At 45.5% G+C, this 115343-nt stretch carries 116 protein-coding genes and 1 pseudogene (1 of these 117 running past the window's edge); 85 read left to right on the forward strand and 32 right to left on the reverse strand.

The window, feature by feature from the left end; translation table 11 throughout:
- From HU143_RS22655 to HU143_RS22670, 4 genes are all read left to right on the forward strand, one after another.
- Positions 1-1056, forward strand: a complete 1056-nt coding sequence (locus tag HU143_RS22655; RefSeq protein WP_001065779.1) for a hypothetical protein — start codon at positions 1-3, stop codon at positions 1054-1056.
- Positions 1057-1073: 17 nt separating this feature from the next.
- Positions 1074-1274: a hypothetical protein gene (locus HU143_RS22660; RefSeq protein ID WP_000594931.1), complete on the forward strand. Its 201-nt coding sequence runs from the start codon at positions 1074-1076 to the stop codon at positions 1272-1274.
- Positions 1271-1987 carry a zinc finger-like domain-containing protein gene (locus HU143_RS22665; RefSeq protein WP_000838218.1) on the forward strand — a complete coding sequence of 239 codons (717 nt, stop codon included), beginning with the start codon at positions 1271-1273 and terminating at the stop codon, positions 1985-1987. Before HU143_RS22660 ends, HU143_RS22665 begins: the two co-directional genes overlap by 4 nt.
- A gap of 255 nt (positions 1988-2242) precedes the next feature.
- Complete coding sequence (locus HU143_RS22670; RefSeq protein ID WP_001426339.1) at positions 2243-3076, forward strand: hypothetical protein; 834 nt, start codon at positions 2243-2245, stop codon at positions 3074-3076.
- Between the two features lie 8 nt (positions 3077-3084).
- On the opposite strand, the gene HU143_RS22675 is transcribed toward HU143_RS22670, so the two are convergent.
- Positions 3085-3897, reverse strand: coding sequence for a DNA adenine methylase (locus HU143_RS22675; protein WP_001121575.1), 813 nt, complete (start codon positions 3895-3897; stop codon positions 3085-3087).
- Positions 3898-4266: 369 nt separating this feature from the next.
- Between HU143_RS22675 and HU143_RS22680 the strand changes: the two genes are divergently transcribed.
- The 5 genes from HU143_RS22680 (at position 4267) to HU143_RS22700 (ending at position 8314) form a co-directional block, all read left to right on the forward strand.
- The gene (locus HU143_RS22680) at positions 4267-5430 is read left to right on the forward strand and encodes a hypothetical protein (RefSeq protein ID WP_000114859.1); all 1164 of its coding nucleotides are present in this window, start codon (positions 4267-4269) and stop codon (positions 5428-5430) included.
- Between the two features lie 247 nt (positions 5431-5677).
- Complete coding sequence (locus tag HU143_RS22685) at positions 5678-7369, forward strand: DUF4942 domain-containing protein (protein ID WP_042634269.1); 1692 nt, start codon at positions 5678-5680, stop codon at positions 7367-7369.
- Complete coding sequence (locus HU143_RS22690; protein ID WP_000070863.1) at positions 7366-7542, forward strand: hypothetical protein; 177 nt, start codon at positions 7366-7368, stop codon at positions 7540-7542. The genes HU143_RS22685 and HU143_RS22690 overlap by 4 nt, the downstream gene beginning before the upstream one ends.
- A 60-nt stretch (positions 7543-7602) precedes the next feature.
- Positions 7603-8052, forward strand: a complete 450-nt coding sequence (locus HU143_RS22695) for a hypothetical protein (RefSeq protein WP_094875903.1) — start codon at positions 7603-7605, stop codon at positions 8050-8052.
- Positions 8033-8314, forward strand: coding sequence for a hypothetical protein (locus HU143_RS22700; RefSeq protein ID WP_000535422.1), 282 nt, complete (start codon positions 8033-8035; stop codon positions 8312-8314). Before HU143_RS22695 ends, HU143_RS22700 begins: the two co-directional genes overlap by 20 nt.
- 57 nt (positions 8315-8371) lie before the next feature.
- Here the strand turns inward: HU143_RS22700 and HU143_RS22705 are convergent, their stop codons facing one another.
- The gene (locus HU143_RS22705; protein ID WP_046788420.1) at positions 8372-8968 is read right to left on the reverse strand and encodes a hypothetical protein; all 597 of its coding nucleotides are present in this window, start codon (positions 8966-8968) and stop codon (positions 8372-8374) included.
- A gap of 15 nt (positions 8969-8983) precedes the next feature.
- Positions 8984-10212 (reverse strand): IS3 family transposase gene (locus HU143_RS22710; RefSeq protein WP_152919722.1). Its coding sequence is split into 2 segments (ribosomal slippage): positions 8984-9897 and positions 9897-10212, totalling 1230 coding nucleotides; the frame shifts between segments, so codons are not numbered across the junction.
- A gap of 494 nt (positions 10213-10706) precedes the next feature.
- On the opposite strand from HU143_RS22710, the gene HU143_RS22715 reads away from it, so the two are divergent.
- Complete coding sequence (locus HU143_RS22715; protein ID WP_001572417.1) at positions 10707-13163, forward strand: Ig-like domain-containing protein; 2457 nt, start codon at positions 10707-10709, stop codon at positions 13161-13163.
- Between the two features lie 1107 nt (positions 13164-14270).
- A complete protein-coding gene (repHI2, locus tag HU143_RS22720; RefSeq protein ID WP_000159529.1) occupies positions 14271-15359 on the forward strand; it encodes an IncHI-type plasmid replication initiator protein RepHI2 in 1089 nt (362 codons plus the stop codon).
- Positions 15360-17356: 1997 nt separating this feature from the next.
- On the opposite strand, the gene HU143_RS22725 is transcribed toward repHI2, so the two are convergent.
- From HU143_RS22725 to HU143_RS22745, 5 genes are all read right to left on the reverse strand, one after another.
- Positions 17357-19777 carry an Ig-like domain-containing protein gene (locus HU143_RS22725; protein ID WP_000681217.1) on the reverse strand — a complete coding sequence of 807 codons (2421 nt, stop codon included), beginning with the start codon at positions 19775-19777 and terminating at the stop codon, positions 17357-17359.
- A 464-nt stretch (positions 19778-20241) separates the two neighbouring features.
- Positions 20242-20853: a hypothetical protein gene (locus tag HU143_RS22730; protein WP_001572415.1), complete on the reverse strand. Its 612-nt coding sequence runs from the start codon at positions 20851-20853 to the stop codon at positions 20242-20244.
- A 20-nt stretch (positions 20854-20873) separates the two neighbouring features.
- Positions 20874-21137, reverse strand: coding sequence for a hypothetical protein (locus HU143_RS22735; protein WP_000149861.1), 264 nt, complete (start codon positions 21135-21137; stop codon positions 20874-20876).
- Between the two features lie 93 nt (positions 21138-21230).
- Positions 21231-21992 (reverse strand): methyltransferase, encoded by a 762-nt coding sequence (locus tag HU143_RS22740; RefSeq protein ID WP_001167416.1) that lies wholly within the window; start codon positions 21990-21992, stop codon positions 21231-21233.
- An 80-nt stretch (positions 21993-22072) separates the two neighbouring features.
- The gene (locus HU143_RS22745; protein ID WP_000277497.1) at positions 22073-22837 is read right to left on the reverse strand and encodes a hypothetical protein; all 765 of its coding nucleotides are present in this window, start codon (positions 22835-22837) and stop codon (positions 22073-22075) included.
- 320 nt (positions 22838-23157) lie between these two features.
- Between HU143_RS22745 and HU143_RS22750 the strand changes: the two genes are divergently transcribed.
- From HU143_RS22750 to HU143_RS22910, 34 genes and pseudogenes are all read left to right on the forward strand, one after another.
- Positions 23158-23325: a hypothetical protein gene (locus tag HU143_RS22750; RefSeq protein WP_000803860.1), complete on the forward strand. Its 168-nt coding sequence runs from the start codon at positions 23158-23160 to the stop codon at positions 23323-23325.
- 72 nt (positions 23326-23397) lie between these two features.
- Entirely contained in the window at positions 23398-25788 is a 2391-nt protein-coding gene (locus HU143_RS22755; RefSeq protein WP_000694550.1) for an Ig-like domain-containing protein, read from the forward strand.
- Positions 25789-26222: 434 nt separating this feature from the next.
- On the forward strand, positions 26223-26693 hold the full coding sequence (locus HU143_RS22760) for a hypothetical protein (RefSeq protein WP_000170638.1): 471 nt from the start codon (positions 26223-26225) through the stop codon (positions 26691-26693).
- Positions 26694-26742: 49 nt separating this feature from the next.
- A complete protein-coding gene (locus HU143_RS22765; RefSeq protein WP_000581857.1) occupies positions 26743-27039 on the forward strand; it encodes a type II toxin-antitoxin system RelE/ParE family toxin in 297 nt (98 codons plus the stop codon).
- Between the two features lie 242 nt (positions 27040-27281).
- The gene (locus tag HU143_RS22770) at positions 27282-28229 is read left to right on the forward strand and encodes a flavin reductase (protein WP_164846946.1); all 948 of its coding nucleotides are present in this window, start codon (positions 27282-27284) and stop codon (positions 28227-28229) included.
- A 407-nt stretch (positions 28230-28636) separates the two neighbouring features.
- Positions 28637-29014, forward strand: coding sequence for a hypothetical protein (locus tag HU143_RS22775; protein WP_000853477.1), 378 nt, complete (start codon positions 28637-28639; stop codon positions 29012-29014).
- Between the two features lie 94 nt (positions 29015-29108).
- Complete coding sequence (locus tag HU143_RS22780; RefSeq protein WP_001133498.1) at positions 29109-29537, forward strand: hypothetical protein; 429 nt, start codon at positions 29109-29111, stop codon at positions 29535-29537.
- A 64-nt stretch (positions 29538-29601) separates the two neighbouring features.
- Positions 29602-29859 carry a hypothetical protein gene (locus HU143_RS22785; protein ID WP_001290637.1) on the forward strand — a complete coding sequence of 86 codons (258 nt, stop codon included), beginning with the start codon at positions 29602-29604 and terminating at the stop codon, positions 29857-29859.
- Positions 29860-30014: 155 nt separating this feature from the next.
- Positions 30015-30623, forward strand: a complete 609-nt coding sequence (locus HU143_RS22790) for a hypothetical protein (protein ID WP_000833773.1) — start codon at positions 30015-30017, stop codon at positions 30621-30623.
- A gap of 168 nt (positions 30624-30791) precedes the next feature.
- Positions 30792-32042: a site-specific DNA-methyltransferase gene (locus tag HU143_RS22795; RefSeq protein WP_000104323.1), complete on the forward strand. Its 1251-nt coding sequence runs from the start codon at positions 30792-30794 to the stop codon at positions 32040-32042.
- Between the two features lie 280 nt (positions 32043-32322).
- Positions 32323-32469 (forward strand): hypothetical protein, encoded by a 147-nt coding sequence (locus tag HU143_RS22800; RefSeq protein WP_001426334.1) that lies wholly within the window; start codon positions 32323-32325, stop codon positions 32467-32469.
- Between the two features lie 415 nt (positions 32470-32884).
- The gene (locus HU143_RS22805) at positions 32885-33211 is read left to right on the forward strand and encodes a hypothetical protein (protein WP_000556022.1); all 327 of its coding nucleotides are present in this window, start codon (positions 32885-32887) and stop codon (positions 33209-33211) included.
- A 65-nt stretch (positions 33212-33276) separates the two neighbouring features.
- Positions 33277-33534, forward strand: a complete 258-nt coding sequence (locus HU143_RS22810; protein WP_042634392.1) for a hypothetical protein — start codon at positions 33277-33279, stop codon at positions 33532-33534.
- 226 nt (positions 33535-33760) lie between these two features.
- Entirely contained in the window at positions 33761-34552 is a 792-nt protein-coding gene (locus HU143_RS22815) for a hypothetical protein (protein WP_046788417.1), read from the forward strand.
- 51 nt (positions 34553-34603) lie between these two features.
- Entirely contained in the window at positions 34604-35053 is a 450-nt protein-coding gene (locus HU143_RS22820) for a hypothetical protein (protein WP_000182314.1), read from the forward strand.
- A 172-nt stretch (positions 35054-35225) separates the two neighbouring features.
- Positions 35226-37610 (forward strand): phosphoadenosine phosphosulfate reductase family protein, encoded by a 2385-nt coding sequence (locus HU143_RS22825; RefSeq protein ID WP_000469466.1) that lies wholly within the window; start codon positions 35226-35228, stop codon positions 37608-37610.
- Positions 37611-37859: 249 nt separating this feature from the next.
- On the forward strand, positions 37860-38099 hold the full coding sequence (locus HU143_RS22830; protein ID WP_001180999.1) for a hypothetical protein: 240 nt from the start codon (positions 37860-37862) through the stop codon (positions 38097-38099).
- Positions 38100-38161: 62 nt separating this feature from the next.
- Positions 38162-38473: a hypothetical protein gene (locus tag HU143_RS22835; RefSeq protein ID WP_000172889.1), complete on the forward strand. Its 312-nt coding sequence runs from the start codon at positions 38162-38164 to the stop codon at positions 38471-38473.
- Complete coding sequence (locus HU143_RS22840) at positions 38470-38658, forward strand: hypothetical protein (protein ID WP_000159618.1); 189 nt, start codon at positions 38470-38472, stop codon at positions 38656-38658. Before HU143_RS22835 ends, HU143_RS22840 begins: the two co-directional genes overlap by 4 nt.
- A gap of 60 nt (positions 38659-38718) precedes the next feature.
- On the forward strand, positions 38719-39252 hold the full coding sequence (locus tag HU143_RS22845; RefSeq protein WP_000241454.1) for an HNH endonuclease: 534 nt from the start codon (positions 38719-38721) through the stop codon (positions 39250-39252).
- Positions 39253-39363: 111 nt separating this feature from the next.
- Complete coding sequence (locus HU143_RS22850; RefSeq protein ID WP_077248242.1) at positions 39364-39975, forward strand: DUF6012 family protein; 612 nt, start codon at positions 39364-39366, stop codon at positions 39973-39975.
- Between the two features lie 227 nt (positions 39976-40202).
- The gene (locus HU143_RS22855) at positions 40203-40430 is read left to right on the forward strand and encodes a hypothetical protein (protein WP_000276410.1); all 228 of its coding nucleotides are present in this window, start codon (positions 40203-40205) and stop codon (positions 40428-40430) included.
- Positions 40431-40609: 179 nt separating this feature from the next.
- Positions 40610-40930 carry a hypothetical protein gene (locus tag HU143_RS22860; protein ID WP_001133831.1) on the forward strand — a complete coding sequence of 107 codons (321 nt, stop codon included), beginning with the start codon at positions 40610-40612 and terminating at the stop codon, positions 40928-40930.
- A gap of 515 nt (positions 40931-41445) precedes the next feature.
- Positions 41446-41757: a DUF957 domain-containing protein gene (locus HU143_RS22865; protein WP_001165367.1), complete on the forward strand. Its 312-nt coding sequence runs from the start codon at positions 41446-41448 to the stop codon at positions 41755-41757.
- Positions 41758-41761: 4 nt separating this feature from the next.
- Positions 41762-42253 carry a DUF3085 domain-containing protein gene (locus HU143_RS22870; RefSeq protein ID WP_001424592.1) on the forward strand — a complete coding sequence of 164 codons (492 nt, stop codon included), beginning with the start codon at positions 41762-41764 and terminating at the stop codon, positions 42251-42253.
- Positions 42254-42805: 552 nt separating this feature from the next.
- Positions 42806-43009, forward strand: coding sequence for a hypothetical protein (locus tag HU143_RS22875; protein WP_000781545.1), 204 nt, complete (start codon positions 42806-42808; stop codon positions 43007-43009).
- 54 nt (positions 43010-43063) lie between these two features.
- Positions 43064-43288, forward strand: coding sequence for a hypothetical protein (locus HU143_RS22880; protein ID WP_000551490.1), 225 nt, complete (start codon positions 43064-43066; stop codon positions 43286-43288).
- 39 nt (positions 43289-43327) lie between these two features.
- Positions 43328-43528: a hypothetical protein gene (locus HU143_RS22885; protein ID WP_000814954.1), complete on the forward strand. Its 201-nt coding sequence runs from the start codon at positions 43328-43330 to the stop codon at positions 43526-43528.
- 222 nt (positions 43529-43750) lie between these two features.
- The gene (locus tag HU143_RS22890; RefSeq protein WP_001424621.1) at positions 43751-44062 is read left to right on the forward strand and encodes a hypothetical protein; all 312 of its coding nucleotides are present in this window, start codon (positions 43751-43753) and stop codon (positions 44060-44062) included.
- Between the two features lie 374 nt (positions 44063-44436).
- Positions 44437-44718 (forward strand): hypothetical protein, encoded by a 282-nt coding sequence (locus tag HU143_RS22895; RefSeq protein ID WP_000703843.1) that lies wholly within the window; start codon positions 44437-44439, stop codon positions 44716-44718.
- A gap of 215 nt (positions 44719-44933) precedes the next feature.
- Positions 44934-45539 (forward strand): hypothetical protein, encoded by a 606-nt coding sequence (locus tag HU143_RS22900; RefSeq protein WP_000137793.1) that lies wholly within the window; start codon positions 44934-44936, stop codon positions 45537-45539.
- A gap of 332 nt (positions 45540-45871) precedes the next feature.
- A protein-coding gene (locus tag HU143_RS22905; RefSeq protein ID WP_087522250.1) for an IS3-like element IS150 family transposase occupies positions 45872-47241 on the forward strand; the annotation gives its coding sequence in 2 pieces (ribosomal slippage) (positions 45872-46352 and positions 46352-47241; 1371 coding nt in all).
- Between the two features lie 79 nt (positions 47242-47320).
- Positions 47321-47431, forward strand: a pseudogene (locus HU143_RS24695) (DUF5431 family protein); the annotation flags it as partial.
- Positions 47379-47498: a type I toxin-antitoxin system Hok family toxin gene (locus HU143_RS22910; protein WP_223165953.1), complete on the forward strand. Its 120-nt coding sequence runs from the start codon at positions 47379-47381 to the stop codon at positions 47496-47498. The pseudogene HU143_RS24695 and the gene HU143_RS22910, both read left to right, overlap by 53 nt.
- 418 nt (positions 47499-47916) lie before the next feature.
- Here HU143_RS22910 and HU143_RS22915 read toward each other — a convergent pair whose 3' ends face one another.
- The 4 genes from HU143_RS22915 to HU143_RS22930 all read right to left on the reverse strand — a co-directional run bounded on the left by HU143_RS22915 (position 47917) and on the right by HU143_RS22930 (position 50219).
- The gene (locus tag HU143_RS22915; RefSeq protein WP_001015182.1) at positions 47917-48120 is read right to left on the reverse strand and encodes a hypothetical protein; all 204 of its coding nucleotides are present in this window, start codon (positions 48118-48120) and stop codon (positions 47917-47919) included.
- Between the two features lie 45 nt (positions 48121-48165).
- Positions 48166-48516, reverse strand: a complete 351-nt coding sequence (locus HU143_RS22920) for a hypothetical protein (protein ID WP_000743060.1) — start codon at positions 48514-48516, stop codon at positions 48166-48168.
- A 59-nt stretch (positions 48517-48575) separates the two neighbouring features.
- Positions 48576-49178, reverse strand: coding sequence for a hypothetical protein (locus HU143_RS22925; protein WP_001424602.1), 603 nt, complete (start codon positions 49176-49178; stop codon positions 48576-48578).
- 96 nt (positions 49179-49274) lie between these two features.
- Positions 49275-50219: a DUF5417 domain-containing protein gene (locus HU143_RS22930; RefSeq protein WP_000778030.1), complete on the reverse strand. Its 945-nt coding sequence runs from the start codon at positions 50217-50219 to the stop codon at positions 49275-49277.
- Between the two features lie 509 nt (positions 50220-50728).
- Between HU143_RS22930 and HU143_RS22935 the strand changes: the two genes are divergently transcribed.
- The 11 genes from HU143_RS22935 (at position 50729) to HU143_RS22985 (ending at position 57146) form a co-directional block, all read left to right on the forward strand.
- A complete protein-coding gene (locus HU143_RS22935) occupies positions 50729-50905 on the forward strand; it encodes a hypothetical protein (RefSeq protein ID WP_001371930.1) in 177 nt (58 codons plus the stop codon).
- Between the two features lie 415 nt (positions 50906-51320).
- Positions 51321-52505 (forward strand): hypothetical protein, encoded by a 1185-nt coding sequence (locus tag HU143_RS22940; RefSeq protein ID WP_001272970.1) that lies wholly within the window; start codon positions 51321-51323, stop codon positions 52503-52505.
- 65 nt (positions 52506-52570) lie between these two features.
- Positions 52571-52852 (forward strand): hypothetical protein, encoded by a 282-nt coding sequence (locus tag HU143_RS22945; protein ID WP_000710431.1) that lies wholly within the window; start codon positions 52571-52573, stop codon positions 52850-52852.
- Between the two features lie 184 nt (positions 52853-53036).
- Positions 53037-53315, forward strand: coding sequence for a hypothetical protein (locus HU143_RS22950; protein WP_000953953.1), 279 nt, complete (start codon positions 53037-53039; stop codon positions 53313-53315).
- A gap of 120 nt (positions 53316-53435) precedes the next feature.
- Positions 53436-53732 carry a hypothetical protein gene (locus HU143_RS22955; protein WP_000744346.1) on the forward strand — a complete coding sequence of 99 codons (297 nt, stop codon included), beginning with the start codon at positions 53436-53438 and terminating at the stop codon, positions 53730-53732.
- A 44-nt stretch (positions 53733-53776) separates the two neighbouring features.
- Positions 53777-54214 carry a hypothetical protein gene (locus tag HU143_RS22960; protein WP_000286107.1) on the forward strand — a complete coding sequence of 146 codons (438 nt, stop codon included), beginning with the start codon at positions 53777-53779 and terminating at the stop codon, positions 54212-54214.
- Positions 54215-54281: 67 nt separating this feature from the next.
- Positions 54282-54818 carry a hypothetical protein gene (locus tag HU143_RS22965; RefSeq protein ID WP_000800252.1) on the forward strand — a complete coding sequence of 179 codons (537 nt, stop codon included), beginning with the start codon at positions 54282-54284 and terminating at the stop codon, positions 54816-54818.
- A 164-nt stretch (positions 54819-54982) separates the two neighbouring features.
- Positions 54983-55351, forward strand: a complete 369-nt coding sequence (locus HU143_RS22970) for a hypothetical protein (RefSeq protein WP_000537761.1) — start codon at positions 54983-54985, stop codon at positions 55349-55351.
- A 432-nt stretch (positions 55352-55783) separates the two neighbouring features.
- A complete protein-coding gene (locus HU143_RS22975) occupies positions 55784-56086 on the forward strand; it encodes a hypothetical protein (protein ID WP_000442694.1) in 303 nt (100 codons plus the stop codon).
- A 356-nt stretch (positions 56087-56442) separates the two neighbouring features.
- Entirely contained in the window at positions 56443-56727 is a 285-nt protein-coding gene (locus HU143_RS22980) for a hypothetical protein (protein WP_001032029.1), read from the forward strand.
- Positions 56728-56792: 65 nt separating this feature from the next.
- A complete protein-coding gene (locus tag HU143_RS22985) occupies positions 56793-57146 on the forward strand; it encodes a hypothetical protein (RefSeq protein WP_000210769.1) in 354 nt (117 codons plus the stop codon).
- A 286-nt stretch (positions 57147-57432) separates the two neighbouring features.
- Here HU143_RS22985 and HU143_RS22990 read toward each other — a convergent pair whose 3' ends face one another.
- From HU143_RS22990 to mobI, 8 genes are read right to left on the reverse strand one after another with little or no spacing between them, the layout of a single operon-like run.
- Positions 57433-58164, reverse strand: coding sequence for a nuclease-related domain-containing protein (locus tag HU143_RS22990; protein ID WP_000338612.1), 732 nt, complete (start codon positions 58162-58164; stop codon positions 57433-57435).
- 1 nt (position 58165) lies between these two features.
- Entirely contained in the window at positions 58166-59347 is a 1182-nt protein-coding gene (locus HU143_RS22995) for a S49 family peptidase (RefSeq protein ID WP_000952983.1), read from the reverse strand.
- A 10-nt stretch (positions 59348-59357) separates the two neighbouring features.
- A complete protein-coding gene (locus tag HU143_RS23000) occupies positions 59358-60020 on the reverse strand; it encodes a DUF4400 domain-containing protein (RefSeq protein ID WP_000718549.1) in 663 nt (220 codons plus the stop codon).
- On the reverse strand, positions 60007-61116 hold the full coding sequence (locus HU143_RS23005) for a hypothetical protein (RefSeq protein ID WP_046788496.1): 1110 nt from the start codon (positions 61114-61116) through the stop codon (positions 60007-60009). The genes HU143_RS23000 and HU143_RS23005 overlap by 14 nt, the downstream gene beginning before the upstream one ends.
- Positions 61116-63200, reverse strand: a complete 2085-nt coding sequence (gene traD / locus HU143_RS23010; RefSeq protein ID WP_046788497.1) for a conjugative transfer system coupling protein TraD — start codon at positions 63198-63200, stop codon at positions 61116-61118. Before traD ends, HU143_RS23005 begins: the two co-directional genes overlap by 1 nt.
- Positions 63200-66346, reverse strand: coding sequence for a MobH family relaxase (gene mobH / locus HU143_RS23015; protein ID WP_001011151.1), 3147 nt, complete (start codon positions 66344-66346; stop codon positions 63200-63202). Before mobH ends, traD begins: the two co-directional genes overlap by 1 nt.
- Positions 66347-66355: 9 nt before the next feature.
- Positions 66356-67093, reverse strand: a complete 738-nt coding sequence (locus HU143_RS23020) for a hypothetical protein (protein ID WP_000128631.1) — start codon at positions 67091-67093, stop codon at positions 66356-66358.
- The gene (gene mobI, locus HU143_RS23025) at positions 67090-67575 is read right to left on the reverse strand and encodes a conjugative transfer protein MobI(A/C) (RefSeq protein ID WP_000071885.1); all 486 of its coding nucleotides are present in this window, start codon (positions 67573-67575) and stop codon (positions 67090-67092) included. Before mobI ends, HU143_RS23020 begins: the two co-directional genes overlap by 4 nt.
- A 758-nt stretch (positions 67576-68333) precedes the next feature.
- Here mobI and HU143_RS23030 point away from each other — a divergent pair.
- The 6 genes from HU143_RS23030 (at position 68334) to HU143_RS23055 (ending at position 78125) form a co-directional block, all read left to right on the forward strand.
- Positions 68334-69134, forward strand: a complete 801-nt coding sequence (locus HU143_RS23030) for a hypothetical protein (protein WP_000004209.1) — start codon at positions 68334-68336, stop codon at positions 69132-69134.
- Position 69135: 1 nt separating this feature from the next.
- Positions 69136-69648, forward strand: a complete 513-nt coding sequence (locus HU143_RS23035) for a hypothetical protein (RefSeq protein WP_001140953.1) — start codon at positions 69136-69138, stop codon at positions 69646-69648.
- Between the two features lie 593 nt (positions 69649-70241).
- Positions 70242-71288, forward strand: coding sequence for a thioredoxin family protein (locus tag HU143_RS23040; RefSeq protein WP_080229795.1), 1047 nt, complete (start codon positions 70242-70244; stop codon positions 71286-71288).
- Positions 71278-72693: an IncHI-type conjugal transfer protein TrhH gene (trhH, locus tag HU143_RS23045; RefSeq protein WP_001257292.1), complete on the forward strand. Its 1416-nt coding sequence runs from the start codon at positions 71278-71280 to the stop codon at positions 72691-72693. Before HU143_RS23040 ends, trhH begins: the two co-directional genes overlap by 11 nt.
- 8 nt (positions 72694-72701) lie before the next feature.
- The gene (locus HU143_RS23050; RefSeq protein ID WP_046788498.1) at positions 72702-76655 is read left to right on the forward strand and encodes a conjugal transfer protein TraG N-terminal domain-containing protein; all 3954 of its coding nucleotides are present in this window, start codon (positions 72702-72704) and stop codon (positions 76653-76655) included.
- A gap of 180 nt (positions 76656-76835) precedes the next feature.
- Positions 76836-78125, forward strand: coding sequence for an HNH endonuclease signature motif containing protein (locus HU143_RS23055; protein WP_001284752.1), 1290 nt, complete (start codon positions 76836-76838; stop codon positions 78123-78125).
- 107 nt (positions 78126-78232) lie between these two features.
- On the opposite strand, the gene HU143_RS23060 is transcribed toward HU143_RS23055, so the two are convergent.
- Positions 78233-78751: an HAD domain-containing protein gene (locus HU143_RS23060; protein ID WP_015059500.1), complete on the reverse strand. Its 519-nt coding sequence runs from the start codon at positions 78749-78751 to the stop codon at positions 78233-78235.
- A gap of 130 nt (positions 78752-78881) precedes the next feature.
- Positions 78882-79421, reverse strand: a complete 540-nt coding sequence (locus HU143_RS23065) for a lytic transglycosylase domain-containing protein (RefSeq protein ID WP_000494967.1) — start codon at positions 79419-79421, stop codon at positions 78882-78884.
- A gap of 147 nt (positions 79422-79568) precedes the next feature.
- On the opposite strand from HU143_RS23065, the gene HU143_RS23070 reads away from it, so the two are divergent.
- The 3 genes from HU143_RS23070 to HU143_RS24700 all read left to right on the forward strand — a co-directional run bounded on the left by HU143_RS23070 (position 79569) and on the right by HU143_RS24700 (position 81191).
- Positions 79569-80318, forward strand: a complete 750-nt coding sequence (locus tag HU143_RS23070) for a thioredoxin fold domain-containing protein (RefSeq protein ID WP_000720274.1) — start codon at positions 79569-79571, stop codon at positions 80316-80318.
- A gap of 24 nt (positions 80319-80342) precedes the next feature.
- Positions 80343-80735 carry a hypothetical protein gene (locus HU143_RS23075; RefSeq protein ID WP_000843244.1) on the forward strand — a complete coding sequence of 131 codons (393 nt, stop codon included), beginning with the start codon at positions 80343-80345 and terminating at the stop codon, positions 80733-80735.
- A 195-nt stretch (positions 80736-80930) separates the two neighbouring features.
- A complete protein-coding gene (locus HU143_RS24700) occupies positions 80931-81191 on the forward strand; it encodes a hypothetical protein (RefSeq protein ID WP_001424629.1) in 261 nt (86 codons plus the stop codon).
- A 59-nt stretch (positions 81192-81250) separates the two neighbouring features.
- Here the strand turns inward: HU143_RS24700 and HU143_RS24705 are convergent, their stop codons facing one another.
- Positions 81251-81598 carry a hypothetical protein gene (locus HU143_RS24705; RefSeq protein ID WP_001684081.1) on the reverse strand — a complete coding sequence of 116 codons (348 nt, stop codon included), beginning with the start codon at positions 81596-81598 and terminating at the stop codon, positions 81251-81253.
- 370 nt (positions 81599-81968) lie between these two features.
- On the opposite strand from HU143_RS24705, the gene HU143_RS23090 reads away from it, so the two are divergent.
- Entirely contained in the window at positions 81969-82778 is an 810-nt protein-coding gene (locus tag HU143_RS23090; RefSeq protein ID WP_000031377.1) for a DsbA family protein, read from the forward strand.
- Between the two features lie 45 nt (positions 82779-82823).
- Here the strand turns inward: HU143_RS23090 and HU143_RS23095 are convergent, their stop codons facing one another.
- On the reverse strand, positions 82824-83963 hold the full coding sequence (locus tag HU143_RS23095; protein ID WP_324250255.1) for a DUF4113 domain-containing protein: 1140 nt from the start codon (positions 83961-83963) through the stop codon (positions 82824-82826).
- 49 nt (positions 83964-84012) lie between these two features.
- Here HU143_RS23095 and HU143_RS23100 point away from each other — a divergent pair.
- A protein-coding gene (locus HU143_RS23100) for an IS1-like element IS1B family transposase (protein ID WP_095033700.1) occupies positions 84013-84710 on the forward strand; the annotation gives its coding sequence in 2 pieces (ribosomal slippage) (positions 84013-84262 and positions 84262-84710; 699 coding nt in all).
- Positions 84711-84753: 43 nt separating this feature from the next.
- Here HU143_RS23100 and HU143_RS23105 read toward each other — a convergent pair.
- Positions 84754-85419, reverse strand: a complete 666-nt coding sequence (locus HU143_RS23105; protein ID WP_000490638.1) for a hypothetical protein — start codon at positions 85417-85419, stop codon at positions 84754-84756.
- Between the two features lie 57 nt (positions 85420-85476).
- Positions 85477-85857: a hypothetical protein gene (locus HU143_RS23110; protein WP_001426317.1), complete on the reverse strand. Its 381-nt coding sequence runs from the start codon at positions 85855-85857 to the stop codon at positions 85477-85479.
- 752 nt (positions 85858-86609) lie between these two features.
- On the opposite strand from HU143_RS23110, the gene HU143_RS23115 reads away from it, so the two are divergent.
- The 7 genes from HU143_RS23115 (at position 86610) to HU143_RS23145 (ending at position 96587) form a co-directional block, all read left to right on the forward strand.
- Positions 86610-87452, forward strand: coding sequence for a TnsA endonuclease N-terminal domain-containing protein (locus tag HU143_RS23115; RefSeq protein ID WP_000090707.1), 843 nt, complete (start codon positions 86610-86612; stop codon positions 87450-87452).
- Positions 87439-89562, forward strand: a complete 2124-nt coding sequence (locus tag HU143_RS23120) for a transposase (RefSeq protein ID WP_000351437.1) — start codon at positions 87439-87441, stop codon at positions 89560-89562. Before HU143_RS23115 ends, HU143_RS23120 begins: the two co-directional genes overlap by 14 nt.
- Positions 89562-91010 (forward strand): ATP-binding protein, encoded by a 1449-nt coding sequence (locus HU143_RS23125; protein WP_001049180.1) that lies wholly within the window; start codon positions 89562-89564, stop codon positions 91008-91010. The genes HU143_RS23120 and HU143_RS23125 overlap by 1 nt, the downstream gene beginning before the upstream one ends.
- Positions 91011-91050: 40 nt before the next feature.
- Complete coding sequence (locus HU143_RS23130) at positions 91051-92607, forward strand: TnsD family Tn7-like transposition protein (protein WP_001324699.1); 1557 nt, start codon at positions 91051-91053, stop codon at positions 92605-92607.
- A gap of 11 nt (positions 92608-92618) precedes the next feature.
- Complete coding sequence (locus HU143_RS23135) at positions 92619-93545, forward strand: hypothetical protein (protein ID WP_000262423.1); 927 nt, start codon at positions 92619-92621, stop codon at positions 93543-93545.
- Between the two features lie 352 nt (positions 93546-93897).
- Entirely contained in the window at positions 93898-94197 is a 300-nt protein-coding gene (locus HU143_RS23140; RefSeq protein ID WP_001097216.1) for a helix-turn-helix domain-containing protein, read from the forward strand.
- A gap of 563 nt (positions 94198-94760) precedes the next feature.
- Complete coding sequence (locus HU143_RS23145; protein WP_001239419.1) at positions 94761-96587, forward strand: AAA family ATPase; 1827 nt, start codon at positions 94761-94763, stop codon at positions 96585-96587.
- Between the two features lie 168 nt (positions 96588-96755).
- Here HU143_RS23145 and HU143_RS23150 read toward each other — a convergent pair whose 3' ends face one another.
- From HU143_RS23150 to silR, 4 genes are all read right to left on the reverse strand, one after another.
- On the reverse strand, positions 96756-97106 hold the full coding sequence (locus HU143_RS23150) for a DUF305 domain-containing protein (RefSeq protein ID WP_000647571.1): 351 nt from the start codon (positions 97104-97106) through the stop codon (positions 96756-96758).
- A gap of 147 nt (positions 97107-97253) precedes the next feature.
- Complete coding sequence (silE, locus tag HU143_RS23155; RefSeq protein WP_000790485.1) at positions 97254-97685, reverse strand: silver-binding protein SilE; 432 nt, start codon at positions 97683-97685, stop codon at positions 97254-97256.
- Positions 97686-97929: 244 nt separating this feature from the next.
- The gene (gene silS, locus HU143_RS23160; protein ID WP_000555736.1) at positions 97930-99411 is read right to left on the reverse strand and encodes a copper/silver sensor histidine kinase SilS; all 1482 of its coding nucleotides are present in this window, start codon (positions 99409-99411) and stop codon (positions 97930-97932) included.
- Complete coding sequence (silR, locus tag HU143_RS23165) at positions 99404-100084, reverse strand: copper/silver response regulator transcription factor SilR (RefSeq protein WP_000697968.1); 681 nt, start codon at positions 100082-100084, stop codon at positions 99404-99406. Before silR ends, silS begins: the two co-directional genes overlap by 8 nt.
- A gap of 189 nt (positions 100085-100273) precedes the next feature.
- Here silR and silC point away from each other — a divergent pair, with 189 nt between their 5' ends.
- The 7 genes from silC to HU143_RS23200 all read left to right on the forward strand — a co-directional run bounded on the left by silC (position 100274) and on the right by HU143_RS23200 (position 109943).
- Complete coding sequence (gene silC, locus HU143_RS23170; protein ID WP_000475507.1) at positions 100274-101659, forward strand: Cu(+)/Ag(+) efflux RND transporter outer membrane channel SilC; 1386 nt, start codon at positions 100274-100276, stop codon at positions 101657-101659.
- A gap of 27 nt (positions 101660-101686) precedes the next feature.
- Positions 101687-102040 (forward strand): cation efflux system protein CusF, encoded by a 354-nt coding sequence (gene cusF / locus HU143_RS23175; RefSeq protein ID WP_001246155.1) that lies wholly within the window; start codon positions 101687-101689, stop codon positions 102038-102040.
- Between the two features lie 113 nt (positions 102041-102153).
- Positions 102154-103446, forward strand: a complete 1293-nt coding sequence (gene silB, locus HU143_RS23180; RefSeq protein WP_001381488.1) for a Cu(+)/Ag(+) efflux RND transporter periplasmic adaptor subunit SilB — start codon at positions 102154-102156, stop codon at positions 103444-103446.
- 10 nt (positions 103447-103456) lie between these two features.
- Complete coding sequence (gene silA / locus HU143_RS23185) at positions 103457-106603, forward strand: Cu(+)/Ag(+) efflux RND transporter permease subunit SilA (RefSeq protein ID WP_020219104.1); 3147 nt, start codon at positions 103457-103459, stop codon at positions 106601-106603.
- Between the two features lie 86 nt (positions 106604-106689).
- Complete coding sequence (locus HU143_RS23190) at positions 106690-107130, forward strand: DUF411 domain-containing protein (RefSeq protein ID WP_000758229.1); 441 nt, start codon at positions 106690-106692, stop codon at positions 107128-107130.
- Positions 107131-107227: 97 nt separating this feature from the next.
- Positions 107228-109705, forward strand: a complete 2478-nt coding sequence (gene silP / locus HU143_RS23195; RefSeq protein ID WP_001398208.1) for an Ag(+)-translocating P-type ATPase SilP — start codon at positions 107228-107230, stop codon at positions 109703-109705.
- A 40-nt stretch (positions 109706-109745) separates the two neighbouring features.
- The gene (locus HU143_RS23200; RefSeq protein ID WP_000843494.1) at positions 109746-109943 is read left to right on the forward strand and encodes a DUF2933 domain-containing protein; all 198 of its coding nucleotides are present in this window, start codon (positions 109746-109748) and stop codon (positions 109941-109943) included.
- 33 nt (positions 109944-109976) lie between these two features.
- Here the strand turns inward: HU143_RS23200 and HU143_RS23205 are convergent, their stop codons facing one another.
- Complete coding sequence (locus HU143_RS23205; RefSeq protein WP_000287501.1) at positions 109977-110714, reverse strand: peptidoglycan DD-metalloendopeptidase family protein; 738 nt, start codon at positions 110712-110714, stop codon at positions 109977-109979.
- Between the two features lie 288 nt (positions 110715-111002).
- Positions 111003-111452, reverse strand: a complete 450-nt coding sequence (locus HU143_RS23210; protein ID WP_080229804.1) for a copper resistance protein — start codon at positions 111450-111452, stop codon at positions 111003-111005.
- A gap of 234 nt (positions 111453-111686) precedes the next feature.
- On the opposite strand from HU143_RS23210, the gene pcoA reads away from it, so the two are divergent.
- The 4 genes in view from pcoA to pcoD are tightly spaced (at most 55 nt apart) and all read left to right on the forward strand, a layout consistent with a single transcriptional unit that may run on beyond the window.
- Positions 111687-113504 (forward strand): multicopper oxidase PcoA, encoded by a 1818-nt coding sequence (gene pcoA, locus HU143_RS23215; RefSeq protein ID WP_000925240.1) that lies wholly within the window; start codon positions 111687-111689, stop codon positions 113502-113504.
- A gap of 5 nt (positions 113505-113509) precedes the next feature.
- On the forward strand, positions 113510-114400 hold the full coding sequence (gene pcoB / locus HU143_RS23220) for a copper resistance outer membrane transporter PcoB (RefSeq protein WP_001378118.1): 891 nt from the start codon (positions 113510-113512) through the stop codon (positions 114398-114400).
- A 39-nt stretch (positions 114401-114439) separates the two neighbouring features.
- Entirely contained in the window at positions 114440-114820 is a 381-nt protein-coding gene (pcoC, locus tag HU143_RS23225) for a copper resistance system metallochaperone PcoC (RefSeq protein ID WP_020219105.1), read from the forward strand.
- A 55-nt stretch (positions 114821-114875) separates the two neighbouring features.
- Positions 114876-115343, forward strand: the 5' portion of a protein-coding gene (gene pcoD, locus HU143_RS23230; protein ID WP_229692861.1) for a copper resistance inner membrane protein PcoD. 411 nt of this gene lie beyond the right edge of the window; the window shows 468 of its 879 coding nt (coding positions 1-468); its start codon is at positions 114876-114878; its stop codon lies beyond the right edge, outside the window.

The raw sequence follows: 115343 nt of genomic DNA on the forward strand, positions 1-115343 counted from the left end.
ATGAACAACAGCAAACATACAGTCATTGAAGTGGATACTAATCTAGTTGAAATTGAAAAGGGATTTAATCCCCGAGAGGCGGTAATCGGAGATTTGTGTTACGAACAAGAACCTGTCAAGTCGATGATTGTGTCAATCAAACAAGCCTTTAAGGAAGGAAGGCAGGTTGATATGATCAAGGTCGTAAAAAGAAAAGGTAAATATTTAGTTCGTCAAGGTCATACTCGTTTTCATGGCTTAAAATTAGCAATTTCTGAAGGTGCTAATATTCCAAAATTATCTGTTATCCTAATCGATTATAAAAACGAAATTGAAGAATACCTTGAGAACCTCGATGGTAACAGAAGCAATGGGCTAAATCCGGTTGGGCAAGCTCATGCATTAGCTCATGCTGTTAGTCTCGGGTATTCGGTTGAAGAACTAGCAATGCGATATCAACGATCAACTACCGCAATTCGTAATATGCTAAAAATCCTTGATATGCCATTAGAGCTTCAACGTTTGATTAGCCTAAATCTAATCAAAAAAACGCTCGCCATTGAAATAATGTTAAAATATTCCAACGATCACAAAATGGTTTTAAAACATATAGAAGGTTTCTTACCTGGCGTTAAGAATATTGAGACTACAACGAGCAAAATTGTAGGCATACCTGAACACAATGCAGCTGGAGCAGGACCAGACACCTTAAATAAAGGCGGACCAGAAAAGAAAAATTCGGCAGTCACTCGTAAGACTTTGGGTATTAAGCGCCTCTCGCATAAGAAAACAGAACGGCTAAAATCTGAATTTCTTGAGCTTGTGGAAAGTACACATACGGAATCTATAACGAATACTCAAACAGAACTAAAATTTGGTAGAGATAGTGCACACTTGTTCAAAAATGTTAATAGTAATAATGTAATATTTTCCAATGATGGTGTTCAAATAATCTTGAATGATGAAAAGCTAAATATTTTATTGTCTTTACTTAACGACGAAAATACAGCAATCATTGTTTCTAAACCAAAATTAGAAGAGCTTCTGGAAATTCGAGATCTCCTTAAGGAATATTAAAAACGAGGATTAGTTGAGTGATTAAACCTATAAAGCTGACTCTTATCGATAATTATAGTGATTTGCTTCTAACTCATGAAGTCCTTAAACGCAACATGGAAGAGTTAGAACACGGTAAACGTTTTGATCAATTTCCTGAAGGGCATGACCACTATGAAAAAACTGTGAAAGAAGCTGTAGCAATCGTAGAGGCACGTTTGGAGGTGTTTCGAAAATGAAATCTCTTTTCTTTACTCTTGATGGTCATATGGTACCAGCCTCAGTGAATGTATCACTTAACGGAGATGGAAATTATTATGCACCTATCGAAAGAGAATGTAACGAATGTGCGGGCACAGGCCACAAAGGGGCTGATTTATGTGAAAAGTGTCATGGGGTACAAACAGTTGGACCCATTATTGAAAAATTAGTGGCACTAGAGCCAATTACCTTTCTCGATAACATTCCGGAACTGCGTGTTAACCCAACACTCGAAGCATGGAAATCCAGAAACCACGTCCTTATTGAGAAAGCAAAAAAGGCTAACACTAAGTTTTCTAATAGTATATTGGCGCAATTAGACAATAACCGTTTCTTGACAGAACGCCAGCTGGATTGTTTCTTTACAACTTTTGATGTGATGTTGTCTGAAACTCCGGAAAATGAACAAGAAATTTTAAAACATAGCTACAATATCGGCCAGGTCATAAGCATTGAACTAACATTTACTGAAGTCAGGGCCGCGTACGCAAAAAGTAAAGGGAGTTATTTTTTTACATTTACTGGTAAAGTTAGAAATGACGGGATCGCTTTAACGGCCGATAAACAGGATCACATTTTATTGGGTGAACGTTATCATTTGACTGGAAAAGTCAGAAAATTCTATGAATTTGATTCGAAAAATTATGCTGCAATAACAGTTTTTAAGTTAAATAAACTCCAAGACAGTTAAATGTTTTTGCTGCTTAAATATAGAGCCAAGACTTTAACTGTCGTTAGGACTCACTCACGTAATATTGTTGCTTACGCAATGGGTTTTATCCCTCATAAAGATCTGCGAGTATAAATCTTTTACATTTAAATTCCCCTCTATCAGAACCTTTTCTATTGTAAAAAAATGATAATCTTATTAATTATAATTTTAATTTTTTGTATACCAATACCATACAGTTAAGGCTAAAAGGTGATGATGGAGATGGACTTTAAAATGCACAATGATCTGGGTCTCGGTTTCATTTGTAAAAATGCAAGAACATCGTCAAAGCCAACGTTAAGAAAAGTTACTTTTCCGGTAAGCGCATATGAAACGTCTAAGCTTTCTTTAACCGGTTTTCAATGCCCCACAGCCTGCCGTTTTCCTTTTTTTGTGCTATGCATGATAATCCATAACCATCTTTCGTCTGCATGCCCTATCACCCAAAATGAATGTTCAAATCATATCTCGCAATTTTCTATCGACATTAAAGTACAAGATTGGCTTAGCCGTTCAAGAGTAGCGTTTATTGATTTCCATAATCTTAGAAATACAGATAAAACCACTTTAATAACAGTGAACCATCTTGAAGCTTTACTTACTGTTATGTCGACTACTCTTGTCGCTTATGTTCCATATTCAAAAAAGAGACTAAACTTTAGCTTTCTAAACTCATTCACTTTGTCTAAAACTTCTCAAAGTTACACATTAACTTTCCCGGTAGTTCTCAGTCCGCTTTTAGATGCTCTTGGCGACTTCATTCAGGAATGCATAACCGAAAAATTGTTAAAACGACGAAATTCGAATTTCATGGTTTACGAGTATCTTAAACGTTCAGGCCAGAGCTCTCATAAAGTGGAGGACATTAATAACGACTTACAGCTTAAAAGTCTAAATATAAGACTTATGAGCGTCCTTACTGGCCTTTCTCAGCAAGGACTCATTTCATTTATTTGCGAAGGAAAGAGGGGCGACCGGAGAATAGAAGAGCTTCAGTTTATACCTTATGTTCAACGAACTTACCCTGAGGTATTAACTTTTGAGGAATGGATTAGCCTAGTTGATTAGAATTTACTCTATTTCAGCACGGCCAGTATTTCTGTTTCCGTTTTCCGTGTATTCGGCTTACTTCCTACGGATCGGTAAGCGCTGAGTCTGTGTATGACGAATCCACGCTCTTCATAGAGGCCCAAAGTGAATGATGTCAGGCTATTTGATATCGCAACAGCAGCGCCTTTTCTGTGAGCGTCAACGAGCATATTTGCTAACAGCACGTGGTCGCTTTGGCTGAACGGTTTACCATCGTAACTGACAAAACTAGTTTTGCTTGTTTTGTCATATGGCGGATCACAGTAAATCTGATCTCCTTCACCGGTTGCGGCCAGAGTCTCCTCAAAACCAGCGGTGATCAGTTCAATACCTGAAAGACGAAATGAAAGGTAGTCTATTTTATTGAGGTCAAGCTTCAGTTCTGTATGTTTCCCCCACGGCACTGAATAGATTCTTTCTGAGTTATAGCGGCACATACCGTTATAGCCCAGGCGATTCAGGGAGTAAAACAAAGCCGCTCTTTGAAGCGATTGACCAGAAATACAGGTTTTGTTGAAACGGTCCCTCATCTCATAGTAGTCCTTTTCGACAAAGGTTTTATCCGCCAAGTTTTGGACCTGATTTATAAAGTTAGTTTTCTGTCTTTGAATAGTCCTGTATAGGTTGATCAAGTCTGGATTGCTATCTGCAAGCAATGCATTTTGTGCAAACATGTTCAGAAAAACGGCACCACCGCCTATAAAGGGTTCTACCCACCGGCAACTATGATCGTGTGGGTAGTGATGGCTGATGAAAGGCATCAGTTTCGTTTTTCCACCAGCCCATTTGATTATCGGCATGTGTCTGAGATGTCGAGTCAAAGTGTCTATACCTGAGAGAGAAATTTAGGTGCTGGTATCGTACCTAACCACGGGCTTTAACTAATAACTTAGGGAGCAAAAAAAAGTTGTTTAAGACGCACAGTTTTGACTTTCAGCATTTCGGATTTATAAGATTTTTCCTCACTTATACCTGAACTTTATGTTTTGGATTTATGTATTTGTTTATGAAGCGATTTTTATGCCATCACAAGTAATGGGGAGCCACCTTTTTTTGTAAAAAATCAGAATAGGCTCAAAAAGTACCTTTTTTGCGAAAAATTATGAATTTTTTTTTCGGTAGTATCCCCGCTACGCAGAAAGTAAGCAGAAAAATGTAACGGAGCCCCTATGAGTGTTTTACTGACAGAACCTACACAGCAAGCTAATGACAAGGTCTTTAAAACGGCCCATGTTGCCTTTTCAGTAGTTACTGGCACAGGCCGTTACGTCACTGGGCTTAAACAGTTCCGTGATGCAAACCCTGAACTTTGTACTGAAGTAAGTGACCAGAAAGCATGGGCTATCCACCCTTCAGTAATTCAGGTCACGCCAGGCTTCAACTCCCGCGAAATGGGAATGGGTGACGATTACTATAAGCTCCCTGAGGTTGAAGAACACATCTACAACATCAAGAATGCCTACATTCGAGGTGACTATGTAGACCCTATCCGAGTACGTGTCATTGATGGGGTACCTTTTGTTCGCCAGGGGCACTGCCGTTTAAAAGCCGCAATGATGGCATGTGATGAAGATCATGACATCACAATCCTTTGCGTTGAGATTAAAGAAGATGAAATTGGCTGTGAGCTCGCGACCATTGATGGTAACCGTGGTCTTGCGCTTTCTCCTGTTGCGCTTGGCGAGTCCTATCGTCGCCTACATTCTCTTGCTGGCTGGTCACTCGAACGAATTGCTCAACGTGAAAATAAAAGCCCGACGACCATCAGTTCTCTTATCCGCCTGACAACCTGTTCTGTTGTTATCAAGAAATGGATTCATGCTGACGCTATTTCGTATGTTAACGTGCTTTCACTGATCGATGAGCTCGGCGAAACAGAAGCAATTTCACGTATCAAGAAGATGATCGCAGAACTTGAGCAGGCCGATGCGAATGGCATCACGGTGAAAAAAACCCAACATGGTCAGGTACGAGTCAGACCTTCAGACTTCAAGCCAGCACGGATTCCGCCGGTTATTGCCACAAAAGCCGTAGAAGGCGTCAAACTCATCACCACCAGCTTATTACAGAAACTGGGGGATATTGAATTGCCGGAGCTGACAGATTCAAGTGCTGACGAAGAAATCAACATTACGTTGAACCGCAGTACTCTGGAGATGTTGAGAAATCTTTCAAAAGAGATCACAGAATCAGAGAACAAGCAGCTTCGCCGTGCGGAGAATCGTCAGGCAAAACTTAATGGTGAGAAGCCAAAATACCCACGTAAAAAAAATGCTAAGAAGGCAGGGGAAGAGACCGATCAGGATACTGACCCACAGCCGGACGCAGAATAATTTACTTTTGGCAAAGTGCTGGTTTTGTCAGAGTCATTAAGGATTCAGGCTTTTTGCCCGCCTTTTTTAAACCTCCATGTATCGTTCTTGCCCCGTTTATGCGGGGCTTTTTTTTTGCTTCTTTCTATGAGTTGACATCTTTAAGTTTTATTCAGAGACATAAAAAACTTTTTCGTGTCACTGAACCTATTAGGTTACTGAGCGACGTTGCTATCCTGGTAAAAGTTTTTTCTAAAGGACCGGTAAAATGTCATCTCTTGATTCTGAAGCTAAACCCGATAATGCAGGTCACAGCGTACTGGCTTTAACAACCTCTCATAGCCTGGTGGTTAGCTCTCCTGAAACATTTCTTCCAGATATGCGCAAAGAGCTCGGCATTATCGCGGATCTTGTTGAGTCCTATAATGATGAACTCTGCTTGTTGAAACTCATGGCTGTCCAGTTCAAAACCCACAATCACCAGAAACTTTATTCTTATCTCTCAGGCTACAACCACAGCATCTCAGAAGCGGATGCTTTGTTCGCAGAAAACGCTCTGAGATCAGAATACTGGAAATGCGTTATGGCACTCACTGATGTTTTGCCTATCATGTCGGATGCCAAACGTAACGAATGGGATAAGCAGTTTACGGCCGACCGTTATATTATGCCGCCTCAGGTGATCCCTGATTTCACAGCTGACGCTGTAGTGGGCACAGTCGTTGCTTTGCTTAATGACCGCAATCAATTTATTAAAGAAAGGGTTTACGACGTCTTCCAGTCTCTGAGCCGCAGTCACAAGACAAACAAAGCTTTTGGGTTCTCCACCCGCATGATCACTACCGGAGTTTGCGAGCCGTCTAAATACCCCTGGCAGAAATTAAGGGTGGATTTTAAAGAGTCTGGCATTTCACCGCTGAGCGAGCTCCGCGTTATATGCGCATTCTTCCGTGGCGAACAGGTGAAGGCGATCCATAACACCAAATCATTGGTTGAGGCGTTGGTCGAACATGAGGGGTTCAGAAAATGGATCTGCATCGATGGCAACAGTATTCGTTTCAGGGTTTACAAAAATGGATCAATGCATATTGACGTCCACCCTGATATCGCCGAGCGGCTTAACAATATTTTATCAGCTATCGTACCGCTGGCATTACCTGCCGACCGTATGGCTCATAGCAAGAAATCTTTGGAGGCATTCCCTGTACTTAAGCAGTGCATCGACTTTGATACCCGGATGCAGCTTTCTGAACTGATGTTTAAAAATGACGGGGACAATAAATGGAGTTGCTGGACATCTTTAGGGTCTCTCGCCGAACGCAAATCTTCGAGTGTTGCCGCTGACACCCTTCGGTTCTTAGGGGCAACAGTAACAAAATACGATGTGACATTTTCCTATGATCCGTGTGAGGTTATTCGTTACATCGGCCAGATAGGGGAGATGCCTGATATTGTATCGCATCAGTTTTACCCTTCATCTTGCCGAATCAGCGAATATGTATCTTCCCTGCTTGGTGCAGGGGAAGGGGATACCCTCCTGGAGCCTAATATTGGCCATGCGGATTTGCTTAAATCATTCCCTGCCGGTGTGATCGTTACTGGCATCGAGCTTGATACTTTGAATTGCCTTATCTCCCGGGCTAAGGGATACGATACGACAGAAGCTGACTTCCTCACATGGTCTAAGTCTAATCAACAGAAGAAGTTTGATTATGTCGTGATGAACCCACCTTTTGCCGATAACCGGGCCAGGCTGCATCTCCAGGCAGCTGCATCTCATCTCGCAGCCGGGGGATCTCTAGCAGCCGTTCTTCCATTATCTCTTCAGGGGCTCGATAACCTTTTGGGGGAAGAATTCCGGACGGAATGGATGGACGTTTTTGAGAACGAGTTTGAAAACACGACCGTTTCGGTTCGCATCCTGTACGCCGAACGTATTCAACAAGAGGAAGTCCTATGAGCAACCAACCCACCAGCCTGCCAGAAGAAGATATTGAGTTTGTTATGGATACCTTTCAGAGGAGCATGGGTAAATCCAAGCCTGTCAGGGATACTCAACTAGAGGGTGAGAAACCGCAAAGTAAAGAGTCCGCAAACTCAACTGAAAACCCCGGTTATGAAGAATTCTATTAATTACGCTCATGATATCCTGGTGCAGTTATTTAGAATGATATTTGAGGGATGGGGGACATTGTGATTAAAAGGCGTAACATTCGACGATCAGTTTATGGATTGCTTATTGTTCTTATCGCCGGAAATGTGTGGTTAGGCCTTAGAGCTGATAAAATTCATAAAGTGCGTTATCAGGATTTCTGGTCACCGGCAACTGTGATTAAAGTAACTGTAATGCCTTCAACGAATGAAACCCAGCTCAGTGGTAAAATCCCTAAATCGGTAAGAGTTTCAAACAATTATGTTGAGTACTCGTTACCGGGCACACTCTCGGCCAAGACCATTTACCGAAGCGTGTTAGAAGATGAGATGCTCACTTTGCTTAATGCTGGAGGTCAACTTGAAGTTAAATACACTCTGGACAAGCAGACAAATCGAACTAAGGTATGCACTAAGTGCTTACGGGTGATTAAAGATATTAACCATCAATATTCAGCCACTGAGGTAAAGCATGGGCAGTCCAAAATTTGAAATTGCTGAGCAAATTAAAATGTGGATCGTTGTTTATCTAGTTTGCTTTTTAGCACTTTACTGTGTGTTAAGCGCTCTACATGCGCTTTATGATCCGCTAAATTTACCAGCCCTGACGTGGCCTATCAGCTGGTTCCTGGTGCCTGAAATGACAAGTTTTGGCAGTGCATTATTAGCTTTTGTCCTAACGCCAGGCCTTTGCTCTATAATTGCTGTTTTATTCGGTAAGTCTATCTTTAAAAAAGCTAAAACAAAAATATAGAGTTAATTAGATTGGTGGCTCAGGTTTATAAAACCTCTCACTAGTGAGGTTTATTTTTTATTTTTGGCTGAGATTAACAGCGTTTTCCATAAATGTATCAATAACAACCGTAAGAGACTGGCTGGTACCATGGCTATACTCAGGCCAGGGTAAAAAAGGATATGAAGAATACGCCATCAACATGATACTGGTTGGGCAACGCCAGTCCGTTGGAACACCTTTACTGTAATGGACAATCATAGCCGGGCGACTACAATCAATATCTCCAGCGTTTTTATCGAGTACGAAAGTAGCCAGAACGCCGGTGTCCTTCTGGGATACGAAAACAAGGCTGTCAGTAAAAATAAAGGCCATTAAGGAAGAGGCCAGGAAAGCGCCAGTAAATAAGGACTTCTTCTCTTTCCAAACGCGTCGAGCATATAACCCCATTAGCGCTACCGCTGAAACCATTCCGTACCACTGAGCACCCAAAGAAAAATCTGTTACTGTTTTAGATGTCATACTTTCATTAATAGTAATCATTGCGACAATGAATGGTGATGCGATTCCAAGTGTTGCTAGGACTATCAGCGATATTTCAGACCGGTTTTCTTTAGCGGATCCTTTACTTATTGCAGACATTGCTCTGAACATAACGAATGTACTGTTGAGCATCAGATGGATTTGCCCCTATATTTCCAGACACCTGTTATCACTTAACCCATTACTGGCCCGCTGCCGTAGATATTCCCGTGGCGAGCGATAACCCAGTGCACTATGCGGATGCCATTCGTTATAATGCTCGAACGCCTCTGCAAGGTTCTTTGCTGCCGTTAACCCGTCTGGTTTAGGCATGATACTGATGTAGTCACGCTTTATCGTTTTCACGAAGCTCTCTGCTATGCCGTTACTCTCCGGACTCCGCACCGCCGTGTTCTTCGGTTCAAGCCCCAACATCCGGGCAAACTGCCGTGTTTCATTAGCCCGGTAGCATGAACCATTATCCGTCAGCCACTCTACTGGAGACGCCGGAAGCTCGTTGCCGAAGCGGCGTTCCACCGCTCCCAGCATTACGTCCTGTACTGTTTCACTGTCGAAGCCGCCCGTAGTGACTGCCCAGTGCAGTGCCTCACGGTCACAGCAGTCCAGCGCGAACGTGACTCGCAGTTTTTCTCCGTTATCACAGCGGAACTCGAACCCGTCAGAGCACCATCGTTGATTGCTTTCTTTCACGGCCACTTTGCCAGTATGTGCCCGTTTCGATGGCGGTACAGCGGTTTTTCGCTCAAGCAACAGCGCATTCTGGCGCATGATCCGGTAAACACGTTTGGCATTGATAGCAGGCATACCATCAAGTTCGGCCTGTCTGCGAAGCAGCGCCCATACCCGACGATAACCATACGTGGGCAGCTCTCCGATAACATGGTGTATACGGAGAAGCACATCCGTATCATCTGAGTGACGGCTGCGGCGACCATCTTTCCAGTCATCGGTTCGTCTGAGAATGACGTGCAACTGCGCACGCGACACCCGGAGACAACGGCTGACTAAGCTTACTCCCCATCCCCGGGCAATAAGGGCGCGTGCGCTATCCACTTTTTTGCACGCCCGTATTCAACGGCTTCTTTAAGGAGTTCATTTTCCATCGTTTTTTTGCCGAGCAGGCGCTGGAGTTCTTTAATCTGCTTCATGGCAGCAGCAAGTTCAGAGGCAGGAACGACCTGTTCTCCTGCGGCCACAGCAGTAAGACTTCCCTCCTGGTATTGCTTGCGCCAGAGAAATAACTGGCTGGCTGCCACACCGTGTTGCCGGGCAACAAGGGAGACCGTCATTCCCGGTTCAAAGCTCTGCTGAACAATAGCGATCTTTTCCTGTGTAGTACGCCGTCTGCGTTTCTCCGGTCCTAAGACATCAATCATCTGCTCTCCAATGACTAGTCTAAAAACTAGTATTAAGACTATCACTTATTTAAGTGATATTGGTTGTCTGGAGATTCAGGGGGCCAGTCTATCAGAAAACAGCATAAGAGCATGTATAACATTGGGTTTCCTCAACCTAGAAGTGATGGTTTCCCTGTTATTTTACATAAATTTGACTCAACAGATGCTTTTAAAATCTCGCTTCCTTGAATTTACAAACATATCAGCACAATTGGCAAACATAAAGGAGCAGCGTCTATCAAAAGTTACTTTTATGATTGGTTGAATACTCATTTTGAAGGCTAAAATCCAAAAAAGTGGATACAAAAAGTTACTTTTGCGTCATCCAGATGCACTGCCGCCATTTTGCATTCTGTACGTTGGTTGCTTTCTCACTTGATGTCTCTTTTAACAGGCAAATTATCACTTTATCCGACCGGACCTTGTAGGCTGAATCCGTAGAATAAGGCTATAACCTATTCCCGGAGCATCATATGCGTAAAACTCTAATTGGCTGCATGGTTGCAACTGCCCTTGCTACTGTATCTTCGGCACATGCTCAGGTATTTAGCTACTCATTTACAGATACCAATAAGGCTGTTCGGAATATCAAACCTGCAACACAAACATATCTTAATCCCGCTGGTGTTTTGACTCTGAACTTGATATCGGGTCTTGATCGGTACGAGCGAGTGACGGTCACACGAGACAGCGATAAAAAGGTTATGTATTCCTCCGTCTCGACCAAAACGAGCGTTGCAGATCGTATCGTTGCTGCCGATGGAACAGAATACTATGGAAAGGATATGGTTCTACCGGCGCTCGGAGAAGGGACCTTTACTGTAGTCAATGAAACTCTGGATATTCGCCAGACTGTAGTGAGCACATCTACTTATCATTTCATCGTTGATACAACTCCTCCACGCTATAAGAGTATTTATCCGAGTCAAAACGCAGGTTACGACATGGTACTTTCTGGGCCACTTTGGGAGTTGGGCCGAGGCGGTAGTGGCCAGTTTTCTATATTTGCAGACGGTATTGAGGATGCTAGTGGAATTGACAAGATCCGTCTTGTCATTAAACGAAGTAATGGTTCTGTGGTCTCCGACAATAACCTGAGTTATGACACAGCCAATAAACGTGCGTTCTATCCGTGGATTAAAGATATGAACACCCAGGCTGGCATGCCCTCAAGTGATCTTGATGAAGAATTCACCTTCAATTTCATCGTTACGGACCTGGCAGGAAATACGCTTAACATTCCTCCCCAGCGGTTTTTATATGACGATCAAATGGGAGAATTTACGCCATTTGCAGTTCATGACTCACGTGTAAGCACCAGTGTTGTACCCGGCATTTCTTCGGGATACGTCCCGTTTAAACGAGGCCTTACAGTGCTGGAAAACCCCTACAAGTTGGTTATACGTATCCCAAGAACTAACTGGAAGCCATATCGAAATGGTGGCATGAGCATTACCAATAACTATGGCGGAGTACAGGTCCTTTCCGAAGATGCCACCTATGTCTACGTGGAAGTTAAGCTGCCACAGGGTGCCTTAGATGGAAACTACTATAGACCTGTGAATACATATCAATGGTCTGGAGGAGATCTTGGTCAGTATGCCAGCTGGCTCAACTGGGATCCTGCCTCTGTAAAGAGTCCGGCTTGGGGAAGTTCACCCATAGAACGACAAAAGGCTGATGGAACATGGTTCAACAGCGTAAACTGGAACCTGTTCAAGGCATCTGATATGCCTATAAAACTTACTAATATCCGATTCAATGTACAGGCCAGGCCATATGATCAAAAAATCACTGGCGGAGCAACATGCAGTATTCCAGCTGGCTCAACAACCTGTACCGTCTCTTTGCCCCAGGATATTATAAATGGCACTACCGGTTATCTTCATAGTGGCTATGAAGTAAGGTCAACCACCGAAGCAACCTTCTTTGCCCCTATATGGGAGAATATAGCCTGGCATACACTGGGTCCCTCCGTCACTGGATTTGATTACAATGAAACCACCAACATTCTCCAGGTTTACGTGAATCAACCTGGAGATGGTTCATATTTCGACCATGTTTATGTAAATCGAGTTTGGTTGTCAGATAAAAACCGTAACAACGCAGAAATAAGCGTAACCGGCAAACAAACAGGTAGAAATATGGCGTCTGGGAACTACACGTATGAGTTCAACATGAAAGAGGTACCAGAAGGCAGTTATAACGTGGTGATTAATGCCCAAGATACATTCAACAATACCGGTAACCTCCCTTATCAAACAGTTGTCGTTGATAATACAGCACCATCTGTAAGTATTAGCTACGAAGGAAAACCGATCAGCAAAAACGTAACAGTATATGGGCTGGAGAACGTCCGTATACAGCTCACCGATGCTCTAACTAAACCATCCTTAAGCCGTATGACTCTTCGCGGTGGCCCTGTTTCTGATGCGGTGGAATTGTCTTGGGTGAATCTGGGAAACAACCTGTATGCACCTAATTATCCCAAGATCTTTCCGTCTCTTAATGAAGGCGAAACATACACTCTCACAGTTCAGGCCAAAGATGAGATGAACAACGTTAAAGAAAGCTCAGTCGAATTTAACTACCTTCCAAACAATCTCGTCAGGCTAGAGAATCTGAAAACCTTAGCTGTCAATGCTTCTCTCAAAACATCTGACAATACTGCTCTGGCTGTTCTGTATGCCAGCCAGCTGCGTAAAAAGGATGGTTCAATCGCTACAGGGCTTCAGGACGCAGTGCTTACTGTCCGTAAGGACGCTGCATTCGGCGTGACTGTAAATGGCGTTTCTGCGATGCCAGGTGAAAGCAAAGAGCTTCAACTGGATTTGGGGCTCGGGGACAGCCGTAGCTTTCCTATTTTCCCTGCTGTATCCGGCCTTACTGGCAGATCTGAGTTCATGATTAACATTGAAGAATTAAAATAAAGCAGGGCTGTTTTGCTGAAGCACAACGGCCGCCTTCTGATGCGCCGTAGCCCATGTTGTTGCAAATCAGTCCGACGTTCATTGCGTAAGTAACGCTTACTGCGGACCATGGTAGTGATTAGACTCACTACCATGGTCATTTCACCACATATCTTCTCTGCATTGCTCTTGTTGGGCAGACTAGTAACTCGTCACTAAATTGCAGCTTTTGTCTTGCTAAGTCGCTGGTATAACTGCACTACGAAATCGTCAAAAGATTTTATCCCTCATGTAGATCCAATAAATGATCCCAAAGGTGCCAGAGAGTACAAAGAAGATCCCGGTACGCTGTAGGCCGCATGGTTACTGGGCTGGAGCATTGTCACTGACAACAGTAGCGACATAAGTGACAACGGGAGTGACTTAAAAGACAATGGTAGAGACTATTTCGACGTTGGTAATGATTTTAAGTGACAATGGTAGTGAGGTTAGACTTAAACTTCCACTGTGAGGTAAGGTGACTCGCATTATTTAAATAAATCATTACTTTCAATTACTTGCGACACGAGTCTGCATGTATGCTTCTATTTCTCAAAAATTTATCCACCGAAAATGCCTGTGGCTGTGATTTAGCTTTGACGACAGTTTTTATCAGGGAGGCAAGTTGAGACCTGTATAAGAACTAAGCATTTATTTATCCCCATTTTCCACAAGGTAGTTCCAATAATTAGTACCTTAGTGTTCCTGATAGATCAAAAGAGATCCCCGCTGCCTCCAGGCCAGACGGCACAAGGCCTGAGACGTGATCAGTGACAACAGTAGTGATTATTTTGACATTAGTAGTGATTATTATAACGTTGGTAATGAGTTTTTTGACATCAGTAGTGATCAGAGCGACAATAGTAGTGACTTTTCATTAGATCTTTTTAACTTGATCTGATCCGTTGTTGATAAGAGTTGCAGGTCATTGTATGCAAAGAGTTTTTGCCAAGTTTTAATGAGTGGAGTCGTTTTTTTAGGTAGAACTTATGCACAGATATGGATCATCACAATGATCCATCCAGTGACATAGAGTTCGCTGGGGCTTACTATTCACCAATCTGTTTACACATTCAGTGATAACTTATTATGACTAAAGAGAAAGATACTGAGCAGCAGGACCTGGTCACCAGGGCTTTCTCTGTTAGAGAGAAAGAATCAGGTAAAGACATCATTTTGCGTCCTAACAGCAACCGTACGGTGCAGTCTATTGCTTTGATGCGGCTCGGGCTGTTCGTCCCATCACCAAAGAGTGTGGGGCGTCAAAATCGGGAATATAAAACGGTTGGCTTTGACGCAACGAAAGAGTTACAGACGCTCTCTTTAATGGAGAGCGAGGGGTTCACCAATATTTCAATTGTCGGTGAGCGTCTTAATATGTCAGTAGATTTTAAGACGTGGATGGGCATCATTCGAACCTATGCCAATCATCCGATTAACAATGACACGATAAGCTTAAAATTCACTGAATTCCTCAAGCTATGTACGCCTGAAAATTATCGCTCATCTACAGCGTCCAGAAAACGTATAGACGCCTCCTTACGCAGGTTAGCATCCGTTACCTTGTCGTTCACCAGTAATAACTCGTCCAAAGTCTATACAACGCATCTGGTACAGTCTGCCCTGTTAGACCCGGAATCAGATCAGGTTGTCCTTCAGGTTGATCCTAAGATTTTCGAGCTCTATCAATACGATCATAAGGTTTTGATGCAGCTGAAGGCAATTAAGGAGTTGGCCAAGAAGGAAAGCGCCCAGGCTCTCTATACGTTCATAGAGTCATTACCGCCAAATCCTATACCGATATCCCTTACTCGGCTGAAAAATCGTCTGAACCTCAAAACACGAGCAAATAGTCAGAATGCTACCGTGAGAAAGGCTCTTGAAGAGTTGGCATCGATAGGATACCTCAAGTACACCGAAATTAAGAAAGACGGAAAAGTATACTTCCAGATTCATAAGCGGGATCCCGATCTGAATTTGAACAATACTCAGCCTCCTTTAGAAGTGGTTGAAGATGAAGAAGAGAACTCAGGGTCTTCTGTTTTAGAAGGTGAGTTATGCCCACCAGCTGACCCGATTGACGGCGATGATGTTCTTACCGTCCATGATTTAACCGCTGAAGAACTGCGCTATATTCGTAGTCTTCGAAGCCAGAAAAAGAACAGCAACGCCAGCTAAAGTTAACCCGGCGGTTTAGGCTCCGGGTGCTAAATTACTTCTTCGATTTTCGTTAGTCCCAGCCCGCTCTTTCACGTCAACGGTAATGAGTCAAAAGTCATTACCGTTGTCATTGTTCTCTACCACCCTATGTAGATCGAGATTGCGAAATTCAACGCTTTCTCCTGAGTCACCTGTTAACACCCGGTTTCTACGCTTTACTTCATTGGCCAGTACATCCAACGGAAAATATCGTAACGGGGTGACAATGGCAGTGAGTTGACCCACTCACTACCATCGACATTCAAATCCCGGCTTCTCTGGTAGCTATAGTGACAATGGTAATGATGTGTACCTTACTGGCATTGTCATTGTCCTCCGAGTGTGCGTTCAGCTTTGGGAGGACACCGGAACTTAATGCGGCGAGTCACGGCCATTGTGAATCTCGATTGGATTGGCGAATACGGCTTCCGGTTGGGCCAGATGTCAATGGTTATGCTTCATCCAGCTCATTACTGTAGTCATTGCCGTTCAGTTGAGCTGATGCTCCTCTCATTCTATATGGCGACAACGGTAGTGAGCCCAGAAAGTGACTACCGTTGTCATGGCCGTCCAGTAGAGCGGGTCAACCTCTTAACTCACAGGGTGACAACGGTATTGAGCCCAGAAAGTCACTACCGTTGTCATGGCCGTCTGGTTAAGCAGATCATCCTCTCAATTCACAGGGTGACAATGGTAGTGAGCCTATTAAGTCATTACCGTTGTCATTGCCATCCAGAAGAGCGGATGATCCTCTCAATTCATACGGCGACAATGGCAGTGAGCCCAGCAAGTCACTTCCGTTGTCATAGCCTTCCAGAAGAGCAGATGAGCCTCTTAATTAACAGGGTGACAACGGTAGTGAGCTCATTAAGTCATTACCATTGTCATGGACGTACAGCTGAGCTGCTCATCCTCTCAATTCACACACCGACAATGGTAGTGAGCTATTAAAGTCACTACCATTGTCATATACGTCCAGTTAAGTGGACCATCCTCTCAATACACACGGTGACAACGGTAGTGAGCCATTAGAATCACTACCGTTGTCATTGCTTTTCAGGTGCACTGATAAGGCTCTCAATAGACACGACGACAATGGCAGTGAGCAATTAGAGTCACTACCGTTGTCATTGCTTTCAGCTGAGCTGATAAGGTACGTCATTTACACGATGACAATGGCAGTGAGCCAATCGAGTCACTACCGTTGTTAATGCCGACCAACCGAGGGAAGGGTCCGCTCAAAGAACTGAGTGACAACAGTAGTGAGATCATCCAATCACTACCATTGTCAGCTTAAACCTGTAGGACGAAGAGGCTTGTCCGATAAAATGACGACAATGGAAATGAGCCTATCCATCACTACCACTGTCATTAAAGTCCAGCGGTTCAACGTTAATCAGTAGCTCCGGATGACAATGGTTGTGAGTCAGGCAATTCCCAAGCATTAGGTGACAGCAGCGTAACACCTCTAAGCTCACTTCTGTTGTCAGGGGTTAGGGTATTGAGTCTCTACCGTCGTCAGTGTTTCTGAGACACCAGTATTGCAGATCACTACAATTGTCACTTAAATATCGACGGGGGAGTAGATGCAAGTGACTGGCTAACCAGTACCAGTTTAGATTCAAAACGATCCCATCTTTGTGGATGCGCTTGAGTAAGCTCGTATGACGATATGTCAGAGAAGTGACAACAGGTGTGAGTTGCCGGACTCACTCCCGTTGTCATCCCCGGTTGAAGGAAGAGAATCCCCGGGGCTGTATATTTACCAGGTATCCTTACTCAAGGGGTTCGACACTCACTCCCATTGTCGTAATCAACGAGTATGCATTGTCTTTTGAAAGCATCGCTGGAAACGTACGATTAAAGTAACTTTTCTTTCGGTTCTTCCTTGCGAATCTCTGAAGACGTACTGGCTGATCGGAGTCGAGGAGGGCAGTAAAATTGAAGCCGTCAGTTTTACTGTCGGCTCCGGGTAGTTACTTCAACTCGTCGATCTGAATCATGAATTCTGAGGTGCCAACTTTCCCATTTTCGGAAGGATAAACGGGTAACAGAAGATTATCCCCCTGGCCCATATCTATTTGCACCTCAACTGACTCGCCTGGAGCCGCCTGTGCCCCATTAAATTTAATACCGAAGGCTGCATCCTTCCGCACAGTCAGCGTTGCGTTCTGGACCCCTTTAGCAATTTCTCCATTTGTCTTACGCAGAACGTTAGTGGACAGGTACGCAAGTGGTACGCCATCTGTCGTTTTGAGAGGTGAACTGACCGACAATGTGCGTAGATTATGTAACTGCACAAGGTTATTCGGTAGATAACTGAACTTCTGAGTATAGGTTTTGGTATTCGACTGACTATCGGCAACTGTTACGCTAATTGAATAATTTTCAGATGGTTCGAAATTTGGGAACAGCCTCGGATACTCAGGCATGTATGTATCTTTGCCTGCCGGTGACCACGTAAGCTCAACGTTATCAGCTGTGGGGCCACCTACGAGCTGAAGACGGGTTATCCTCGGGGTTGTCAGATTATCTGCCAGAGCGATCCTGAGGTTCTCCAGGCCGTACACTACCGTATCGTCTTTTACCGGCTTTCCGTCGAATGTTATGGCCACTGTCGGAGGAGTGTTATCCAGAGCAATTTCTCCGAAAGTTTTATTGGTCTGGTTCTGGAAGAAGTCCCTGATGTTGACCTCAACGTTGTATTTTCCTTCAGACTGACGGGATAAATCATAAGCAATCGTGTAGTTACCTGAGATACGAGATTTGATTACGCCTGTTGGTGACATCCGGGTACCGGTGTTCTTATCGGAAAGATAAAATTCCCTCAATGAGACCGAGTCGAACCAGTTACCATCGCCTTCAAGTGACGCCAGTACATCCAGCTGCTTGTTAGTCTCGTCATATGATATCGAGTTTATTACCGGCAGTTGTTTATTGTTCCAGCGTGTCATAATCCATTGCTCAGACCGCAAAATGGGATTGCTGATGCTGCGAACGAAGTAAAGGATTCTATTGTAGCCCTGGGTACCCAAGGCCATATCAAACGTCTCAGGCGCTTCACACGAGGTTTTTCCTGCCGGAATGGTGCAGGTCGCCTTACCGCCGATCTCCTGTGCAAAGGGCCGGGCTTCAACGTTAAAACGAAGTCGGGAAATTTTAATTGGCAGTCGTGATGAAGCCACACTCTCAAAATCCTTCCACTTAACCCAGTTCCCCTTATCATCGAGGAAATCTACCCAGGTACCCGCAAATGCAGGCGTTTGGTTTGCAGATGGGTTTAGAACGAGGCTGTATGACGGATAATACCCTCCCCACTGGCCAAAGTTCGCCATACGAGCCATATCCCCATTAATTGAGCCATAGGGAAGAGTCATTTCAACATAAGCATAAGTGCTGTCTACAGCTATCTCTTTGGGGGCGGAATATTGATTGATGAACTGAAGCCCACCTTCTGAATAAGCACGGTAGTTAGATTTTGGGATCCGGTAGACTAATCGAATAGGGTTTTCGTTAACGACCATACCGGCTTTGTAAGCCGGATAATTAGAAACCCCGGGTACGACGCTGGAAGACGTATTTGGATCATGAACGGCCCACAGTGTCATCTCACCCAGCGTGTTGTCGTAGCGAAATTTTTGAGTTGGCAGCGTTCGGCTATTACCTGCGTTATCGAAGATAACAACTTTTGCAGTAAAGTCTTCATCCAGGTTGCTGTCTGGTATTCCGGTTCCCTTAACTGAATTCTTAGAGTAAGTGTGGTACATCTTTTGGCCGGATACGTCATACTGCATCTGTGTAGTGCTGTAGAGGCTACCGTCCTGCCTGTAAATATATATTAGGCCCTTATCAATACCATTTGCATCACTTACGCCCGAAGAGGTGAAGTCATACTGCCCCGTTGCCTCTAATCCAAGCTTCCACACGTCACCAGCGGTAGAGCCAGAACCAGTATTAGCGGTAAGAGCATTTGCCGCTGGAGGGGTGACATCAATTAGCCAGTTATAGTTATAGGTCGCTACAGGCTTCTGATTGAGATCTAACACGTTTATCTGAACGACAAATTTGCCTTCACCCAAAGCAGGCAAAGTTACTTTTTTGCCGTAGAACTCACTACCGTCAGCAGCTGTTAGTCGGTCTGATACACCCGTCCGTGTAGTCGTAGTATTAAGAATGACAGTTCCAGTGTCTTTCGTGACTTTGACATTAACGAAACGATCAAGACCTGAAATAAGTGTCAAAGTTACCGGTGATGCCGGATTAAGCATAAGACGAGAAGACGGGGCGTGGATCTCAATACCGTTCGTGTCCTTAAAGGCCGATTCATATATCTGAGCTGGGGCCTGAACAGACATACCGAGTCCGGCTACAGCAGTAATAAAAGCGAGATGTTTCATTCTTATTCCCCTTTAGGTTTGGTGTTATTTTAAGCTTTTCCTAAAGGTCACTATGTTCGTAAAAGTATAAAAAACTTCTCCATATGGTGCTCGAAATTACAAATCTATAATTTGCCTTTCGACAAACCTTATTGTGCGTTCAGGACGTAAATCTTTCTTTTTGGAATTACATCTGACATTGCTGTGGTATCCAAACTGGCAACGATTGCAAAACTTATAACATTAGCCTGAAACTATCGGCATCCACATATCGCATTAAGTGATGCTTTTACTTTGTGTAAAAAAGAATCAGGATAAATTAGGTATGACAGATATAAATGCGTTAACGGACGGCATATATGAATCAAAACCTGGCGGTATTACGCCACCAGTCGAGAGGGGAGTGAACCTCAGTCAGTACGTCTACCTTCGTTCCGCAAGGCGCTTCTTGTTGTGAATTACAAACTGCCCTGGCGAGAACTGCATCATTTCACCCCCAGCAACACACGTGCCTCTTCAACGGTTTGCCACGAAGGCATTGCTACGCCAGATTGACTGCCGTTGCCTCTGCGCTCACCGGTGTCACATTCTACATAAAGACGCATCAGCATCGCTTCTATTTCAGCGGCCCGGCTATTATCCATTACCAGTTCTGCTGCGCGTCGTAGCTGTTCTGGAATGTCATTCCACATTCCCGCACCACTTCTGTCTTTGTTAGTGAGCAAGTCTTCAATAGCAGATGAAGCCATGTTAAGCAGGTCAGCCGAAACTAAAGGCATCGGCGGGGCGGTATAGAGGATTCGACGTCTTCCGCGTCTGTCTGGATCGTATTTATCATAAAAAGCTTTGTTCACATCTTCCCAGTGCCACTGAAGTTGCCCGGTTGCGTCATGGTGGCAAAACTCGCACTGATAAACAGGCGCAATCGACATAACTGCCTTTCCAATACGTGCCAGTACAGCAACTTCGTCAGCTCTAAGACTCATTGCTTCGCTTGGGTTACTACCCTCGGAAAATTCCAAAATTTGTTCAATACGTTCTGGTGTGAAAGTGGTCATAGGCTTTGAAAACATATTTTTTCCAGTTGTGCTTACCATATCATCAGGCCTTAAGAGCGTTAGCGAATAATTAACAGGTCAGGACCAAAACTAAATCCTTCCCCCATACGGTCTTCATGACGGGAGACATATGCCTTACCGTATTTCTCCAGATCCTGTAAGCGATCTTTTGCCAGATTCCACGAGTATTCCTGGCCCCACACGGGTCCGTCACGCCCGTCAAAGCGGTCAGGTTTACAATTTGCTTTCAGAAGTGCGTAGACATGCTCCAGCGTGGGTAGCTGCAAAGCACTATTAGCCTGAGAAACGGCAGTATGCGTCATTTCTGTTCACTCTTTATTGATTTAGTCAGTTAAGCCGGTCAGGTAACTTTAACCGGCTACTCGTATTAAGATTTCTTTCCGGTTGCTTGTCAGTTAGCGGCGAAGATCAATTTCAAGGCGGGCTGTTTTGACCTTTGTTCCGGACTCCCTAAATGTATCATCCGGAAGAGGCGAAATTTGTCCGCCAAGTTGTTTGACTCGCTCCCTGAGCGCTTTTGTCAGTGTGTCTTCCCGGAACAATACCCCAGCTGACAGAATGGCCTGTAAGCGACCTCGCTTAGCGAGCATTGCGATGGCATGCATGACATGTTTAACGTCAGAGCGTTTAAGGAATGGTGGATTCATAACGATAACATCAAAAGTTTCATCGGGCTGGTACCCAAGAAAGTCGGTATGCACCAGCTCGGCCCCTGTGCTAAGGACACTATCGTTCTTCACTGCAAGGAATCGCTCATCGTTCAATTCGATCCCGGTAATCAATGCATCCGGAGCCGCCAGTTTTAAGGCTTTCAGAATGCGGCCATCACCAAACTCAGGCTCCAGAACACGTTCCCCGGCAGCTGGTTCAGCGCGTAGAACCATATCTGTGACTAAATTCTCAGGGGTAGGGAAGAAATTGAACAAATCACGTGGGATGTCGACCGAACCTGTCAGAATGATTTGCTCGATACGCTCAGCTGCATCCGCCGTAAAAATATGTGCCTGCTCTTTTCGGTTCCATTTGCCACCGGCAGCTTCCAGCACTTTGTTTGTCTTAACATAAATGCTGCGGTCGAGCTGGTCGGCCAGGAAAAGAAAGTTCCCTTCAGCACGGCAGCGAGATAAGACGTTCAGAACTTCAGTTGAGATTTGCATTAAAACTCCATTAAGAGGATTTACCCGCCTGGCGGCAGCGGGTTGGTTACTTAAACAGGACAATTCAGATTTGGCCTTGGTTAGTCGGCAGACAACAGCAGGGATGGGCTGTTATAAGCGAAGCGGTCAACGGGAGCCTTCTCAAATCGCTGACCGCTTGCATCAGGGGTCAGAACGAGTCCGTTATGGGCGCAATGAATGTGGAGCAACATATCCCCGCCGGTGTTGATGTGTAAGGCAGGCACACCCTGATCGATTTCGAACATGACACCAAAACAGGGGTTACCTTCCTTGTTAACAACTTCACAGTGGATGTTATGTTGGCCGGTAACGCTGACCTGATAGGCCTGACTGTCCTCTTCTCTCAGTGTTTCCTCCTCCAGGCGCCAGTCCTGAAGTGTGAGGCTAATTTCAGGGGTATCATGCTCCTTCTGAAGAGCCTGGATACCTTTACGGAACAGCTGCATCATTTCATGAGTAAGGCAGTCTTCCTCAGCTCCAAAATGTTCTTTCCAGCCTTCAGGATCTGCATACATCCAGACGTTTTTAGCGAGCGAAGGTAAGGAAGCATCAGGCTCTACAAGGAGGTGAGGGATGCTCTCTTTGATTCCGAGATAACGTACTGGCTGGCCGTTAAGCGGTAACCCATCCGGCACTGTAACTTCAGCTCCTGGCAAGACGACGCTGTTTACCAGACCTCCACAATGTTCTGCCACCACCCGGCCTAAATCTGCCATAAACATCCGATGCTTTTCTGGTGAGTCCAGCTCACCAAGGAGTTCAGGTTTAAGCAGTAAACCGGTAATAATCTCAGTCAGTTCACGAGGAGATACTAATTTATACATTTTGTTTTCCTTTTCTGTGTTGGCTTTATATTAACAATCCAGATGCACGAGCTAATAACCTCCAGACAACTTTTTCAAAAATTATATACTTAAAGCAGGGGCTAATATGCGCAAGAAATGAATTTAGGAAGGATGGCTTCAAATTTAACTTTTTGGTTTTTTATTTTAGACGGACTTTAAAATAGCATCGCTGGTAAAATAATAAACATGGTTTATTTTTTGTTTGTATTGACAATCAAATGGGTAAAAATTAATTTACTTACATGGCGTATATTTAATGCCACCGTCCCGGCGGCACCGGGCATAAAAGGAAAACCATCTTGAAACCAATGCTCAAAAAAGATTTTTTTTCAGCTATTGAAAACCTTCTCAAAGCTGGCTTTCAACCTCGCTTTTACACTGTTAACAGTGGACGAATCGGTCTCATTACATTCACTGATAAAAATGGAACAAAACAGGTCCCGCCGGGCAGAAAAGAAAAACATTAAAATTAGCTATTTTCCCGAAAAGATCTCGAACACTGAAAAAGTATCATGGGGAACCTGATCAGGAGACAACCCATGAAAATCAAACTAGCCCTGCTTATTGCATTTGCAGGTTTCAGCGCAGGAGCTTCCGCTGAAATCGCAGAATTCAGCTTTAAAGATACCCTGAACGTTAAAAAGACCGTATCGCCTGCATCCGTATGGATTAATCCGGTAACGAGCTTTGACGTTGCCGTTATTTCCGGTCTGGACCGTTATATTACGCTCAGTCTGCTGAAAAGTGACGGGAGCCTCATCTGGAGCACGAAAAGCAGCCTGGTTACCGTAGATGACCGTACCACATCTTCGACAGGCTTTGATTATTACGGCAAGACTCTGACCGTACCAGCGATGGGAGAAGATAGCTTCACCCTCAGAGAGGTGATTACCGACTTGCAAGGGAAGGAGGTCTCCCGGCAGGATTACCCGCTTGCAATTGACCGAACGCCTCCGGCAACGGGTACCATAAGTTATACGAGAAACGGGTGGAACTTTGGCAGCGAAGCGATCTTCACTTCAGTACCAGCCGGTATGCAGTACGCCAGCGTCCAGGCACTGGTCTTTAATGGACTGAGTGATAAAGGTTCCGGGCTTGCTAATGCTGAATATTTCATAACCGATGCCGCTGGAGTGGAGCGTAAAAAGCCAGCGGAAATTAATACAGTGGAAGGTAGCGTAACCGTTCAAGTCGCCGACGCAAGCAGCAATGCCCTGGCACCGGAAAACCGCTCTGAATATAAAGTGGGGATCTACCTTTATGACAAAGCGGGAAACAGGATCGAACTAAGCCGCCGAAGCGTAATTGATCGGGTTAAGCCTGACGATATCATCCAGGTGCAGGACGCCACTACCGGATCATGGGTCACTTATCAGTCTGGCATGACCGTCTTCCAGAACCCTATTTCCGTACGGGTATTAAGGAAAAAAAGTGACTTTACTGCTGTTAACGGTTCCAAATATGGCTGGGCGGACTCGAATTTCCAGACGTCCGATAGCACTTATAATATTTATACTTTCAAATACATATATCCCAATGTGGGGGATACTTATCATGAATTCCAGACTCTGGCAGGAGGAGTAAGACGAATTCATCATAACTCCCTCAACTTCACTCCAGCCCCGGCGATGGAAATAGCCCCGAAGATAGTGGCTAAAGAGATGTACCGGAGTGATACCAGTGAGTGGTTAACTCAGGCCTCAATCAGCGTTAAAACCGCCACCATTAGCCGCATAAAGGTAACCGCTGAACCCCGACCATACGTGCAAAAGTTCAGAACGGTAAAAAATGCAGCCTGGTTCTGCACTATACCTATCGGACAAAGTTCATGCGAGATGACGGTTAACTTCAACTACACCAGTGACAAAGGATTTGAGTATCTGCACCTTTACTCGGGAAAAGATGGTGACAGCATATTCGATGCGCTTGCTGGTAATTTTACGGTTATCTGGGATAACAACCCACCGGTGGTTAATGTCGCTCAGGTAAACAAGGCCTCCAAGACAATCACTATGACGGCCACCGATAATGATCGCGTCAACGCCTGGAACATCAGCTACTGGGATACCAAAGTTTTCGAAGCCACCCTTAAAAATGCCCGGGGGGAACCTTTCACGCTGAAGCCTGTGACCGTCAGTGAAAGCGATTATAAAACCAAAAACGCCACCTTCTCATACGCTGGTCTACCGGACGGGGATTATACGGTGGTTAGCGTCTCTGCCACGGATCTTGTTGGAAACACCGGAACCAAAACGCTTAATGCACCGCTGAAAATTGACTCAACGCTTCCGGTTATCGCGTTCAGTTTTAATGGCGCAGACGCAGAAGGAAAACTGGTTAAAGGGCTTGAGAACCTTCGCATAAGCGTTACTGATGCCTCTGGGGATGCTTCCCTGACATCGCTTCAGCTCGCTGGTGGACCTAACTCTGAAAAGGTCACCCTGGCATTCACGCCGTTATCCAAGGATGTCTTTATTCCGGAATACCCCAGAATCTTCCCCAACACTGACGAATCGGGACAGATGTATCATCTGGAGGCACTGGCTATTGACGAATCAGGTAACCGGACCACTAAAACGCTTAATTTTACCTACCAGCCTGCGAATCTGATTATGCTGGATAATCTCAAGACGCTGGCCACAGCCGTAGCACTGAAAGCAACGGACAACACGCCGCTGGCCATCATCCGAACCAGTGTGTTGCGGCGTCAGGACGGTTCTATCATTACCGGACAGTTAAACGGAACCCTGACTGTTCAGAAAAATGCCCAGTTCGGCGTTACGGTTGCCGGAGTTACGGTCCAGCCTGGTGAAACTAAATCGCTGTCACTGGATCTTGGTAATGGTGAAGAGCGCACGTATCCCGTTACTCCCGCTGTAAGTGGTCAATCTGGCACGGCCACATTTGCTATAGAATTCCCTCAAACATAAGCTCTTCAGAAGGGTGCGGTAGTATGCCGTACCCTGTTACGCCATCCTCAATGTAATATGTAGAGTTGAGCATGACTTAATTATTACTTTCTCATTAAGTGGCTCTTAAATTGCAAACGGGAAAGTAATATTCCCGAGACGGGAAGGACGCCTTCCTTTTGGTTTTAATCTATGATGCTAAACCGTTTAATCACTCCGGAACAATGCCCGCGTTTAAATGGCTGGCACCAGTACATGATTTATCCATGAATGCTTTTTGATGCACTTTTACTTCAGAATGCTCTTAATTTTTTAAACAAAATTATATTTGAATCCTTCGTGTATAAATTTGCAGACCCTCTCTCAATGTTTTTTTAAAATATTTACTCTCAGGTTATTAGCCAGTAGATTCATTCTGTCATGATTACTCCAGAACTAACCGGAGGAATCACATTATGACCAAATATTATGATCGCAGTGGAATTGAAATCTCCAGCGCAAAAATCCGCTGTGTTGATTCTGTAAAAGGTACTGCGGAATATACTTTTCGTATTCTTTGCGATAAATGCAATGGTCGGGGAGAGCGTAAGCATTTTTATAGAAGTCGCTGTATGGCTTGTAAAGCCACGGGTTACAGCCTCGAAACGACCCGCACTGCTTACACGCTGAATGCGCTGTACCGCATTAATGCTCAAGCTGCCCGCAAAGTGTCAGCATCCTTGCAAAACGAGCGTTTGAGGACTGAAAACGCCCACAACTCTGCGTTCAATGCATGGTGCAGATCTCATCAAAAAATGGTTGATGCAATCACCCAGCAATCCAGCAGTAATAATTTTCTGGAAAGCCTTAAGTCTTCTTTAACCCACCAGCGTCAGTTAAGTGATAAGCAGCTGGCAGTCGCCGCCCGCATTTTAGGGATTCATTAATTCAAAGCCCTTTTAATTTAATTTTAAGGTCAATTATTACGGAGGAACTATGATCCATTCATTTAAAGACAGACGGCTTGAAAAGTTCTTCCGTAATGGAAAAACAACGGCAGGTATTCCTTCTGAAATTATTAACGCGATTCTGTGTCGACTCGAAACGCTGGATAATGTCCAGAGTGAGCGGGAGTTATTATCCAACAGCTTGCGTTATGAACGCTTAAGAATGACGTCAAACCGTTATTCCTCCATTCGAGTAAACTCTAAGTATCGATTATTCTTTGAATGGAATGATGGCGCACATAATGTCCATTTGTCAGCACATGACTATAAATCGCTCATCCATTAAGGTTAAAAATGAAGCTATTTTCAATTTCATCCCGGGATACAAGCATGGACGCGATGTTTTATATCCAGGCCAGTACTAAACAATAGGCAAGTTACATATTTAGTACCCTTTCCCCGAAGCCTACTGCGAACTGCCAGCTTACAGATTTGCAGAATGAGACGGTCGTCCCTTCCATAAGCCCTATTTCGCTTTCACTTAACCCCTGGTCGATCAATTCCCAGTCCCGAACCCGGGAATTGAGTATGGCCACGCATGGTCTTAACCTGATCTGTGCAGTCACGGATGAGCATACCCGTCAGATAGTAGACTTTTGCGATAACCTTGGACAGCAGCTTAAGGATCCGGACGACAAAAGCGCCTGGGTTAAGCTCATTAATTCTGAATGCGCATTGCTTAATTCTCCGCGTTTATATCCCGTTCTGCTGGAGCCGGAGACACCGGCACAATTTGAAATCTTTGTGCCAGCTCCGGAAGATGGCGATCACGACACGGTTATAGCCAGCGTTGTTGAAGAATGTTTCGGAGATGAATGCCGGTACAGAGCAACGGACAAAGCTTTTGCAATGTCGGAAAAGCCAATCATCAGGCTGGAAGCACATTTCAATGACAAACGGGAAAAGGTTTTAGAACTGACCTTTTCCAGTTTCAACCTTTCACTTTCTGCGTCCGTGTATGAACACCAGCTACGTCAGATTTTATTACTTTGCGAAGATTTTGGCGTAAGGCTTCAGGGTAGAGCCGGGGCATCCTGCCACATCAATATGCGCAGCGCTTACCGTCGTCTTGCACATGTCGGCACCGGCTCTCGCCCAGGTGATGGGAGTGATGTGCGGGGCTATACCTCATCTAAAGAGCAAAAAGATGTTAAGGGGCTGCTCGATAAGTCAACCAGGGGAAGTGAGCTTGTACCGGCGAGGCACGGGCAGCAGTTTAACGGTGTCTTAGTGAATGCCACACCCGCACCGGCCACGACGGGTTTTATATACCTGTCGCATGATTTTCCGGAAGGCCAGTTTATGATGACAGCCGAGGTGTTGCATGTTGGAATAACACCGGGCGGGATCTACTACATTGAAACACTGGACGGATACCGGTTTATCGTTACAGCGTTTGAAAAGGGATTAATGAACGGTTTAAGGGAGTTTTTGGCTGTAAATGAGGACTACTTTAAGTATTACCGCTGGTCTTAGCGTCTGACCTGAAACCGGTAGGCCAGGGAAGGCAACCGGGAAAATGCAATTTAACCTGATCCTCTCCCTACCACTACCTTTACCCACGTATAATAGCCCGACCAAATTATAATGCCCGATCACCGCATTGGCTGAAACCACACATATTCTTCTTAGGCCTCGCCTGATGAACTTCGACCACAAGACAAAGGAACGTAACTAATAAATAAAATTTATGAGCTGCACAAAAGTTACTTTTCCATAATGGCGCTTCACTTACATTGTGGTTTCATAATCATTGTTGGTATTTAAAAAGGATGTGTTCAATCTTAAATAAAAGGCGGTGTTTTTTTTCTGAAAATTTGCTGGGAGGTTATTAGCTGGGGGTTGGGTAACAGTATAATAAGTACAGATGAAAAGGAGGTTTTATGAAAACGTTAGACGTGATTTCAACTCAACTCAACTTTAATAATCTGCTGAATCAGGCAGGATATAATCTTTCAGAAATTGTTGTTAAACGCTACAGCGCTGCACCCGCCTTTAACGAAGGGCACTGGTTGTTCATTGCAGAGCAGGATAATCGCTACATTGAAGTGGTCAGTCTTCTTTCAAAGGCATCAGAAAGCGGAGAGCAGCATGTCGATATCTTTATCAATATGTTCGAAGATCCGATTGATGACATTATCTCCCGAAACATTGAACCCAAAACATTTGCGACACTTTATAAATACATTGAACGTATACCTTTTACACCGGACGTAAAAAAAGAATTCTTGAGCAGTATTGAGACTATTAATTTTAGTTAACTAAAAATTACAGATTTTCTTTCACCAAGTTATTAGGTAATGATATCGACCTGGTATCATTACCGTATCATGAATATGGACGGGGACGGGTAAAATGCCTAATAATACTGAAGTCATTAGCTGCGACTTATTTTCAATTCTTTCCTCACTTAATTTTAGTGTTGAGGATATTACAGGGCTAACTCCGGCCAAATTCAGAAAGGGGGCTTTCTTGCATGCAAAAATATCTGCAAGCCAGGCCACGCGAGCAGCTGATATTTCCCTTCAATTACTCACGGATCGTGTTTCAGGTGAAATGAACTACGTAATAGTAATTGGCAGGCACGAAGGGCTCCTGCAAAGCGAAGCAATTGACCCAAACGCTGATAAGCAGTACCGGGAAAACCGTCATTCTCGCCATTTTATCCCAGTAACCGATGCCAATACCAAAGCCCTGAAAAAAACCTGCAAGGTAATGAAAACATATATCAAAGAGCAGGCATTTAAGCCTAACACCTGGGGGCACAATTTCATTAAGGGTTGATTTATTCTTGCCCCGGTGAACCGGGGCAACGCTAAATTAACCTCAACCTGAGCTGGAGGCACAAATGTCTGAAAAACACTTTATCGTAAAGATCCAGAACCGTAACGGCGACCATGAGAAAAGCTATGTTCGTATACTCGTCAGCGATTGTGAGAAAAATGCTTGCCAGACGGCACTGATTTCCGAGTGTGCTGGCGAGGTTGAACAGCTGAGTTTTGAAGACGGTGGGGTTTATGACTACAACGGCGAAAATCACTACAGTGTCAGGAGCTGCGTGGAGGTTGCCCCTGAAGATGTTGCAACTTTGCAACGCTACCTTTAACACCTGCGGCATTAAAAAAAATATCGGGTGTCTGTTACAGGATGCCGCTGTTTTAAACGATGCCTCAAAGATCGCTATCGCTCCTGATGCCTTCATTAAGAGCGGGTTTGTGGTAGGTTCAGCGTAACAAAACTACTGGAATTTTGGTTGCCTCGATGAAGAGCTGCTTTTCTGATTTACCCGTTAAAGACGGCAAGTCCGGAACTTGGAAACTGGACACTTTCGAAATTACCACAGATAAGGCGCTGACCCTCGCCCTTCGTGCCGAGTGTACTGGTAATACAGATGAGTTTATCCCGCCCGGTAGATATCGCCGCTTGTCCAACGGCTGGGATGTGGTGATGTCCAATACCCCGATGGAGATCCGAACCTGCCAGGATTTTATAGAGCGAGCCACCGGGCGGGTGCTCATTAATGGTCTTGGTCTTGGTATGGTGCTCCACGCCATTCTTCAGAAAGACGATGTAACCCATGTCACGGTAATCGAAAAAGAACAGGATGTTATTAACCTCGTTGCAGCCTCGTTTGCAACCGATCTTCGCGTTGAAATTATTAATGCTGATGCAATGGAGTATTGTCCACCAGCTGGCGTTACGTACAACGCTTGCTGGCATGACATATGGACAGACTTCGCAACAGCTAATCTCGCACAGATGGATAAGCTGGAAAGTAAGTACCGGGACATCTGTGACTGGCAGGGATCGTGGGGCAGGGAGGAGTGTGAGCAAAAGCTCATTGAGTTCCAGAATCTTGAGGCTGATTAATCCAACTTGCGAAGGTGTCTCCGCTAAAGGAGCCCGGCTCGCTCTGTGCAAGCCCAGCTGTGCTGCATGATTTGGCAAAGTCTTCAACAAACCAGATCGGTCTGATTTAGTAATCTCACTTCCAACCATCAGGCCGATATAATAACTGTATCCCCATTAGGATGGCTGATGAGTACGATTAATACGGACTTAATTGCGCATATCTACGCTGCCTCCGAATCGCCGTTGACCAACGACGAGCTTTATCGCGAAGTGCAGCGTAAAACTGGCATGTCGGATGCCGAATTGCACGAACTGAAAGAATTTGGGTCAGATAAAACCAGAACCAGCGGCGTCAAACATAAGGTTCGCTGGTTTCAGCAGACTCTCCGTCAGGCCGGGGTCATCGAACGCGTTCCAGAAAAACGGGGCGTCTGGAGATACGCCTCTAAGACGAAAACAAACCTGCATGAGTCATGGGAAAAGCTCTGTGTTGTCGGTTTCTCAACTTCTCTTGGGGCATCGGTTTTTGGAAACGCCTATGCCTTCTTCAGCAATATCACCGAGCAAATTCATCTTTGCCTGACCTCGCCACCTTACCTCCTTCGAAATTCAAGAGACTACGGGCACGGAGGGGGGCGTGGCGAGCAGGCTTATATTGACTGGCTTCTGCGTATCCTCGAACCGATCGTGAAACAGCTTGTACCGGGCGCAAGTGTGGCATTGAATATCACTCAAGATAGCTTTAATAGGGGTAGGCCTTCACGTTCTCTGTATCTGGAGCGTCTGACACTGGCATTATGTGACAAGCTGGGGCTTGAGCTCATGGACAGGCTTCAGTGGGTGAATCGCAGTAAGCCCCCATCGCCAACGCACTGGGCATGTAAGCAACGGGTGCAGCTCTGCTCATCGTATGAGCCTGTGCTGTGGTTTACCAATGATGCGAGTAAGGTTCGTTCAAACAACTTACGTGTACTACAACCGCATTCAGACCAGCATCTAAAATTGCAGGCAGCAGGCGGTGAAAATCGCACGACCTTTTATGGTGATGGGGCGTACCAGCTTAAAAGCGGTTCCTTTGGAAATAAAACAGAAGGAACGATCCCCAAGAATACTTTGTTTTACGGCAATAGCTGCGCTGATACGAGATTTTGCCATTCCATTGCCCGCGAGCTCGGTTTTCCGCTGCACGGTGCAACGTCTCCTACCAGGCTTGCAGCGTTTCTGATTGAGTTTTTGACAGAGCCGGGAGATCTTGTTGTAGATCCCTTCGCTGGCTTGCATAAAGTCCCCATCGCAGCCGAGCGACTTGGCAGACGTTGGCTGGCGACGGACAAAATCATGGAGTGGCTGGCGATTTCCCGAAACCTTTTTACGGCCGCACCGGGATATAAGAGTAACCCCATGCTGGATGAGCTCGCCGAACTGTATCGGACTTAATGCAAGTTAACGGTTTTGATAAAGTGGTTTGAAGCGACAAACGGTTTATTCATTTAGCAGTGGTTCCACCAGAGAATGGCAATATTAACGGCTTAGCATATACCGCTGAGATAATCAGGTAGTCATTCATTTCCGGTTGTCTGTATTAACGAGTGTATTCATTATTCACTTGTTTCTACGATATAGACCCAACAAAAACAAATTGATGGTTGTGATACAGATGTTGTTGGATTAACTAATTTGGTAATTTAGACGGTTTCTAAATTAAAGGTGGACAGATATGAAGTCAGATTCAGAAATGGCTTCTCCTATCGAGTTGCACATTGGCGATCATGTCCAGCGGCATGGTGCTTTATCTGAGGTCATGCATATTGTTGAATCCAAATGCGATATTCCCGGCGGCATCCGGGTAGCAGCATGCATTTGACGGGTTATCGGTAACGTTCCGGGCAATATTCCTCGTGGTTGGCTGGAAACACCGAAGCGTATGGCTGAGCGAGGCGTTAAGTGGGCGACGAGTCTGCCCGGAGGGCTTTACTTTAACATGCAGGGGAACGCACATGCGAAAGTAAGCCGGGTTATTCGTAATGTGACTAACTGAAACTTTTTTCTGAATTGCGGTGTAAAAGTTACTTTTCACCGCGTCGTTTTCCATCACTACTAATTCAGAGTTTTTCTGAAATAAGCAGAGTTAAAGCTAACGATTTATTCAGGCCATTTTATTCTAATCATTATCCTACACTTCAAAAATATGCAATATTTTTTCTTCTGACCTATTAGCCAGAATTCTCGATTCGGTATCATTTACTTACGGTAATTCTTTTAAAAACGAGGTAAATGGCATGCATTCTCAGGATCCTATCACGAAATTAACCCAGACGTTGCAACGCGACGATGGTTCTCAGGTTCGTATTGTAGCGCAGCGGGGATATGGAAGCGGGCTTACAGCCTCGCTTGATGTGTACGTTCTCCGTCGTGATTCCTCTGAAAGCAACTGGTCACTGTGCGGAAAAGATCCTCACCCCGAGTGGAGAAAGATGTCAGTAGATGAGTATCAGAAATTTGGACGCTCAGAAATGCTGCGCTATGCCACACCAGGTGAAATTCTCAGGGTGGCATCCGCTATTGGCCAGCCAATGAGCTTCCTCGATGGCAACCCTGCGTTTTAGCCTGAACCCTGGCGACGCCTTTTAAACCGGCGTCATTCTTTTTACGAGCAACAGACGGAGAAAAAATGAATCTGAACGAACGAAGCACGAGCGCAGCGACGCCAGATTTGAGCCGACTTTATCTCATTTCCGGGCGCATTATGTTTGATGATGATGATCAGGCCTACCCGGTCGAAGCCGATTCCCCTGGTGATGCAGAGGAGGCTTTTCGGCATCATATTGCCGACAGTGCCGACGACTTAGAAAAGGTGATTATAGTTTCCTCTACAAGTTTCGCTTCAGCTCACAGCAGTCGCGTAATTTGTCGGCCTGCCGTGAAGTAATTTCAGCTTCCAATGATATTTCCCTCTTTATAAAAGCCGCCGTCTGGCGGTTTTTATTTGCAAAAATGAATATTAATCCTGAACAATATTAATTTAAGATGAGGTGGTGTTCATATTCTTCTTAATATTTTTTCTAAAAAAACGACTTCAGGTTATTAGTTGGTAGTAGTGTGTTTGTTATGATCTTCTCATCAAATACATTAATTAAATAATCAAGGAGTCAACTGTGGCAGATAATTATACTCTGGCGTCGTTTATTATTCCCTGCACTCAGGAGCAGGCTAAAATGGCACAAGAAGCAATCACATTCGTTACCGAAGCAGAAATTGCAGAAGGTGAGCGTTTGATTGATAAGCCACTGGCAGATTGTTCTCTGACTGAGAAGCTGATTCTCAGTATTATTGAGAACCACCCTGAGTATGACCCTTCAGAGCCGAGCTTTGGGCAACCATCCTGCCCAGACTGTAATTATGAACTGTCGTTCGCAACAGAAGTTAACAGCAGTGGGCTGTCAGTTTTTCATGGAGAGACTATTGATCTTGACCATGCAATTTGCCTCACAACTGCCGTGCTGTCGGTATTCGACCTCCCGGAAATGGTAACAATTACTGCTGCATTTACATGCAGTAAAAGCCGGACAGATGAATTTGGGGGTATGACTATTCTGGTCACAAAGGATACCCACTATTACCAGGATGGCTGTCAGTTTTCTCGTCTCATGAATGAGGCTCACAAAGCCGGTATCCAGTATGCTCTGTGTAAAGTGACGCATTACCACGGTGAGAGCAGCTATGTGGCAAGCTATGTCCTGAGCTGCGACGTAGCGGATTCAGCCCAGGAGGTCGTTAACAGACGACTGAAGGCATGTGCCGGAAAAGAGCCAGAAGACGGAATCTATATTCTGAGTGAAGAAGACAACACCAGTCTTTCGGTCGAACTCGTTACAGAACTGTCTCCGCTCGATTACGACAAGCTGAGCAAGCTTCTTCCTTCCCTTGACACCCTTTGCGGCGCATAAGCCTGCCTGATAACCGTAGCCACCGGTTCCCCCGGTGGCCTGGAGCCTGCCATGACCAATAAATTCATAGTATCTACCGTTGTTTGCATCAATGACTTTGCAAGTGATGTTCCGCAAAGTGTTTCCTTACGGATAGATACAATGCTTGAACAGCGTATCCGCAAATTGGCGACATACGTGAAAAAAAACGATCTTCAGTTAACTGAGTTTTACTTCTATGACGCTAACTGGTCATTTTGTGGTGAAGATGAAATTCAAGAAATAACAGACCAGGATGAATATAAGCATAGCGATAGCACAAGGCAGGAAGCGATGCTGCGGGAAGTAATGCCATCAGCACGTACGGAATGCCCGGTTATTAGGGTGATGAAAGATTCATTTCAGCTTTCTGCTCTACCACGCCATTGTGGTGATGACATGACTCTTAACACTCCTTCAATTCCGCTGTCTGAGTTGAAAACAAATGTCACGGCTTTTATTACACCACCAACCTATATCTAATAGCTGTGCTGGGAGATTAAATTACAATGGGTTTTTATTTTAAATCTATTTAAGAATTAAATTTGCGTGATTTTGATTTAATATAATTTCGCTAAATGGTTGCGCTGTAGTTATTTTAAAGTTCTAATAAAAATATCAGTGATGCAGCATATGCCGTGGTTCAGGAAAATATATGTTTATTGAAAAAAGTGACTCATTCCTTGAATTACCCTCAGAAGTTATTTTTCCTGAGGCGGCTAATGCTGCCATTTTGAAACATGATAAATGGGCTGATGTTTGGGAGACCCTGACAACCGATGCCGATCTGAACTATACCGATGAAAAGGAGACTGTGAGTCTTTCTTCTCTGGTCACGTCAGCCACATCTGCTATTTATCAGGCTATTACGGACGGATGGACGATGTGCGTGGGATACAGTGGCGGTAAAGACTCCCATTCTCTTCTTCACCTATTTCTGATGGCATTGATCAGGGCAGTACGTAACGGCACAAATATCAGCGAACATCATTTCATTCAGATGTCCGATACGCTGATCGAAAACCCTGAGATGCACTATCAGGCTTCACAGGTTCTCAACCAGCTTAGAATGTTCATTGCTGAACACCAGCTACCGGTCACAGTCCTTGTCGCCCAACCGTCTCTTACGCAGAGCTGGGTAGGCCGCATTCTGACTGGACGTGGACTTCCGACCTGGACTAATTCTTCAACCCGTCAGTGCTCAACCGACTACAAAATCGCCCCCCTGCGCAAGGCCAAAGCTCGTTATCTAAAAAACGCCCCGGCATCCGTACGAAGCAGGGTATGCCTGATGCTGGGCTCCAGGGATGATGAAAGTGCCCGAAGGGCCGGAAATATCCTCAAAATGGGAGGGCAGGCGAGGAAAGTAACCCTGACTGAGCACGGTGGTGAACTCTATCCAGTAAAGGAGTGGCGCACTCAGGACATCTGGTCTTTTCTAATGGCCTGTGGTTCCGAATCCCGCTTCCCTTTACCAAGCTTTATGCCGGATAACTTCAGCCTGGCAACGCTTTATAAAGACGCCACCGGAGAGTGTATCTGGTCGCCGGAGAAACCCACGCGAACCTCAGCTTGTGGGGCTAGATATGGGTGCTCGCTTTGCACAGCCGTAGGGGTTGACCATTCAATGGAAACGCTCCTTCGCACTGACCCTGAGAAATATGGTTATCAGGCAGGCCTAAGTCGTCTTCAGCGATTTCTTTCTAAGATCCAGTACGACTGGAGCCTGCGGGATTATATCGGTCGTAAAGTGTTCGAAGGCGGGTATGTGCGTCTTCAACCCAATATCTTTTCTTCGTCCCTGACTGAACGTCTTTTTCATGTCTGTTGCAGCCTTGATTATGTTGAAGCCAGACGTGCGGCAAAGCATCGCAGAAAGCTACTTTCCGGCGAGGTGGACGATACGGCTTATAACCGTCGTATGGCTGAGCCACAATTTCGGCTTGTACATGAAGCAAACGTGATCCACGTTGATTTCCTCTGGTCGTTGCACTGTTTCAACCCTCGCCCGTTTCGGGCAATTGAGATCTATCGCAGAGTCTGGGAAGAGGCCGATCTGGACCTTCTTGAGGATGAGCCTGACATGCTGCCTGTGGCCCGTACACCAATGCCAGCTCCACTCTGGATGAAACTGCCCGGAGGCCGGTTCGGTACAGCTTATGATGGACTGACTGATACGTTGCCGCTGATGACCTATTTTGACGGGCAGGCTGACCCCAGGGCTTCACGTAGCCTAAAGACCGGAGAGAGCAGTTCTGTCGTCGTGGCATTCGAGGAAGAGGATGAGCTGACTGTTGAAGAAGATACGGCGTCCTGGATTATCTGGCATGAATACGACGGGTTACGCCAGAGCATCGCTGACGGTGAGTTTACTCCAACGACTGCTGCTCAGTATCTTCTTCGTTATGGCGCGGTCCGAATTTCAAAAGGGAAGGGCGCTGTCTATCATCGTCTCGCACAACGGGGACAAACCTTTTCCCGCCTGGGGATAGGCGAAAGAGTGTCGCTTCCAGAGCTGGTTGCCAGTCGGCGTTTTAAAATACTCAGCGATACTGCATACCGTCAGGTTGTAGCCCGGAAATTGCGTGGACAGATAAAAAAGTTCAGATTCTGGGCATGCGTAGCTGCCTGTGTACAGTTGCACGTACACAACAAGACGGCACTCGGAGAAAGAATCTTAACGTTACTCGAAGGTGAGAGGGAACAGCAACAAGGTGCGATCCAGGCGAAGCTGAAGGCGGGAATGATGGATGCAGTTCTAACTCTGTGTAACCAGCGACTCCGGGTGAAAGAAAATACTAACCAGCCAGAGGAGTTCCGCTATTACCGTGCCGTAAGAGCTCGTTTCATGCGCCATTTATCTGAATGCCTTAAGCCAGAAAATGGCGGCGTTATCCGTGACGTTATCTGGGAACTGAGGGTGCTGAGCAGTGCTCACGGTACGACCAAAACAGGTTTTTACTATGTCGATAGCAATCGCCCGACAGCGAAAGGACTGTTAAACCGCCTTCTGATGAGGATGGTCAGGCAGGTCGTATAAGCGTCTGAAACGCGAAACACACGAAAATGAAGGGGTTATACAAAAAAAACTTAGCTTTGATCGTGATGTAATGTGGACATCATGTCCAAGCGTTGCTGCATCCAGAAAAGTAACTTTAATCCTGTTGATACAGCCTTTGCATTACCTGTTTACGCATAGCCTGGAAACGTTCTAATTAAACCAGACAAATATAAATTTAAATTAATTCACTCACCCCCGGAATCGGGGAACTAAACAAAAGGATCATCAATGCAAAATCAAAATACCCCCGCTCAGGAAAAACACACCGTATACCTTTTTAATGCTGAACATGCTGACAAGACAGCCGCCAAGCAAGCCGGGAAACTCTTCACGCTGGACATTGAACACCCAATGACCCTCAACGATCTCTCGCTGCTGTGTGAGTCGGTCGCGGACGCTGTGGGAGCACCTGGCGGTATTAAATATGAAATCACAACAGAGCCTAATGGGGTTCAGGAGGAATACTGAATCAGTGTGGTGTGAGTCCATTTTAATTTGAGGTTTCATGAGTTCTATCGAGAGGCTGAAGTATGACTTTGAAAATGGGAAGTCCCCGGACTTCCAAGCCTGAGGGGCCATTTGTATTAATCACTTTTGAGGGGGACGAATTTCTTTTTGATGACAGACATAATGTCGTCAAGATAAATGGCAGGCCTAAAAAAATGGATGTAAAGCGAAATTATTTTGAGTCCGATCTGGGAGAAGGGAAAGCGAAATACTGGACTTTAAATATCGAAGAGGCTCATCGGTTCAATTCGATTGATGAAGCGACAGAACAACTTTGTAAACTGAATCGCCCTCATCTGATCAAAATTCGCAAAGTTGAGGGGGTATCTGAATGACCAAAGAGATGTTTTTACGCATTTTAAATGAGGCACAGGCTCGTGTGGATAACGATTCGCTTCCGCTTGATGTTCGTATCCGGTCACGCACCACGGTAAATGATTGCGTCATCCGGGCAGATAAAGAGGGGTGGCCTATTGAGTATAAACAGAAGGTCTGGGTAGAGGCAGTCAGTGGCTGTTAACTTCAGCGGTTACTTAAGCCAGCTCCTGTGCCCGTGAGATTAGTAAAGGCGGAAAATGATATGGTCAAGGTGATAAATATCAACGGGAATTTAGTTGAGTTACCTGAGCCCTCAGCAAAGTTATCCAAAGCGGAATCACCTGATGGTAGGTTCTCAAAACCTAAAAATAAGATCTCTAAAATACAGCGAGCTGAGCTGCGAATGAAATTTGGGGGGCGTTGTGCCTATTGTGGTTGCAAGCTTCCTGAAAAAGGGTGGCATGCCGATCATGTTGAGCCTGTTCGACGCGACTTTGAACTGGTGAGAGCCCCGGTCGGCAGCGGCGTAACTCATGTTGCCCGAAGTACGGGTAAGGTTATGCACCCTGAACTGCATGCAATAGAAAACTTATTTCCATCATGCGCTCCCTGCAACCTTTTTAAAGGAGCTTTTAGTGTTGAAGGAATGAGAAATGAAATTACCAAACAGGTTGAACGGGCTCGCGCATATAGCGTGAATTTCCGTACCGCAGAACGTTTTGGTTTGCTTCATATTGTAGTAAAACCGGTCGTCTTCTGGTTTGAGCAGTATAACGAACAGAAACAAAACGAATAATTTCTCAGAGACATAAAACAAGTCAATCAACAGTGGTTAACCAATTAAAAAAGTCTATTAACTATTTTGATGCTGCTGAGGATCTGCCAGTTATATCCATAAAAGGAGAAAATGATGTATCTGCATCTTGTGCCACGTATTCTTCACCATATGAAAAACAAGTGTACTCTCATGTCCGTGTCTGTCCCTGAATTGTCACTTGAGCTTAAAGCTGATTCGCTGGTGGCAATGAAACCCTATCCCAACAAGACCTACCACGTTGGCATGCTGAAGGGGCGACGAGCATTAAATGGCTTTCTGGTAAAGAGCCCACGAACTTTAGCTGAGTTCACAATGATAACGCTCTGGGAAATAGACGGCTTTGGGGAAATTAGTCATACCGTAAAAACGCTCGTTCAGGACAACGACTATGACCTGGTCTCCCACGATGTCCTTTTGGCACATGCATACCATCAGACGGAGGAGGGATTGGGGTACCGTGTTCATCCATCCTATGACAGTTTAGCCCCTGTCGATTTTGAGCCAACAATGCAATCCCGGTACATAAAGGAATCCGACCTTTCTCACGACGTATGGGAAACCTATTCATGGGGGGAATTTCTGCGTTCGCGTGAAGAGACATTTCTGGCGATGACCATTTCTTCTTCTCGTTTAAACCACCCTGCATTTATCAGAGGAAACCGGCTTCCTCAAACTGACCAGGCCATCATTATTAGTTCCTAACTCTGCCTGGAATAAAAGTCAGACGACGGGTCAGATTTCTAGCATCTAATTAAATGAATGCCCGGTAAGCCGGGCTTTGTCTATTCAGCAATCAGCTTCTAAAATATAGTTGCTAACCGAAATTCACTCCTCCAGCTTGTTAGCTAAAGTGCTTACTTATGTATAATAATTTACGTCTGGTTATAAATTTTTTTGAATCATTTAACACAACGTCTTAAGGATACATAATGTATAAGTTCACTCCCGTCCAAATTATTGCTGATTATATACTGAGGTTTCTTAAAAATAATGCGGATGCCAAGCTTTACGAGGCAATGCAGCGGCTTGAAACAAAAATCGGTCAGTTTATCGCTGATGGGGTTGATGAACATCAACTACGCTCTTCATTAAGCAAAGCCAGTCGATCTCGTTCCAGGGCGACTCTTATACAGGAGTGTGAGAAACTTATTTCGTAAAAAGAGCATCATCCGGGAAAGTTACTTTAACGATAAATGGCTCCCTTCTTATCGGTTTAAGTTGACGGCCATCCCTACTAAAGCCATCATAAAGCTTGATTAGCATTCGAGTGTAGCACAACTGATTTTCATAGAGTCTTTATCCATTCTCCAGTTCTCTAACTGTATAGGTTCTATTCATGCCCAATAGCTTCGATAAGCCGCAGACGCGCCCAGCACATAACTCTGATGCCGAACCCTTTTTTCCCAAAAACCTTGGTTCGTTTATAGAGCAGGTGTCCGGAAGAGATCTGGCAATGCTCACAGAATCCGAAAAAGAACAGCTTGCGCACCTAATCAAAATTGGACGGAGATATGGAGTTTCTGTAGCTATCGTTCCCGATACAGACTCTGCTGAGCTTCATGAATTACTGTCTAATGCCGGTTCCATTGAAAGGCAGTTTTCCATCTATGAACGCATCCAGACGAAGATTGCGTTCACACGGTGTCAGGAAGCATAAACAAAGTGAGAAATACAACTACGTGGTATGACGTTGTACATGTTGAAATCATTACAGGCGAGCGAGACGGCAGGATATGGGTGCTGAAGCTCTCCTGTGGCCATACAGTATTTCGTCGAATACCTCCTCTTCGTCTTCATAGCCTCACCGCTTTTTCTCTGCGGGAGCCCCCAGAAAAATGTCGGTGCTCCCTTTGTAATTCGAATCCAAAATAAAACCTTTTTAAGGCCCCAAACTGAATATCACTGGATAAATCAACCTCTACAGCGTTCAATCATAAACGCTAAATTTATATTTCATTCATTCTATTTTAAAAGCGATATAAAAGACGGAATCCGATTTAGTCTGTTTGATGCTTAAATCATCTTTAGTGCCCTTTATCTTTTACACAGCGACTTTAACATTAACCTGAGCAGAAAAGTTGTTTTCAAACAAAGTGCGAAAACTTTCTGCTCAGGTTATTAGCCGGGTAAGCCACTTTGTTATATTTGTTTCACATTAACAGAGGAGGCGATATGCAAATTGAAAAGGTGATGTCATTACTTGAAGTGCTTTCAAGCTGGCTTGAAGATAACATCAATATGGATTCTGAAATTATCTTTGATAATGACGAAGATAATACCAACTCAGAAATTCTGTATCCTGCTGTAGAAAAGGCTAATGCCGTTTTGCGCAAAATGGCATCTTTATCTTCAGATTCTGTTCATGCAATTCGACAGCGCTTGCAGCTTGCCGTAGAAGGCAAAGCTGAATTGTCCCTCAAGGATGTGGGAGAGCTTCTGCTGGCAACAAAGTATCTGATGTTGTCCACTGAAGAGGGAGAGTAAGCCTGTGACCACTCTCGTATTTGAAATGGCGGATATTAATAAACTGATCGAAGAAATTCGCACCGCAAAAACGTTTTCGGTCACCGCAGATCAGATCTATGACCCGGCATGCTATCCGGGGGGAGCCCTCCTTAACGCTGAGGGACAGACTGAAGAAGAGGCGCGTAAAGCTGGTAGGGTTTTCTTTCCCTCATCCTCAAAAATTGCCAGCACACATCTGGTGCCAAAAGTGCTTCTCGCGCACAGTCATGGTGTATACCTGATCACTAATGCTGAGCTTGAGGGCTCTCCCGCATCCCGCGATACTGTGGCTTACGCCCAGGGGATGAATCCAAAACTGGATGAGGACTGGGATTACGCTTGTGATGCCGCTTTGGGTGGGTCTGATTGTAGCTATACCATTCCCGTTGAGTGGCTGGAGTTAGCGGTAGAGCAGGGTTTTCAGGAGTTTCGACTTCGAATGAGTGAAACCAAGATCAAACTTGTCACTAAATAGTATGTCCTTGCTGTTGCCAGTCAAACATTGTCCGCCAGTCGAGCTGCTGGCGGATTGTTTTATATAAGGAGGGGAAGGTATGTCAGGTTTAAGCAGTTCCGCCCAGAAGCTTACAATGGCACAGATTTACGTGTTACGACGGATGGCATCCGGCACGGTCTATGATATCTCTGGCAATTTCAGACGGGCCAGAGAACGGCGTACGTTTATGGGGAATCCTGATGATGTGACGTGCAGGAGCTCTCCGGTCCTGTTCCGGCTCGGCCTCGTGGAGTTATGCCAGCCAGCAAGCCATCTGGAGCCAGGTTTATACTATCGGCTCAAGTTGAGCTCCTCAGGGCATGAGGCTCTCAAGGCGAACGCACACCTCTAACATTTGAGATAGTTCGTTCGCAGCCAGGAAAGTAACTTTCACCTCAAGTGTGACCCTTACTACCTCATTTATGAGTAAACCCCCCCTCTGATATGTCGAAAATGCTCATTTATACGAAAATAGTTTCTCTTCAGGTGTGATGTAATTACTGAGAATTCTCCCTGAATGGAAGGCAACCGATGAAAATGTTTTTTACCCCTTATGTTCGTATCGTTTTCTATTTTTGCGCATTGATTTTTATTGTTTACAGTTTCAGTGATTTTTTCCAGGGCGTCCCTGACAGCACCTTCTTCAGTGCGGTCATCATGCTACTTGTTATCGGAACCATTGTTGCCCGGCATCTGGATCGCAAAAAATCTCTCAAAAATACTTCACAGATTTAAGTTTCAACTCAGGCCACTCTCGGGTGGCTTTTATAATTTAATAAGGACCGGTTCATGCATAACCACGAAATTCAGACCATTGCTATATTTAGTGCCCAGTATAAAAACATCGAAGATGCTGAAAATGCAGGTGCTTTATATTCTGTAGATATTGAATATCCGATGACACTAAATGATTTATCGCGGCTTTGCGACTCTATTGCCGAAGCAGTAGGTGTGCCTGGCGGCGTCAAATACCAGTTCGTGTCCCAGCCGGAAGCGCATGAAACCAGCTTCTGATAACCAGTAACCAAACTGCCTAAAAGCAGGTGCAAAGCCATGAAACAAACAAAGTCTTCTATGTCACGTATTGTGCAGCTGTACGACGGGAGCCGATACGGAAACTGCGAGCAGGCTGATAACGAAGGAGAGCTTTTTACGGTGGTGTTGAATAAGCCTTCGCAGATCGATGACATCCGTAAAATCGTAGACACAACCGCCGAAGTACTTGGCAAAGCTTTGCCAGTACTCCTCTTATAAAGCTTACATCCGTGAAGGATAATTACGGTCTTACTACTTTCAGTTTTTCATTCCAGTGCCGTCCATTTTAATTTATCGATTTTAAGCGGTCGGCGCTATTTCATCGTTTCTTTTCCGACTGTAATTCCTTATATATAGGAATATTTCAAAGAATTTTTCTCAGGTTATTTGTGGCGGGATGCCAGTTGTTATAATGATTCCACATAATCTGGAGAGTTAATCATGATCACATCTCTAATGAATTTCCGCGATTTAACCGGAGAGGCAGTCATCCAGGCGCGGCAATGCGTTATTAATGCGGAGATCGAAGCGGCCCGGGAAAAGGTAATTCATGCTCGTTCGTTATTCGAAGCGGGTATACATAATGTTGTAAACGGTAGTTCTGGCATTAAGGCTGCGGCAGCACATTTTCTGGTGATAAAACGTTTACAGACTGACACTCGGTATCTGGATGCGGTTATCACTGATAACCTTTGCATGTTTTCTCCTGAGGGTTATCTGTATCTGTTTATGCAACAGCGTTATATGCGATAAAACAATGTGTTAGGGAAGTATCTTGCCATTAAAAATATTAAAAAGGTGACTTGATGAAACCATTTGGACTTGCCGGAAAACCCCGGCCCGAACCTTGCGGCTGCTGCTGGTATACCCGTGAGGACTGCCCTTACGTCAGCGCAAAATAGATCTATCGCCGCAGGCAGCGCAAGGCAGAACGCCAGCGTCAGCGCAGCACCATTGTGATGGCCGTTTCTGAATTTCGCTGACTTCTTCTGGAAATATCATTTTTTCTCCAGAAGAATTTTAAAATAAAGGGAAATCTCTTCACGGGTATCTGATGTTTATTGTTTATGGTAAATTGCGCCACATTAATTTTTGTGGCGCAGTTCGTGTTGGCTTAAGGATATAATATGAAAATCAGCCAGCTGGAATCCGGGATGCAGGTTTGGTCTGTAACCCGTACCAAAATGGGAAATACCACCATTACAACGGTCATTGTCCACCCCGTTGTCATTATAGAAATTCATGATAATCATGTGATTGCTCGCTGGAACGGCAATGCACCACGTCGTTTTGGAGAAACGGCTATCAGGGGCTGGAAGAAGGAGAAGCCCCTGCTTGTCCGTGAACCTTTCGGAAATGCTCGCCTGGCCACCCGGGCTGAAAAAGCCGCTATGCAGGAAAAAGAGTAATACCCCTTTTAGCATCCACAATTTCAACGTCCATCTGCCTTTAACCTTGCCTGTTAATAACGGAATCCTTTCTGACTGGCCGGATCCCACGCATAACCTGAACTGTTGGCTAACCGTCTTACAGCCAAATTCCCTCCTTTATCTGGCAGGAGTGCGTCCGTGAGCTCTGTATGATCTACGTGTTTGTTCAGTAGAGCACATAACAGGAGTGGGGTATGACTGAATTAAATAAAAGCCCGTCCGGTTTTTCCGGAGCTGATGTCAGTAAAGAACAGGCTGCCATAAGGGCACTTGTAGAAAGAGTAGTGACCAACTATCGCAGCCGGACAGCACCTGATCGGGTTCAAAAGGCTTCGGTAGCGTTTAATGGGGGATTAATCCTGACCCTGATGCTGGCCTTGTCGCTATTGGGCTACCTTGTGGCGGAATTGTTCAGGGGGTATGTTGCGGATAGTTCACCCTATGTGCCTGGTCTAAGTTATTCGCAATTTTCGATGCTGATGATCGTTGAGCTGTGTCTATGCTTTCTCGCATGGTTTTTGGTTGTCACAGGGGACTATCCCCGGCCGTGGATATTTCAGGTAGTCCCGATGGAGCAGTACTGGTTCTTTGACGAAGTGGATGACGACGATCTTGCCCGGCTTTCCTGTAACCCTTACATCAAGCGCTGGCTACTTGATGAAATGTCCGGTATTCATCGACTGACCTACACGAGGCTGCATGATCGACTGGAGCGCATCTGTAATATTCCATCCCATCTCGAATACAGCCGTATTCAGGCACATAAGCTTTCCCTAATCAACGGAACCAGTGCCTCCTGATCCTACCATTGCATCCGGAAATTAAACGGGCAGGAACTGCACTGTATGTTCCGACCAAGCAGCTGCCCGTTACCCTTTTCTTTAGTGTAAAAAGACTGTCTCCGACAACCGGAAGTGACTCATGTCAAATAAATTATAAATCAATGATTTATGCAGGCAGGGTGTTTGGCTGATCAGGGCAGAGTGATATAATGACGCTGGTGCTGGAGGCTTTTGCCCCAGCCAGCGGTAACACTGTTTGACTGTGGTAAAAGCAGAAAGCCCCGAGTAATTTTTCAATTAACCTGTACTGCACCCATTTTGTTGGACGATGAAATGGAATAGCCCCTGATATGTCAAAGCCAAAATACCCTTTTGAAAAGCGCCTTGAAGTCGTGAATCACTACTTCACTACTGATGATGGTTACAGGATCATCTCGGCACGTTTTGGTGTCCCCCGAACCCAGGTCAGGACATGGGTTGCCCTCTATGAAAAACATGGAGAAAAAGGTTTAATTCCCAAACCTAAAGGTGTTAGTGCTGATCCTGAGTTGCGTATTAAGGTCGTGAAAGCGGTGATCGAGCAGCACATGTCCCTTAATCAGGCTGCTGCTCACTTTATGCTTGCTGGTAGTGGTTCTGTAGCCAGGTGGCTGAAGGTTTATGAAGAGCGCGGAGAAGCTGGTTTACGCGCGCTCAAGATTGGCACCAAAAGAAACATTGCAATATCAGTTGATCCAGAAAAAGCGGCATCAGCATTGGAGCTGTCAAAAGACCGACGCATTGAGGATCTTGAAAGGCAAGTTCGATTTCTTGAAACGCGGCTTGTGTATCTAAAAAAGCTGAAAGCCTTAGCTCATCCCACGAAAAAGTGAAAGTACTCAACGAGCTAAGGCAGTTTTATCCTCTTGATGAGCTTCTCAGGGCTGCGGAGATACCGCGCAGTACGTTTTATTACCATCTAAAGGCTCTCAGCAAGCCTGACAAGTATGCGGACGTTAAAAAGCGTATTGGTGAGATTTATCATGAGAATAGAGGCCGATACGGATACCGTAGGGTAACGCTGTCTCTTCATCGAGAAGGGAAACAGATTAACCATAAAGCTGTTCAGCGCCTGATGGGAATCCTCTCACTGAAGGCAGCGATTAAGGTCAAGCGATACCGCTCTTACAGAGGAGAGGTAGGGCAAACCGCCCCCAATGTTCTCCAAAGAGATTTCAAGGCTACGCGGCCAAACGAGAAGTGGGTTACCGATGTTACTGAATTTGCAGTCAATGGGCGCAAGCTGTATTTGTCTCCAGTAATAGATCTCTTCAACAACGAAGTTATTTCTTACAGCCTTTCGGAAAGACCAGTGATGAACATGGTCGAGAATATGCTCGATCAGGCATTCAAAAAGCTTAATCCTCACGAGCATCCTGTTCTGCACTCTGACCAGGGATGGCAGTATCGTATGAGAAGATATCAAAATATCCTTAAAGAACATGGTATTAAACAAAGCATGTCCAGAAAAGGCAATTGTCTGGATAATGCTGTGGTGGAGTGTTTCTTTGGAACCTTAAAGTCGGAGTGTTTTTATCTTGATGAGTTCAGTAATATAAGCGAGCTGAAGGATGCTGTTACGGAATATATTGAATACTACAACAGCAGAAGAATTAGCCTGAAATTAAAAGGTCTGACTCCAATTGAATATCGGAATCAGACCTATATGCCTCGTGTTTAACTGTCCAACTTTCTGGGGTCAGTACAACCCGAGGCCCCTGTATGCTAGTCACACACAGCGTAGCCTCTTGCCTGCTTAAATGCAAGGAGAAGAAGGCCATGAAAATGCCGAACCAACCCATTGTTTTGTGCATATTAATAGTTTGTTTAACGCTGTTGATATTCACCTGGCTCACACGAAACTCGCTTTGCGAGTTGCGGATGAAAGACGGAACAAGGGAGGTATTTGCTATCCTGGCCTACGAATCCGGTAAGTAGCTGACAAAGAGGGGGGCAACCCCCCTCTTTTCAGGGTGTGGATTAGTATGCCATCGGCACCTTTTGAAAGGGTTCCTCTAAAGCGGAGGAACCCTTTTTTCTTTTAGTGAAAAGATTGTGGTTAGTAACGTTATGCAGGGTAAGCGTTCATATCAGCGGGCCACCAGCCATCTTTCATTCCCATCATGAAATTGCGGTTCATTGTGCCCACAAACACTCAGCTGGGCACCGTTCCGCTTCATGCAGGTCCGGTGCATCTTCATTTTCAGACGCTAAGCTGATCGGGGTGCATCGTGGAGCAGTGATGCCAGAGGGAGAAATTGCAACCGTGAAATCAAAACTTATCATTCGGCTACCGGGCAGTGGTACTCACCTGGCAGAGCATGTATTTATATCCGGGCCTGGCTGATGCAGCCCTTCATACCTTCTGCTTCTCAAGGACACGGCGGAGTTTTTTTACCTGGGACGCAGTGGAAAGTGTGCCGGTTCTGGGATGGCATGCGCTTGCCTTTTCATCAGGTTTAAGCTCATAGGCTAATGCCAGATCGTTCAGAGCCGCCTCAGCTTTCAGCAGGGCCTCAATGGCCGTGTTCAGGTATACAGTTCGGCTCTCATGGTTCATCAGTATTGTCCTCACAAGGGTAAAATGACAGGCGATACCTGCCGTTTACCCTTTGTCTCCGTTAAGAATGGCATTACGGCAGGCTTCCCAGATAACCTGGGCATTAGCATCACACTCCACGAACCCGCCGCACTGATCGTATATCACCTGGTATACCTCTGGGGGAATCTTCCCAGGCGCAACCGGAGTTGAGCGTTTGCCTTTATGAATCTCATCTGCGGTATCACAGACAGCGTCGAGATGCCGCGACATCCACTCAGATAATTTCAGACCCTCTCGATTTGCCTGTTTTACATAGCGAACCTTTCTGGAAACCGTAGATCGCATCTGAATCTGTGTCACAGCTGGCACATCTTCTTTCATGGCATTCTGTAATGCAGCTTTGGGCTTTTTCATGTTCATGGTTGCTTTAAATTATTCTGGAGTTCGTCTGTTATAAATGCTGCCGTGATCTGTCAGCGTCGCTTAAATAGTTTATCGCCTTCCGCCAGTTCGCCGTTGAGCTGTTCAATCACACTCCAGATGAGCCGATCATCCGGCGTTGAGCCTGCACACTCTTTCACGACCGCCACGGGTCTAAATTCTTCAGGGTCTGCCTGCCCGGAGGTGAAGAGCCTGCTCTCAACCCAGTGGGCCCCCTCTGTGCAGCAGTGGCAACTGGTTTCAGGTGGTTCATCCAGACCGTCCACTCCACAGGCTGAGCAGGTGAACAGTTTGCGAGACCCACCAGCCAGTGGCGTATCGCAAGCTGCTGGAAGTGCGCCAGCATTGCGCCAGTAAAGCACATGATTTGAATCGTAGCAGTGTCCATGAAGCAGAAGCGAAACGCCGCAACTGCGAGTTTCAATGGCTTTGCCTGTGCCAAGGTATTGCCCGATTTCGTCCCATACGTCCACTAAGGTGTCAGGCAGCGGACGCGTAACAGGGAACTTAGCGCAGTCGTCCGGGGTGCCTTTAATGCAGCAGAGGGCCGAATACGCAAGCTCCTGCATTTCGTAGGAGTACTGACCACATACCACGCGTTCCAGTTTGTCGATTAGTTGTTCTTTATTCATCATACTTAGCCTTATTAAACAAATTCATTACACCACTGGCACCATCTGGGCAGGAGCAGACTGCGGCCCGGTAGTAGAGCCGCAGGGGGTGTCGCTGGACTAACAGGCGCTCAGTGAGTCCCGCACTTCCTCATGACTGGTCATATTCAGAAGAAGCTTTCCAGGGCAGCGTGGTTCCGCCTGTGAACGGGTGACGTCTTCATTGAGTGCCTGGATATGAGCAGATTCAACGGTCCTACGCTGTACGACATGGTTGCTAAGGTTGAATTCGCACTGGAGCCTTCTGGCATCAGAATCCGCGTTCATTGCAATGCGTTCATCAAAGCGGCGGTTCATTCGCAGAGCCTCTTCGTGAGCTGCATCAACAAGGGTGCGTCTGGTGACATAGTCGTTACCAGCAAAAAACGATAGCTGAGCGTGTTCCGAAGAGTAGTCGGAGCTTCCCTTACAACGGGCAATCGCGGCTTCAGAGTGCAGGATTAATGAACTCAACCGTGAACAGACGTCATTGATGGTGCCTGTTTTCAGACAGTCGTGGATAAGTGTCCAGGCGGAAATGCTCAGCGGGCGGCTGGTGGTCACATAGGGATTGTAATGATCAACCGTTACGATTGTACGCAGTGAATGAAGCGATTCGGACTGCGTACGTAAGTCACGGCGAACAGTAGATGCCACCGAGGCAACATCTTTACATTCTTTGTCGGACATCGAGTCCAGTACGCGGATCTCCACCTCTGCCGCCTTTGAGGCGATATGCGCACTAATCTCCCCCTTAAGACGTTTGTAGTCAGCCTTGAAGCTTCCCACGCTGTCAATATCGATCCAGTAACCACAGCTGTAACCAGCATTACCAAACTCGTCATCTTTCTCATAGTTCGGACAGCCGTCATTGCTCCAGCCAGCTTTTTCCAGCAGCTCGTCAATAGCGACCAGCTCAGCCATTGGTGCATGTTCGATAATGAAATAATGGACACGGCCCCAGGCATATGCGCGTGAACGGCCATCAACAGAAGTATCAGAAGTCGTCTGACGGGAAAGTTTCATGAGGTACTCCAGTTCTGCCCGGTACCGCCGGGGCGGTGGTGCGAAAGCCGCACCATGAATGACACTATGATCCTCCTGACTTCTATTGTCAATACAATTGAAGCGGCGTTTTATTTATTCATTATTTGGACCCGGCTCGTACGGAACGACCGTCGGGACTTGCCGATCTTTCTACGGTGAGCAGGGGAAGGGAACATCCCAACGCTTGTTTCCAGATGTGCAGCCTGGGAGGGCGCAGAATGCCTGACAGAATCATCGTGCAGCGGTGGCGAAAGACCCGACAAACGGGAAAAGCATCCTTTTATTCCAAATCCAACCTCAGCTTTTAATTACGCCAGTACGTTTCCTAAACATGCCAAATCGGTCTCTTATACGCCCGGATGGGCCCGATGAAAACGATAAAATGAGAAAAAGAACCCGACACATCGCTGCTCTCTGGGAAAGCCGGTCAGCAGATGGAGCGCCAGAAACTAAATCCGCTGGTTTTAATAATGATTGAGGAGAACAAGATGAAAGATAACAAGACACGTCCTGTAGACTCGTATGCTCATGCTGATTTCATGGAGTCCGTCTTCAGCAACCTCAGGGCTTTCTGTGATGCGGAATGCCAGCGGCTAACTGCCGGTTATCCCCCAACTGTCAAACCAGAACAGCAAAGCACTGACGGCCAGCTGTCGGCGGCATAAAGCATTACCTGCCAGTTCGTTCAAATTTCTGCTTCCTTAAGCCCGGGCCAAAAGCCCGGCTCAATCCAAAAACTGAACGTACCAGTTTACCTCTATATCTCCTGAATCCCCTGCGACTTACAAGAGACCCGCACCGGTTTAGCCATTCCTGTCCTGCCACTCTCCCATCACTGGCCCAGACAACCGGAAAAGTAACTTTTCTCTCTGAGTCACCTTCTGAACCAGTTATTTTGCTTAAACGTAAAAACGGCCCACTGTTGTGAAGATTTAAAACGGACGGATCGAGTAGTATTGCCTCAGGAAAATTTTTAAAAAAAGTTACTTTTTCTTCTCCGCAACCTATTAGGAAAAATGTCGAACCTGGTATTGTTGTGTTGTAGCGCAGTTAAACAACCAACCAAAAAAGAGAACAAAAATGTCCGCAATCGAAACTGAAGTAAAAAACAACAGCAACGAAATCAGCCTTCGTGGTTACCTGGAACGCACTGGTAACGGTGCCCGTAAAGGCAACGGCCTTATCATTGACCCTTCGGTTGTTGTAGAGCAGGAAGGCTTTAACACCCGCACGGCCGGTATGGGCGAGCTCTACTATTCAATGCCTCACGTTGTGGAACACCTGAACAGCCTGGCCGATGCCTACATGGAAGACCCGTTCAGCGTGACGCCTATCGTTGTTCAGATGGTTAATGGCGTACCTGTACTGCGTCAGGGGGCTTGCCGTATCCGTTCCATCGCTATTGCAAACCGCCAGCTGGAAGCAGAAGGGCGTGAACGCATTACTCGTATTCGCTGCGAAGAGTTTCGCGGTAGCGCTTCAAAAGCAGAACTCTTCACCCTGACCGGCAACTCCAACCTGGCGCTGTCTGTCGTAGCTGAAGCGCTTTCAATTAAGCGTCTGGTTGAAGATAAAGAAGAGCCTAAGACCTTTGCGGAACTGGCAAAAAAACGTGGTAAATCAGAGCAGCATCTTCGCCAGATGGTTCGCGTACTGGACCTGCCTTCTGAACTACAGACCATGCTTGTGAGCGATCAGGTGAGCATGTACGTTGCACTGGACGAGTATATGTACAGCGGTGAGGATGCGGTAGATAACATCAACAAAGCGATCTCCATCTATGGCAAGGCGACGAAAAACACGCTGAAATTCGTCAAAGCTGCCAAGGTAGAAGAGCGCATGGCAGATCCGCAGACTCCGGAAAACATCGGTGCTGAGCAACCGGCAGATGATACTACCGATAACACCCCGGTACCGGATCAACTGAACGATGAAAGCAATACGGAGACGCTGGATACGCCACCGGTACAGGAACCGGCTCCAGCTCCAAAGGACAGCGCTCCTAAACAGAACCCGGCAGGTAAAGCACCTTCCATGTCCAGCGTTCTGAACAAAAAGACTGTGACCGTCATTGCAGACACCGCGATCCCGATTTTTGAACGTATTGCTGAAGAAGCCAAGCTTAAAGAAGGTGAATCTGTCAGTACTGATACTTACACGCTTGTTCTGACCAATGATGAAATGAACGATATCATCAACGCTCATGCTGACCTGAAAGAGTACCTGCGTAAGCATGCTGATAAGATGAACAAGGGACAGTCATGATTTTCTGACCGACCCCTCCATCCGGACGGGTCGGTAACTTTTTCAGGACAAGGGGAAACAGGGCAATGAAGAAGGCTGTTATCAACGTAGACAAAACTAACCCACTGCCAGTCCTGACGGATTCGGTGACCCGGGTAAGTATTCAGTGCACGGCAAAAGATGAAAACGGGGCAGGGATCGAAGTGAATATACTCGACCTGATTCAGGATCATGATACGGCTGAAGTGAAAGTGCAGTTTGGGAGCTCGCCTGTTCAGGCTCTGGCGATGCTCCGCCGGGTTATGACAGCACTGGAAAAGCAGGCAAACGCAGAACTGAATACAAACCACTATTCGCGTATGCAGTGATCTACTCTGGCAATTTCATCCATGCTGCCTCTGATCTGTCAATCGCGGGCGAAACCTCAGGATGAATAACGCTGATGTTAGCAGCTGGTGGAACAAACAGACTTAAATGGAAAATTGCAGTGAGTAAAACAATGCGTAACGTTGTTGCGGGTTACATTCAGCCGCTAAGCGGTTCCCGGACACTATGCTAAGCGTGGTCAGACGAAAGCTCAGCAGTATCGTCGACATGCAGGAGACCGTCAGACAGTCCTCACAAATGCTTGAGTCTGATGCAGCCATATTCCTGAAACGCGCCATAGTTGCGAGGATGCTTCAAAAAATAAAATATCAGGATAGTGAAGTTTTAAAAGACTGCCTTGGCGATTTTTTTATTTATGAACAACGTGAAAAATTGCGCCGACTTGGCGTGATTACTAACTGGGGGATTAATAAAACAGCAGACGGGAAGAATAATAAGTTGTGATAACTCAGTAAATATTAATTTAAAAAGCGTCTTCAGAAATAGAAAAAATGCAAATTATATTGCTACGGGTTATTAGCCGCTGAGGCTGTTTACATATAATACTTCTAAACAGGAGGTATTATGAAAAAACAACTGGCGTACGCTTCAAACTGTTCTGACAGTCTTTATTCGTATATTTATCGCACTCTGCAAAAACGGGCTGGTGATGAGAATGAAAGCCTTTATCAGCAGGCCATTTCCCGCTGCCGTACAGCTAAACAAAAAAAGAAACTGGCCGGGTATTATGCCGGTCCATGGCAGCTGCTTTTCAACGCGTGGTGTAACAATCGCGTCCCTAACACAGCGGTGCTGGCTCTTCTACTCCAGCAGTGCTTATCTCATTTCCAGTGCGAAGAAGTGATCGCAGCCTGGCAGTAACCCTATCAAGCCCCTTCGTATAGCGGAGGGGCAGGAGATATCTCATGTACAGAAACGACAGAAACGTGGATTCCTTCAACCTGGTTAATGCTCTTCAGCCGGTCTTTCGTAACACCGGCTGTGGGATATTTGAATACGATCGTAAAAAGCAGAATGAAACCGCTGATTCAATCTTACGAGCGTTGGCGTTAAATGCCGATTTCGCGAGGGCCTTAAAACAGTACGTCCGGATTAATTCTGTACGACGGGTTGTTCAGTTCGATGACGGCTCGGTTCGCTATGGTATTCATGCCGAATTTGAAGGGCATGATAAAATTAATTCCTTCCGTATTTTTAAAGATGAAGATACAGACGCATTTGACTCCTATTTTTATTTGGTTTGCGATAATAAAGCTGAGCTGGTGGATTTTAAAATGAACTCTCTCGATATTCAATTACAGGCTGTTTTTGAAAAAGTGACAGGTATTTATCTGTCACATTAAATATTCAAATTTTCAATCCTCGGGCTGATAGACAAAAAACGCACTTTAGAATAAAGATGAGATGAATATGAAAAACGTAAATATTTTGACTACCGATATCGCGGCCATTAATGCTCTTTCTGGCGTAGAACTGACGGACTTTCTCACTGCCGGGTATCAGGTAAACTGGTCAGGAGAAAGGGAGGTTTCGCTGGTGGGCTTTCCGTGTTTAGCAAGCAACAAGCAGCCGGTAGAAGTTGGTCCCGGTATTTTCATTAATCGCGTGTACAGCAAAGACAGCCAGTCTCTGTGCGGGAAATTGCGCTATGACCTGTCTAATGGTCTGGCATCCGGCGCATTTTCATTTTTCTCCCATTCAGGCTGGTATGGGGGATTCCGTGTCGTATCCTTCCGTGACAACGGGCCAGCTGCGTTGATCAACATTGGCATTGTCCATGAAAATGTTTTGAATGCGTTTTGTGCTGACTTCCCCCGGGCCAATGTGAGCGTAAACCGTTTTCATTGTGGCATGACGCTTGAGCAGATCCGCATGTTCATTTCAGACACCGCTTACGATATGCCGCTTTATAACAACGAGTCTGACTTTCGCAGGCTCGCCAGTTAGCATGGAGACTGGCTTCAGTGCTTACGCCTAAAAACCAATGAGCGAAGTGGCGGAACCGGTTGGCTTCGCCCAGTTGGCGTGAGCGATTAGTTCTATACGGGAAGAAGTCATAGTATTCTGAAATGATAGTTATCTCATACGAACGATAGTAATGGAGTTTCTTAATGGGCGTTGATATCTGCTGGCGATTTCAAAGGGAAGAAAAGCCTGGTAAATGGATTAATTTATCAAGCAATTATAAAGGGGACCGATCATATCTCCACTTTGCCTGGCTCGGATTTGATGTAGATCGTGAAAGGGCGAGCACATCAGCAGTTTTTATCCACGCATTACGCGGATTACCTGATGATATACCGTCCGAAGATGATGATTTATTCGGTGAACATTCATACTCATGGCTGACTTCGGAAGAAATTTTGTCAGCCATACCACCCGATAACGCCGGAGAGGTGATCCAGGAATTTGTCGAAGAAGTAAAGCGTCTCCACGTGGAGAACGGCAGCGTCCGTTTCGTCTTTGGATTTGAAGGGTAACCCGTAAGAAAGTAGCTATCTTACCCGGCTAGGTCTCCAATCTCTCAGATGCTCAAAGAGGGCCGGGCATGGTGCCCACACATCCCCTACCATTCCGATTTGATATTCGTCTAATACACCCTTTAAAGAAAACAAGCAGACGGCAATGAGACGTCGGATTAGCGTCAGCAAATATGAGACGTCAGTAGTCGATGTTTGTCCTGCGGAACGTGAATCTGTTTACAGGGGGTAAAGCCGTACCATCCATGAGGGCTCAGAGAGCCGGGGTCTCCTCCAGATCACTGGAAGTTATTGACTCTGGCAGGCCTATCCCTATGACTTTTTCCCGGATGGCAAATTAAGATCGAACAGGGCCAAATTAGTACTCTTTTCTAAACGGAAATACTGAATCACCCTGATATAACTGGTCTCTCACAAGACAGGAGATCATCAATGGAACGTGTAATATTTTCAGTAATCTTTTTTATGATGCTGGGCGTACCTTTTTACCTTCTTTATAAAATTGCCCGGGACATTTTTGGGACCGCCGGTGCTGGTGAGCCTGCACAATTGCCTCAGGGCAAGCAAAGACGCTCAGGAGGCGCTGGTTCGGGTTCGATCTGGCAAGGACACCATCTACAGGGGAGCAGCCATTTGAACCCCCTCGGAGGTGATTGTAATGGTGAAAATAGCATAGCTGGTGGTTGTGATGGTGGCGGTGGAGGAGGAGGAGGAGGAGGTGGTGGTGGTGACTGATAGCCTGCAATTTTAACTATCAGGATGAAACCCATGTCCAGCAACCGGAAAAAGAATTCATATCAACCGAAAAGCCCTGCCTTAAAGTGAAGCGTATTAAACGTGAAGGATGCTGAATTAGAGGGTATCGGTTTTATACTGAAGCGTAACTGGAAGAAGGATCTGAAATTAACTATTACGGAAAAGTAACTTTCTGACTCACCACGTACGCCCCTCGGTTATGCCATACAGTTTGATACGAAAACAGATCAGTAAGTAGATTGCTATACGCCGGAGAGAAGTCTATTTTTCATACACCGAACCTGTTTGGCCTGCAATGGAAGCAGGTATAATAATCACATACAAAGGAGGGCATTATGAATAAATTTTTATACGTGCTTTTGGCCTGGATTGTTGTGCTTTTTATCGCCAACAAACTGCTCGCAAGACGTAAGCCCAAGACGGTTAAAATCCTGGTACAGCGCAACGGGAAAGCCGCAGAGGTTGATGCTGTAGTGGTTCAGGGTTCAAAGAGAGCTAACAACAGTTCTGTTGCGGACAGCGACGCGGTAGATAGTTATTTTGAAATGAATCCTTACTCCCGCGAAAACCAGTCGAATGGTTGGGCTATGCTGGCCAGAGACGATGACCAGCTTAAATAATCAGTTGAGTGTGATGTGTAAAGCAGCTTAAAACTCTAAATGGACGAACAGGGGAGGTGACAAAGATGACAACCAATACAACAACGACCACCTACCGCTCAGAAGAAATCGTGCCGTTCAGACGGCCCAAAGGGGATCTGGATAGTCGGTATATGCCTCAGGTGTATGCAATGGTGCGGAACTGGGCAAGTAACCCTGCTCAATATGGTGAGGGTGTACTGGCCTCCTACCGCCAACCGGCAGTAAACCTTGCCTACCAGGTAAAAGGAACTCGTGTTGTTTTAATTCTGGTACCAGTAGAGTGCGAGCCACCTGGAGTGATAATGACGGAAACAGTCCTGTGGCCGTCACTATCACTTGTAGAAGTCTTGCAGACCTTGCAGGAGGCCTGGCAAAATATTCCGGCGTTAAACCCCTGACGACTTCTGTCAATATCACCGGCTAGTGATTTACCTCTCTGCTGGTGGTCAGCCCGCCTAAGTTCAAATTATCTCTTTCTAAATTAGCCCGGATAAAAATCGGTCCCTCTAAAATAGCCTGCCCTGAGTAGGCTACGTCATACAAAGCGTTGGCCAGTCACCAGCTGGCTGGTGGCCATAATGCTCCACAGGATAAACCGTATCAGAACTACGCAAAGAAAAAGCCCCAACAATTTACCGATGGGGCCTTTTGCAGACATTTTACAGCCTTACCAATGATAGAGCGCTAAGGCTTCTGCTTAGTGAACAGACTTGCCCACAGATAATGGATAAAGTTGAGCAGAATGTATGTTACTCGTTGCTCGAATTTCATCGGGGCTTTGTACTTTGTCGTTATGTTGTGAATATGAGTAAGGTCCGTATAGAGCCCTGGCGACTTCCTTGTTGACTTCAACACCGAACAGATGTGCTGAACAGACTCCGGTGTGAACAACCGTAGCCCTCGTCGTTGTTTGACTTTATGGATAAAATCGTCCATCCCCATACATAACCATTCCGGCTTGATGCCATCAAACTTACAACGTCCGTTTATGATGACGACATTGATACATTCCAGTTCTCTAGCCTTAAGAGCAGACTGAATAGCCCTGATGTGCCCCTGGTTTTGCTTAAACGGGTTCTGCAACTTGAGGGTTCGGGACTGAGTCCATTTCCGCCAGTGGCTTTCCTCCAGAGTACCGTAGAGCTTGCCTACGTAGTTTTTCTGCTCTATGACGTATATACCATGTGGGGCTACGAGAATGTGATCAACCTGAGTAGTGCTATGAGCCGACAACTGAAAGGTGAGATCACTAAGTAGCCCCTGAGCTTCTTCAGGAAGCCCAGATTCAATTGCCTTTGCAGTCCGCCGTTCCGCTATGGCAGAGGTCATAAAACCCAACAGACACAGCAACACGACGAAAATAAGGATAATGAAAGCTACCCCCGTAATGCTCCACAGCAGATTGAAAGCATCCATGTTACCTCACAGAGGGGTAGCTGGTGGCATTAACAGATTCTACCAAGCGGGTAGTGGTACCGGTAAGGCTCTCAATATTTGAAGACAGGCTCATCAGCATGCCGAGTGCAGAACGGAGATTACGATGAGGCTCATTGTAGTTTTTGAACGTGTCAGTGGAGTACATTTTTGAAAGACGTGTACGGATCTCTACTGACGTAAGATCTCCATCCACCAGGCCGTACTTAACTGCCTGAGGTGTTGGCCATACACGGCCTGAATAGAGAGAAACAGCATCGGCATCATGACGCGAGAGAAGCTTTTTACCCCGTCCAAGTTCAACATCAGTTATAAATTTTTCATGCATCGTGTTCAGGATCTCCTTCTGCATGAACTCCCTCGTTGAATCGGACAATGGGTGGAAGGGGTCAAGAGCATCTTTGAACTCACCGGCCGTAAGGGGCTCATTCTTGACGCCTACTGTGCTCATGATCTCTGACAGATTCCAGTGGTCCATACGCACACCGATAGAACCGATCAGGGCATTACTGTCGGCATAAATTGCATCAGCGGGCGATACCGCGTAATAGCATGCGGATGCGCATATGCCTTTCACACTAACGATGATTGGTTTATATGAGTCTGCGATATCAGAGAAAAAACGACCGGTACCGCTGGAGAGTACTTCGAGGGAGTTTTGCTTCGACCGTGCTTCATCGCCACGTTCTGTGCTCCCGGTTTTGTTACTCTTGTCAGCGGCTACAGATGAAAGAGAGCAACCGGCATCTGATACGCGTTCAATCTGTGGCTGGTGGTTTTTAAGCGCGTTTATCTGGCGGTAAATAATGATGGCGTCAGAGGGACCACCACCACCTGACTCTGCCTCGATAATAACTGCTTTGGCATGGGGATTATTGTAAGCTTTGGCAAGAGCTGTTGCGATCACTGTTCCATCGCCCGTTTCCGAGCCGGTACCCATCTCGCCAGAAATCCGTATTACAGCTATATGGTCTTTCTTCCCTTCAGCGTCCTGCCATTGTTCGTAAAGATTGTAGAAAGAAAACCCTACAGCGGTCATGGCAATTAGCGACATAGCAACTTTTGCCGTGGTATGAATGCGAAACATCTTATAAAAACGGTCAGCGTTATCATTGAGCGATTCTTTGATATTTGTAGGGGACTTCCTTTTTTTACTGCTTAACATCTGACCACCTTTACATGAGTTTTTGAAAGTTAGACCACAAGCGATTCAATGCAATTCCCAGTATCAATAAAGCGACTGGTGGGAAAAGTTGAGCGATATTGTTAAATAGTGACATATTCGGCATGACCAGGTAGACCATCGTTAAAGCACTGATCACCCAAAATGCTCGAAACCAAATACGATAAAACTGAACTGTAACCTTACCAAATACGTACCTCTTCAATTTCCACTGGTACATTCCATCTGCTAGCATGGCAAATAGATAGGGCAGAAAAACGATTAGCCACCCCAGGATTAAGTTCCACCGGAAAATGGACTGATAAAGTAAGAGGGGTATGTTTTTGGCCATAGTGTAATTAATAGAGGTAAATTTTTCAGCAACAATGTTAATACCTCTGGCTGGTTTTTTGGTGTCAGGGATCAGAATAGTATTCAGATAGTCAATTAACTTATAGTCATGTACCAACCAATTTAAAGTCGCTTCACTATTTGCAATAACAGACTTCCAACGGTCATTTGATATGATGGACCGGCTTGCATTAACCTCCTGAGTAATCTGATATTTGAGCTCCTCAGTATTCTGGAAAGCCAGGCTGTAACCAAAATAAATGACCATGCCAAAAAAAAGCATTGTTCTGAGCACTGCTGCTCTGCTTGTATTATCCGCAGCCATTGCTTTCCCTCCATTCACGAAAAAGAGCTAGCCTCTGATCGTGATTGCAATAGTTGTTACGCCACATCGTCGGGATACCCAGGAGCCAGTGGTACTGTTTAGGTATGATTTGGTCGATGAGGCTTAACTCCGCCAGTTCTTTATGCTCTGCGCTTTTCCACTCGATCTGTCCCACATCAGGAACAAATACAGCGGTCCTTACTTTTGCGGCCTGGCGGGAAAATTCTATAAAGTTGATGCCCCACGGCGTCCAGTATCTGTACTGCTCGTTTAGGCCGATGTTAAACACCGGCAGAGAAAGAGTTGAGTCGGCAAAAGCCGAAATCACATTTTTGCAGACTCTTGGACTATCTATTTTTTCCTGTTCGGTTTTGAGATGAGTCAGCAGTGCACGGTCAATAATGCTGTTAAAGGTGTTTGTATAAAGGCCATTAGGGTCAGGAAGCCGATCTATGGCAGTAATGATTTTAAATTTTAACCGAGAAAGAAAGGGAGAGTCCTCAATAGTAACTATATGACTATGTGTTGTTTCTGGATGAATCTGGGGTTTGATGCGCTGTACTTGTTTAAAAGAGACACTACCTGGCAAATTAATGAATGCGCCCACCGTGCGTGTCAAATCGACGAAATAAGGCAAAAGATAACAACCAAGCATACGGGCATTCTTCTTTACAAGATCACACCGTTCGTCATTGTTATCGAAAGAAATACGGAAACTAACGAATTTACGTTCAGGACCTTCGCTGGTGGTCAGCGATTGAATCCATTCATGGCATGAACCTTGTGGTACCGACCAGTAGCTGGTTTCACGGTCCCCAAAGGGATCAGTCGTGATCAACTCTCCCTTTAAAAGGAAAAGCTCAGACAGGGTATTTGCCATGGAGAATAGGGAATCGATATCGTTGCTCTGACAAAATTTTCCCAAATGATGAAACGCGTTTTTTTCTATCTTAGTTAGCCGATCTCGAACTTCCTGAGAATCTGCGTACTTTAAACCCAAAGACTGAAAGCGCCTTTTTACGAGCGAGCGACATTTGCTGACTTTTAGTGCAGAGCTTAAAATTTGCTGGCGCGTCAGGACAATTTTTTCATCCATCAATGAAACTTCCTTAGAAATTTATTAAGATTTTTGATATCGAGATTTTGACGCAAAGTAACTTTTCCGGCCTTCTTGAAAAGCATTTCCGACAGAGTTGTGTTTGGCTTCATTTGTTTCTCAGCAACAGCAATAGGGATTTGGCCTACAACCTTCCTGCCATCTTGAAGCCTGGCAACTATGTGAAACATAGGGACCTGACCCAAGAGATCCTTTGGAATACTCTCTTCTAAAGTTGTCTGCTTTCTTTCTGAGATTGAACCTGAGAAGTTATTATGCGGCAAAGATGTTTCTGAACCGGTCGTATAAGTGACCATATTTGTGCTTATCGCACTCTTACCAAAGTTCTCTACAACAAGCGTCTGAGTAGGAGTATCGTTGACTCGCAAGCTTATATAATTGTTGCAGAGCCCCGTAATTCGATTGGCAGTTTCAACACTTGCCGCAGCAATAAAGTCGGAGATGGTTTGGGTGCAAATAAACAGTGCAATTTTCGCTGCACGACCCTGCGCCAGAAGGTTAATCATAGGGTTGTTAATGGCTGAGTGTGCCTCATCAACAAAAATACTTATCCTGGAATTAGCTGACATATCACCATCCTGAGCGTTGTAGCGACTACCGGCACAGGAGGTCAGATCTGACATTATTAATTGAGAAATAGCAGCTGCTGTATCGGGGTTTGAAAGGCCATCAAGCGAAATGTATAGCACCCCGCCAGTGCTGAACATCCCTTCGCTTGTTACAATTTCTCTTGATGATACTGAGTTCGGGTTAGGAGATAAAAGCTCATTTAAAGGTTTTTCAATGAGCATATCGAAAACAGGCATAATACCTGCGGTCATTTTAGCCATATGCTCTGGGTCGGACATTGAGTAATCAATAAGCTGGGAAACAGTATCTAACCAGTCTATTTGTTCGGACCCCTCGTAATTCATGAAATGAGCCGTAAACCATTCAGCGAGACGCTTGAAACGTACCGGCAAGGTTTCGTTAGCGACGTACTTAACTTTTTCGGTCCAGACATCGTAACCATAATATCTCGCGTAACATGACTCCATTACCTTGACTGTAAGATTCACAATAGACATGTGGCTTTTCATGTTCTTGTGAATCAGATAAATAGAAGGCTTTTTCTCTATGTAAGAAAGCCCGGAAATCACATTGGAAACGAGAGCCTTGGCATACTGAACGAATGGGTTAACCTCACCGGGAACTGTCACCAAGCTCAAAAGACGAGATGTTAGGTCAGAAACATTAGTATAGGTGTTGCAGACATCAATACAGACCGAAGATGCTGGCTGGCCAGGATGAAATTTATAGAAAGGAAGACCGAGGGTCTTAGCCTCTTCCATTAGAGATTCTCGCCACTCTGCATCGTTCTTTGGATCTATGACAACAACAACATGACCAAGATGAAGCATGCTAATGCTTAGTAAACGCTGTAGCACCGTTTTCCCGGTACCCACGTTTCCGGTTATCAGAGTATGACCAAACCAATTGTCTTCAGTTACAAATATGGGTTCCCTACGTTCCACAGCAAAAATTGCATTGCTGCCGCCCATCTTACGAGCCATTGCGTCAAAATGTCTCTTAATTGGGTTGAAGACGAATGGCAACTCGATCTCACGTTTATCACTGGAGAGGTTAGCTATTTGATATGCCCGATCCGCATGTTCCGGGCCCCACTCAAACCCATCACAAAAATAGGACTTTCGCTCGGGTATATCCTTATTTTTATTTTGATAATCCTGAACCAGTTGACGATACTTTCGCTCATTGGAGAAAAAGTTACTTTTGTTAATTACACGCAGTGAATCAAGACTAACGAACATGAAATGTCGCTTGAATACACGCCAATGAGCCATCAAGAATGGCGCTGCTGTTTTGCAACGATAAAGGCACAGCAAAAAAAGCAATATTGAGGTGAACAGAACTATTGGGGCGATGTCCAGTCCGTCTGAAGAAAGTCCCATATAAAGCATAGAAACCGAACAAATCAAAAGTATTGAGGCACTACGATACTCAAGAATAGGCCGATAAAAATTCTCTTGTGCATGGAGGTTAGTCCTCTTCGAATCTGACATTATAGGTTCCCAGCCTCTTTCAGGTTATTGATAATTCGTTCAATGTCCACTTTCGCCCGGTCTGATGCGGCCAGCAAAGTAGGCATGTTAAATGCATGGCATTTTGTATTGATCACAGCACCAGAATTAACGAGGTACTGAGGAAGCTTATTGAAAAGATCTTGAGCCTCTAACTGCGACCCAAATTTTTCCACGCAAGATTGGGTCAGATAGAGAGTATTAGGAGTACTTACCATAAATCTGTTTTTGCGCTTTCTTTTAAACGCCACCTCCATTTTGGACAGAATTTGATGCAGTACTGACGCAATTTCTACAAATTCAAGCTCTGTAACGTCACCTTCGCTTATAAGCGAGAATTCACCATTTTGGTCTGATTCAGTAGTTGCAAAGACTTTACTGTTCAGATTGTGACCAGAAACAGGTGATGCTGGTTTTTGTACTTCTGCTTTGTCCGATGATTTATTCCGGTTGCGCTTGGGATTTTGTTTTTCTACCGGTGCTGTTGGGGCGAACAGTCTGGCCAGTGCTGGCGAAAGATGATGCCCCTTAGCGTCTGTGGGCGCATGCTCTCCATTTGATTCTTCAAGTACAGGAGGTAAGGCGGGCTCTTCACTTGCCATCACACTGGTTGCGGCTGCTTCGGTCTGGGAATACACAACTTCAGCTGGTGGTGGGCAGTTACCCTCAGTATCTGGTTCTGAGTTTTCTTGTCCTACAGAAACATCCATAGAGCGTTCAATCGTACCCTGGGGATCAGCGTTCTGTTCTCGGTTAAGTTCTGGTAATTCTGACGGCTCGGGGAGAAGCTTTTCATTATGGACCGAAGAGCTTGTTGCACAACTACCGACTTCTGGCCGAGAAACACTAAGCTGTGTGAAATCGGTATAATCAATGATCTCATGCTCTTCATCTTCTTCCTCAAAAAGATGTTGATAATGTTCATATTCCACAGCCTCAGTTTTCAGCGGACCAGTCGCGGATGCACTATCGGTTCCATGATATTCCACGTCGCCAGAATGTTCTTCGACTGCATTTACACGTGGGGGAGGCAGCTCAAGCGTTTGCTTTGGACGTGGGGCAGAGTTTTCAACAGAAGACTCATCATTAATCACTAATGCCTGATACATAGAAGTATTGAAAAGTGACTTTAAAGTTGTTGGCCTTCTTGGCTCATGATAGGTGAGCTGGAACCCGGCGCAGTTATCGCCGAGCTGGACTAAACGCAGATCGTCAATGTCCCTTACTATCCACATTCCATCGAGAGAGCCTTCTCTGAATGTCAGTTGGAAATAGGGCTCTTCACTAAATGCTTTTTCATCTAATCCCGGCAGCAATGCCATAGTGGCATCTATGTTGAGGTAGGGGACAGCATCTACACACACTATATAGTCATTGGAAAGTGGAGCGCTTAAAAGGAGTTCATGAAGTTGGTTGACCAGGACATGGGATTCCGTGTCCTTTGCCGATTCATCTTCACTTTCTTCTATATCAGGAATGACAGGATCAGCTGCTTCCTCACCCTCAGATTTAACTATCTGCGTGTCATTATCAATTTCATTATCACTTTCGGCTTTCTTCTCAAAATCGTCGGATGAGCCTTCATTTTTCTTAGAATGTATATCAACATCAATAGAGGCAGTGGAGCGGCCTAAATCATTAACCTTAAGAACAGCCGTCTCAACAGTATCAGTAATTTTAGTTATAGCGTCCCGACCGGGCACTGGTCTTCTGTATTCAGTAACTGTTTTTTGCTCGTCAATGTAAATAAAGTCTTTATTGGCATTAACGCTAAAAAGACCCGGCACTGAGTCAGGGATTTTATAGGAATCAAAGATTAAACCAATCCACCTTAGCTTAAGAAGGTTATAGAATTCTAGTTTCCCTATCCCATTTCTAAAGATGTTTGATATTTCGTTTTCCGAATAGATACCCGGAATGAAGTAGTGAACGACACGCTCATCATCATAGGGCTCGACGTAACCACGTTGAACTAGGGATTCTACCAATACCGTCTTACCAGCCTCTCCCTGAGGGAAGTTATATTTATGTAATTCGAAATCATTGAGAACAAAATCAAGGAATGCGTTCTCGTTAAGGTATACCTCACCATTTACGATAATGATGTGCATAGGCTTAGCATTGTAATTGTTGATATTGATACTGGTAAAGTTGTGCTTGATGGTACTAATGGCCCTTGCTGCTGCATCATTAGAACGCAGACCCATGATAGGGTCACGTAAAACATTAAGGTCTGTACCAGTAGAATAGAAATCAGCGGTCCTCACGCATTTAGACAAAAAGTCATTCCCATCAGTATAAACGTTTAGGGCGGTGATCATTTTTGAATAAACACGTTCTTTATTTACCCGATCCAAAAATGCAAGACATACCGGGTTTAGGATTCGCTCAAGGAAAACGCTGGACCAGATATTATGTTGATTATGAATACGCTTTCGCCAGTGGATTTCGTATTCAACCACGTCATTTTCACGTGCCCAGTCAAGAAGACTTTGTGAGCTTGGCGTCCAAATGATCGGACTAGCTAAATTCAGGCTTACAATATCGAGATCGTAAACCTTTCCGGCATCATGGACTAAACCACAGATAAACGCAGCATAGAGATATACTTTTCTACGGACTACTTCTTCATCTTGATATCCGATTGGTCTCAGTTCTGAGTGATGCGCATTTTTTAAAGAGAGTATGGCCACTTCCAGGCTGTGAGAAAGTAACCCACCAATACCATTATGATGATGATTTTCGGAAGCTGGCAAAAGATGTATCCAGCGAACATATTCAACCAAGGGCTTTAATACTAAATTAGTAAATGTATATGCATCGTCCCTGATGTCGCTATCGCTGATAGCTAACATCATTGAAATTGAGTGCAGCTTTTCCCGATACAGAGACAGGATTGACTGTTCATTAAATGTCTGTATGCCCGTCGGACGAGTTGGATACTCGATGAATTTCAGGACTTCTGGATTTGGATGATCAGGAACAGTGTACTTCTGATCTCCTAGAATCTGCGCAAAAGGAGAGAGGCTTGATATATCCTCAATCATTACAGAGGTTGCATCATTCTCCTGAGATGAGAATATCCCCAAAATCCGTTTAATACATAAATACAGCGCCCTGAAATTCATCATCATACCTTATCGACGTTTGCCTGACAGTTCGGCTGCAATGTATGCCTGCACACTTTTATATTGCATTACTTTGGTGATGAACTCTGCTGGACTGTATGGCCCATCCTTACGGCGAGAAACATTCAGAGTCTTTTTCACATTCTCAACATATAAATTAATACTCTTTATAATGTTGTGAGACATAACCGGATAGTCGCTTACAGCCAGTAAACCCAATGAGTTGTACTCATACATTGTGTTCATGAGCTGGTTCATCTCGAAGATGTACTTGTAAAACCTCATGGTGTTGTGGTTATTGAAGTTGAGTTGTACTGGTTCAAAACTGAAAGGTACAAACTGAGTTGATGACATGAATGAGTCATTCTTGTCGAACTCAATTGACTTAATATAAGCAACAAGATTTTCTTTCATCTTATTGTTTTCTTCATGCAGCTCGTTGAACCAATCCTGAATAGCCTGAACAAGGTCAGGATGTTTAACTGCATCAACCGTTTTAAAGAGAGAGGAAATAGCGATACTCACATCATCAAAACCTCTGATGACTGCTCCATTTCTGGCAGTTAAAAACCGGTTAAAATCTGGGGTGCCGGGGTTAATAATAACTTTGGCCATACCCTGGTGCTCTGGTCTACGTTGAGTAGAAGTTTGAGCGTTTACGCCTTGCTTTTTATTTGAACCTTTTACCATTACATCTTTTGGTTCAATGTTAATACGCTCATTGTCCGTGATAATTGCGTCGGTCATTGTGCCACCTTAGTTTTTGAGTATTGACGGATTTTTCGTCCAAGTTCGATATATGCTGAATGATAGAGCTCAAGCATTTCTCTGTAAGGCTCCAGCAATGCTTCCGTTTCAGAAATCATTTCGTATTCCCAGCTGGCATGGTTTACAAAACAGTTCTTAGAATATTTTCCACTTTTCATTGGTTGCACCCGTTTTGACATGTGACTAGGCGCTCTTGTTTTATAAGGGCTGAACTGATGCCAAGTGATCGTTACTTTTCTGGCATTACCAATTAGCTCAACTTTTGGTGCGTAAGAACCCAGATACTCCCTCTTTGGAACTTTGCTATGTCGGGTAAGGTTAATCTCTTGGTGGTTTCGTTCCTTCCACTTGATCCAGTATTTTGTAATGAGATCTTCAGCCTCAACACGCAAACCTTCAATCTGAGCACGTAAATTTTTACGTGTTAGCTCTATAGAACTTATAAGATTCGAATTACTCATGACGCCTCCTGATGTGAAATTACTATACCGGAGGAAATTTCCGTTTTTTTTCACGAACAGAAGATTTTTGAATGCTCTTTGATGAGGGAATTGAACAGATGTAATGCACTCGCTGTTTCCCCCATTCGGGAGGGGCCTTCAGAAACAGTAACAGCGAGTTTAGCCTCACTTCCATCGCTACCCTCTAAAGTTACTTTTGAGGGAATGACCATTGTGGATTATTGCTTTTGATAATGTGCATTGCTCTATTAAAGTTATACATATATCTAGTGCCACTTTTCCAAAAAAAATGACCCTATGGAACTTTGTCCATAGTGACACTTTTATAAAAAGTGACCCTATGACGACATTACATAGGGTCACTTTTCAAACATAAGTGACCCTATGTGAGGTATTCATAGGGTCACTTTTCTTTGTTTAGTGATCCTATGTAAGCATGAGGTTGATGAAAAGTAAAAATGTCAGTTTATGACGGTCAGTGAAAGACGTCGTTATTCTAATCCAACGTTGGGAGGGGCTGGATTTAGGTTTTTTTTTAATCGCTTCACATTTCGTTAGCATGCGAAGAAATTTTGATAAAATTCTGGTCAGTTTGGTTAAAAAGTGTTACAAGTAAGCGGTGTGGTTGAAGGGATAGATTTAAGGCTTATTCAAGCCTTAAGAAAATACTAAAAGTTACTTTTCACCCTACCGAACACCTAACAAAAAATCCATGTTGAAGATTTGAACAATTGTAATGGCGCAAGGACAATCAGCACATGTCAGAATCTGATAATTTAACTCGTAGCTTACTCGGTAAACTTTTCCGCACTGAGATTTCGCTTATTCGTAGTTACCGTGCATTTTTAATGTTATTGCCTGTGCATGGATCTTCTGCATATCAAACTGGGACTCCTCTTCTCCAGCGTCGCCTATTTGGGAAAGGATTTAGTACAGCCGCTGATTTAGCTTTTGAAGTGGAAACACGTCCAGGTAGTTTTTTGGTTCCGCGTACACTCGGAAAGGAAATTACATGGGAGAGGTTTTTTTCTGCGGTCTTGGACGGTGATTCCAATGTAATTCGTGAATATGATACAAATGATATTGACTATGGTATTTACGATGCCGGTGAAAAAGTGACTTTTCTGAATGGTACAGTGGATATCTATAATCCCAAGAAGATTCATGAGTTGCGTTCTAAATGTGTTGATATACAGAATGACTACTTTATGCAGGTGTTCTTTATCTCAATGCTCGCACCAGAGTTTGTAAGTGTTTTCTTTGGTTTAAAACCAACTACAGCTGATGCTATTAAAGACATTGGTTATTCATCGTTAAAAACAATTAACGATGTCGTTCTTTTCCCACGTACAATTGCTTTCTCACAAGGGCATATTGAAGAGAGTGTTTCACTTAAAACGAAAGTTTTTGCCTGGGCTTATGAATTGTCTGCTGACATCCGGTTAGGAAAAGTTAGTGATGATTTGATGGAACTATTACGTTATGACACTATGTTCACCAGTCACCGTCAGGATGTGTTCAACACTTTAACAAATAAAGTTATGTTAAAGGATTATTAATATGGCAAAGGTCGATCAAACAAAAGCTAATGCTCTATTGCGAGCAGCAAGGACTATGTCGCTTGGGGCAAATAAAAATACAATACGAATTTTGTACGGTAATCATGTTGCTGAAAATATCGATTTTGAGCCTGGTGCAAAAACAAAACTCAAAAAAGGTATCCGGGGCTGGAGCAAACGCACAGATAACCGCCGAGCTTTTTCTGCTGTTATTGATGTCGCAGTTAACTATTTTGGTTTTGATCCAATAAATCCGGAAGCGAGTTTTCGGCAAATTGACTTCAACCGAATAATGAGTGTCCTTCATAATCTGGGATACTTTGTATGCGCACCGGAAGTTAATAAAATAATAGAAATCCTTACTTCTATGAAAGAAATTGAAGAACTAGGTGCCTGCGAAAAATGTAAACGCCCATACATTGTGCCAGTGACAAATGATGCTTATTGTCCACGTTGCAGATTATCTTCAACTGCTTCAGCCATAGAGAGGTATTCTCAAGAAGAATTAGATTAAATTTAAAAAAGATATCGCGAAACTTGCCTTGTCTGAATCTAAATATTGACTTAAGTCAAATTCTGTTGTTTGCTTTACAATCAAATATTAGTTACAACTTAAATATTAACTCTTGACAAGTAAAGATATAATTTGATTTTTCTTTATACAGTCTTTCTTCGTTCCAAAAAATGTTCACCTTTTTTTCTGTTGAAAACGTAAAACTACTTAGGTTCTCTAAAACCTTCTATGCATGACGACTTCTTAATCGCTTTCAATTAATATATTTTATATTCTTGCCTAAGTTCGCTTCTTTGATCCTTAGCTATTCCTTCTTTGAAATATAGAAACAGCGTTACTGGTGATGATTTTTTTCAGCTCTTAATACACCTGTTTTCAAAGCAATATTTGCTTTTAGATATTCGATAAAACCATGTTTTTGTTACACCGGATTTTTCACAATGTGCAAGATGGATGATCTTTCCATCACCGAGACTATCTTCTTAGTCAGCACTCCTTTTCCGTCCTTTTCAACATAAAAACGACCATGCTATACGAGCTCTAACCTTTTTTTTGTATGCCATCATAACCGCATCAGAAAAGGAGAACGGTCTATGACTCGTATTGCATTAGCGCCTTCAAAGATGGTTTTGCTTATGTCTTTGGTAATTACTGGTGCCTACGCCAGCCCTGAGCAACCCCTAATAAAAGATACGCCCTTTGTATCAGGCCAGGCTTATAAGAAGGGTTTCTTCTGGTATGACGATCCTGCTAAAAAAAGCGAAGCTGAAGAAGAAAAGGTTTTGCCACCAACCGGTGCTGCTAGCTCGCCTTCAAAAGAGGAAAAGGTAGATTTAAATTCAAAATGGCTAAAAGAGAATATGCCTCGACTGTTAACGCAGGCAATGGATAACCCTACCGCAGAAAATCTATCACGTTATTACACGGCGCAAAGGTTAATGCTGGATATCAGTACGCGTTTTTCTGACAAATCAAAAGATTATTTTCTTAAAAACCCGATGATGTCTGAAAAACGCAGGCAACCAGTGGAAAAGGTGGCACTGGATGCTCACCGCACTGTTGTTGAAAAAAATCAGCAAACGGTAATGAAAGATATCTTTACTAAGTCAGGTTTATTTTTCTTTTTCCAGAGTACTTGCCAGTTTTGCCACGAAGAGAGCCAAATACTTCAATTTATGCAGAACTATTATTCGGTAGATATTCTTCCAATCAGTATGGATGGAAGGCCATTGCATAATGGCCTTTTTCAGGATTTTAACATCCCCAATGCACAAATTATTGATCAATTTAAAATTCGAGAGGTACCTACAATTTTCCTGGTTTCAAAGGATGGGACATCAGCTCAGCGCATTAGTGAAGGCATGATCTCCGCTGATGAATTAAAGAACACTATTATACTTGCCGCGAAGGGCATGAATCTGATCGATGACGCTTCGTTTCAGTCAACTCTAGATATTAAAAGGCAATATACCATCGGTGATGATGGCGTTATTACCGTTAATAAATCCGAAATGGAATCAGACCCATTCTTACTTCAAAAAATAATGGACCAAAAACTCGAAGGCTATGACATGCCTACGGCCGATCCGGTCAATTATCTCAATGCTGGCGGCAGTTTTGGAGGCACTTATGCGCAGTAATGCCGTTTTCAACTTCAAAAAGTTACTTTTGTCTCTTTCTGTTTGTGCTGCAATTTTAGCCCCGACTGCAAATGCAGACAACGCAATGCGTAACATTTTCAATGGCATGATGACGTCTACCAGCCCGGCCACCTTTTCCACAGCAACCCGTACAGGCATAGTTGGCGGGTCAATGTCTTACCGAACAACAAACGTTAATACCAACCTTGTTTCCATGTCGTTTCCAAAAGCTTCTGTCGGTTGTAATGGTATTGACGTTTTTCTTGGGTCCTTCAGCATGATCAACGGGGACCAGCTTGTGCAGGTGGCCCGTGGTATTGCCCAGGGTGCGGCTATCTATGCTTTTAACGTTGCTGTTTCAGCTATTTGTGCTGACTGTGCTGCAACGATTAATGACATCCAAAACAAACTGCAAGCGCTAAATAAATTTGCGAAAGATTCATGCAATGCAACTTACTCTTTCCTTTCTGAAAACGTGGGTACGCCAAGCCAGTTCGCTAACTCAGTTAGCTCTGGACCAGCCTCAATTCTGGGATCGATTAATGGTCTCATTCCTGATTTTGGCTCATCGATGACAAAGTCACCTGAAGCTGTCACTTCTCAGGTTAAAGCAAAGGATCCCGAAGAGTTCGCTGAAAAATTCAGTGGTAACCTCTTCTATATGTCGTTCATGGATATTGATAAGGGAACAATGAACATCGGAGGGGTAACGGAGTTATCCGGTTATAAATTGGCAGAACAACTTATGTCTCTCGTGGGTACTGTCATTATCAACTGGGATAGCAAAGGCGAAAAAGCGGGAATGGAAGTCCGCCCGTCTACCATGACTGTCACGGATTACATCATGGGGCCACCAGCTGGCGGATCAATTAAAATGCTCAAGTGTTCTCCGGCACCAGATCCATCATCCCCACGAAAGGCTCAGTGCCTTGTCATGTCAGAAGTTAATGACGGTGGTTTTAAGGGATTGAAGGATACCATTTCTGATCTTCTTTTAAACGTACAGAAAAAAATCATCAACGACGTTCGTGTTTCAGATGATGAATTACGCATTATCTCCTATATCGGCATCCCGACCATTATCGACTCTTTGCAAACATTCGAAGCACCGGAAGGGTACGCATACATTCAGGACATAAGCACTATTGCTGCGACGAGCCTCGTAATCAACATGTTGCGCCAGGTTGAGGCCAAAATTTCAACCATGAGCATACCGAGTGAGTCGCTGTCGGGTAAAAGGGATGATCTCAACCGATTAACAGACAATCTCTCAAAACAGGTTAAAGCCGCCTATGAGCTATCGCACAGCCAGGTCGGTACCAGCTCGGACGTCATTTCAACCTGGGATAACCGTCGCCTGCAACGGAAGGCTTTCACTGAAAGTATTCGTGGCACACGTAACTGAGGTCTGACATGGATTACAACATATATACCCTGGGTGATATTGATTTTGTCTGGTCGGCTTTTACCGGTATTGCCCTAATCTTTTCTCAATATACTGGTGTAAAAGAGTTCCTGACCACGGCCGCCGTTGTAGCAGGTGTGAGCCTATTCTATAAAACGTGGCTATGGCTTCAGGCTCCGACCAAAAATGAATTACCGTTTTTCTCCTGGTTTTTGGGGTTGATCCTTTTCATGATGGCAATGGTTCGAGTGGATGTAACTATTGAATCTGTAAAGTCGGGAGAGGTCAGAAACGTCGACGGAATTCCAATTTTTATTGCTGCGATGGCCACCGTCACCACTAACTTAAGCCAGGGTTTGCTGAAGGATTATAAAACTGCGTTTGATCCGCTTTCTCCGGTGGACCTGTCTGCAACAACTCTGGACGATGACATCACCCTCGGTCCGATGATCCGATTCGTGAAGTTTTTGCAATGGGGCGGCGATAGCCAGGGCTACTGTTCTGCATTTCCTGAACCGGCCAGCGGGCTAGGGCCAATGAACGTATGTGCTACCGTTCAGTCTCTTGCATACAACTGCCTGAAGGCTACCCAAAACTCAAGCGCAAATATTGCCGGTAAAGAAACTATTTTTAACGATATTTTCTCAGCTAATCTGGCAGATAGCATGGACCGGATTAATCAGGCGATGAAAGGCGCACTGAAGAATGCCTCTGCCAGTATTGTTGGCGCTAACGGTTCAAAATCTGGTACGTGTGATGAGGTCTGGTCAACTGTGAAACAGGTTACCAGTACAGCTGAAGCTCGCCAGACTATTTCCCTTATAGGACAGACAAACGGCATCCTTACTCCAGACGAAGCAAATGGTGCACCTACCGGCGCAAGTTTTACTGATGTTATGGCGTCAGCAAATGGTATGTACGGTAAGGCTATTGGTTCGTATGACGCCACCCTGAACCTGTTCATAATGAATGAGCTCAGAAATGGCGCAAGCAAATATAAGACCCCACTCAGTCTGGCTTCCGATATGCAGTTGTTTGAGGCTTCTCTGAAGCGAACCAACACAATGGCTTCACAGGGCCAGTTGTGGTTACAACTGTCTGGAGCAGCAATCGCATTCCTTGAGATGTTTGCTTACATGGTTGCTCCATTTGCTTTGCTTATGCTGCTGGCGTTAGGTGGTAATGGTGTTGCCGCTGCGGCGAAATATTTGCAACTTATTCTCTTCGTGAATATGTGGCCGCTTACGGCAGTAATGGTCAACGCGTATGTGAAGAAAGTCGCGACGGCCGATCTGGATACCTGGAGCACCCTCAACAGCCAGAATAATGCCGTCACGTGGATGGGGCTCCCAGGGCTTGCGGAAACATACAGTTCATACCTGTCTGTTGCTTCCGCGCTTTATGCTCTGATTCCGGTACTCACATTATTCCTGATGACACAGTCGATTCACCCGATGATGAATGCGGTTAAGGGAGTGACCCCCGATGCGCCGGTGGATACTGGTCATGTAACGCCCAAAGTATGGGATGGCCCTAACAGCGGTAAATCTTCATTTGGTGACGTGACACGAACCGCCTTGACCAGTACCGGTCAGGGATACAGCGATGGCGGCGCAGTTGATTCAAGTAATTTCCGTCTTGGAATGTGGAATGCTGGTTCAAGTATCGCTAACAGCCAGGGGCAAGGATCAGCTGTAACCTCATCAGTTATGAGTGCGGCAAGTAATTCATTCCAGGCTGGTTACAGTCAGATGAGTGAAATTGGAAGGTCAGGACAGTCGAGCCAGCAGTTCTCAACCAACCTGCAAACAATGAAGCAGATCTCGGATAAGATTGGTGCCTCTGTAGCAGAAGGTATTGCAACGAAACATGGGGTGAGTGCGTCTCAGATGGCCAGCATTGCTTCAAATGTTATTCTAAACGCTGGGCTTAATGGAGGTGCTGGAACTGGCAACGGAGCCGGGCTGAAAGCAGCTGTAGCAGGGCAATTGAGTAGCGGCGCATCTAAGACCAATACAGGCAGTGACTCGCTTTCAAATGACCTTTCAAAAGCAATCACGAATCAGCTTAGCCAGGATTCTGCTTTGACTGACCAGTTCAGTAAAGCGGCGTCTCAGGTAAGCAGCGATCAGATATCCAATACTAATGCGTTTAAAGAAGCATCGTCGAAAATGAACCAGGCGACACAGACGATGGCGCAAAACATTTCTACATCGGTATCGACTAACGCCAGCTCCAATAGTGGAATGAGCCTTGATTCTAAACAAAGCATTAACCTGGACAGGTTCTCCGATTCTATTCGCAACAAAAACTTCAGTGATGATGATGTAAGGAATTTTGCTCGTAAGAATGGGCTGGATGAGAATGCGTTTATGGAGAAATTCAACTCCTATAACGATACCTTCAAGGCCAGTAATCAGCTTGGTTCGCAGCTTCAACGTACTGACGCGCTTGTGGCTGCAACACGAGATTTCAGTGAGCAAAAAATTGCGATTGATACCGCCCGGGGAGAGACGGCCGAAAGTAATAAACAGGATCTCCGTGAAACCTCCAGCCTGCTTAAAAGTCTGGTTTCCGACTTCGGTGGTAATGCACAGCAGCTGCTACCTATCACCAATCAGCTCGACAGAATTTCAGGCGAAGGGTCAGGAATTAATACTATCACTCAGGCACAGGATAGAACTCCTGACAGCGTAAATACGTCTGGCGTGATGAGTGCGTCACGCGTAGGGGAACTGGGTGGAAGTGTTGATTCGCAGGCTAAACTCGGTCTTTCCTCCAACGCTCAGGACGCGACTCAGCGTGTCCCTGGAAAAAGTGAAGCTGGCTTTACTCCGTATAACCTTGATAACGCGGGCAAAGGCGATATTCAGGGAATACATAACAACAACGTGGGCCGCACTTATTCTGATGAAGAAAGGAATGTGCTCAATTCTCTCAAAACGAATGGCCCTGTACTGAATAATCAGGGTGTAGAGAAAGTCGTCAATTCAGGTCAGGATGTCAGAAATGCAGAAGGCACATTTAACGATCTGGAAAAGGCTACCGGAGGTCGGGTGGTTGGTGATGGAATGGATCAACGAGCCACTGCTTTGAACAGTATGTATCAGAGCGGTCAAGTTCGTGGCTTATCTAATAACACTGATAACTACTTTAGTCGTGTTGCCAACAACCCGAACTTAAGCCGGGACGATAAGCGAGCTGAATTGGCACAGCAAGCTGTCTTTACCTATGGTGCCAGCACCATGGCTACCGGTGCCGAAAGAGAGCAGCTCAAAGCGGATACCCAGAAGATCCTTAATGAACTGGGTAACTATAACGTTAACTGGAGTATGAATGACGTTCAGAGCATCCATAGCAGTTTCAACACTCATAACAGAGCTGATGGTTCACTTGAGTCAGTCGTACGGGCAAACCTAGGAGAGGGTGGGTCGGGCGGTGGTCTCGTTGGTAACCGCACTCAGACCGTCACAGATCGCTTGGTTGGGGAAAAGATAGAGGCCAACACTGAGCGGGGCGCGATTTCTGGTGCGCTACTCGGGGGCCAGCAATTTGTTTCGGATACGCTAACCAGCGTTGGGGCGAAACCGGTAAATGAGATGCTTACGGGAGCGGGCATCCTTCAAACCCAGACATCGATAGCAAATGATGCCTCTAACCCTGCAAATATGCCTGATTCTCTCCAGGGTAAAGTCCTTAATCACATGCAGATGTCTGATGGCGTCGCAGCTGTAAGTGACCGGTATCAGAGTATTAGCAGCGACGGCGTTTCGACTTATGCGAATGCAGCGCAGAACTCTGAAAGGGCTATCCGGCAGCAATTGACGGATGACCCACGCTTTGGGCCTCAGAAAGCAGATGAATTCATTCAGTACATGAAGTCAGAGCTGAGCAACACAAATGAGCCTTACCAGTCACGTGTCGATAAAGCGGATCAGTGGCTTAATGAAAATAAAAGGTAGGTGAGTTTCAAATATAACCTAATGAAAATTAAACGTATTTACTAAAATATGGTGTTAAACAGTGAAGGCCGCAAAGTATAAATTTGCGGCCTTTTTTATTCATAAACTTAGCTGATTTCTGTACAATCTCGTTCTTTATGTAGTAGATGTTCCGGCTGAATAGGCACTGAGACACAGGACATGGCAAACAAAGTAAAAGATATTAACCATCCATCTATTAATGATAGAGAACGTCGTGTCTTGGAAGAACTAGGTATATGTAATGGTGCACACTTTAATAATTTGCTTAAAATTGCCCGCTATCGTCTCAATGCTGGTTATTCCCATGCTGAAACTGTACTTTCTTTACGCTGCACAGGCTCATACATTGAGCGTACCGTAATGCATGCCCCCAAAAATACCCGTAAAAAACTACGTGAACACCTACAAAAATTTGCTCTAGAGACAGAGCAGAATAGCGAAACCGTTTATTCTAATTACAATACTCAGCTCCGTGTAATTCGAGAAAAAAAACAAAAAGAACATTTGATGGCCAAGCGTAAGGAGTACATTCGCGTTCGGCTAGAATCTTGTAAAACAAGGGGGGAGCGGTTGATGGCGTTCGGTCTAATTGACACTATCGATCCCGAATATATACAGGAACTGGAAGACCATCTGGCTAAGGTTAGTCATCGTAAGATGTTGGAGGATAATGACCGAAAGGTAAAAGAACGCAATAGACTGTTGAGTGAAATGAAAAAAAATTCAGCCCGTCTCACCGAACGAATAATCCTGTCGGAAAAAGAGGAACCAGATGAAGAAGCCTCTCTTCCAATACTGGTACGTAGATATATTCCCGGCGGACGTGCCGCAGAGTTCGCTATTTATGCACGTTCAAACGCTACATTACCTCCACTAGAGATCATTGAGGGTTTTCTAGGGTATCCAGTTGGTGGCCGCGAAAGATCGCAGGAAGATCAGCCTAAATCTCCACCGGCCGCGATTATGGTCGCTATGAAGACTGATGGTATAGAAGAAAAGGAGCTTCAGCCGAATATTCCTGATGAAACTACTGTACCGGGTAAGCGTAAGGGTAGTAAGACAACTGTCGAGACACGACCAGATCAGGCCTCATTTGCAGAAGCCGTCCGCAACAACTGTTATGACCAATGTGTGATTACAGGCTCTAGACTGCGCCAGCGCACTGAGGCTGCTCATCTGATGGAGCATCGTAACGGAGGAGTAGACCATTATACAAATGGGTTGCTCTTACGCCATGATATACACGATCTTTTCGACGCAAACATGATTGCCATTCATCCGGTGACGTTGGAGGTTAACATTCTCGCTGAAGCTTTGGCGGTAGATCATGATTTAGCGGCATATCAAGGAGAGTTTATTAAGCCGCTGCGTAAACCCATCAATACTGAATTCCTAAAGCACCGTTGGCAGGTTTTTCAGCACCGGAACCAAACTGAGCAGCAAGCTTAAGAGACCGGCATGTTTTCTTCCAACTGTGCAATGCTTTGACCCGGGGCAGAAATGGAGAAGCATAGAACTGATAATGCGGGCATGCTCTCCGTAAAAGTTACTTTAATTCAGGAAGCCCAACGTTTCATAAGCAGATGATACCTGGTGTTAAGAGCTGCAAGATCAGATTCGGTGAGGCCGGTGTAATAATTGGTTTTTTGCAAATGTGGATAACCGACCGGGAATAATGATTCGTCGTCATCAAGGCAGATAAATGCTTTAACTCGATGTGAAAATACAAAGTCCTCACACTCAGCAGCCCGCACACCTGACTGATTAGGTTTTAAATATACCGAATCGGTAGCACCTATGACTTTGTCTCTATAAGGTAGCCGGAAAAGAGATTTCAGGTAAGTTATACTGGCACATTCACGCCACGAACTGGAGATGACAATCACCATGGAAGGGCATTTATCCAGTAATTTTTCCACCAATGGCATTCGCTCAAAGGTTTCATTTTTGCACCTGTGACAAACCCCATCGAAATCTAAGAAAAGCACGACATGCGAATCAGGGAGAGGGCCCCATAAACCAGCTGTTGTTTCTTCAGGAACACATACTTCTTCATGAAGAGGGCTTTTCTGCATCAAGAAAGAAGAGAGAATCTTAAATATATTTCTTGCAGAAAAAGACAATTTATTACCCCTGAGTCTATGCGAATTTTTTGCGGGGGGGTACCCAAGCTACTCGATGATCTTCTGTAATATCAGGTTGAATTTATTTAACAACAGGAGTCGGGTTTTGCTCCGGGACATTTTTAGCTATATGGCCATTGTATCGAGGAGGTTGTTGGGTCCATTGATAAAGCTCACCCATCCCGTTACGCTGCTGGATCCGGCGATTGTACTTTACCATGAAGTTAAATATGTACTTTGCACGTACCTTTGGGGTTTTGCTGTTGTAATCTGCAATCCCTTCAAACACATTGCCCTTGCGATCAACAATTTTTCTGTAGAGCCACCATGTTCCAACCCAGAAACTAGCGCAAGCATCGTAAGCCAGAACCCGCCACGTTACAGTCGGGAAATGCTTTTTTATTTCAGGCAGATTGGATGAGTTGATCTGCATCGGGCCAATATCATAAGTGCCGTTAGTATTCCTGCTGAAAGTACCAACCTTACCGCCTTCATTGTCAAACAACGTAAAAACCAGTTCGGCATCAATTCCGAAGAAGCGGGCGGCATCCGTAATGCACTGAGTGTAAATCTCATCAGGAACGGGAATAGGTTTCACATCATCTGCTGGTGGTGTAAACACAACGATTTCTCCACTGAATCTACGTTTTATCTATTCTCCCATATATCTATCGACTTTCTTTCGGCTTTACCCGTTGATTTAAGCGTTTAAGCAAAATTCTGGAATTTTTGGGCGTGATAATATTAGTGCTCGATTCAAGGAGCATAAATGAAAAAAATTATTAAGGCATCGGTATTACTTCTTTCATTAAGTACCGCCTTCACGATGAATGCCGAGCCGGTTAATACAATGGTACTGCCAGATGCAGCCCGGGATAAGCTCAAAGCCATTGGGCTTTCAATCGAGCACGTCGAACCCTCGCCAGTAAAAGATATTTTTACGGTGATTTCCAGGGAGGGGGTAAGTTACGTGAGCAAAGACGGAGATTACATTTTTACCGGAAGCTTATTCCACGTGAAAGGTAAAGATGTGGTAAACACCACTGAGCAGGCCATTTTAATGGGCGTCCGGGAATTCGCATCCAAAACAAAATCCATCGACTACAAATCACCAAACGAAAAATACCGGCTTGCTATCTTTACCGATATAACCTGTGGATACTGCCAAAAACTGCATCATGATCTGAAGTCTTATCTTGATGCCGGTATTTCGATTAAGTTTCTTGCATTCCCACGTGCAGGACTGAACTCGGTAGTAGCCGGGAACATGGCCAAAATCTGGTGTTCAGCAAAGCCAAACGAAGCTCTGGATGCAGCGATGAATCCGGTTTCAACTATCCCGGAAGGACGTCCTGATGAGGCTTGCTTAAACATTATCAAATCGCATTTCCAGGTGGCCTCAACAATCCCGCTGCAAGGTACTCCTACCATGGTGACACTAAGCGGCAAACCGCAGTTATTTACGGGGTGGCTGAGCCCGGAAAACCTGGTGACCCAAATGGGCGCTGCGCAAAAGTAACTTTTCCGACTGTAAGAGGTGTGTATGAAATCTACTTTACTGAGTACGTTAATGCTGGTTGCTGTAGGTGTACAGCCCGTTTTCGCTGCACAATGTCAGTACGGAGCCTGTGGAACGGAAAACGATCCAGGAATCGTATTTCTGATGTCATCGGTACAAATGGATCAAGGTGAACAACTAAAGGAACTCTCTGGTGTTGCGACCACAGGTGACACCATCTCTAAAAAGATGGAAAGCTACCTGGGAAATAAAAAGCTCAAGGTAAACACCGACAGTACCCGCAAGGGGCCGGGTAATACCACCATCAGGCCTACAGATGAGCTCGCCCCAACGAGGCAACTAAAAGTTATCCGGCCCGAACTGGTAAAAAATCCCGATTCGCAGCTCGTGGTAGCTTTCAATGAGCGCCTGGCCTGATTTATTGACTGAGAGCGTCCAGAAGGAAAAAAGATGTCGATACTCAGTAACTTCGTCATCAGGGCAACGGGGATACCTGACAAAAAGTATCTCCGGGATCCCGTAATAAAACGTTGTTATGAACGTCTGAGTCGTAGGGTGCCTGCTCTAATGACGGGTTGGCTTCTGTGCATTCTGGGTTCAGGGTATGTCAGTATGGCACTGGAACAGCCTGATAGCACTGTGTTACTCAGTCTGCTGCTGTTGTATGTTATGTCAGGCATTTTACTGATGCAGTTCCAGTATATGTATTCAGAGCGAAGCATAGGCTACAAGTTCTACCTGGAAGTGCTTATGAATGCAGCCGCCAGTACTCAACATAAAGAACAGTTACAGTATCTAATCATTAATAAGCCCAATTCCATCACGATGGGCGATCTTTACCGACTTTATGATTTTAATGGGGGAGGGCGATAGCCACGTTTATGTGCGTGTCCAAAAGTCACTTTTGAACATTCTCTTCCCGCCGTCTGCTTTCAGTTCCAGGGGATCACTGCAACATAATTTCCGGAACGCAGCGGCGCATCAAATTTATCAGTAAAGGCGTCGATCATTGCTGAATAAGCAATGCTGTCTGACGGCACAGGTGCATTGCTTTGCATACTCACTTTCAGAACCTGCTTTGCTCCTTTCGCTGACGGGTATACCTCGACATCCAGCTGTCGCATATAGTGCATCTGCGACATCGTCTCAGTGCCTATTACCCCATCGACCGGCCTGTAGTCATAGTCAGTATGCGATTCGCCATGCTTGTCAGTTCTCGTTGTCTTTTTATCTACAACGTAGCCTGTCACCCCAGTAAGAAGCTGCTCGCTATACTGCATGTTCTCCTGTGAGCTGCTCATTCGGAACCTGAGCACATAATCTGGCTGGTGAGTGGAAATAATGACTCCTTTTTTTGCTAATCCATCAGCAAAACGGCCTGAAAACATTCTGGACTGAATACTTTCGTCCGGAGGGACTATCTGAAACCTTTTATTTGTAACAGGACGAGGCATTAGATCGTACGCATCTACCTGGTTTGCGAAATGATATCCACAACCACTCAAAAGCATTGCGGTTGTGAGTATAAAGCCCTGCCTAATCATCCTTTAATCTCCAAAAAGCATTGTTTCACGAATAATTCCGATTTACCGGGCCAGTATAATCCATCGCAGGTTAATAACTAACAGGCTGAAAAGCATAAAGGTAGCTATGTCTAAAGAATTTTATTTAAAACCGATGGCCACGATTTTAATTTCTGCGGTAATTGCTACCGCTGCCTCGGCGTTAATCGCGGCAACTTATTTTAAACCGAAGGTGCTCAGTGAGGAAGAAATTGGCAAAATTGCCGCTACTTACCTGGTAAAAAATCCCCATTATTTAGTGGAAGCAGGTAAGGCGCTGGAAAATCAGAACGTAAGTGCCTCAGTGGAACGAATAATTCCATATGCGCCAGCTCTGCTGGATACCAAGGAGACGCCAAACATCGGCCCGGATGACGCCGACGTCGCGGTAATCGAGTTCTTCGACTATCAGTGTATTTACTGCATGCGGGTTACACCTGTTGTTGAATCGGTAATGAATCAGAGCAAAGATGTAAAATTCTTCTTTAAAGAATTCCCGATTTTTGCCGGTTCAAAACCTGTATCTGCCATGGGGGCCGCTACGGGTCTGCACGTCTATCAGAATTTCGGTGCTGAAGCCTATCGTAAATACCACAACAACCTGATGGCTGTGGCTCATACCTTCATGACCTCTCAACGCAAATTCGAACTCAGCGACTTTAATACTGTGGTGGATAAGTCAGGGTTTAACAGCACGTTTTCTGACAGGGAAAAAAACCGATATGAAAACGTGATCTCCGGCAACATGCAGCTGGGCGAAGCGCTTGGGATCACCGGCACACCCGGCTTCATCATTATGAATATGAAAAAGCCGAATGCGGCGACTACCACATTTATCCCCGGGGCTATGGACGCAGCAACTTTGCAGGGCGCAATCGAAAAAGCTCGCGGGGCCTAAAGTTACTTTCACTTTTGATGAGTACGGCCATGCCGGTCATGGCCGCTACGCTTTTACAACGAGTAATTCATCCCAGCGGGTCGTATATCTCGGTGATAGCATGGCCTGTTTCATACGAAAATCCTGTTGAATGCCTTCCCCCAGCAAAAACAGAGCTCCGCGCTTTTCTTTATTGAACCGGTCCATAACTTTCATCAGTGCCTGACTGCCAGGCCTGGCCGGGCGCTCATCAAACAGGCTGAGTTGCTCTGTGCCGTCAGTCATAGCGGAGAGCATTACCCCAGCTTTCGCATACGCTATCCCGGGTTTGTAAATGCGGTTCAGGATGGTCATGGCTGCATCAACCAGATCGCGGGTGTCCTGTGTAGCGGTAAGCGGCTCGATACCACAATTGCTGTAGCGGTTTTCACCTTGCGCATAATTGCTGCTCTGAATGAAGACTGTGATTTGACGGGTCCACGAGCCATCCTTGCGCAGCTGCTCTGCCGCCCGGGCGGTAAAAAATGAAACTGCCTCATGTAGCTTGCCTATCTCATTAAGGCGCTGACCAAAACTTCTGGAAACGATAATCTGTTGCCGGACAGGAGGGGATTCATGCAGCCGGAAACATGGTTCGCCATGCAGTTCCCGCCAGGTACGCTCGATTTCAACGCCAAAGCTTTTACGTAAAAAGCGAACGTCGCTATTATAAAAATCACCGGCAGTGATGATCCCGAAAGCCGACAGGCGTTCACTGATCTTTTGACCAATACCCCATATTTCTCTGGTACTGATAAGGCCCAGGAGCTTCCTGATCCTGGCCTGATCAGTCAAAACTACAACCCCGCCTGTAGCTGCCCATCGTTTGCTCGCATAGGTGCATAATTTAGCCAGGGTTTTGGTGCTTGAACACCCCACACCACAGGTAAGGGACAGATTATGAAGAAGTGTACTTCTGATCAACCGGCCGTAATCTTCATAATCTATTATCTTGTTCATGTTTTTCAATAACATGAAATTTTCATCTATGCTATATCGACTCGATTGAGGCGCGAAGCTTTCCAGCGTTTCATGGAAGCGATTTGAGTAGTCTTCATACAAAGTAAAGTTAGAGCTCCGGACTTCGATCTGGTGTTGCTGAATCAAATCCCTGCACTTAAAAATTGGGGTCCCACGCTTAATACCAACGCTTTTAGCCAGGGTGATGCTGCCAACTTACTGATTTAGTGTATGATGGTGTTTTTGAGGTGCTCCAGTGGCTTCTGTTTCTATCAGCTGTCCCTCCTGTTCAGCTACTGACGGGGTGGTGCGTAACGGCAAAAGCACCGCCGGACATCAGCGCTATCTCTGCTCTCACTGCCGTAAAACATGGCAACTGCAGTTCACTTACACCGCTTCTCAACCCGGTACGCACCAGAAAATCATTGATATGGCCATGAATGGCGTTGGATGCCGGGCAACCGCCCGCATTATGGGCGTTGGCCTCAACACGATTTTCCGCCATTTAAAAAACTCAGGCCGCAGTCGGTAACCTCGCGCATACAGCCGGGCAGTGACGTCATCGTCTGCGCGGAAATGGACGAACAGTGGGGATACGTCGGGGCTAAATCGCGCCAGCGCTGGCTGTTTTACGCGTATGACAGGCTCCGGAAGACGGTTGTTGCGCACGTATTCGGTGAACGCACTATGGCGACGCTGGGGCGTCTTATGAGCCTGCTGTCACCCTTTGACGTGGTGATATGGATGACGGATGGCTGGCCGCTGTATGAATCCCGCCTGAAGGGAAAGCTGCACGTAATCAGCAAGCGATATACGCAGCGAATTGAGCGGCATAACCTGAATCTGAGGCAGCACCTGGCACGGCTGGGACGGAAGTCGCTGTCGTTCTCAAAATCGGTGGAGCTGCATGACAAAGTCATCGGGCATTATCTGAACATAAAACACTATCAATAAGTTGGAGTCATTACCGGAGAATTGTATCATTAACAGTCTAGTTCTAACGACTACCACTTTTAAGTATGTATTGAGCCAGTTTTATATTCAGGCACACCATATTGCACTCTAGCTCTTTCATCATTCTTGAAGAACTCTTAATTAAGTATTCTTCAAGTGGGCCAGCATATGCCCCTGATGTCACGATCGTTAGTTGCGTAAGAGGATGAGTCAAACTCTCAATGCCCTTCAGGATGTCATTCTGGACAGCAGCAATATAAACAGGCGAAGCCGCAATCAAATATTCATCATTCGGGCTGGACTGCATTAACTGGCTTATAGTTGCGCAACGGTTATGCTTACCTAGTGATTTTGTGATGGCTTTCCACCAGAGATCATGCCTGAATGGTACTTGATGAAATGTCGCCTCGTAAGAGGGCACCCGATCTCGACTATTTAAAAACCCCATCCCGGCAGAGATTATCCACAACTCCAGATTTCTGGTTGAGTTTAAAATTTCCTTTGCCGTAGACCAGTGATTACCTGAATACAAGGACAATGCCGGTACCGCCTGATTACTTCTGGCGTCGTCTACAATGTTACTCCAGGCATATGCTGCGTCGTCCGGGGTTTGTTTTGGATCTATGTCCAATGTCGGCCAGACGTGGCCCTGATGATTCTTGCCCTTTGTACAGGAAGTGATTAAGTGTACTGAGCGTTCAGAGAACATTATCTTCCTTACATACCCATAGAACAGCTTTCTAAGAACGGTGGGCTCGCCTGAAAATTACAAATCAGCCCCTTTCACGGCATCATTTTGATTCTTCGCGTCTGCCCCCAGTAAGATGACCGGTTTTCTGCATGACAGTGTTATTCCTAACAAACGCAACACAAAACCACGCCAGCCAGAGCAAATTTTTTCATTTGCTGCGTAAAGCCTATTGTTTTCTCTTTTAAGCTTCGCCCACTCGTTACAGAGGGTAACATCATCAAGCGCTGTTATATGCTTCGCCTCACCTTCGACGATAACGGTATGGATACCGTATGCTGTAAATCTCATACTATTTTCCAGAACCCAGTTGCGGTATTCGTCGAGTCCACCTTCGGAACCGGTAGCTCTGCGCCACATTTCAATTTGCTTGTGTGATGGGTCAAGTGTACTTGTCATTGAAGCCTCGTCTCAGCGATAACGCTTGAAATAGCCCGCTTTGGTCATCATGAAATTAGCCATCTGACTGGCGATTTGATTGTATCTTACTCATAGTGCCCTACCTATAGGTTAAAAAGGGGCATTTTCGCTTTATAGCGTGTTCAGCAGCATCAATCCTCCCAAGAAAGGCTGGCTTATTAAGCCGGTCCATCATTTTCTGTATATCTCTCATCAATTTTTATATCCGCCCTGGAGTGCACCGTTCAAGCACACCGATTAGGCAGATAGTCACTAGTTAACTCTTTACTAGTGACTAAATTCCATTGATATACGTGACAACGTCACGTCATGAAAGCTTATAAATGCCTATTTTTCATACAATGGGATTTAATTAGGAGTAAATCCCATAGGCTTACATAAGGATGACAATTAAAAGCGTTAAATATCAACCAGATAGAATGATTACCCCCAATTAATGGGCTCATCACATTATTTCACTGGCTGGGGTTATTGCTGGCATATCTGAAAGTGCTAATATGTTAGTCATTAGTAATTAGTAAAGCCTTTACTAAACGCGTTTCTACGTAAATTCTATAGGTTTTATAGGGTCCTTGTCCGAGGACAATAAAGTTGTACACAAAGCACTAAAGTTGTAACCATTCTCAAAAAACGACGCTAATGTTGTATACTTACTGAATGTGTGGTTATAGGGTTGGAGACTATAAAATGCACATATAGGTACGTATCAATGTCGTTTTTAGGGTACGATCATGGCTAGGGGTAGGCGTCTCAAATCCTATTTGGATTATGAAAATGCGCTAGGTGACGGCATAGGAGTGGGCTATGGCCAAAGTTATCAGCCCTGGCTTAGAGCTCAGGACGTTAAATCCCGTGGAAACCGTTCGATAGTCTTTGGCCTTAAGACGTTTCGAAACCATCATCTCCTTTCTTCTGTCGAAAGTAACTTTTTCTATCTGGCTGAGTTTAATGACTCGGTGATTGATATCCGGGAACAATTCCCACTCTTTCCTCTCCGGCTTACCCAACAAATAGCAAATCATCTACATTTTCAACATCCTATGGTGAGGGGAGTAAGAGGAGTACCTGTCGAAGTTCTGAATGTTATGACAACCGATTTTTTACTGACCTTGAGAACTCCTGAAGGCGGACTTCGATACAAAGCTATAGCAGTAAAACATAACGAGAGCATACCTGAACGCGAAGCCCAAAAACTTGAAATAGAGAGGATGTTTTGGCAGTTGATTGATGTTGAGTTTCAAATTTATGTTGGCTCGGAACTCAATAACGTCGTCGGTAAAAACATTTGCTGGGCTACTTCTGTATTAAGAGATGGTTCTGAATTTTATGATAAATATCCTCTTGATAAAATCCTATGGAAGCTTAAACCAGATGTTTATCCCATAGTAGGACTACGTGCAATGATTTCATCAATCTTTGGGGTAGATGCACAAGAAGCGATGATGTTATTGCAGGCAATGATTGGATTAAAAATGATAAATGTTGATTTATCATATCCAATACTCGAAACCGGTCTGATAAAGATAATTTCCAATGACCACTATATAGGACTGAACGCAAATGGATATTATTAGGAATTCAGTCTGGCTCTCTCAAGGCACTGATTTGCTTGCAGAGGGACTTTACCGTGTTTTGGATTTTGACAGAAAGGTCGATTTGTTAATTTTGTTTAAAATAAAATCAGAAAGAACGGGTAAGCCAATCCCTTTCTCATTTTCAATGTTTAAATATTATATTGAATCAAATAGCATAACTTGTAAAGATTATATATATCCTTCATATATGTTAGTAGATGAGAAAGAATTAACAGATAAAGACAGAGGAAGGCGAGATGAAAATTACAATATCATTAAAGATCTTGTAGATGACAGAATGTTTCTGTTCGACTATGCATTACATAAAAAGTCGCACCTTTTAATGGATTACTCAAGAAATAAAAAAATATCACAATATACTATCAGAACGCTTCTGGCGTTGTATTGGCGACATGGGCAGGATATTTATGCATTGCTACCCGCATTCTCGAACTGTGGCGCCGCTGGGAAAAGTAGAATCAAACATGAAATTAAACTTGGGAATTCCAAAAAAAACAGAGCATTACCTAATGAACGATCACGTGTTTTCATTCTTAATGAAAGAGATATAAATAATATTAGAAAATCTCTCATTACGTATCATTATAAAGTTAACGGAGATACGATAAAGAAAACATTAGAGAGACATATTGATTTGTATTTTAGGGATGAAATTAAAACAGCAAACCTAGAAAATAGAGCTCCATATGTTCCTTCTTTAAAACAATTTTCATACTGGAATAAAAAACTCTTCACTAAAGATTTCTCGATAAATAAGAAGAACACGAAAAAAGAAATAGACCTCAAAATGCGGGCGCTTTTAGGTAGTGTGGCTAATACAACTGTTTTGCCGGGTGATGTTTTCGAAATAGACTCAACTGTCGCTGATGTACATCTTATTTCGAGTTTAAACAGACGAAAAGTCATTGGGCGTCCTACTATTTATACAGTGGTGGATCGTGCAACAAGAATGATTGTTGGCCTTCATGTTTCTTTATACCATGCTTCATGGCGAGCCGCCCGACAAGCGTTAGCAAATTGCTTTATGCCAAAAAAAGAATATTGTAGATTATTTGGAATCTCTATTACTGATGATGATTGGCCTTGTTCTCACATTCCATTAACATTGATGTGTGACAACGGGGAGATGATTGGTCTTAAACCTCAGGAAGAGATGACCCCCCTGACAAAACTTGAGTTTGCGCCAGTCGGTAGAGGCGACAGAAAAAGCATTGTTGAACGCTGTTTCGGCATTCTGAATGATGAGGTTATTCATAGGCTTATTGGAACAACACGAAGGGGAAAGATTGTTAAAGGAGAGCCAACACCGCAATCCAGGGCTTGTTTAACGATTCAGGAGGTCACGTCTTTACTGATTCGGGAGATACTTGCACATAATCAGAGAACGTATGAGGAACTGGCTTATATCAATCCCTTACTGATTGAAAATGATCTCGTAATATCACCAAAAAATAGTTGGATGATAAGCTTAAAGCACGGGAGATTCAGCGCAAGAGCCGTTGGGGCCGACGAAGTGATCGCACGATTGTTAATCCCTGTGAACGCTAACATTACCGCCGGTGGGATTCAGTACAATAATCTTTTTTATGAATGTGATCCTGAAATTGCATCAGGTGTCAGAGTATTTGGAAGAACCACTTGTGAAGCAAGAATAGATGACAATTGCGTAGATTATATATATGTAAGATTTGACAAAAATAGCATTTTCAAAAAACATTACCTACTTAAGAAAAGAGATGTATTTAAAGGGAAAGCTCATCTTGATACAGATGTAATGGCTGATTGGGTAGATACTCAAAAAGAAATTAATTTATTTACTCTGGATTCGCTCAGCAATATCAATAATAAAGATGAATTTAACAGGAAAGGTAACGAAAGATTAAATGAAATATACGAATCTCGCCGGGTACATGGTAAAGATATTAAAAAGAACAGGAAAAATGAACTTGATTCATTAGGGCGAACTCATGTTGCTAATGGAAGATCTGAACCCCTACTTCCTTCATCCAGTAATGTTCTGCTTTTGCCTGGCCGGGAGGAGAAACAAAGATGGTTAAAAGGTAAGAAGAAGACTGAGGACGCAGAATAATGAATCTTATACGGCGCGTTTCAGCGATATATAAAGAACAGGAGTTACCTGAGTATCGTGGCAATCCCTTAATTGAAGCACTTCCTGAAGCGCTTACGGAAGATGAAGTACTTCTGGAAATGAGTTATTTCCCCGAAATTGACGAAAAAATCCGCTGGACTGCCCCGGCGAATGTTAGAGAGCAGTATGTCGAACGTATAAAGAAATTCCGTTGCCCTCAAACCAATCTTATCCAGGCTTATAAGATGATCTTACGGGCACTTAGGGAAAGCTATGCAGCTCGTAATCCTTTAAAAAGCGGAACAATTCAATATCTTCATTACTATGGAAATGAGCGTCCTGATATTGAGCCAGAAAGTGGATATTTTAAATCCCAGGCTGAAACTATTACGATAGTTGGAATGAGTGGTTCTGGAAAAACTACCATGATTGAGCAAGTCATGGATCATTTCCCTCAGATTATAGAACACAGCAGCTATAAAGGAGTTTTTCCCGGCTTCAGTAAGCAAATTGTATGGGTAAAGATTAATTGTCCATACAATTCAAGTGTGAGAGACCTTTGTGAAGAGATTTTACAAAAATTAGATGATGCAATTGGTATTGAACGAACTACACCTGAGATTAGAAATGGTGCTCTGGCTCGCCAGATTGCACAAAGAATTAAATCATCATTTTTGGGTATCCTTGTTATTGATGAAATGCAGAGGCTTAAATTTTCAAGAACCGGGGGTGAGAGTAAGTTGATTGATTTTTTACATGAAATTGTAGATTCCATGGGGGTATCTATGGTTTTTTGTGGAAATCATCCTTTTGACGAGACGCTGACAAAGAAAATGAGAATTGCCAGGCGGGCAGAGTCTGGTGGTTACATGAAAATTAAGAATGTTAGATACGATTCACAAGACTGGCAATCGTTTATTCATTATTTATGGCCATTACAATGGACAAATGTTGAAACTCCATTAAATGATGAGTTAAACGAAAAATTATTCATTTTATCTAAAGGCAATATTGGATTGGCTCAGATGATTTATCGGGGGGCACAATTAAAGGTTATCGGTAGCGGCAATGAAATCATCACTGGCGCAGTCTTGTCGGCCTCTGTACCGGTACTCGTGAGTCATACGGAGGAATATAAGGATACTCCACTCCCGGGGGCCGCGACTGAAGATGAGGAAGCTAAATGGCTCTCTGCATCTAATGAGGGTGATGCTTCGGCTAAAATCATGGCAGAGAAGTCCCTAAAGTCTTTGATCCCTGGGGATATAGACAGGCCACAGCACAAGGAATTCGTAGGAAAAATAGACGAGGTTTTGCGCAATTTCGACGAGAAAATACTGTCTCTTGACCACGATCTTGTTATCAACAGAACAGCTGAAAAGAAAAATACCTACGATGCTCTTCAGCGTTGCGGGCTTATAAATATAGATCCACTTAATAAATTGTAATGAGGTAACAGTTCGTAACGGTCAAAGAGAGGTGTGGGAAATGAGAATGTTGCCTGTTTTGCCTGATGAATCCTTGTTCAGCCGGTTTTGTCGGACAACTACCGTGTACGGTATGTCCCCATCTTCTCTGTTAACGATCATTTTCAACAAACCTGATATGAACGTCCATCCAATTCTCAATTCAGGATTAAAGGCTATTTCTCTTCATACATCCGAAAGTGCAGATCAGCTCTGGCATGAACAGACTTTACTCCCTCTTTTTGCCTGGGCACTACCAATCAGTCGTAATGAAATTATGGATTTCAACACGACCCCTGCCAGGCTTAATCGATTGTGCCGCCTTAGTAATTTTTCACTAGGGCAGCGCACACTATTGAAGTTTTGCCCGGTTTGCGCTCGTGAAGATACTTTTCATTATGGTGTTACTTATTGGCATCTGGCGCATCAGCTTCATGGGGTTACAACCTGCCATCGGCATCCGGTAGCGCTTGAAAGCATCCATGTCCCTTCTTCACCGCACATACGTATTGGACTGATGCCTCCTGTTTCGTATACAGAACAACTTAGCAATGAGATAGACTTCGATTTTGCTAAGTTTTGTTATGAGTCCCTAAATATAATCAGAAGAAAAGATATTACACACCCCAATTACATGGATGTACTTAAAAAGTTGAATTTATTATCATTGGATGGAAATTTAAAGAAAAATGTATTCTACGCACATGTTTATGCTAAGTGCCAGTTATTTGGGGAGGGTTCATCGGGACTTATACCAACATCCCTAACTGATTATCATTACTGGGAGCCTATACTCAAAGACAAATGTTGTCAGCATCCCACAAAGCATCTTTTGCTTTGTTATTGTTTGTTAAATACTTGCTGGCCAACGTATGCAGGAAGTCGTACTAATAAAAAGAAAGAAATCTTTAAAAGTCATAAGAAATACAGTTTTCATATAGTTGAAAATAATACTAGTGTTAGCAACCTTGGGAAGGAATTTAGTCGCAGCAGATGTTACATTAAAACACTTATTTATAAAAAATACCTGAGGGCGTTTAAGCGAAACACAAAAATTAATATATTCACTGAATTGCTTATCAAGTCTATGGCTGTAAGGGGGTTTAGTCTGGCATCCATAGCTGAGAAAAACTCATTATCGGAAGGAGCTGTATCCTCTGTAATTTCATCTTGTTACGGTTTATGCTCATGGCGTAAAAAATGTAAAAAAGATTCTTTAAGACGGCGTCATAAGCAGAAAATATTAAGATTTATACATAATCAATCCGTTTCTATAACACGAAAGTTAGTCAAAGAAAGTTGTTATGCAAGTTTCTATTGGCTAAATAAACATGAATGTGACTGGCTTAATTCCTGTCTTCCTAAAACAATACGATGCTATAAAAATAAAAGAGTAGACTGGAGCGAGAGAGATATTATCTCATCATCATTAATAAATGATGTTTTATCTCAGGGGCAGTACTCGATGTCACTTACAAGTCTAGATGCTTTACTGGGAGGGCATGGCTGGCTTTTGAAATACAGAGATAAACTACCAATGACAATGATACTTCTCAGAAAAATGGAACTAATTAAATAAGAGGGAGTTATATGGTTTACGAAAATGAATTGTGGCACAGTTTTCTTCTGCGTTCACAGATAATGTATAACTTATCCAATTGCAGGAACATAATATCAAAGCATGGCGCACTAAGGTACGATGCCTTTCCTCGTTTCGAACTGATTGATATGTACAAATTGCATAGCTTGCAGGATATATATGACATTCTTGCCACTAGAAATGGTTATATACTAACTTCCAATATAGTGTCGTTATCTTCTGGTGTTTACGGGTATTTTAACGCTGTTGAAGATGCCTGTCGGAAAAATTTTCACATAACTAATTCATATCCATTGGTAAACATCTCAAACATTCGTTACTGTCACAAATGTATTGTTGAAGATATACACTCTAAAGGCATTGGTTATCTGCGTCATAGATGGTTGTTTGAATCTAAATGTGCAGTTCATAGTACCAGTTTATATGAGGTTTGTTTTGATAACTATTTGAATGCAGTGAAAGGACTTAGTGACTTAATTATAAGTGGAATAAATCCTCATGGTTATTGTTCCCTTGTGGTTGACGTTTCAAACCCTTTCAAAAATCCAGTGTATATATTACCATGTGCACGTAATAAAATTTTAAAATGGATTTCGGACAATAAAAATATGCTGATTTACTTTCTCTTTGATCTCTTCAAATGTAAGTCGCATTCAAGTTTATCTAAGGTTATCGAAGTCAAGATAATGCATGATAGATATATTTCTGCGGTGTTCAAGATGTTAAGTGAAGTTAATTTTTGTAATTTCAACTCATTTATTTCTGATATTTTTGAGGACGTAAGTTATGCCTCTATCGGACTTGATGATTATTCTGTTAATGTGCATTTTCTCAGGCTAAGGGCTGCAGATTGTAAATTTTGCCAGTTGAATGGTAAATATTTTTGCTCACTTTACAATGTAAAACTTCTTCGCTAATTTCACTTCATTTATAAAATACTAAGAAAGCTAGTTAGATAAGGTTTTATATTTTGACTGGGGCAGGAATAAATTATCACTCATAGAGTTTCCCTGGGGGTTACCACCTGTGTATGATGCCGGTTAGCAACAACGTCTAAAAGACCTGCGATCACGTGGGTCCCTCTCCAGCAAAGGGGCAAGGGGTGCTATATAACGGTGTACTGCTTACCCAATACGGCCTTGTATTTGAAAGATGCCGCATCTTGGCAGGATTCGTATTACAGCCTATAGTCTGTTAATGAGCATTACAGCCTATATGCTGTAAATCCCTGCGTTATGCTTGTTAACTCGTCGATACGGAAGGTCACTTATGAACACTCAATACGCTTTGAAGACTTTGAATCAGTTACGTCCTGTTTTAATCGGCTTTCGCAAAGCCAATGGACTGACGCAAAAAGATGTTTCTGAACGTTTGGGTATAACACAGCAAACTTATGCCCGACTAGAGGCCAACCCTGCAAGTGCGGGTTTTGAGCGTTTGTTTAGGGTGTTCAGCGTCCTTGGAGTGGAGATCGTACTTTCATCCAGGGAACCATTGTCAGATGCAAAGCCCGAATACGGAGCTATGCACAATTATTCTTCACTTCCAGCCAGGCGGGAGAAATGGTGACGCCTGGCGCTTCCCGGTCTAATTTTTCTTCAACAAGATTAACCCCTTAGCGGCCTGAAGTATCAGGTTGCGATAGAGCCTTTCATTTCTTCTGTTATGTTAAATACACCATTTTGAGCTATTTCGCTCGGCCTTAAATTATCTCTTCATTCTTCAGTGAAAATTTTATGTCGATCACATTATCGATGAATTTAGGAAATAATCCGTAAATGAAAATCTATCTTCTTTTAAATTCATCAGTGTCAGTAGCAAATATTACGCATAAAAGAATGGTTATTATTATCATTTAAATTATAAAGCTCATGAGTCAATTCCAAAAAATATAATAAGCATTGAAATCATTACCCGTGATTCTGGAGTTTTAACTTTGCCATGTAACCAACCACAAGTTAGTTTCCGGTGTTTTGAGGGGCAGTAAAGTTCTGAAAGCGCGACCAGATCATAATCCCGAAATGTCGTTAAGATATTCTGAATAACGGTTATCCCTGCTTGTTGGCAGGCATTTGAAAATATATTTTGTATTCAGGTTGCAGCAAAACGCTTTCTTACACACAGGACTTCATATGCGGCTCAGAAAATTAAAACTGAAAAACTTCAGAGGCTACAGAAACTCTACTGAAATCATTATTGATGAAAGCATGACGGGTATTGTCGGTCGTAATGACTTTGGGAAATCAACGCTTCTGGAAGCGCTGGCTATTTTTTTTGAAACAGAAGGAATGAAGGCTGACAAGAATGACATGAACTGTTTCAGCCTAAGAGAAGGGGACGGCCGTTTTGAAATAGCCTGTGAATTTGATGACCTGCCCGATTTTATCATGATCGACGACAGGGTGCAGACCACGCTCGCCTCAGAACATCTGCTGAATGAGGACGGCAATTTTGAAATCGTCAAAACGTTTAAAGCAACGACCTCAGGAAAACCGGAGCAGACCTGCATCCGCTGCATCCACCCGGATGAGGAGCCCCTGAGAAATTTACTGGGCATGAAAATTTCTGAGCTCAAGGCGGTGGGAAAAGAAGTTGAAAAAAATGTGGCGGATAAACGCACTGCATCGTTATGGCGTCAGGCCATCAGGGAAGCCGCAGCCCCCTATACCTGTTCGGAAATTATGCTGGATGTCGATAAAGAGTTCGGAACCGACACAAAATCATTATGGGGTAAGATCCTCGATTTGCTGCCCACGTATGCGATTTTCAAAGCCGACAGGGAAAGCAGCGACGGGGATTCCGAAGCTAAAAACCCCTTACAGCAGGCCGTAAAAGACGCTCAGGCTGCGCTGCAGGACAAAATTACAGCGCTGGAAAATGAGATTCAGGACAGCGTCCTGGATGTCGCACAGAGAACGCTGGATAAATTACGTGAAATGGCCCCCGAACTCGCCAGTGAACTGACTCCACGATTTAAGGAGAAACCCAAGTGGACCTTCAATTTCACCCTGGACGGGGAAAATGGCATCCCCATCAATAAGCGCGGCAGCGGGATAAGGAGGCTTATCCTGTTGAATTTTTTTCGGGCTGAGGCTGAAAAGAATGTCGCGGGGACGCCCAGAAATGTGATTTATGCCATAGAGGAGCCTGAAACGTCACAGCATCCGAACTATCAGATGATGCTGATGAAAGCGTTACTGGCACTGGCAGGCCAGCCGCACCGTCAGATTATCGTCACCACCCATGTCCCGGCGCTGGCCGGATTAATCCCTGTCGAAGGCGTACGTTATGTTACCCGAAATGAGGCGGGTGAACCCGTAGTAAAAATGCCGGATGACGCAGTGCTGAAGGAAGCCACTGAAAGCCTGGGGGTGCTGCCAGAGACCGGTATGGAAAGGGCGCAGGGGATTGTTCTGGTAGAGGGAAAGTCGGATGTTACTTTCCTGAGGCATGCGGCCAGTTCATTAAAACAGTCAGGTGCGCTGCCAGCCTCTCTGGAGGACGTGAAAATAGTGCCAGTCCTCATAGGAGGGTGTGGTAGCGTCAAACACTGGGTTACATTGAATCTGGCCAAAGATCTGGGGCTTCCCTGGTGCGTATTTCTGGACTCCGATATTGGGGGAGACCCTGCACAGGTTCTGTCCATCCAGAAGCGTAAAAAAGAAGTAGAGGAGGCCGGTAAGGTATTTTTCGCTACGCGCAAACGTGAGATAGAAAACTATCTGTGCCCGGATCTTATCGAGGAAATTACTGGTGTAGCCGTCACGTTTACGGACACCTGTGACGCTAAAAAAATAATCGGCCGGGCTGTGGGAATGAAACCCGATAATGTACTAGATAAATTCTGGCCTCAGATGACATCAGAAAGAATCATCTCAAGATCAACCTATCATGACGGAACGCAGGAGAGAAGCGAGCTGGTTGAGATCCTGAGCGACATTGTATCCATGACGAGATAATGTATTAAATAAGCATCTCAGGTGCATATATTCCGGTCCTCAACAAAGGACCGGAGTACAGAGTAGTAAAAACCCGAAATTAATCGGGTTTGAATTATATAAAGATTAACCGACTCCCGCGCCCAGGAACGATGTAAAATCACGCTTGTCGTGACATTTCTACAATGTTTACTTTTGACTATCAAGCCATTTATTCATCTGCTCAATTTCACCTTTTTGAGCTTTAATGATGTCCTGCGCGAGCTTTCTCATTTTCGGATCTTTTCCGTATTTGAGCTCGGTCTCAGCCATTGCTATTGCCCCTTCATGGTGCGCTACCATGCCTTTCGCAAAAGCCTTGTCGGGATCGGACTCATTTACGGCAGCCATCATTTTGTCATGCATGTCTTTCATGCCAGCCATATATTCCTGTGACGAAGCCGAGGTAGACATATCAGTCATTTTCATTTCTGAATGTTCTGCTGAAATCGCTGGCAGGGATAACATTAATACTGCAAATAAAGTGTTTCTGGCTTTCATAAAAAATATCCTTTTAGCGTTGATGCCCGTTAACTGTAGCAGAATCTGATAAAAATGCCCCCTGTAGGGGGCAAAGATGTTGCCATATATCCGGTTACGGAAAAATCTATCAAGGAAATAAGGACAGCACAGATACTTCCCTCGCCGTCAGCCTGCACTGAGCATGCGACGATGCGCTTCGGCCATGGCCTGATGTGGGCCAGACTGACCGTTATTCATAAATTCATGGGCAACTGCAGCTCTTTCATGCTCATTCATTGCCGCTAATGACTTCGACGGCCCGGTAGGGGAAACGGTCTGACTTCCCATCATCCTCTGATGACTTTCCACCATTTTCTGGTGCGCATCCGCCGACCCGTTCGTCATGGTTTCATGAGCAATAATGGCCTGTTCATGCTGGTCCATACCGGCCATACGAGGTGCAGTCCCCTGGATCCCGACAGGAGCCGCAGCAGACTGCATCTGGTGAGCAGGTGCCTGTGCATTGTTGACCCGCTCATGGATATTCACGGTTTCAGTGGCCCAGGCCGAAGAAATTAAGCCAAAGCCCAGCAAGGATGCTAATACGATATTTTTCATGATAACTCTCCATTTCTTAATTAGTGATGTCCGGGGGAGTACAACCGGTGTTTTCAGTTCCATAACTGAAACAGGTTCGGAAGTGTTTATTTCTCCGGGAGGGGACTGGATATTCATTTCCTGGCGTCCACTGACGCCGGATATTGATAAAGCAATCCAGCCTTCCTGATAAGTTGCACTAATTATATCGAATGGCTTCTGTTTGCTGCATGACAGGCTAATGACATCTTTGTCATTTAAATCTTTATTCCCAGCACTGGGTGTCCGGAATCATTTTCTCCAGTCTGGGCACGGATAAGATAAAACGCGTTGAGTGTACGTCCGATTCCACCTGCACTCTTCCGTGATGTGCTTCCACGATTGACTTCACAATCGCAAGGCCGATGCCGCTGCCTTCTCCTTTTCGTTGTCTGGACGGATCCACCCGATAAAAACGGTCAAACAACCTTGATAAATGCTCTTCAGGGATTGGTTTCCCCGGATTTTCAATCACAAGGTCAAAAAAGCTCTCCTGCTCTCTTATTGAGACGGTGATTGCCTGTCCCTCCGGGGTATAACGCAGGGCATTGGATAACAGATTATTGATCGCCCTTCTGAACATTTGTGGATCTCCCTCAACCAGGCAGGGCATCCCGTTAAATTTGAGCGTGATATTGCGTTCTTCGGCCCAGGCTTCGAAAAACTCGAAGACTTTCATGACTTCCGCTCTGAGGTCAAACATGACCCTGTCAGGTATCAGCTGATTATTATCTGCCTGTGCCAGGAACAGCATATCGCTGACCATTTTGGTCATCCGGTTATACTCTTCAAGACTGGAATAGAGGACATCCTCAAGTTCCCTCTGTGTTCGATCCTGACTCAGTGCGATTTCAGTCTGCGTCACCAGATTGGTGATGGGCGTTCTGATCTCATGCGCGATATCGGCAGAGAAATTGGCCTGGCGGGTAAAGACATCCTCAATCTTTCCAATCATATGATTGAACGAGATAACCAGTTGCTCCAGCTCAATGGGAACGCGTGTCGGTTCCAGTCGCGCATCAAGATTCTCGGAGGTGATGTTTTTAATGGCATTGCTGACATTACGAAGGGGCAGGTGCCCCTGACGGACAGCGATTCGAATGATCAGAACAATCAACAGGCTTATCACGACGGCAATCGCAATCAGGTTCTTTTTCAGCGCATCGAGGTAATGGAGATGGAAATTAATGGATAGGCCAGTCAGCATGACATAGTTCTGCTGTTTGCCCTGAAATATCGCCTGACCAGAGGAGGCGATAATCCTGTATGTTTCCATCTTCATTTCGGACCCGGTATCCATCGGTCCCGCAGGATCCTCCACCGTCCAGAGAAAGACATCCCGTGCGCGGCTGTGCTCGCTAAAATCTGCTGAATTCACTGCCGGGCGTAGTGCCGCCCCCTGAGCTGAGCTAAAGAGCACTTCCCCCCTGGGATTGAGGAGCAAAAGGGCAACGTTGCGGTAGCTGGCAATTGATTCCTTTATTTTGCTTATTTTTTTATCATCCGGATCCACCGGGGACTGCAGTATACGGTTCAGTGTGGTGCTGATTTGTTGAAGATCGCTGACATCCTGCTCGGCAAAATGATTTTCAACAGAATGCAGCATAAACCAGGTGAATGCGATAAAAGCCAGTATCGTGGACAGGCTGATAAAAAAGGTCAGCCGCAGAGCGAGTGAGAAAGGGCGTCTGGAAGGTTTGCTATGCATCCGGGACCTCCAGCATGTAGCCCACGCCCCGGACTGTCTGGATCAGCTTTGTCTCGTAATCGTTGTCTATTTTAGCGCGGAGTCGCTTTACTGCGACATCGATCGCATTAGTGTCGCTGTCAAAATTCATGTCCCAGACCTGAGAGGCAATCAGGGAGCGGGGAAGAACCTCTCCCTGATGGCGAATGAAGAATTCCAGCAGGCTGAACTCTTTACTGGTGAGCACAATGCGGTTTCCGGCGCGACTGACTTTTCTGGATACGAGATCAATCGAGAGGTCAGCCACCTTAAACTGGCTTTCCGTGATCATCGTGTTTCCCCGCCTCAGAAGGGTTCTCACCCGGGCGAGCAGTTCGGCAAACGCAAAGGGTTTAACCAGATAATCGTCCGCACCCAGTTCCAGTCCTTTGACCCTATGTTCGATCGTGCCGAGGGCTGTCAGCAGTAAGACCGGCATACCCTTTCCGGCAGTGCGCAGCATGCGGATGATATCCCAGCCGTTCACATCAGGTAGCATGATATCCAGAATGACTAAATCATACTCGGCTGTCATGGCGAGATGATATCCGGTAAGACCATTATCAGCGTGATCCACTACGAACCCTGCCTCTGTAAGCCCTTTGCTGAGATATTCACCTGTTTTAATTTCGTCTTCGACGATCAATATTTTCATCTTGCTCCCCGGCTGGCTGCTAATGTCATTCTATTGCGCCCACGATCGTTATCAACGGATTACAGCAAAAATGACAACATTGTCATTATCCTGTCACCCGGCAAACAGAGAGCGTTAGGTAAAGTACCCCTATCAATACTCTGGACTTCATTTGAACCATTTACCAGGTCTGCCTGGACGAGAAGCGTTATGTTCAAATTAAAATTACTCAGCATTAGCACGATATTCATCCTGGCAGGCTGCGTGTCGCTTGCGCCTGAATATCAGCGGCCCGCAGCACCGGTACCCCAGCAGTTTTCACTGTCCCATAACAGCCTGACGCCAGCGGTAAATGGCTATCAGGATACGGGCTGGCGTAACTTTTTTGTCGATCCCCAGGTTACCCGGTTGATCGGTGAAGCTCTGACTAATAACCGTGATTTGAGAATGGCTGCCCTGAAGGTTGAAGAGGCCCGAGCCCAGTTCAACGTCACGGATGCAGATCGTTATCCCCAGCTGAATGCCTCATCCGGGATAACATACAGCGGTGGTCTGAAAGGTGACAAGCCGACCACACAGGAGTACGACGCGAGACTGGAGCTCAGCTATGAGCTCGATTTTTTCGGCAAACTTAAGAACATGAGTGATGCTGATCGCCAGAACTACTTTGCCAGCGAAGAAGCCCGTCGGGCCGTACACATCCTGCTGGTATCCAACGTTTCACAAAGCTATTTCAGCCAGCAACTGGCGTACGAACAACTTCGTATTGCGCGGGAAACGCTGAAAAATTATCAACAGTCCTATGCTTTCGTTGAGCAGCAGCTCGTGACCGGGAGTACGAACGTTCTGGCACTTGAACAGGCGCGAGGACAAATCGAAAGTACCCGCGCCGAAATAGCCAAACGAGAAGGCGATCTGGCTCAGGCAAACAATGCCCTGCAACTGGTGCTGGGAACGTACCGCGCACTTCCGTCAGAAAAAGGGATGAAAGGCGGGGAGATAGCCCCAGTAAAATTGCCACCAAATCTGTCTTCACAAATTTTGCTGCAGCGACCGGATATTATGGAAGCGGAATATCAGCTGAAAGCGGCTGATGCCAATATTGGCGCAGCGCGAGCGGCCTTTTTCCCCTCAATTACCCTGACCAGTGGTCTTTCCACAAGCAGTACGGAGCTGTCCAGCCTGTTTACGTCAGGAAGTGGAATGTGGAATTTTATCCCTAAAATTGAAATTCCTATATTTAATGCTGGCAGGAATAAAGCCAATCTGAAGCTGGCTGAAATTCGCCAGCAACAGTCGGTGGTTAATTACGAACAAAAAATTCAGTCAGCCTTTAAGGATGTTTCCGACACGCTTGCGCTGCGCGACAGCCTTAGCCAGCAACTTGAGTCACAGCAGCGTTATCTTGATTCACTTCAGATAACTCTCCAGCGTGCCAGAGGATTGTATGCAAGTGGTGCTGTCAGTTACATCGAAGTGCTGGATGCAGAACGTTCCCTCTTCGCTACCCAGCAAACCATTCTCGATCTTACCTATTCCCGGCAGGTTAACGAAATTAATCTGTTTACCGCGCTGGGTGGCGGTTGGGTAGAGTAAATTTATTTAATTAATCAGGAAATTAAAATGCGTAATTCACTTAAAGCCGTTTTATTTGGTGCCTTCTCTGTCATGTTTTCTGCCGGTCTTCATGCTGAAACACATCAGCATGGCGATATGAATACTGCCAGTGATGCTTCGGTACAGCAAGTTATCAAGGGCACCGGTGTCGTTAAAGACATTGATATGAATACTAAGAAAATCACCATTTCGCATGAAGCAATTCCAGCGGTGGGCTGGCCTGCAATGACCATGCGCTTTACTTTTGTTAATGCAGACGATGCTATTAATGCCCTGAAAACAGGCAACCATGTCGATTTCTCGTTTATTCAGCAGGGCAATATCTCCTTACTCAAAAGCATTAACGTGACGCAGTCCTGATTGGCTGTCCGGAGCGATTACATCCTGTGCGCCTGTACATTCACATAGGTATATGTGTGAGTTAACCGTCAGGCGCATATGCCAGGTGTTTTGATTTTTTAGCGGAAAATTGTATGGCTTCTTTAAAGATAAAATATGCTGCAATAATTATCAGCAGCCTCATAGCAGGGGGGCTGATATCGGTTACTGCCTGGCAGTATGTAAACTCATCACAAAAAACAGTACAAACCGAACAAAAGGCACCGGAGCGAAAGGTACTTTTCTGGTATGACCCGATGAAACCGGATACCAAATTTGATAAACCCGGAAAATCGCCCTTTATGGATATGGACCTGGTGCCAAAATATGCTGATGACAGTGGCGATAAAAGCAGTGGCGGGATCCGTATCGACCCAACCCAGGTTCAGAATCTGGGATTAAAAACGCAAAAAGTCACGCGAGGAATGCTGAATTATTCTCAGACAATCCCGGCTAATGTCAGCTATAACGAGTATCAGTTTGTTATTGTGCAGGCGCGTTCTGACGGGTTTGTCGAAAAAGTCTACCCCATGACGATTGGCGATCATGTGAAGAAGGGGACGCCACTTATCGATATTACCATTCCGGACTGGGTGGAAGCACAGAGTGAATTCCTTCTGTTATCCAGCACCGGTGGTACTTCCACGCAAATTAAAGGCGTTCTGGAACGGCTTCGCCTGGCAGGTATGCCGGAAGAGGATATTCAGAGACTGCGTTCTACCCGGAGCATTCAGACCCGTTTTACCATTAAAGCACCTATTGATGGTGTCATTACTGCATTTGACCTGCGCACCGGCATGAATATTTCGAAAGATAAGGTGGTGGCTCAGATTCAGGGAATGGACCCGGTCTGGATCAGCGCTGCAGTGCCAGAATCTATCGCCTATCTGCTGAAAGATACGTCGCAGTTTGAAATTTCGGTACCGGCTTATCCGGATAAAACATTCCATGTCGAAAAATGGAATATTCTTCCCAGCGTGGATCAGACAACCCGTACGCTTCAGGTCCGTCTCCAGGTTTCTAATAAGGATGAGTTTCTCAAGCCGGGCATGAATGCCTATCTGAAACTGAATACCAGAAGCCAGGAGATGCTGCTGATACCAAGCCAGGCCGTTATCGATACCGGCAAAGAACAGCGCGTGATTACTGTTGATGATGAAGGCAAGTTTGTGCCGAAACAGATCCACGTTCTGCATGAGTCACAGCAACAGTCCGGCATCGGCTCCGGCCTGAATGAAGGCGATACCGTGGTGGTCAGTGGCCTGTTCCTCATTGACTCTGAAGCCAATATTACGGGCGCACTGGAACGTATGCGCCACCCTGAAAAAACAGAAAGCAGTATGCCAGCAATGTCTGACCAGCCTGTAAATATGCATTCAGGGCACTGAGGAGACGACGATGATTGAATGGATTATCCGGCGCTCTGTCGCCAACCGTTTCCTGGTCATGATGGGGGCCCTGTTTCTCAGCATCTGGGGCACATGGACGATTATTAACACGCCTGTCGATGCCTTGCCTGACCTGTCAGATGTGCAGGTCATTATCAAAACCAGCTATCCCGGCCAGGCCCCGCAGATTGTAGAAAACCAGGTCACCTATCCACTTACCACCACCATGCTGTCCGTGCCTGGCGCAAAAACCGTGCGTGGTTTTTCACAGTTCGGTGATTCGTATGTGTATGTCATTTTTGAAGACGGCACCGATCTGTACTGGGCCCGTTCCCGCGTGCTGGAGTACCTGAACCAGGTACAGGGAAAACTGCCCGCCGGTGTGAGTTCTGAAATCGGTCCGGACGCCACGGGGGTGGGCTGGATATTTGAATATGCCCTTGTCGATCGCAGCGGAAAACACGACCTTTCAGAACTGCGTTCTCTGCAGGACTGGTTCCTGAAATTTGAGCTGAAAACCATCCCGAACGTGGCTGAGGTCGCTTCGGTTGGCGGCGTGGTGAAACAGTACCAGATTCAGGTCAATCCGGTAAAATTGTCTCAGTATGGTATCAGCCTGCCCGAAGTGAAACAGGCCCTTGAATCGTCTAACCAGGAGGCCGGTGGCTCATCCGTTGAAATGGCCGAAGCTGAGTATATGGTCCGTGCCAGCGGTTATCTTCAGAGCATTGATGATTTTAATAACATCGTCCTGAAAACAGGCGAGAACGGCGTGCCGGTTTATCTGCGGGATGTTGCCCGCGTGCAGACCGGGCCTGAAATGCGGCGTGGTATTGCCGAGCTGAACGGCCAGGGCGAAGTCGCTGGCGGCGTGGTGATCCTGCGGTCGGGTAAAAATGCACGCGACGTTATCACGGCAGTGAGGGATAAACTTGAGACGCTGAAGGCCAGCCTGCCGGAAGGCGTTGAAATCGTGACCACCTACGATCGCAGCCAGCTCATCGACCGGGCGATTGATAACCTCAGTTCCAAACTTCTGGAAGAGTTTATCGTGGTGGCCATCGTCTGTGCCCTGTTCCTGTGGCACGTACGTTCTGCCCTGGTGGCGATTATCTCTCTGCCGCTTGGTCTGTGTATCGCCTTTATCGTCATGCACTTCCAGGGACTGAACGCCAATATCATGTCGCTGGGAGGGATAGCGATTGCCGTCGGTGCGATGGTGGATGCCGCCATTGTGATGATTGAGAATGCGCATAAGCGGCTTGAGGAGTGGGATCATCAGCATCCGGGTGAGCAGATTGACAACGCCACCCGCTGGAAGGTGATTACCGATGCCTCCGTTGAAGTGGGACCCGCACTGTTTATCAGCCTGCTGATCATCACCCTGTCCTTTATTCCTATCTTTACCCTGGAAGGTCAGGAAGGACGTCTGTTTGGCCCGCTGGCATTCACGAAAACGTACTCCATGGCGGGCGCGGCCGCGCTGGCCATCATCGTCATTCCGATTCTGATGGGATTCTGGATCCGGGGGAAAATTCCTGCAGAGACCAGTAACCCCCTGAACCGGGTACTGATCAAAGCGTATCATCCATTGCTGTTGTGGGTTCTCCACTGGCCAAAAACAACCCTGCTGGTTGCGGCCTTGTCCATTTTCACCGTTATCTGGCCGCTGAGCCAGGTGGGCGGTGAGTTTCTGCCGAAGATTAACGAGGGCGACCTGTTGTATATGCCGTCGACCCTGCCGGGTGTCTCTCCGGCTGAAGCTGCAGCGCTCCTGCAGACGACGGACAAGTTAATCAAAAGCGTTCCTGAAGTGGCCTCTGTATTTGGCAAGACCGGTAAAGCAGAGACCGCCACGGATTCCGCACCGCTCGAAATGGTTGAAACCACGATCCAGCTCAAACCTGAGGATCAGTGGCGTCCAGGCATGACGATTGACAAGATTATTGAAGAACTCGACAGGACCGTCCGTTTACCGGGGCTGGCAAACCTCTGGGTGCCGCCAATCCGTAACCGTATTGATATGCTCTCAACCGGGATCAAAAGCCCGATAGGTATCAAGGTGTCCGGAACGGTTCTGTCCGATATCGATGCAACGGCGCAGAGTATCGAAGCGGTCGCCAAAACCGTACCCGGCGTAGTGTCTGCTCTCGCAGAGCGACTGGAAGGCGGGCGCTACATTGATGTGGATATCAACCGGGAAAAAGCCTCCCGCTACGGAATGACGGTGGGCGATGTGCAGCTGTTCATCTCATCAGCCATCGGCGGCGCGACGGTAGGGGAAACGGTTGAAGGCGTGGCCCGGTACCCGATTAATATCCGCTATCCGCAGGATTACCGGAACAGCCCGCAGGCCCTGAAACAGATGCCGATCCTGACCCCGATGAAGCAGCAGATCACGCTGGGCGATGTTGCGGATATTAAGGTCGTTTCCGGGCCGACTATGCTGAAAACGGAAAATGCCCGTCCAGCCAGCTGGATTTACATTGACGCGCGCGGCAGGGATATGGTGTCGGTGGTTAATGACATTAAAACGGCGATCAGTCAGAAAGTGAAACTGAGACCGGGTACCAGCGTGTCATTCTCCGGACAGTTTGAACTGCTTGAGCATGCCAACAAGAAACTGAAGCTGATGGTGCCGATGACGGTGATGATCATCTTCATCCTGTTGTATCTGGCATTCCGCCGGGTTGATGAAGCCCTGCTGATCCTGATGAGCCTGCCGTTCGCCCTGGTTGGCGGGATATGGTTCCTGTACTGGCAGGGCTTCCATATGTCTGTCGCAACCGGAACGGGGTTTATCGCTCTGGCCGGGGTGGCAGCAGAGTTTGGCGTGGTCATGCTGATGTATCTGCGTCATGCCATTGACGCGCACCCGGAATTGTCCCGTAAAGAGACGTTCACACCGGAAGGCCTTGATGAAGCCCTCTATCATGGTGCCGTACTGCGTGTCCGGCCGAAAGCCATGACCGTGGCGGTGATCATTGCGGGTCTGCTGCCAATACTCTGGGGAACCGGTGCAGGTTCAGAAGTCATGAGCCGTATCGCGGCACCCATGATTGGTGGGATGATCACGGCTCCGCTGCTGTCCCTGTTCATTATTCCTGCCGCCTACAAATTAATCTGGCTGCGCAGACATAAAAAAAGCGTGTCCTGAACCTGAAAGGGCACCCCCTGTGGGTGTCCTTCTTTACTGATTCACCCTGACGTCAGGGTTTATATCGATAATATACAGAGGTGAGTATGAAAAAAGTGGTTCTAATGGCGCTGGCTCTCGGCCTTTCACTACCCGCGATGGCGAGTGAAAAAGTCATTGATATGTACAAATCTGAAAACTGTGGCTGTTGTTCCCTGTGGGGCAAAGCGATGGAAAAAGACGGGTTCGAAGTACGAACTCACGTCATGAATGATCAGGCGCTGTCAGCCCAGAAAGAAAAGCATGCTATTCCTGCAGGACTACGAAGTTGTCATACCGCGGTTGCCGGTAATTTGATCATTGAAGGCCATGTGCCTGCGACAACGATACATAAGGCAATGCAGTCTGGTTCGGGTATATACGGTCTCGCCACCCCCGGTATGCCAGCAGGAAGTCCTGGAATGGAGATGGGAGCCCGAAAAGAGGCTTACGATGTTATCGCATTCTCACCGGATGGAAGTAAAAAAGTCTTCCAGCGAATCGAATAGTCAGCGGAACGGCTGATAACGGGACGCCGGTAGCAGGCACTCCTGTGCCGGCGATATTCGTGGTAATCGCATCCATGACATACCCTGAAGACAGAAAATGCTTCAGATATGCATAAGGAGAGTTACAGTGAAAAATAACAATGCAGTGCAACACAACAACCAGACTGCTTCTGAGCAGACATTATCCCCGGACGAGGGCCACGTATTGCATAAGGTGAGAGATCCCGTGTGCGGGATGGCCATCCTGCCCGACAGGGCGCACAGCAGCATTCGATACCAGGACCATCAACTTTATTTCTGCTCCGCCAGCTGTGAGAGTAAATTTAAAGCCCATCCCGATCGTTATCTTACCGAAGATGCCAGTGAACATTCCCATCACCATCACCACGATCATCACGAAGTCAGCCCTGATCAGATAAAACAGCCTCACCACCAGGCGGAAAAAGAGAATTCTGAAGGTGTGTGGACATGTCCGATGCACCCGGAGATACGCCGCAGTGGTCCCGGAAGCTGTCCTGTCTGTGGAATGGCACTGGAGCCGCTCGTAGCTACGGCATCCACGGGGCCGAGTGATGAACTTCACGACATGACAAGACGCTTCTGGCTGGGGTTGTTGCTGGCGTTTCCGGTTCTGGTACTCGAAATGGGATCTCATCTGTTTCCCGACTTGAGGAATACAGTACCGCCACAGTACAACACATGGCTGCAGTTGCTTCTGGCCTCCCCTGTCGTGTTGTGGTGTGGCTGGCCATTCTTCGCCCGGGCCGGAATGTCGTTACGTAACCGCTCCCTGAATATGTTTACCCTTGTTGCAATGGGGACCGGCGTAGCCTGGGTTTACAGCGTCATTGCAACCGTCTTCCCCTCCTGGTTTCCTGCATCGTTCAGAAACATGGATGGCCTGGTGGCCGTTTATTTTGAAGCCGCAGCAGTTATTACGGTGCTTGTTCTGCTGGGACAGGTTCTTGAGCTGCGGGCACGGGAACAAACCTCAGGCGCCATTACTGCGCTTCTGAACCTTGCCCCCAAAACCGCCAGACGGCTGGATCATGACGGTCATGAAACGGATATTAATGCGGAAGATGTCCTGCCTGGCGATAAGCTCCGCATCAGACCTGGAGAGAGTATTCCGGTCGACGGTATCGTGATCGAAGGCAAAACAACCGTTGATGAATCGATGGTGACCGGGGAGTCTATGCCGGTTACCAAAACGAAGGATGACCCTGTCATTGGGGGGACGATTAATCAGACAGGGAGTCTTATCATCCGTGCAGAGAAAGTCGGTGATGAAACGATGCTCTCACGAATTGTTCAGATGGTCGCTGATGCACAGCGTTCGCGTGCCCCCATCCAGAGAATGGCTGACAGCGTTTCAGGCTGGTTTGTTCCTCTGGTGATACTTATCGCGGTTGTTGCTTTCGTGATCTGGTCTGTCTGGGGGCCCGAGCCCAGGATGGCGCACGGTCTGATTGCGGCTGTGTCGGTCCTGATTATTGCCTGCCCCTGCGCACTGGGGCTGGCCACACCGATGTCGATAATGGTGGGGGTAGGCAAAGGAGCCCAGGCCGGGGTGTTAATCAGGAATGCCGAAGCCCTTGAGCGTCTTGAAAAAGTGGACACGCTGGTTGTCGACAAAACAGGCACGCTCACGGAAGGTTCGCCTACGGTGACAGGGATTATCAGTCTCAATCCGGGTGGGGAAGCATCTCTTTTACGTGTAGCGGCCGCAGTGGAAAAAGGCTCGCAGCATCCGCTGGGTATGGCTGTAGTCCGGGCAGCCCAGCACAGGGGGATCATGATACCCGCAGTCAGTGATTTCAATGCTCCGTCGGGGAAAGGTGTTTCAGGCGATGTTGAAGGTCAACGGGTTGTTATTGGTAATGAACTGGCTATGCAGGAAAACAGTATCGTTATTGATAATCAAAAGGCCGTTGCGGATAAGTTGCGGATGGAAGGCGCTACCGTTATCTATGTGGCCACAGATGGGTACCTTGCAGGCCTGATAGCTATCTCGGATCCCGTGAAAGCAACCACGCCGGATGCGCTTAAAGCTTTGCGTCAGGCGGGGATCCGCATTGTTATGCTCACCGGGGATAACCAGCTTACTGCTGAAGCAGTCGCACGGAAACTGGGAATAGATGAGGTTGAAGCCGGGATTCTGCCGGATGGCAAAAAAGCAGTGATAACCCGACTGAAAGCGTCTGGCCATGTGGTTGCGATGGCCGGAGACGGTGTGAATGATGCCCCGGCGCTGGCAGCGGCTGACGTGGGAATAGCCATGGGAACGGGTACAGATGTGGCAATTGAAAGTGCCGGAGTCACCCTTCTCAAAGGCGACTTGATGATACTGAACAGGGCCCGTCATCTGTCAGAGATCACCATGAAAAATATCCGTCAGAATCTGTTTTTTGCATTTATCTACAACGCACTTGGCGTGCCTGTGGCTGCAGGTCTGCTTTATCCTGTGTATGGAATACTGCTGTCGCCAGTTATTGCGGCGGCGGCCATGGCTCTTTCCTCCGTCAGCGTCATTGTGAATGCGTTGCGTCTGAAAAGTGTCAGGCTCGGGAAATAACACTGAGTGAAGGGTCAGTTACGAACAGAAGGAGTCCAGTATGAAAAGTACCACCTATGCGCTTATTGCTGTCGCCGCGATCGCGGCATTTGCCCTCCTGCGCGAACACTGGTCACATGTGGCAGGTTACTGGCCATATCTGTTATTGCTGGTCTGCCCGCTAATGCATCTTTTCCACGGCCACGGAGGGCATGGAGATCATCAACATCACGGAAGTGAAAACGATAAAAAAAATTAATCCGGCAGACGGGGCCGCGTCGCGGTCCCGTTATCAGTCCAGGTATCGTTCGTAGTCTCTGGCATGCGCAAAGGCATGCTGTTCGAGTTTGTTATCAGCGGGTGCCGCTGCCCGGAACGCCAGAGAGTTAACAGGGTTGTTATTGATGACCAGCTCGTAATGCAGATGAGGACCGGATGAACGTCCGCTGTTACCGGATAACGCAATAGCACCTCCCCGTGTAACCCTGGCCCCTTTAGTAACGAGTATTTTATTGAGGTGGAGATAGCGAGTTTTAACACCGGCTTTTCCCGTTACTTCAACAAAATATCCCATGGTACTGTTGTATTCGGCCCGGGTGATTTTTCCGTCGATGACGCTGACTATTTTCGTGTTCATGGGCATGGAATAATCAATGCCATTATGGGGACTCACTTTTCCCGATACCGGGTTAAGTCTTGCAGGATTGAAAGGCGAACTGAGTCTTGCTGTGGCCGGTAACGGATAATCGAGACTGCCTTTCCCGGAAGTATCGGAAAGGTTATAGAACTTTTTATCTGATATACGATACGCCGTGTAATTAAATGAACCGGACGTAAATTTATAGGCCACGACACGTGATTTTCCCGCTTTCTTTTGCAGTACGAGTTTTAATGATTCATTTTTTTTCAAATGCCGCAGATTAAACCGGGAAGGCAAGGAGCGCTGAAGAGTAGCGATCTCGTTCGATTCCAGCCCCGAGCGGGTGGCTGAAAGGTAGGCATTTTCTTTTACGACATCGGTAGAATACATTTACTGGAATTCGCCGTTAGCATGAACACTGCGGCGTATGCTAGGGGTTTTCAGGAGGCGTGTCATCTGTCAGTTAATCGGGAGCACCGTTGATGGTCGTCATTTTTGTAACATATCTTGTTTCCCGTTTGCTCCTGAAGCTCTGGGAACTGTATGACCAGCCCGACGGTGATGATTAACGGGACTGAAACAGGTTACGGCAGAGCAATATGGGGCTCATGTCCTGCTACGTAACCCGTCAGTAAAGCCCTGCTGCGCACCTGACGCTAAGCACTAACCCGCCTGCAGTTACCTGGTCGAATACAGCCCGCGAAGCTTTCTTGCCTGCGTCTGATGTGCTTCCGCACCGGCATTATTGACCTGCTCATGCACGAGAGCGGCTTTTTCTCCGGCATTCAGTTCGTTAAAAGAAGAAGACGAGGTCTTTGAATTTGCGTCACTGCCGGACAGCATTTTTTTATGTTCCTCAATCATTTTCTGATGCGCATAGGACGCGCTGTTGCTCATAAATGAATGAGCAACAATGGCCCTTTCATGTTCATTCATTTCAGAGAATGAGGGCGTGTTGTTTTTATTAACCCTGTCCGGTAAGTTTTCATGCGTCGAGGAATTCACATGACTGACGGCTGAGGCATTATTAACAAATCGATGTGCTTCATGGGCAATATCACTGGACTGAGCAAAAGCTGCCCCACAAAATAAAGCTGTAAACGCAGTGGTCGTGATTAATATATTCATGTGTAATTACCTTCTGAGGTACATAAAAGATGTCCTTATGATCATATATAAAAATAATCAACCTGTGGGGAAGATGACGTAAATGTAATACAGCTATGTACATTACACGATTGTAATGAATTTGTTTCTTAAGGTGTGCTAGATTCATTTTATTGTAAGTGGATGAACCAGTAATTTAATTTAAATCGGTTCTCGAATTCTGTCAGTAACCATACTTTAAATAAGGGAATACGCATGCTGTTGAAAACGTCTCGACGAACTTTCCTGAAGGGGTTAACCCTCTCTGGCGTAGCCGGAAGTCTTGGCGTATGGAGTTTCAATGCGCGTTCCAGTCTGAGCCTGCCAGTTGCCGCATCCCTGCAGGGTACTCAGTTTGACCTGACCATTGGTGAAACGGCCGTCAATATCACGGGCAGTGAGCGTCAGGCCAAAACAATCAATGGAGGCCTGCCGGGGCCCGTTCTTCGCTGGAAAGAAGGTGACACCATTACCCTGAAGGTCAAAAACCGTCTTAATGAACAGACGTCCATTCACTGGCACGGCATTATTCTTCCGGCCAATATGGATGGTGTTCCGGGGCTGAGTTTTATGGGCATAGAGCCTGATGATACCTACGTTTACACCTTTAAGGTTAAGCAGAACGGGACTTACTGGTACCACAGCCATTCCGGTCTGCAGGAACAGGAGGGGGTATACGGTGCCATTATCATCGATGCCGGGGAGCCAGAACCGTTTACTTACGATCGTGAGCATGTGGTCATGTTGTCTGACTGGACCGATGAAAATCCTCACAGCCTGCTGAAAAAATTAAAAAAACAGTCGGATTACTACAATTTCAATAAACCAACCGTTGGCTCTTTTTTCCGCGACGTGAATACCAGGGGGCTGTCAGCCACCATTGCCGATCGGAAAATGTGGGCTGAAATGAAAATGAATCCGACTGACCTCGCGGATGTCAGTGGCTACACCTACACCTATCTCATGAACGGGCAGGCCCCGCTGAAAAACTGGACCGGACTGTTCCGTCCCGGTGAAAAGATACGCTTACGGTTTATCAACGGCTCGGCAATGACCTATTTCGATATCCGTATCCCCGGGCTGAAAATGACGGTCGTGGCTGCAGATGGCCAGTATGTAAACCCGGTTACCGTTGACGAATTCAGGATTGCCGTTGCCGAAACCTATGATGTCATTGTGGAGCCTCAGGGTGAGGCCTATACCATCTTCGCACAATCCATGGACAGGACCGGTTACGCTCGAGGGACACTGGCCACGAGAGAGGGGTTAAGTGCTGCCGTTCCCCCCCTCGATCCCCGTCCTCTGTTGACCATGGAAGATATGGGTATGGGGGGAATGGGACATGATATGGCAGGAATGGACCACAGCCAGATGGGAGGCATGGATAACAGCGGAGAGATGATGTCTATGGACGGTGCTGACCTTCCGGATAGCGGGACATCCTCCGCGCCCATGGATCACAGCAGCATGGCCGGTATGGATCATTCCCGGATGGCCGGAATGCCGGGTATGCAAAGTCATCCTGCGTCAGAAACGGATAACCCACTGGTTGATATGCAGGCGATGAGCGTCTCTCCGAAATTAAATGATCCGGGTATTGGTCTTCGAAATAACGGAAGAAAGGTTCTCACGTACGCGGATTTGAAAAGCCGCTTTGAGGATCCTGACGGACGTGAACCTGGCCGTACCATAGAACTGCATTTAACCGGCCACATGGAAAAGTTTGCCTGGTCATTTAACGGAATCAAGTTTTCAGATGCCGCACCGGTGCTGCTGAAATACGGTGAGCGGCTCAGGATCACGCTGATCAACGATACCATGATGACTCACCCCATTCACCTGCATGGTATGTGGAGCGATCTGGAAGATGAAAACGGTAATTTCATGGTTCGTAAACACACAATAGATGTTCCCCCTGGTACAAAACGCAGTTACAGAGTGACAGCAGATGCGCTTGGCCGCTGGGCGTATCACTGCCATTTGCTCTATCACATGGAAATGGGAATGTTTCGTGAAGTCCGGGTGGAGGAATGATGCGAATGAAGAGAAATTTGAAGGCCATACCTGTTCTGGTCGCCGGTTTGTTTACCTCACAGCTTTCTATTGCGGCGGGCTCCGTCTCTGCAGATCCCCACGCCGGGCACGACATGTCTGCCATGCAGATGCCAGCAGATGAGAATTTCACTGAGATGACGTCAATGGAGCCCATTGTAACTGAGAGCAGAACGCCAATTCCGCCTGTTACCGATGCCGACCGGAAGGCTGCATTCGGCAATTTACAGGGGCATGCGATTCACGACAGTGCGATTAATTATCTGGTTCTGCTGGATCAACTGGAATGGCAACGGTCGGATAACACCAACAATTTCAGCTGGAGTGTTAACAGCTGGATTGGAGGCGACACAGATCGGATTTGGCTAAAGAGTGAAGGTGAACGAAGCAATGGGGAAACGGAGGCGGCTGAAGCGCAGTTACTCTGGGGACATGCGGTTGGCCCATGGTGGGATTTGGTTGCGGGTGTCAGGCAGGATTTCAGACCTGCTTCTGCCCGGACCTGGGCTGCTGTCGGTTTTCAGGGGCTGGCACTCTATAATTTTGAGTCTGAAATTACGGGTTTTGTCAGTAATGGCGGAAAAGCAGCCCTTCGTCTGGGAGGAGAATACGACGTTTTACTGACTAACCGGCTCATACTCCAGCCATCCTATGAGGTGAATTTCTACAGTCAGGATGATGAATCGCGGGGTCGCGGCAGGGGACTGACTGACACAGAGCTGGGGCTCCGGCTGCGCTATGAAATACGCCGTGAGTTTGCACCCTATATAGGCGTTTCCTGGAATCAACTTTACGGGAAAACATCCGATATGGCGAAAAGAGAAGGTGAGAAAGACCATCAGGTAGTATTCCTGGCGGGAGCCAGAATCTGGTTTTAACGCACTGATATAAAACACTCAACTAAACAGGTAAATAAAATGTCGATTTTAAATAAAGCCATTCTTACAGGTGGCCTCGTTATGGGCGTTGCTTTCTCTGCTATGGCCCATCCGGAATTAAAAAGCTCTGTGCCACAGGCTGATTCAGCCGTAGCGGCCCCGGAAAAGATTCAGCTTAATTTCTCGGAAAATCTGACCGTGAAATTCTCAGGTGCAAAATTAACGATGACGGGTATGAAAGGCATGTCATCACATTCTCCGATGCCGGTCGCGGCAAAAGTGGCGCCAGGCGCTGACCCTAAATCGATGGTCATTATTCCGCGAGAGCCTTTACCCGCTGGCACTTATCGTGTTGACTGGCGCGCGGTTTCTTCAGATACGCACCTTATTACCGGTAATTACACCTTTACAGTGAAGTAATATTATGAACGACCTGATTATGATTGTTATTCGTTTTCTTCTTTATCTGGATTTGATGGTAATATTTGGATTGCCATTTTTTCAGATATATGGAATAAGCGGTGTCAGACATGAAACCTATAACCTGACTAATTTCAGGTCGTTTATAACTTTTGCTGTTGTTACAGGCATCATTCTTACTGGCATTAATATGCTCCTGGTATCTAATGCCATGAGTGGAGTAACTGACCTCAGAGAATTATCCATCCATGTTATCGAGATGGTGATAGAAGAAACTGATGTGGGTATTAGCTGGATTGTCAGGCTCTGTGCCCTGTTTACCACACTCGGTGCTTTGTTCCTTTACACTAATAAGAGAGTATTGTCCTGCCTGCTGATGACGATGAGTGGGGGCGTGGCGCTGGCTACACTTGCCTGGGGAGGACACGCCGTTATGCATGACGGTCTGCATTACTATCTCCATTTACTGAGCGATCTGACCCATCTCGGCGCTGCAGGTGCCTGGACAGGTGCTCTGGTTGCA

This window comes from Salmonella sp. SJTUF14076, assembly GCF_015534835.1.
Classification (GTDB): Bacteria; Pseudomonadota; Gammaproteobacteria; order Enterobacterales; family Enterobacteriaceae; genus Salmonella; species Salmonella enterica.

Bases quoted from the DNA above. Each gene is read 5' to 3' on its own strand.
- HU143_RS22655 (WP_001065779.1), top strand. From the start codon at position 1: ATGAACAACAGCAAACATACAGTCATTGAAGTGGATACTAATCTAGTT.
- HU143_RS22665 (WP_000838218.1), top strand. From the start codon at position 1,271: ATGAAATCTCTTTTCTTTACTCTTGATGGTCATATGGTACCAGCCTCA.
- HU143_RS22670 (WP_001426339.1), top strand. From the start codon at position 2,243: ATGCACAATGATCTGGGTCTCGGTTTCATTTGTAAAAATGCAAGAACA.
- HU143_RS22675 (WP_001121575.1), bottom strand. From the start codon at position 3,897: ATGCCGATAATCAAATGGGCTGGTGGAAAAACGAAACTGATGCCTTTC.
- HU143_RS22680 (WP_000114859.1), top strand. From the start codon at position 4,267: ATGAGTGTTTTACTGACAGAACCTACACAGCAAGCTAATGACAAGGTC.
- HU143_RS22685 (WP_042634269.1), top strand. From the start codon at position 5,678: ATGTCATCTCTTGATTCTGAAGCTAAACCCGATAATGCAGGTCACAGC.
- HU143_RS22690 (WP_000070863.1), top strand. From the start codon at position 7,366: ATGAGCAACCAACCCACCAGCCTGCCAGAAGAAGATATTGAGTTTGTT.
- HU143_RS22700 (WP_000535422.1), top strand. From the start codon at position 8,033: ATGGGCAGTCCAAAATTTGAAATTGCTGAGCAAATTAAAATGTGGATC.
- HU143_RS22705 (WP_046788420.1), bottom strand. From the start codon at position 8,968: ATGCTCAACAGTACATTCGTTATGTTCAGAGCAATGTCTGCAATAAGT.
- HU143_RS22715 (WP_001572417.1), top strand. From the start codon at position 10,707: ATGCGTAAAACTCTAATTGGCTGCATGGTTGCAACTGCCCTTGCTACT.
- repHI2 (WP_000159529.1), top strand. From the start codon at position 14,271: ATGACTAAAGAGAAAGATACTGAGCAGCAGGACCTGGTCACCAGGGCT.
- HU143_RS22725 (WP_000681217.1), bottom strand. From the start codon at position 19,777: ATGAAACATCTCGCTTTTATTACTGCTGTAGCCGGACTCGGTATGTCT.
- HU143_RS22730 (WP_001572415.1), bottom strand. From the start codon at position 20,853: ATGGTAAGCACAACTGGAAAAAATATGTTTTCAAAGCCTATGACCACT.
- HU143_RS22735 (WP_000149861.1), bottom strand. From the start codon at position 21,137: ATGACGCATACTGCCGTTTCTCAGGCTAATAGTGCTTTGCAGCTACCC.
- HU143_RS22740 (WP_001167416.1), bottom strand. From the start codon at position 21,992: ATGCAAATCTCAACTGAAGTTCTGAACGTCTTATCTCGCTGCCGTGCT.
- HU143_RS22745 (WP_000277497.1), bottom strand. From the start codon at position 22,837: ATGTATAAATTAGTATCTCCTCGTGAACTGACTGAGATTATTACCGGT.
- HU143_RS22755 (WP_000694550.1), top strand. From the start codon at position 23,398: ATGAAAATCAAACTAGCCCTGCTTATTGCATTTGCAGGTTTCAGCGCA.
- HU143_RS22760 (WP_000170638.1), top strand. From the start codon at position 26,223: ATGACCAAATATTATGATCGCAGTGGAATTGAAATCTCCAGCGCAAAA.
- HU143_RS22765 (WP_000581857.1), top strand. From the start codon at position 26,743: ATGATCCATTCATTTAAAGACAGACGGCTTGAAAAGTTCTTCCGTAAT.
- HU143_RS22770 (WP_164846946.1), top strand. From the start codon at position 27,282: ATGGCCACGCATGGTCTTAACCTGATCTGTGCAGTCACGGATGAGCAT.
- HU143_RS22775 (WP_000853477.1), top strand. From the start codon at position 28,637: ATGAAAACGTTAGACGTGATTTCAACTCAACTCAACTTTAATAATCTG.
- HU143_RS22780 (WP_001133498.1), top strand. From the start codon at position 29,109: ATGCCTAATAATACTGAAGTCATTAGCTGCGACTTATTTTCAATTCTT.
- HU143_RS22785 (WP_001290637.1), top strand. From the start codon at position 29,602: ATGTCTGAAAAACACTTTATCGTAAAGATCCAGAACCGTAACGGCGAC.
- HU143_RS22790 (WP_000833773.1), top strand. From the start codon at position 30,015: ATGAAGAGCTGCTTTTCTGATTTACCCGTTAAAGACGGCAAGTCCGGA.
- HU143_RS22795 (WP_000104323.1), top strand. From the start codon at position 30,792: ATGAGTACGATTAATACGGACTTAATTGCGCATATCTACGCTGCCTCC.
- HU143_RS22800 (WP_001426334.1), top strand. From the start codon at position 32,323: ATGAAGTCAGATTCAGAAATGGCTTCTCCTATCGAGTTGCACATTGGC.
- HU143_RS22805 (WP_000556022.1), top strand. From the start codon at position 32,885: ATGCATTCTCAGGATCCTATCACGAAATTAACCCAGACGTTGCAACGC.
- HU143_RS22810 (WP_042634392.1), top strand. From the start codon at position 33,277: ATGAATCTGAACGAACGAAGCACGAGCGCAGCGACGCCAGATTTGAGC.
- HU143_RS22820 (WP_000182314.1), top strand. From the start codon at position 34,604: ATGACCAATAAATTCATAGTATCTACCGTTGTTTGCATCAATGACTTT.
- HU143_RS22825 (WP_000469466.1), top strand. From the start codon at position 35,226: ATGTTTATTGAAAAAAGTGACTCATTCCTTGAATTACCCTCAGAAGTT.
- HU143_RS22830 (WP_001180999.1), top strand. From the start codon at position 37,860: ATGCAAAATCAAAATACCCCCGCTCAGGAAAAACACACCGTATACCTT.
- HU143_RS22835 (WP_000172889.1), top strand. From the start codon at position 38,162: ATGACTTTGAAAATGGGAAGTCCCCGGACTTCCAAGCCTGAGGGGCCA.
- HU143_RS22840 (WP_000159618.1), top strand. From the start codon at position 38,470: ATGACCAAAGAGATGTTTTTACGCATTTTAAATGAGGCACAGGCTCGT.
- HU143_RS22845 (WP_000241454.1), top strand. From the start codon at position 38,719: ATGGTCAAGGTGATAAATATCAACGGGAATTTAGTTGAGTTACCTGAG.
- HU143_RS22850 (WP_077248242.1), top strand. From the start codon at position 39,364: ATGATGTATCTGCATCTTGTGCCACGTATTCTTCACCATATGAAAAAC.
- HU143_RS22855 (WP_000276410.1), top strand. From the start codon at position 40,203: ATGTATAAGTTCACTCCCGTCCAAATTATTGCTGATTATATACTGAGG.
- HU143_RS22860 (WP_001133831.1), top strand. From the start codon at position 40,610: ATGCCCAATAGCTTCGATAAGCCGCAGACGCGCCCAGCACATAACTCT.
- HU143_RS22865 (WP_001165367.1), top strand. From the start codon at position 41,446: ATGCAAATTGAAAAGGTGATGTCATTACTTGAAGTGCTTTCAAGCTGG.
- HU143_RS22875 (WP_000781545.1), top strand. From the start codon at position 42,806: ATGAAAATGTTTTTTACCCCTTATGTTCGTATCGTTTTCTATTTTTGC.
- HU143_RS22880 (WP_000551490.1), top strand. From the start codon at position 43,064: ATGCATAACCACGAAATTCAGACCATTGCTATATTTAGTGCCCAGTAT.
- HU143_RS22885 (WP_000814954.1), top strand. From the start codon at position 43,328: ATGAAACAAACAAAGTCTTCTATGTCACGTATTGTGCAGCTGTACGAC.
- HU143_RS22890 (WP_001424621.1), top strand. From the start codon at position 43,751: ATGATCACATCTCTAATGAATTTCCGCGATTTAACCGGAGAGGCAGTC.
- HU143_RS22895 (WP_000703843.1), top strand. From the start codon at position 44,437: ATGAAAATCAGCCAGCTGGAATCCGGGATGCAGGTTTGGTCTGTAACC.
- HU143_RS22900 (WP_000137793.1), top strand. From the start codon at position 44,934: ATGACTGAATTAAATAAAAGCCCGTCCGGTTTTTCCGGAGCTGATGTC.
- HU143_RS22915 (WP_001015182.1), bottom strand. From the start codon at position 48,120: ATGAACCATGAGAGCCGAACTGTATACCTGAACACGGCCATTGAGGCC.
- HU143_RS22920 (WP_000743060.1), bottom strand. From the start codon at position 48,516: ATGAAAAAGCCCAAAGCTGCATTACAGAATGCCATGAAAGAAGATGTG.
- HU143_RS22925 (WP_001424602.1), bottom strand. From the start codon at position 49,178: ATGATGAATAAAGAACAACTAATCGACAAACTGGAACGCGTGGTATGT.
- HU143_RS22930 (WP_000778030.1), bottom strand. From the start codon at position 50,219: ATGAAACTTTCCCGTCAGACGACTTCTGATACTTCTGTTGATGGCCGT.
- HU143_RS22935 (WP_001371930.1), top strand. From the start codon at position 50,729: ATGAAAGATAACAAGACACGTCCTGTAGACTCGTATGCTCATGCTGAT.
- HU143_RS22940 (WP_001272970.1), top strand. From the start codon at position 51,321: ATGTCCGCAATCGAAACTGAAGTAAAAAACAACAGCAACGAAATCAGC.
- HU143_RS22945 (WP_000710431.1), top strand. From the start codon at position 52,571: ATGAAGAAGGCTGTTATCAACGTAGACAAAACTAACCCACTGCCAGTC.
- HU143_RS22950 (WP_000953953.1), top strand. From the start codon at position 53,037: ATGCTAAGCGTGGTCAGACGAAAGCTCAGCAGTATCGTCGACATGCAG.
- HU143_RS22955 (WP_000744346.1), top strand. From the start codon at position 53,436: ATGAAAAAACAACTGGCGTACGCTTCAAACTGTTCTGACAGTCTTTAT.
- HU143_RS22960 (WP_000286107.1), top strand. From the start codon at position 53,777: ATGTACAGAAACGACAGAAACGTGGATTCCTTCAACCTGGTTAATGCT.
- HU143_RS22965 (WP_000800252.1), top strand. From the start codon at position 54,282: ATGAAAAACGTAAATATTTTGACTACCGATATCGCGGCCATTAATGCT.
- HU143_RS22970 (WP_000537761.1), top strand. From the start codon at position 54,983: ATGGGCGTTGATATCTGCTGGCGATTTCAAAGGGAAGAAAAGCCTGGT.
- HU143_RS22975 (WP_000442694.1), top strand. From the start codon at position 55,784: ATGGAACGTGTAATATTTTCAGTAATCTTTTTTATGATGCTGGGCGTA.
- HU143_RS22980 (WP_001032029.1), top strand. From the start codon at position 56,443: ATGAATAAATTTTTATACGTGCTTTTGGCCTGGATTGTTGTGCTTTTT.
- HU143_RS22985 (WP_000210769.1), top strand. From the start codon at position 56,793: ATGACAACCAATACAACAACGACCACCTACCGCTCAGAAGAAATCGTG.
- HU143_RS22990 (WP_000338612.1), bottom strand. From the start codon at position 58,164: ATGGATGCTTTCAATCTGCTGTGGAGCATTACGGGGGTAGCTTTCATT.
- HU143_RS22995 (WP_000952983.1), bottom strand. From the start codon at position 59,347: ATGTTAAGCAGTAAAAAAAGGAAGTCCCCTACAAATATCAAAGAATCG.
- HU143_RS23000 (WP_000718549.1), bottom strand. From the start codon at position 60,020: ATGGCTGCGGATAATACAAGCAGAGCAGCAGTGCTCAGAACAATGCTT.
- HU143_RS23005 (WP_046788496.1), bottom strand. From the start codon at position 61,116: ATGGATGAAAAAATTGTCCTGACGCGCCAGCAAATTTTAAGCTCTGCA.
- traD (WP_046788497.1), bottom strand. From the start codon at position 63,200: ATGTCAGATTCGAAGAGGACTAACCTCCATGCACAAGAGAATTTTTAT.
- mobH (WP_001011151.1), bottom strand. From the start codon at position 66,346: ATGAATTTCAGGGCGCTGTATTTATGTATTAAACGGATTTTGGGGATA.
- HU143_RS23020 (WP_000128631.1), bottom strand. From the start codon at position 67,093: ATGACCGACGCAATTATCACGGACAATGAGCGTATTAACATTGAACCA.
- mobI (WP_000071885.1), bottom strand. From the start codon at position 67,575: ATGAGTAATTCGAATCTTATAAGTTCTATAGAGCTAACACGTAAAAAT.
- HU143_RS23030 (WP_000004209.1), top strand. From the start codon at position 68,334: ATGTCAGAATCTGATAATTTAACTCGTAGCTTACTCGGTAAACTTTTC.
- HU143_RS23035 (WP_001140953.1), top strand. From the start codon at position 69,136: ATGGCAAAGGTCGATCAAACAAAAGCTAATGCTCTATTGCGAGCAGCA.
- HU143_RS23040 (WP_080229795.1), top strand. From the start codon at position 70,242: ATGACTCGTATTGCATTAGCGCCTTCAAAGATGGTTTTGCTTATGTCT.
- trhH (WP_001257292.1), top strand. From the start codon at position 71,278: ATGCGCAGTAATGCCGTTTTCAACTTCAAAAAGTTACTTTTGTCTCTT.
- HU143_RS23050 (WP_046788498.1), top strand. From the start codon at position 72,702: ATGGATTACAACATATATACCCTGGGTGATATTGATTTTGTCTGGTCG.
- HU143_RS23055 (WP_001284752.1), top strand. From the start codon at position 76,836: ATGGCAAACAAAGTAAAAGATATTAACCATCCATCTATTAATGATAGA.
- HU143_RS23060 (WP_015059500.1), bottom strand. From the start codon at position 78,751: ATGCAGAAAAGCCCTCTTCATGAAGAAGTATGTGTTCCTGAAGAAACA.
- HU143_RS23070 (WP_000720274.1), top strand. From the start codon at position 79,569: ATGAAAAAAATTATTAAGGCATCGGTATTACTTCTTTCATTAAGTACC.
- HU143_RS23075 (WP_000843244.1), top strand. From the start codon at position 80,343: ATGAAATCTACTTTACTGAGTACGTTAATGCTGGTTGCTGTAGGTGTA.
- HU143_RS24700 (WP_001424629.1), top strand. From the start codon at position 80,931: ATGGCACTGGAACAGCCTGATAGCACTGTGTTACTCAGTCTGCTGCTG.
- HU143_RS24705 (WP_001684081.1), bottom strand. From the start codon at position 81,598: ATGCAGTATAGCGAGCAGCTTCTTACTGGGGTGACAGGCTACGTTGTA.
- HU143_RS23090 (WP_000031377.1), top strand. From the start codon at position 81,969: ATGTCTAAAGAATTTTATTTAAAACCGATGGCCACGATTTTAATTTCT.
- HU143_RS23105 (WP_000490638.1), bottom strand. From the start codon at position 85,419: ATGTTCTCTGAACGCTCAGTACACTTAATCACTTCCTGTACAAAGGGC.
- HU143_RS23110 (WP_001426317.1), bottom strand. From the start codon at position 85,857: ATGACAAGTACACTTGACCCATCACACAAGCAAATTGAAATGTGGCGC.
- HU143_RS23115 (WP_000090707.1), top strand. From the start codon at position 86,610: ATGGCTAGGGGTAGGCGTCTCAAATCCTATTTGGATTATGAAAATGCG.
- HU143_RS23120 (WP_000351437.1), top strand. From the start codon at position 87,439: ATGGATATTATTAGGAATTCAGTCTGGCTCTCTCAAGGCACTGATTTG.
- HU143_RS23125 (WP_001049180.1), top strand. From the start codon at position 89,562: ATGAATCTTATACGGCGCGTTTCAGCGATATATAAAGAACAGGAGTTA.
- HU143_RS23130 (WP_001324699.1), top strand. From the start codon at position 91,051: ATGAGAATGTTGCCTGTTTTGCCTGATGAATCCTTGTTCAGCCGGTTT.
- HU143_RS23135 (WP_000262423.1), top strand. From the start codon at position 92,619: ATGGTTTACGAAAATGAATTGTGGCACAGTTTTCTTCTGCGTTCACAG.
- HU143_RS23140 (WP_001097216.1), top strand. From the start codon at position 93,898: ATGAACACTCAATACGCTTTGAAGACTTTGAATCAGTTACGTCCTGTT.
- HU143_RS23145 (WP_001239419.1), top strand. From the start codon at position 94,761: ATGCGGCTCAGAAAATTAAAACTGAAAAACTTCAGAGGCTACAGAAAC.
- HU143_RS23150 (WP_000647571.1), bottom strand. From the start codon at position 97,106: ATGAAAGCCAGAAACACTTTATTTGCAGTATTAATGTTATCCCTGCCA.
- silE (WP_000790485.1), bottom strand. From the start codon at position 97,685: ATGAAAAATATCGTATTAGCATCCTTGCTGGGCTTTGGCTTAATTTCT.
- silS (WP_000555736.1), bottom strand. From the start codon at position 99,411: ATGCATAGCAAACCTTCCAGACGCCCTTTCTCACTCGCTCTGCGGCTG.
- silR (WP_000697968.1), bottom strand. From the start codon at position 100,084: ATGAAAATATTGATCGTCGAAGACGAAATTAAAACAGGTGAATATCTC.
- silC (WP_000475507.1), top strand. From the start codon at position 100,274: ATGTTCAAATTAAAATTACTCAGCATTAGCACGATATTCATCCTGGCA.
- cusF (WP_001246155.1), top strand. From the start codon at position 101,687: ATGCGTAATTCACTTAAAGCCGTTTTATTTGGTGCCTTCTCTGTCATG.
- silB (WP_001381488.1), top strand. From the start codon at position 102,154: ATGGCTTCTTTAAAGATAAAATATGCTGCAATAATTATCAGCAGCCTC.
- silA (WP_020219104.1), top strand. From the start codon at position 103,457: ATGATTGAATGGATTATCCGGCGCTCTGTCGCCAACCGTTTCCTGGTC.
- HU143_RS23190 (WP_000758229.1), top strand. From the start codon at position 106,690: ATGAAAAAAGTGGTTCTAATGGCGCTGGCTCTCGGCCTTTCACTACCC.
- silP (WP_001398208.1), top strand. From the start codon at position 107,228: ATGCTTCAGATATGCATAAGGAGAGTTACAGTGAAAAATAACAATGCA.
- HU143_RS23200 (WP_000843494.1), top strand. From the start codon at position 109,746: ATGAAAAGTACCACCTATGCGCTTATTGCTGTCGCCGCGATCGCGGCA.
- HU143_RS23205 (WP_000287501.1), bottom strand. From the start codon at position 110,714: ATGTATTCTACCGATGTCGTAAAAGAAAATGCCTACCTTTCAGCCACC.
- HU143_RS23210 (WP_080229804.1), bottom strand. From the start codon at position 111,452: ATGAATATATTAATCACGACCACTGCGTTTACAGCTTTATTTTGTGGG.
- pcoA (WP_000925240.1), top strand. From the start codon at position 111,687: ATGCTGTTGAAAACGTCTCGACGAACTTTCCTGAAGGGGTTAACCCTC.
- pcoB (WP_001378118.1), top strand. From the start codon at position 113,510: ATGAAGAGAAATTTGAAGGCCATACCTGTTCTGGTCGCCGGTTTGTTT.
- pcoC (WP_020219105.1), top strand. From the start codon at position 114,440: ATGTCGATTTTAAATAAAGCCATTCTTACAGGTGGCCTCGTTATGGGC.